Here is a 115,343-nt window from a genome sequence, read left to right as displayed (position 1 = left end):
GACCACGTTGCCACGCAGGTTGATGATGCCCAGCACGTAGCTCGGCGCACCCGGAACCGGGGCGATCTCGGTATAGCGCAGCACTTCCTGAACGCGCATCACGTTGATGCCGTAGGTTTCGTTATCGAGCTTGAAGGTCACCCATTGCAGAATCGGATCTTCAGAACCCTTTTGAGACGACGCCTTATCATTCATACCCTGACCCCTCGAAAAACCGCCTGTGGCGGCGTGTATTCTGTCCGGCGACGCTGTGCGCCACCGGTTGTCTTATTTCGGTTTCTGGACCGGCTTGCTGCCGCCCAGGTGTTTTGCCCCGCCGCTGGCGATCAGCTCCGCCAGCTCGGAAACGTCCAGCAAGGCGCACATGTGCTCGATCACCGTACCGGCCAGCCATGGCCGTTGCCCTCGATGGCTGCGCCACTTGATCTCGTTCGGGTCCAGGCGCAGCGAACGGCTGACCTGATGCACCGCCAAACCCCACTCGTAACCCTGCACCGAAATCACGTATTGCAAGCCTTGGCGAAAGTCATCGCGATAACGGTCCGGCATGACCCAGCGCGCCGTATCCAATACCTTCAGGTTGCCGGCCTGGCTCGGCAGGATCCCGAGGAACCATTCCGGCTGGCCAAACAACGGCGTCAATTCCTGCCCGGCCAGGGAATAAATCGATCCCAGGCATACCAGCGGCACCGCCAGGGTCAACCCGGCCACATCGAACAACAAACACTCGAACGGCTCGGCAGCCCAGGCCGGACGGTCGTCGCCCGGCACCGGTGGCGGCGGATTGCTCGGCGGCAGGTGGATTTCCACCACCGGCGTCACCAGGCCTTGTAGCAGCGGGGCAACGGTCGAGACCGACGCCAGGATCGGCGCAGGCGCGTCCATGACCGCCACCTGAGGCTTGATAAACGGCGCCTCGACCGCTGCAGCCACTACTGCTTTCTGTGCGTCACGGGCCTGCTCTTCGAGCACGGCCGCTTGAAATTCATCCAGCACACCCTTGGCTTCGACGTGCTCGGGCAACGCCTCGATCACGCTTGGCGGCGGTGGCAATTCTTCGGTCGCTTCCTGCAACAGCCCGTCCAGATAGGACTGCAGGGCCATTTGCGGACGCGAGGTTGTCTTTATCGGGCGGCTCATAGGAACAGTGCGCCACTTGAAGAGGTTATCGGCATGAATGCGGTAGGACTTGAGCGCTCGCAAGCGAACACGATGCCAGTGGAAAACCTCGTCACTTAAGCCACCTGCTGCGGAACAAGCTGCTGGGCCAGCAGGTGCTTGAGCAGCGCCCGGTAAGCCAGCACGCCACGGCTCTTGCCATCGAATTGCGATGGGGTCACACCGGCGCGGCTGGCGTCCCGCAGGCGGGTATCAACGGGGATATAGCCTTGCCAAATGTCCTCCGGGTACTTGTCCCGCAACACCCGCAGAGTGCCCAGGGACGCCTGGGTGCGACGATCGAACAAGGTCGGCACGATGTTGAAGGCCAGCGTCTGCTTGCGCGAGCGGTTGACCATCGCCAGCGTATTGACCATGCGTTCCAGGCCTTTGACCGCCAGGTGCTCGGTCTGTACCGGGATCACCAACTGCTGGCTGGCCGCCAAGGCATTGACCATCAGCAGGCCCAGCAACGGCGGGCTGTCGATGATTGCGTAATCGAAATCCTGCCACAGCTGCGCCAGACTCTTGGCGATCACCAGACCCAGGCCGCTCTGCCCGGGCGACTGTCGCTCCAGGGTGGCGAGGGCGGTGCTCGACGGCAACAGGGAAATCCGCTCGTCGCTGGTGGATAACAGCAACTGCCCCGGCAGGCCCTCGGGCACTACGCCCTTGTGCAGGAACAGGTCGTAGTTGCTGTGCTCCAGGCTGTCAGGATCGTAGCCGAAATAGCTGGTCATCGAGCCGTGGGGGTCCAGATCGACGATGACCACGCGCTTGCCCGCCTCGGCCAGCAACCCGGCTAAAGCGATGGAAGATGTGGTCTTGCCCACACCACCTTTTTGATTGGCGACTGCCCAGACTCTCATTCGGATCGTTCCTCCCGGCCGAAACAGGCTCGACCGAGAAATAGCTCGGTTATAAAGCGGGTGACGGAGAATTGACGGCACTCTGTCTTCCCGGCGACTTGACCGGAGCCGGTGCAGTTTGTGTGCCAGCCCGCTTCAATGCCGCATCCGGAGTTGCATTGGTCGTACCGGTACCGGTCAGGCTGCGACGCACATCCAGGTTACGCGACACCACCAGCACCACCCGCCGGTTGCGCGCGCGCCCCTCGGCAGTGGCGTTATTGGCGACCGGCTGGAACTCGCCGTAGCCCACCGAGGCCAGGCGACCAGGCTTCACGCCCTGCATCGCCAGCATGCGCACGATGCTCGCCGAACGGGCCGAGGACAGTTCCCAGTTGGTCGGGTACTGCGCGGTACGGATCGGCTGGTCGTCCGTGAAGCCTTCGACATGGATCGGGTTGTCGAAGGGCTTGAGGATCGCCGCGACCTTATCGATGATGTTGAACGCCATGTCGCTGGGCATGGCGTCGCCGCTGCCGAACAACAGACTGGAATTGAGTTCGATCTCGACCCACAACTCGTTGCCGCGCACGGTCATCTGGTTGGAGCTGATCAGGTCACCGAACGCCGCGCTGATATCGTCGGCGATGCTTTTCAACGGATCGCTACTGCCGGCGATACCGGCCTCGACCTGCTCGCTGTCCTTGACCAAGGGCTTGGCCGGGGTCGTGGTCTTCGGCCGCTCCTCACCGATGGGGATAGGCTTGAGGGCGCGGTCGGAGTCGGTAAAGACACCGATCAATGCCTCGGAAATGACTTTGTACTTACCTTCGTTGACCGACGAAATCGAATACATGACCACGAAAAAAGCGAACAACAGCGTGATGAAGTCGGCGTAGGAAACCAGCCAGCGTTCATGGTTGACGTGTTCTTCACGATGCCTGCGACGTGCCATGCTCCATATCCCCCATTAGTCCATGAAGCCTTGCAGCTTCAACTCAATGGAGCGTGGGTTTTCACCTTCGGCGATCGACAGGATCCCTTCCAGCAGCATTTCGCGATAGCGCGACTGGCGCAACGCGATGGACTTGAGTTTGGCCGCGATGGGCAGCAGCACCAGGTTGGCACTCGCCACGCCGTAGATCGTGGCGACAAACGCCACGGCGATGCCACTGCCCAGTTGCGACGGATCGGCCAGGTTGCCCATCACATGGATCAGGCCCATCACCGCACCGATGATGCCGATGGTCGGCGCGTAGCCGCCCATGCTTTCGAATACCTTGGCCGCCTCGATGTCGCGACTTTCCTGGGTGTAGAAATCCACCTCCAGGATGCTGCGGATGGCTTCCGGCTCGGCGCCGTCCACCAGCAATTGCAGGCCTTTGCGTGAGTAGTTGTCCGGTTCGGCATCGGCCACCCCTTCCAGACCCAGCAGGCCTTCCTTGCGCGCGGTCAGGCTCCAATTCACGACACGATCGATACCACCAGCCAGGTCGACACGGGGCGGGAACAGAATCCAGATCAGCACCTGCATGGCGCGCTTGAAAGCGCTCATGGGCGACTGCAACAGCGCTGCGCCAACGGTGCCACCGATCACGATCAACGCCGCCGGGCCGTTGGCCAGGGCGCCCAGATGACCGCCTTCCAGATAATTGCCGCCAATGATGGCGACGAACGCCATAATGATGCCAATCAGGCTGAGCACATCCATTAAATGCAGGCCTCGACCAGGTGTCTACCGATGTCGTCCAATCCGTACACCGCATCGGCAAGATCGGCTTTTACGATGGCCATTGGCATGCCGTAGATCACACAACTGGCTTCGTCCTGGGCCCAGATTGCACTGCCGCCCTGCTTGAGCAGGCGCGCGCCTTCGCGACCGTCGGCGCCCATGCCGGTGAGCACCACCGCCAGAACTTTGTCACCGTAGGACTTGGCCGCAGAACCGAAGGTAATGTCCACGCAAGGCTTGTAGTTCAGACGCTCGTCGCCCGGCAGGATTTTCACCGCGCCCCGGCCATCGATCATCATCTGCTTGCCACCCGGGGCCAACAACGCCAGGCCTGGACGCAGGATGTCGCCATCCTCGGCTTCCTTGACGCTGATGTTGCACAGCTTGTCCAGGCGCTCGGCAAACGCCTTGGTGAACGCTGCGGGCATGTGCTGGATCAGCACGATGGGGGCCGGGAAGTTGGCCGGCAACTGGGTCAGGACCCGCTGCAGTGCCACCGGGCCACCCGTGGACGTGCCGATAGCGACCAGCTTGTAGGCTTTGCGCTTGGGTGCTGGTGACGAGGCACTGGCAGGCGCCGTCGAGCGAGCCGGCGCAGGTGCCGGGGCGCTGCGTACCGGTGCCGGATTGAAACTGCTCGATGCAGTCGGCGTCGGCGACGGTGCCGGGCTTGGCGCCGCAACAGGGGTTGGCGCCGGTGCGCTGTAGGCACCGACACGGCGGTTGCTGCGGGAAATGCTATGGACTTTTTCGCAGAGCAACTGCCGGACCTTGTCGGGGTTGCGCGAAATGTCTTCGAAGTTCTTCGGCAGGAAATCCACCGCCCCGGCGTCCAGCGCATCGAGGGTCACTCGGGCGCCTTCGTGGGTCAGGGACGAGAACATCAATACCGGCGTCGGGCAGCGCTGCATGATATGCCGCACGGCCGTGATGCCGTCCATCATCGGCATCTCGTAGTCCATGGTGATCACGTCCGGCTTGAGAGCCAGGGCCTGATCAATCGCCTCTTTGCCATTGGTCGCGGTACCGACGACCTGAATACTCGTGTCCGCCGAAAGAATTTCCGAGACGCGGCGGCGGAAAAACCCCGAATCGTCCACCACCAGGACTTTAACTACCATAAACACTCCGTTAGACGAGGCGCGGCCCTGGGCCACGCCCCTCCAGAATCAAATACGCCGGGCGGCGTAACGCTTGAGCATGCTTGGCACATCGAGAATCAATGCGATGCGGCCGTCGCCGGTGATGGTGGCGCCGGACATGCCCGGGGTGCCCTGGAGCATCTTGCCCAACGGCTTGATGACCACTTCTTCCTGGCCCACCAATTGGTCGACGACAAAGCCGATCCGCTGGGTGCCCACCGAAAGGATCACCACATGGCCCTCGCCCTGCTCTACATGAGCAGCGGAGCTGACCAACCAGCGCTTGAGGTAGAACAGTGGCAGTGCCTTGTCCCGTACGATCACCACTTCCTGGCCGTCCACCACGTTGGTGCGCGACAGGTCGAGGTGGAAGATCTCGTTGACGTTGACCAGCGGGAAGGCGAATGCCTGGTTGCCCAGCATCACCATCAGGGTCGGCATGATCGCCAGGGTCAACGGGACCTTGATGACGATCTTCGAGCCCAGGCCCTTGGTCGAGTAGATATTGATCGAACCGTTGAGCTGGGAAATCTTGGTTTTTACCACGTCCATGCCCACGCCACGGCCCGACACGTCGGAGATCTCGGTCTTGGTCGAGAAACCTGGGGCGAAGATCAGGTTGTAGCACTCGGATTCGCTCAGGCGGTCGGCGGCATCCTTGTCCATCACACCGCGTTTCACCGCGATGGCACGCAACACGTTCGGGTCCATGCCTTTGCCGTCGTCGGAGATCGACAACAGGATGTGGTCGCCCTCCTGCTCGGCGGCCAGGATCACCTTGCCGCCACGAACCTTGCCTGAAGCTTCGCGTTCCTCCGGCGACTCGATGCCGTGGTCGACTGCGTTGCGCACCAAGTGGACCAGCGGGTCGGCCAAGGCCTCGACAAGGTTCTTGTCGAGGTCGGTCTCTTCACCCACCAGTTCCAGGTTGATTTCTTTCTTGAGCTGGCGAGCCAGGTCGCGAACCAGGCGCGGGAAGCGCCCGAAGACTTTCTTGATCGGCTGCATCCGGGTCTTCATGACCGCGGTCTGCAGGTCTGCCGTGACCACGTCGAGGTTCGACACGGCCTTGGACATGGCTTCGTCCTGGCTATTGAGGCCCAGGCGCACCAGACGGTTACGCACCAGCACCAGTTCGCCGACCATGTTCATGATCTCGTCCAGGCGTGCGGTATCGACCCGAACGGTGGTCTCGGCTTCGCTGGCCGGTTTGTCCGCTGGCGCAGCCGCCGGAGCACGGGCTGGCGCCGGGGCAGCAGCAGCGGCAGCGGCAGGCTTGGCGGGCTCGGCCTTCGGTTCCGGAGCCTTGGCAGCGGGTTTTGGCGCAGCCTTGGCCGCCGGCGCAGCCGCAGTGGCGGCAGCAGGCGCAGCAGAAGCCGTACCGACTTCGCTGAACTTGCCTTTGCCATGCAGCTCATCGAGCAGGGATTCGAATTCGTGGTCGCTGATCAGGTCGCTGCCCGCGGCAGCGGCGGCGGGCTTGGCCGGCGTCGGCGCCGAAGCGATGGCCGAATCCAGTGCGTCAACGGCAAAGGTGCCCTTGCCATGCAACTGATCGAGCAACGCTTCGAATTCGTCGTCGGTGATGTCCGAGCTGTCGCCTGCGGCTTTCGGCGCGACGGGGGCCGCCGCCGGGACCACGGCATCAGGCGCGAACTGGCCCTTGCCATGGAGCTGGTCGAGCAGTGACTCGAACTCGGCATCGGTGATTTCATCGCTGCCCGCCCCATCGGCGGCCGGCGCTGCAGGTGCAGAAGGTGCAGCCGGTGCCTCGGCCTGGGCCTTGACGGCATTCAGCGAGTCCAGCAGTTGTTCGAATTCGTTATCGGTGATGTCGCCCGATTCCTCGGCGACCGGTTCTTCAACCACGGCCTCGGCAACCGGAGCGGCTTCGTCAGCCGATTGCGGCTCGGCCAGACGTGCCAGCGCGGCGAGCAACTCAGGGGTGGCAGCGGTGACCGGCGAGCGCTCACGCACTTCGCTGAACATGCTGTTGACCGCATCCAGCGCTTCGAGCACCACGTCCATCAATTCCGAATCAACGCGGCGTTCACCCTTGCGCAGGATGTCGAACACGTTCTCGGCAATGTGGCAGCACTCCACCAGCTCATTGAGCTGGAGGAAGCCGGCGCCTCCTTTTACAGTGTGGAAACCGCGAAAAATTGCATTGAGCAAGTCCGCATCATCTGGCCGGCTTTCCAGCTCGACCAGTTGCTCAGACAGTTGCTCTAGAATCTCGCCGGCCTCAACCAGGAAATCCTGAAGGATCTCTTCATCGGCGCCGAAGCTCATTAATGGCTGCTCCTAAAACAGGGCTAAAACTCAGAATCCAAGGCTGGACAGCAAATCGTCCACATCGTCCTGACCGGACATAACGTCTTCTCTTTTATCGGCATGAATCTGCGGACCTTCACCCTGAGAGAGATGTTTTTGTGGATCTTTTTCAGCAAGCATCGCTTCACGGTCGTGTTCGATGCCTGCGAAGCGGTCTACCTGGCTGGCCATCAACACCAGTTTGAGCAGGTTGCTTTCCACTTCGGTGACCAATTGGGTCACACGCTTGATCACCTGGCCGGTCAGGTCCTGATAGTCCTGAGCCAGCAGAATATCGTTGAGATTGCTTGCCACGGCGCGGTTCTCGGTGCTGCTGCGCGTCAGGAAACCGTCGACGCGACGGGCCAGCTCCCGAAACTCTTCAGCGCCGACTTCGCGACGCATGAACCGGCCCCAGTCGGTGCTCAAGGCCTGGGCTTCTTCGCTCAGGCCATTGACCAGCGGCGTTGCACTTTCCACCAGGTCCATGGTGCGGTTGGCCGCGGCCTCGGTCAGCTTGACCACATAACCCAGACGCTCGGTGGCGTCGGTGATCTGCGAGACTTCCTCGGCCTGCGGCATATTCGGGTCGATCTGGAAATTGACAATCGCGCTGTGCAATTCACGCGTGAGCTTGCCCACCTCCTGATACAGGCCGCGGTCACGGGTCTGGTTGAGCTCATGGATCATTTGAACCGCATCGCTAAAGCGACCTTTTTCAAGGCTGTCGACCAGTTCGCGGGCATGTTTTTTCAGGGTCGATTCGAAATCACCCATTGAAGATTCGTTGTCCATAGCTCCCCCGTGGCGCCGTTAACCGATGCGTTCGAAGATTTTTTCGATCTTCTCTTTCAACGCCTGGGCCGTGAAGGGTTTGACCACATAGCCGTTTACACCGGCCTGGGCCGCTTCGATAATCTGCTCGCGCTTGGCTTCGGCAGTGACCATCAGCACCGGAAGATGCTTGAGCTTTTCGTCGGCGCGCACATGGCGCAGCAAGTCGATACCGGTCATGCCGGGCATGTTCCAGTCAGTCACCAGAAAGTCGATGCTCCCGCTGTTGAGGACTGGAATGGCTGTGATGCCATCATCCGCCTCGACCGTGTTGGTGAACCCAAGGTCACGCAACAGGTTTTTTATGATCCGCCGCATCGTTGAGAAGTCATCAACGATGAGGATTTTCATGTTCTTGTCCAATTCGACCTCCAAGCAGTCTTAAACGCGCCCAGCACCTGGACGCGCCATTTCAATCAATCCGGCACAACACTCGACAACGGTCCGGAGCACAACGGATGGAGACTGGCGCAGTACCTGCCAGGCCAGCCTCGTTCGCAGCGTCCCCACACTGCCTGTCAACGCGCTCGCCACTCCCCCAAACGCCCCCGCAAACGGGCCGCGCACTGGCTGTGTAACTGGCTGACCCGCGATTCGCTGACCCCCAGGACCTCACCGATTTCCTTGAGGTTCAGCTCTTCGTCGTAGTACAGCGCCAAGACCAGCCGCTCACGCTCCGGCAAATTGGCAATCGCATCCGCCAGCGCACTCTGGAAACGTTCATCTTCCAGGTCACGCGACGGCTCCATGTGAGCACTCGCGTTATCCTCGTGCAGTCCTTCGTGCTCGCCGTCCTGCAACAGGTCGTCGAAACTGAACAGGCGGCTGCCCAAGGTATCGTTCAAAATCCCGTAATAATCGTCGAGACTCAATTGGAGTTCGGCCGCAACCTCGTGATCTTTAGCGTCACGCCCGGTTTTAGCTTCAATTGCCCGAATTGCATCGCTGACCATGCGGGTATTGCGATGCACAGAACGCGGCGCCCAATCGCCCTTGCGGACTTCATCGAGCATGGCCCCGCGAATGCGAATACCGGCATACGTCTCGAAACTGGCGCCCTTGCTCGCGTCGTATTTGTTCGACACTTCGAGCAGGCCGATCATGCCCGCCTGGATCAAGTCTTCGACCTGGACACTGGCCGGCAAACGCGCCAGCAAGTGATAGGCGATACGCTTGACCAGCGGTGCGTAACGCTCGATCAATTCGTACTGGGCGTCCCGTGCCGATTTTTTGTAGAGATGGTTGTAACCGCTGGCTGTCATAGCACGGGCCCTGCTGTTTGTTGCACAAGACGCTCGACGAAAAACTCCAGATGCCCGCGGGGGTTGGCCGGCAGTGGCCAGGTGTCGACCTTCTGGGCGATCGCCTTGAACGCCAGCGCGCATTTGGAACGTGGAAAGGCTTCATAGACGGCACGTTGCTTCTGGACGGCCTTGCGAACGCTTTCGTCGTAAGGCACTGCGCCGACGTATTGCAGGGCGACGTCCAGGAAGCGATCCGTGACCTTTGTCAACTTGGCGAACAGGTTGCGTCCTTCCTGCGGGCTCTGGGCCATGTTGGCCAGGACGCGGAAGCGGTTCATGCCATAGTCGCGGTTAAGCAGTTTGATCAGGGCGTAGGCGTCGGTGATGGACGTCGGTTCGTCGCAGACCACCAGCAGCACTTCCTGGGCGGCGCGCACGAAACTGACAACCGAGTCACCGATACCGGCCGCGGTGTCGATCACCAGCACATCGAGGTTGTCGCCGATGTCGCTGAACGCCTGGATCAGGCCCGCGTGTTGGGCCGGGGTCAGGTGAACCATGCTCTGGGTGCCGGAGGCAGCCGGCACGATGCGAATCCCGCCCGGCCCCTGCAACAACACGTCACGCAGCTCACAGCGCCCTTCAATCACGTCCGCCAGGGTGCGTTTGGGTGTAAGCCCCAACAACACGTCGACGTTCGCCAGGCCCAGGTCGGCGTCCAGCAGCATGACCCGTCGGCCAAGCTCTGCCAGAGCCAGGGACAAGTTCACTGACACGTTAGTCTTCCCGACGCCACCTTTGCCGCCGGTCACCGCGATCACCTGTACGGGATGCATGCTGCCCATGTTCGTTCTTTACCTTGTCTTACTTAGACGGAGGCCACATTACTGGCTGCGCGTTCACATACGGAACAATGCATGGCAGACCATCGATGTAGGTACAAAAAATATTCATGATAACCTCAGCCGACCTGCTTGGTCGGGCTGTGGTAGATATCAGCGAACATATCAGCCATGGCTTCTTCGCTGGGTTCTTCCTGCATTTGCACACTCACGGCACGACTGACCAGTTGATGACGGCGCGGCAGATGCAAATCATCCGGGATCCGCGGCCCGTCGGTCAGGTAGGCCACCGGTAATTCATGACCGATCGCCAGGCTCAACACCTCGCCCAGGCTTGCCGTTTCGTCCAGCTTAGTCAGGATGCAGCCGGCCAGCCCGCAGCGTTTGTAGCTGTGGTATGCGGCGGTTAGAACCTGTTTCTGGCTGGTGGTTGCCAACACGAGATAATTTTTTGACTTGATACCGCGTCCGGCCAGGCTCTCGAGCTGCATGCGCAGGGCTGGATCGCTGGCTTGCAGGCCCGCGGTATCGATCAGCACGACCCGTTTGCGCAGCAGCGGCTCCAGCGCCTGGGCCAGGGATTGGCCCGGATCCACATGGGTCACCGACACATTGAGAATCCGGCCGAGGGTCTTGAGTTGCTCCTGGGCACCGATGCGGAAACTGTCCATGCTCACCAGGGCAATGCTCTGGGCGCCGTACTTGAGTACATAACGGGCGGCGAGCTTGGCCAGGGTGGTGGTCTTGCCCATGCCGGCAGGACCGACCATGGCAATCACCCCGCCTTCTTCCAGCGGCTCGACTTCCGGCGTGGCGATCATCCGCGCCAGGTGCGCCAGCAACATGCGCCAGGCCTGACGAGGCTCTTCGATACCATTGATCAGCGCCAGCAGGTCCCGGGACAACGGGCCAGACAGGCCGATGCGTTGCAGGCGACGCCACAGGTTGGCCTGGGCTGGACGGCTGCCTTGCAGCTGGTTCCAGGCCAGGGAGCCGAGCTGGACTTCCATCAGCTCGCGCAGGCTGTTGAGTTCAAAGCGCATCGAATCCAGGGCGCGCGGGTCGACACCCCGGGCAGGTGCCGCTGGCGCCGGCTCAGGACGACGCGGTTCGGCATGGGCCTGCTCGATCAGCGGTTCGGCAGCGGTCAATGGCAGGCCGGCCGTCAGCGGCTGACCGGCGAACAATTGACGATTGGTGCCCGCCGCGCCTTCGCCTTCGCTGCTGCGCAGGCTCAGTTCGGCCTGGGCGCTGGCGATGCGCGATTGGGTCTTGCGCAGCTCGTCTTCGAGTTCCATGTTCGGAACCCGCGGGGCCAACGCAGACAGCTTGTAATCCAGGGCAGCCGTCAGCTCGACACCGCCGGCGATACGACGGTTGCCAATGATGGCTGCTTCAGCGCCCAGCTCGTCACGAACCAGTTTCATGGCCTGACGCATGTCGGCGGCGAAAAAACGCTTCACTTGCATAAACCACTACCTCAGCCGTTGGGCCCTACTGTCGCAACGATGGTCACTTGCTTGTTGTCCGGTATTTCCTGGTACGCCAGCACATGCAGCCCCGGGACCGCGAGGCGCCCGAATCGCGAGAGCATCGCGCGAATCGGACCGGCCACCAGCAGGATCACCGGCTGACCTTGCATCTCTTGCCGCTGGGCTGCTTCGATCAGCGAACGCTGCAGCTTCTCGGCCATGCTTGGCTCCAGCAGAACACCCTCTTCCGAGCCTTGTCCTGCCTTCTGCAGACTATTGAGCAATATCTGTTCCAACCTTGGCTCCAAGGTGATGACAGGCAGCTCAGACTCAGTGCCTACAATGCTTTGGACGATTGCGCGGGATACGCCGACCCGAACCGCGGCCACCAGGGCGGCGGTATCTTGACTCTTGGAAGCGTTGTTGGCGATAGCCTCGGCAATACTGCGTATGTCGCGCACAGGCACTTGCTCGGCCAACAGCGCCTGCAACACCTTGAGCAATTGCGACAACGAAACCACACCCGGCACCAGCTCTTCGGCCAGCTTGGGCGAGCCTTTGGCCAGTACTTGCAGGAGTTGCTGGACTTCTTCGTGACCGATCAGCTCGCTGGAGTGCTTGTACAGAATCTGGTTCAAGTGGGTCGCCACCACCGTACTGGCGTCCACCACGGTATAGCCGAGGGACTGGGCCTGGGCCCGCTGGCTGATTTCGATCCACACCGCTTCCAGGCCGAAAGCCGGATCCTTGGCGGTGATGCCGTTGAGGCTGCCGTAGACCTGCCCCGGGTTGATCGCCAGCTCGCGGTCGGGGTAGATCTCGGCTTCGGCCAGGATCACCCCCATCAGCGTCAGGCGGTAGGCACTCGGCGCCAGGTCGAGGTTGTCGCGGATATGCACGGTCGGCATCAGGAAGCCCAGGTCCTGGGACAGCTTCTTGCGCACCCCCTTGATCCGCGCCAGCAACTGACCACCCTGGTTGCGGTCGACCAATGGAATCAGGCGATATCCGACTTCCAGGCCGATCATGTCGATCGGCGTCACGTCATCCCACCCCAGCTCCTTGGTTTCCATGGCGCGAGCCGGCGACGGCAGCAGTTCCTGCTGACGCTTGACCTCTTGCAAGGCCTGGACTTTCTGCACGTTCTGTTTTTTCCAGAACAGGTAGGCGCCGCCGGCAGCCAGAGCAGCCATGCTCAGGAAGGAAAAGTGCGGCATTCCTGGCACCAGGCCCATTACAGCCATCAGGCCGGCAGCAACCGCCAGGGCCTTGGGCGAGGCGAACATTTGGCGGCCGATCTGCTTGCCCATGTCTTCGGAGCCCGAAGCACGGGTCACCATGATCGCAGCAGCTGTAGATAACAACAGTGATGGCAATTGCGCCACCAAACCGTCACCAATGGTCAACAAGGCGTAGACCTTGCCAGCGTCGCCGAACGTCATGTTGTGCTGGAAGATACCGACAGCCATGCCGCCGATCAGGTTGATGAACAGAATCAGCAGGCCGGCGATGGCGTCACCGCGCACGAATTTGCTGGCACCGTCCATGGAGCCGTAGAACTCGGCTTCCTGGGCGACTTCAAGGCGTCGTGCCTTGGCCTGGCCCTGGTCGATCAGGCCAGCGTTGAGGTCGGCGTCGATCGCCATCTGCTTACCGGGCATCGCATCGAGGGTGAAACGCGCGCTCACCTCGGAAATCCGCCCGGCACCTTTGGTCACCACGACGAAGTTGATGATCATCAAGATGGCGAAGACCACGATACCGACCACGTAGTTGCCGCCGATCACCACCTCACCGAAGGCTTGGATCACCTTACCGGCGGCGGCATGGCCTTCCTGGCCGTGGAGCATGACCACCCGGGTCGAGGCCACGTTCAGCGCCAGGCGCATCAACGTCGCCACCAACAGGATGGTCGGGAATACGGCGAAATCCAGCGGCCGCAGGGCGTAGACGCACACCAGCAGCACCACGATCGACAGGGCGATGTTGAACGTGAAGAACACGTCCAGCAGGAACGGCGGCACCGGCAGCATCATCATGGCGAGCATGACCAGCAGCAAGATCGGCACACCCAGATTGCCCCGGCTGAGGTCGGCTACATTGCTGCGCGCGGTGCTGAGTAACTGAGAGCGATCCACCAATATTCCCCGTGCCTGTGAAGCAAACTTTTGACGCCCGGAGGGGGCGCAGGCGGGGTATTGCAAGAAGCCTTCCAACTTTTCTCGAAGGCTGAAATAGAGGGGCTAACGCACATTTGTGGGAGCGGGCTTGCTCGCGAAAGCGGTCTTCCAGTCAACTTTGCATCGACTGACAGTACGCATTCGCGAGCAAGCCCGCTCCCACAGAAGATTGTGGTCAACTCGGCTCAGGAATCGCGACGCAGATCCGGCGGGATCGGCAGGTCTTTTAGCGGTTCAGGGCGCTTGCCCTTGCCGGCGCGGTGTTGGCGGATCTGGTAGACGTAGGCCAGCACCTGGGCCACGGCCAGGTACAGGCCGCCAGGGATTTCCTGGTCGAGTTCGGTGGAGTAGTAAATCGACCGCGCCAGCGCCGGGGACTCGAGCAGCATCACCTCATTGGCCACGGCGATCTCACGGATCTTGAGCGCCAGGAAGTCACTGCCCTTGGCTAGCAACACGGGAGCGTTGCCTTTTTCGGGGTCGTACTTGAGGGCGACGGCGTAGTGCGTCGGGTTGGTGATGACCACATCGGCGTCGGGGATCGCCGCCATCATCCGCCGCTGGGAGACCTCGCGCTGCAATTGACGGATTCGCTGCTTGACCTCCGGCTTGCCCTCCTGGTCCTTGTGCTCGTCGCGTATTTCCTGCTTGGTCATCATCAACTTCTGCTTGCTCTGATAGAGCTGGATCGGCACATCGATGGCAGCGATCAGGATCAGGCCGCAGGCCATCCACAACGTACTCCAGCCCACCAACTGCACACTATGGATGATCGCCTGTTCAAGCGGCTCGTGAGCGATGCGCAGCAGGTCGTCGATGTCGGCTTGTAAAACCGTCAACGCGACGAAAAGAATCAGGAAGAATTTTCCAAGAGCCTTGAGCAGCTCCATCAAGGCAGTCGTGGAAAACATCCGCTTGAGGCCGCTGGCCGGGTTCATCCGGCTGAATTTCGGCGCCAGGCTCTTCCCGGCGAACAACCAGCCTCCCAAAGAAATAGGACCAATGATGGCTGCCAGCAGGAGGAATATCAGCACCGGCTGTACCGCCAGAATCGCGATTTTGCCTGAGTGCAGCAAATACTGACCCATCGCGCCCGGACTGAGCAGCACCTCACGAGGCAGGGAGAAGTTCAAGCGCATGATATCCAGCAGGTCCAGGGCCAAACCGCCACCATAGATCAGCAACCCGCCCGCCCCGGCCAGCATCACCGCCAGCGTGTTGAGCTCCTTGGATCGGGCAATCTCACCCTTTTCCCGGGACTCGCGCAGGCGCTTTTCCGTGGGGTCTTCTGTCTTGTCCTGACCACTCTCGCTCTCGGCCATGGTTCAGCGTGCCTGTGCCATGTCGCGTAAAAGCTGCAAGGCCTGGGTGGCCAGCGGCTGATACTGGTTGAGGATATCCCCCAGGCTGACCCAGAAAATCACCATGCCCAGCACGAGGGTCAGCGGGAAGCCAATGGAGAAAATATTCAGTTGCGGCGCCGCGCGGGTCATCACGCCAAACGCGATGTTGACCACCAGCAACGCGGTGATCGCCGGCAATACCAACACCATCGCCGCGCCCAGGACCCAGCCGAGCTTGCCGGCGATGTCCCAGAAATGATTGACCAGCAACGCACTGCCCACCGGCATGGTGGTAAAGCTCTCGGTCAAGACCTCGAACACCACCAGATGCCCGTTCATGGCGAGAAACAACAGAGTCACCAGCATCGTCAGGAACTGACCGATCACTGCTGTGTTGACGCCGTTGGTAGGGTCGATCATGGACGCGAAGGCCATACCCATCTGGATCGAGATGATTTGCCCGGCCACCACGAAAGCCTGGAAGAACAGCTGCAGCGAAAACCCCATCAAGGCACCAATGAGGATCTGCTCGGCAATCAACATCAGGCCGCTGAGATCCAAGGCATTGACCGGCGGCATCGGTGGCAACCCAGGCGCAATGACCACCGTGATGGCCAAGGCGAAATACAGCCGCACGCGGGTCGGCACCAGGCTCGTACCGAACACTGGCATGCTCATGAGCACCGCGGCGACGCGAAACAGCGGCAGGATGAACGATGCCACCCAGGTACTGATCTGGGTGTCCGTCAGCTCGAGCATCGACATGGGCTCAGCCGATCAACTGCGGAATACTGCCATACAGCTGCAGGATGTATTCCATGAAGGTTTGTACCAGCCAGGGACCCGCGACGATCAGCGTCACCAGCATCACCAGCAGGCGCGGCAGGAAGCTCAAGGTCTGTTCGTTGATCTGGGTCGCGGCCTGGAACATTGCCACCAGCAACCCCACCAGCAGGCTGGGGATCACCAGGATGGCAACCATTACGGTCGTCAGCCAGAGTGCTTCACGGAACAGGTCTACCGCTACTTCAGGCGTCATATCGTCCTACCCGTACAAAAGGCCTAAACACCGCCGAAACTGCCCGCCAGGGTACCGATGATCAACGCCCAGCCGTCCACCAGCACAAACAGCATGATCTTGAACGGCAGGGAAATGATCAGCGGCGAGAGCATCATCATGCCCATGGCCATCAGGATACTGGCGACCACCAGGTCAATGATCAGGAACGGGATGAAAATCATGAAACCGATCTGGAAAGCGGTCTTGAGCTCGGACGTCACGAACGCCGGCACCAGGATGGTCAGCGGTGCCTGATCGGCACTGGGGATATCGGTGCGCTTGGACAGGCGCATGAACAGCTCCAGGTCGCTGCTGCGAGTCTGCGCCAGCATGAAATCCTTGATCGGCACTTCAGCTTTGGCCACGGCATCCTGGGCGGTGATTTTTTCTGCCAGGTAGGGTTGCAGCGCGTCCTGGTTCACCCGGTCGAACACCGGCGCCATGATGAACATGGTCAAGAACAGCGCCATGCCGGTGAGGATCTGGTTCGAGGGGGTCTGTTGCAGGCCCAGGGCCTGGCGCAGAATCGAAAAGACGATGATGATCCGGGTAAAGCTGGTCATCAGCATGACGAACGCCGGGATAAAACTCAGCGCAGTCATGATCAGCAGGATCTGCAGGCTGACCGAGTACTCCTGGGCCCCTTCGGCATTAGTCCCCAAGGTGATCGCCGAGATCGACAGCGGGTCGGCGGCGAACGCCAACGGTGCGGCCAGCATCAGGGCCAATGCCAACAGAATGCGCAACGGCATTACTTTTTATCCTTCTGGTCTTTCCCCAGCAGCTCCATGAGGCGCTGGGCAAATTCGGGGCTGGCCGGTTCGGTGGAGGGTACCTGCACCGGCTCCTTGAGGACGTGCAAGGCGGTGATGGTGCCAGGGGTCAGGCCCAGCAGGATCTGCTCGTTGCCGACCTGCACCAGTACCAGCCGGTCGCGCGGCCCGAGCGCGCGGGAACCGACGATGTCGATGACCTGCCCCTTGCCGCTCGGCCCCGCCTGTTGCACGCGCCGCAACAACCAGGCGAGAAAGAAGATCAAGCCCAGCACCAGCAGCAAGCCGAGCACCAGTTGCGCCAACTGCCCGGCGACACCACTGCCCACCGCCGGCGCAGCGGCGGCCGTGGCAACCGGTTCGGCCGCCAGCACGCTCAATGGCAGCATCGCGACTGCAGCGAAGAAACCTTTCACTCAGCGCAGCTTCTTGATGCGTTCGCTCGGGCTGATCACGTCCGTCAGGCGAATACCGAACTTCTCGTTGACCACCACCACTTCGCCATGGGCGATCAAGGTGCCGTTGACCAGCACGTCGAGCGGCTCGCCGGCCAGGCGGTCCAGCTCGATCACCGAGCCCTGGTTGAGCTGCAGCAGGTTGCGGATGTTGATGTCGGTGCTGCCCACTTCCATGGAGATCGACACCGGGATATCGAGGATCACATCCAGGTTCGGGCCATCGAGCGTCACCGGCTCATGACTCTTCGGCACGCTGCCAAACTCTTCCATTTGCAAGCGGCTGGACGCATGGGCGCCAGTGTCGGCCGCCAGCAAGGCATCGATGTCCGCTTGCCCGGCATCGCCGGTTTCTTCCAGGGCCGCAGCCCATTCATCGGCCAGCGCCTGGTCATCCTGGGTATTCATATCGTCAGCCATCATTTGTCCTCGGCGGGCAAAAATCAGTTAAAAACGCAAACTTAAAAATTCGACACCGCTCAGCGGCGTTCGATCGGCTCGATCACCTGCAACGCCAGGTTGCCTTTGTGAGAGCCCATCTTGACCTTGAAGGCCGGCACGCCATTGGCGCGCATGATCATCTCTTCGGGCATCTCGACGGGGATGATGTCCCCCGGCTGCATGTGCAGGATGTCCCGCAGACGCAGTTGGCGCCGAGCGACTGTAGCGCCGACCGGCACGTCGACATCCAGCACGTCCTGGCGCAAAGCGTTGATCCAGCGCTCGTCCTGATCGTCGAGGTCCGACTGGAAACCGGCGTCGAGCATTTCACGCACCGGCTCGATCATCGAGTACGGCATGGTCACGTGCAGATCGCCGCCACCGCCATCGAGTTCGATGTGGAAGGTCGAGACCACAATGGCCTCGCTCGGGCCGACGATGTTGGCCATGGCCGGGTTCACTTCCGAGTTGATGTACTCGAAGTTCACTTCCATGATTGCCTGCCAGGCCTCCTTCAAGTCGACGAAGGCCTGCTCCAGCACCATCCGCACGACCCGCAGCTCGGTCGGGGTGAATTCACGACCTTCGATCTTGGCGTGACGACCGTCGCCACCGAAGAAGTTATCCACCAGCTTGAACACCAATTTGGCGTCAAGGATGAACAACGCGGTGCCACGCAACGGCTTGATCTTCACCAGGTTGAGGCTGGTGGGCACGTACAGCGAGTGCACGTACTCACCGAACTTCATCACCTGCACGCCACCGACGGCCACGTCGGCCGAACGGCGCAGCATGTTGAACATGCTGATACGGGTGTAGCGGGCGAAACGCTCGTTGATCATTTCCAGGGTCGGCATGCGTCCGCGAACGATGCGATCCTGGCTGGTCAGGTCGTAGCTTTTGACGCTGCCCGGTTCAGCAGCATTTTCGGTCTGCACCAGGCCATCGTCGACACCATGCAACAGCGCATCGATTTCGTCCTGGGACAGCAGGTCCTGCACGGCCATGTCGTGTTCCTACTGCAATACGAAGTTAGTGAAGAGCAACTGTTCGATCACCACTTTGCCAAGCTCTTTCTGAGCGACTTCCTGCACGCTGGCCGTGGCTTTCTGACGCAACATTTCCTGGCCGACCGGAGTGGCCAGGGTGTCGAAACTCTGTCCGGAAAACAGCATCACCAGATTGTTGCGGATCAGCGGCATATGCACCCGCAGTGCCTCCAGGTCAGCCTGGTTGCGACCCAGCAGGGTAATGCTCACCTGCATGTAGCGTTGACGACCGTTCTGGGTGTAGTTGGCCACGAAGGCTGGCGCCATCGGTTCGAAAATCGCCGGCTGCTTGCCCACTGGCGCGGCGTCGGCTACCACCGCCGGCTTGCTTTGGGCGCTGTGCATGAAATACCAGGTCGCCCCCACGGACACACCGACCGCCAGGAGCAAACCCACCACGATCATGATGATCAGCTTGAGTTTGCCTTTGGTTGCAGGGTCTTTTACAGCTGCTGCTTCACTCTTCGCCATGCCAATAATCCGTCACTAATCGGGGTTTTCACTGATGCACGGCAAGGCTGGAGCAAGTGTTATGCCAGAAGTGTCGGTACTTGAGATGACGGGCAGATGCGATCTTCAGCCCCCCCCCTAAAACCAATGTGGGAGCGGGCTTGCTCGCGAAGGCGGTGTATCAGTCGACATAGTTGTTAACTGACACACCGCCTTCGCGAGCAAGCCCGCTCCCACAGGGGAAAACAGCGCTTGATCAGGCGTAGTAGTCGACCGCGCTGGTGCCAATGACGCTGGTCGTGCTGGCGGCCACTTCAGCGATGCTCGCCGGAACAGCTTCATCCGCGGCATCCATCGACCCACCGGAGGATGTCGTACGCCCGGCCCGGGCCTGCTGTTGGGCCTGCTGCTCCTGGTTCTGCGAACCACGGGATTGATCAGATACGCTGACGTCGACCTGACCCATGCCCTGCTGGGCAAAACTGTCCCGCAGGCGATGCATCTGGCCTTCGAGGGCTTCGCGAACGCCGGAGTGGGCGCTCATGAACGTGACCTGGGTCTGCTGATCCGGAACCATGTTCACCCGGATATCCAGGCGCCCGAGTTCGGCAGGCTGCAACTGGATGTCGGCCGCCTTGAGATTGACGCTGGACAGGTACATCACCCGGTTGACCACTTCTTCGGTCCAACCGCTCTGATTCATCGCGATAGGCTGGTTGACCGGCACCGCGTTGGCGGTTTTTGGCGTTGCGGCTTGGGTCAGGGCGGCCAAGCGGTTGGCGAAATCGTCCACCCGCGTGTCACTGGAAGCGCCGCCCAAGTCCTTGAGGCCTTCGCTGATCAAGCCACCAAAGGCCTTGTCGCCGCCCTGACTGCCGGACTCGGTACTGTTCTGATCGGCTTGCACGCTGAGCATGCTTGCCATACCGGCGGCAAAGGTCTGCGCCGAAGTCGGCTCACCGTCGAGCGACGCCGGGGCAGCGCTCTTGGGCTGGGCCTGGCTGGCGGCGGAAACATGACCACCCTGCTCCATCGCCAAACGCAAGGCGGGCAATGCGTCGAGCGGGTCGGCTTCAGGGTCAAAGGCAGGATCGTCCACCGGGACCGCAGCCGGGAGCGGTGTGGCCGCAGGGACAACCGGCGCTGCAACTGCCGTGCTCATCTGGGCCTCAGCCGTAACCACCACAGGTGCAGGCTCCACTGCGGCTGACGCGAGCGGCACCGTCGTGTCTGGAAGCAGCCCTGGATCAAGGCTCGGATCGACAGGTGCAGCATCCGCTACTGGTGTTTGCGCCGAGTCGGCATCGTCAGCGCTGGCAGCCTGGTCGTCGGCGCTGGCCGGTTTGTCCGCGGGCAAGGGTTTGCCGCTATCGGCAACCGTCGGCTCCGGGGCGGCAGGAGTTTCGTTGCCGGTGTCTTTTTTGACGGTGTTGTCGGCAGCCTTGTCGCGCGCCGCTTTCACCGTTGGCTCAGGGGCTGCCGACGTTTTGGCCGGCGCCTGCTTGGCGAAGACTTGAGCGAAGCTGGAGGCTCTATCCCCGAGATCCGGGGCCGCTGCCGGTGAATTGACGGCGGCCTGAGGCTTGGCCTGGACAGAGGCCTGAAGCAGTGTATTAGGGGTAACGGGCATAAAAAGGTCTCCGCTGCACTGGAATCATAGGTACAGTCGAGACTAGGCAATGCAAGGCACGGGCCAACGTCTGCCCGACCGTCAAATCTCAGCAGTGAAAGCCCTCGCGCTCTTCCCTGCAAAGCTTGCGAACATGAGCAAATTCGCTGTCGATTTCGTTGACCAGCTTCTCGATACCGCCCAATGACGGCTGCTTGGCACGCTGTTCCAGTTCGCCGCACAGCTCGGCCAGGCGGATAGCGCCCATGTTGCTGCTGCTACCCTTGAAGCTGTGGGCCGTGGCGCTCAGTTTTTCCGCGTCCCGTGCCTCATGCAGCACGCGCAGGCGAGCCTCGGAGTCGTTGAGAAACGTATCCAGCAACTCCAGATACCCCTCCTCCATGACTTCTTTCAACGTGCTGAGCACGTCGCGGTCCAGATGAATCTCGTTCACTTGTTCGCTCCCTGATCAAGAGTAGCCCCGATTATGCCGGAGCCTCCCAGAAAAACTCCACGCGCGCACTACGACCATCGTCTGACCAACTGGCCCGCTGGCTCAACTGGCGTACCAGGCTCACGCCGCGCCCCGACAACCGATCACAGTCCACGGGCCGCGCCAGCACCCTGGTGACATCAAACCCCTCGCCACTGTCTTCGACCTCTATGGCGAGGCGACCACCCTCGCCATCTGGCGAGACATGCAAGTGCACCCGCACGTAACCGTCGCTCAGTTCATCCAGGCGCGTATTGCGCTCCCGGTAGTAGCGGGCGAAACCCGCCGCGTCACGTTTGAGACTCGAGTCGAGCCCGAGCACCCCATGATCCAGGGCATTGGAATACAGCTCCGACATGACGCTGTAAAGGGCGCCACTCTGCGCCCTGAGCCCATGGACCTCAAGCAGCAATTGCAGCAGGTAGGGCATCGGATTGAAGCGCTTGAGCGTCTGCGCCCGGAACTCGAAGCTCACCGACCAATCCAGCGGGCTGGACTGGCCGCTATCGGAATAGACCGGTGGTGGCGGATTGAGTTGCGTCGGTGCGACCAGTCGCACCTCGACCATGCTGAAATCGTCACGGGCCTCACCGCGAAAGTCCTGCAGGGCCTGCTGGATATCCTCAAAAAGACGGTCAGGTTCACGGTTGGCTGAAAATACCTGCTGCAACCGTTCCACGCCAAACGGCTGGTCGTCGCGGTCACTGGTCTCGATTACGCCATCGGACAACAGGAACACTCGGTCCCCCAACGACATCGGATGCACTTCGGTGCGGTCATCGAATAATTGAGGTGTAAGCACGCCCAACGGCAGGTGCCGCGCCGGCAACGGCGTGCGCACGCCGCTGAGGCTGTCATGCAGGTACCCATCGGGCATGCCGCCGTTCCAGATCTCCACCGTGCAACGCTGGAAGCTCAGGCATAACAACGTCGCGCAACAGAACATATCCACGGGCAGGATGCGTTTGAGCTTGGCATTCATTTCTCGCAGGATCTGCGCCAGGCCGTAGCCCTTGGCTGTCATCCCGTAGAACACTTCCGCCAGCGGCATCGCACCGACCGCCGCCGGCAAACCGTGGCCGGTGAAATCCCCCAGCAGGATGTGCATGTCGCCGGCCGGGTTGAACGCCGCCAGCAGCAGGTCGCCATTGAACAAGGCATAAGGCGATTGCAAGTACCGGATGTTCGGCGCGCTCAGGCAGCCGGAGTGGGCGATCTTGTCGAATACGGCCTTGGCGACCCGCTGCTCGTTGAGCAGGTAGTCGTGGTGCCGGGCGATCTGGTCGCGCTGCTCCACCACGGTGGCCTGCAATCGACGCAAGCGGTCCATGGCCTTGATCTTGGCCGCCAGGATCACTTGGTTGTAGGGCTTGGCCAGGAAATCGTCGCCGCCCGCCTCCAGGCAACGGGCCAGGGCTTCACTCTCAGTCAATGAGGTGAGGAAAATGATCGGGACCAACTGGTCCCCAGCCAACTGCTTGATTTTCTGCGCAGCTTCGAAGCCGTCCATCACTGGCATCATCGCATCCATCAGCACCAGGTGCGGACGCTGTTCCAGATAGACCTCGACCGCTTCGGCGCCATCGGCCGCAGTGAGCACGTGATGCCCCTGACGGCGGACAATGGTCGACAACAGCAGTCGATCAGCGGCACTGTCTTCGGCAATCAGGACCGTCAGCGACTCCGACGACGATTGCATGGCGATCAACTGATATCGAACAGCTTGTCGAAATTGGAGATCGCGAGGATTTTCTTGACGTCATTGCTGCTGTTGACGACCCGGATATCCGACTGATCGCCACCGGCATGATCGCGCAACAGCAGGAGCATGCCCAAGGCGGAACTGTCGAGATAAGTGGCTTCTTTCAAATCCACCACGATGGAGTCAGGTTTCTGATTGAGCCGTTCATAGGACTCACGAAACTCCTGATGCCGCCCGAAATCGAATCGACCTTTGATCGAAATCGTCAGTTTGTGCCCATCGGGGGATACTTCGGTAACGACTGACATGATCGGCTTCCTTGTCATGGACATACGTGTACAAGGTGTAGCATCTGGTAAAGGTCTGAGCAAGGGTTTGCCTCATTCAACCGACAAAATCCTGGTTTCGCATCAATAGGGGTTCTGCCGCGGCAGGCGCTGGGACAATTCATCGAGCAGTTTCTGTTCGCGCTTGTCTTCCAGTTGCCGTGCCTCATCAATATAGCGCTGCACCAGCTTGCGCAGCCCCTCGACCCGGGCAAACGCCTCTTGCCAGCTCTGGCGGGCCTTCTCCAGGTTGTTCTGGTGCCAGACCAGGCTCTGGCGCTGCTGGTCGATAGCGGTTCCCAACTGCGCAAGAAACCCTTGGTAACCCAACAACCACTGCCCGGAAACCCCGTGGGCGCCACGGGCGATCCACTGTTCCTGATACTCGAGTCGAAAGTTCTCGAGGTCAGCCAGTTTGCTTTCGGCGACTTTGACCTGGCCCTGGAAATACGCCAGACGCTGGACAGCGGTCTTCTCGGCCTTTTCCGCCATGTCCACCACTGGCGCCAGGCGTGCCGCACGACTCGTGGCCATGGCCGGTTACCCGCCGGCAACCGGGGTGAAAATACTCTGCAAGTGCGCTTCGCTGGCGCCCATGCCGATGTTGTCGTTCAGGCTCTGGCGCAGGTAAACGGCCATGGCCGGGTAAAGACTGATAGCGGTGTCGGTCTCGCGGTCACCGCCGGGGACGTAGGCGCCGACGCTGATCAGGTCGCGGCTTTGCTGGTAGCGCGACCAGTACTGCTTGAACTGCTGGGCCCGCTTCATGTGCTCGGCACTGATCACCGACGGCATGACCCGACTGATGGAAGCCTCGATGTCGATGGCCGGGTAATGCCCTTCCTCGGCCAGGCGCCTGGACAGCACGATGTGCCCGTCGAGTACGCCCCGGGCCGAGTCGGCGATGGGGTCTTGCTGGTCATCGCCTTCAGACAGCACGGTATAGAAAGCAGTGATCGAACCGCCGCCCTTTTCCGCATTGCCGGCGCGCTCCACCAGTTTCGGCAGCTTGGCGAAGACCGAAGGCGGATAACCCTTGGTGGCCGGCGGCTCGCCAATGGCCAGGGCGATTTCCCGCTGGGCCTGGGCGAAACGGGTCAGCGAATCCATCAGCAACAGGACGTTCTTGCCCTTGTCGCGGAAGTACTCGGCAATACGCGTGCAATACATGGCCGCGCGCAAACGCATCAATGGCGCATCGTCCGCTGGCGAAGCCACCACCACCGAACGCTTGAGCCCCTCCTCGCCAAGGATGTGCTCAATGAACTCCTTCACCTCACGACCCCGCTCGCCGATCAGCCCCACCACGATGATGTCGGCTTCGGTGAAGCGGGTCATCATGCCCAGCAGCACGCTCTTGCCCACCCCGGTACCGGCAAACAGGCCCAGGCGCTGGCCGCGACCGACCGTCAATAAACCGTTGATGCAGCGGATGCCCACGTCCAGCGGTACGCTGATGGGGTCGCGCTTGAGCGGGTTGATCGTCGGGCCGTCCATCGGCACCCAGTCTTCAGCCTTCATGCCGCCCTTGCCGTCCAGGGCTCGTCCGGCCCCGTCCAGCACGCGCCCGAGCATGCTCATGCCCATGGGCAGGCGGCCGTTGTCGGCCAGGGGCACCACGCGCGCACCCGGGGCTATGCCAGCGACACTGCCCACCGGCATCAAGAACACCTTGCTGCCGGAGAAGCCCATGACTTCGGCTTCGACCTGCACCGGGTGGTAGCTGTCGTCGTTGATCACCATGCAGCGGCTGCCCATGGCGGCACGCAAACCTTCGGCTTCGAGGGTCAGGCCGACCATGCGCAGCAGGCGTCCTTCCAGGATCGGTTGGCCGGCCAGTTCGCTGGCCTCGGCGTAGCTGCCCAGGCGCTTGGCGAAGCTGGTTCGCTCAAGGCGCATCGCGGCTGTCCAGTGCAGAAGCGTCCAGTTCAGGCATCTCCAACCCAGCATCGGCCGACGCTGTATCAGCCCCCACCAGAGGTTCGTCCGGCAACTCCAGGCTCAGGTCGGCGGCAGCCGGGTGCAGGGCCTGTTCGTGCAATTGGTCGAACAATTTGGCCATGATCTGGCTGATGCGGGTTTCAACGGTAGCGTCGATGCGGCTGTGTTCGGTTTCCACACGGCAACCGCCGGGCAGCAGCGCAGCGTCCTCGACGATGCGCCAGGTTTCTTCATGGCGCTCGCGCAAGGCCTTGACCAACTCGAAGTCCTGAGGATTGATGTACAGCCGCACGTTCCCCACGCCCAATGGCAACAACTTGAGCGCTTCGCGCATGACATGTTCGATCTGAGTCGAATCGATGGCCAGTTCGCGCTGGATCACTTGCCGGGCGATGTGTTGCACCAGCCCCACCAGGGACTTCTCGATCTGGGTGTCCTGCTCGGCGATGGGGTCGAACAGGTTGAGCATCAGCGATTCCAACGCACGAAGCTTGGCCGTCAGCGCCACATCGGCTTCCTGGCGGACCTTGAGCGTGGTGCTGTGGAAGCCTTCCTTTTCACCCACGGCAAAGCCTTCGTTGTAGGCTTCCTGGCGAATGCCCTCGACTTCCTCGAGGGTCAGTGGCTGGACTTCCTCCAGCGGCACTTCCTCCGGCTCCGGCAGCTCTTCCACCGGTTCCGGCTCAGGCTCGGGAACATGGGGGTCGAAGCTGGGCAGCGACCAGACGTCGAAACCACCGACGTCACGGGCGCGGATCAGGTCGCTGGGTGCTTCATCACTCTTGGCAGACATAACGACCTTAGATCATCTCTTCGCCGCCCTTGCCACCGAGAACGATCTCCCCGGCTTCGGCCATGCGGCGGGCGATGGTGAGGATTTCCTTCTGTGCGGTTTCCACGTCGCTGACGCGTACCGGGCCCTTGGCCTCGAGATCGTCGCGCAACAGTTCGGCCGCCCGTTTGGACATGTTCTTGAAGATCTTTTCCTTGACGCCTTCGTCCGAGCCCTTGAGGGCCAGTACCAGCACGTCGGACGACACTTCGCGCAACAGCGCCTGGATGCCACGATCGTCGACATCGGACAGGTTGTTGAACACGAACATGAGGTCTTCGATCTGACCGGACAGGTCTTCGTCGAACTCGCGGATCGAGTCCATCAACTGACCTTCGATCGAACTGTCGAGGAAGTTCATGATGTCCGCCGCGCGCTTGATGCCGCCCAGGGTGGTGCGCGCAGCATTGGAGTTGCCCGAGAACTGCTTCTCGAGAATCTGGTTCAATTCTTTCAGGGCCGCCGGCTGCACGGTGTTGAGCGAAGACACCCGCAGGATGATGTCCAGGCGCACCTTGTGGTCGAAGTTGCCCAGCACTTCACCGGCCTGGTCCGGGTCGAGGTAAGCCACCACGATCGCCTGGATCTGCGGGTGCTCGTAACGAATCACGTCGGCAACCGCACGCGGCTCCATCCACTTGAGGCTGTCCAGGCCGCTGGTGTTGCCGCCCAACAGGATCCGGTCGATCAGGCCATTGGCCTTGTCCTCGCCCAGTGCCTGGGTGAGCATCTTGCGCACGTAGTCATCGGAACCGACGCCCAGGCTGGTCTGATCGCCGACGATGTCGACGAACTCACTCATCACCTGCTCGACCTGCTCACGGTGCACGTTGCCCATTTGTGCCATGGCCACGCCCACGCGCTGGACCTCCTTGGGCCCCATGTGGCGCAGCACCTGGGCAGCGTCGGTCGAACCCAGGGACAGCAGCAGGATCGCGGCTTTGTCGACCCGAGACAATTTGGCAACAGCGGCTCGATTATCACTCATCTGCGTTAATCCACTCTTTCACGACCTGGGCCACACGACCCGGGTCTTCTGCCACCAGACTCTTGATGGCGTTCAACTGAGCGTCATAGCCTTCGCTCGGGCTTGGCAGCAGAATGCTCTGCGGCCCGCCGAGGCTGACGCGATCGTTGGCCAATTCGCCATCCAGGCCGCCCATGCCGCCCAGCTCGACATCACCGAAAGCTGCCAACTGCTTGTTCTTGCCGCCACCGGTGATGTTGTTGAGCACCGGGCGCAGCACGCCAAACACCAGTATCAGGATAAACAGCACACCCAATACTTGCTTGACCACATCCCAGAACCAGGGTTGCGAATAAAACGGAATATCGGCGACCACTTCACCGCGTTCCAGGGAGAACGGTACGTTGATCACGCTGACGCTGTCGCCACGGCTGGCGTCGAAACCGACGGCGTCCTGCACCAGGCGAGTGAAGCGCGCCAATTCGTCGGCGCTCCATGGCGCACGGCTGGTTTCGCCGTTGGCCGCGTTGACCTTGACCTGATCGTCCACCACTACGGCGACCGACAGGCGATTCAAACGACCTTGTTGCTGCTTGGTGTGGCTGATGGAACGGTCAAGCTCGAAGTTCTTGGTCGACTGCTGACGCTTGTCGGCCGGGTACGGCGCCAGCATCGGCTGGCCGGTGGCCGGGTCCATGATCTGCTGGCCGTTGGCATCGATCAGCGGCTGGCCTGGCTGCACCATGCCGGCGGCTGCGGTGGCGCCACCGGTGGTTTGCGGTGCGCTGGCCGGCGACGGCGGCTGGTTGCTCAGGGCTCCCGGTACACCTTGGGGACCATTGCTGGCGGTACGCTGCTCGGTCACCGACTGCTCGCTGCGCAGCGCAGGCTGATCGGGATTGAACTGTTCGGACGTCGACTCGACGGCGCTGAAATCCACATCGGCCGACACCTCGGCCTTGTAGCGGTCGTTACCCAGGATCGGTTGCAGGATGTTGTGCACTCGCTGGGTCAGCATGCCTTCCATGCGACGGCTGTAATCGAATTGCTTGCCGGCCATGGTCAGTTCGGAGTTTTCCGCCTGATCGGACAGCAGGTTGCCTTTCTGGTCGACCACGGTGATCTGCGATTTGCTCAGCTCAGGCACGCTGGTCGCCACCAGGTTGATGATGGCAAGCACTTGACCTGGCTCCAGGGAGCGGCCCGAATACAGCTCGACCAATACCGAAGCACTGGGCTTGCGCTCATCGCGCACGAACACCGAGCTTTTCGGGATCGCCAGGTGCACACGGGCGCCCTTGACGTTGTTCAGGCTGGAAATGGTCCGCGCCAGCTCACCTTCCAGGCCGCGACGATAACGGGTCGCTTCCATGAATTGGCTGGTGCCCAGGCCCTGGTCCTTGTCGAGGATCTCGAAACCGATGTTGCCATCGGTCGGCGTCACGCCAGCGGCTGCGAGCTTGAGGCGCGCACGGGCAACGTCGTCGGCCTTGACCAGCAACGCGCCGGAATTGGGTTCGACGGTGTAAGGAATATCGGCGGAAGCCAGGGTTTCCATGACTTGCTTGGCGTCCATGCCCTCCAGGCTGCCATACAGCGGCCGGTAGTCCGGTTGCTGGGACCACAGCACTACGGCAAAACCAATCGCCACGCTGGCAGCCAGGCCGACCAACAGGCCTACCTGACGCAGCATGGTCATCTCGGAGAGATTTTCCAGGAAGGACAGACCGAACAGCGGCGGTTTGCCGTCTACCGGAGTGGCCTTGGCCGGAACGTTATCTACGGCTGCTTCTGCCATGACTCAATAATTTCCTTAAACCGGCATCTGCATGATGTCTTGGTAGGCTTGAACCAGTTTGTTGCGAACCTGGGTCAACGCCTGAAACGAGACACTGGCTTTCTGCGAGGAGATCATTACGTCCGTCAGGTCGACGCCACTTTTGCCAATCTCGAAAGCACTGGCCAACTGGTTCGATGCCTGCTGGGTATCGTTCACTTTATTGACGGCCTGACCGAGCATGTCGGAAAAGCTGCTGCCACCCACCTGGGGGACCGCGACCGATTTAGGCTGGGCCATGGCGTCCATTTGCATGGCCCGCATGTCCAACATCAACCGATTAAATTCAATACCTTGGCTCATGGTCTACTCTCTCTGGCGGCCCGCATTTTTTTGACACTTACTCAGCGGGTATTCAGGTATTAGCAACAAGGGTGCCAGCTCCATGGCCGCAAAAAACAAATGCATGTGGGAGCGGGCTTGCTCGCGAAGGCGGTGGTTCAGTCAATGCATCGGTGACTGGTGAATCGCTTTCGCGAGCAAGCCCGCTCCCACAAGGGATATTCGGTGCACATTATTCAACTGGCGAACAGATAGGCCTCGACATCCATGCCGGCGTCACGCATCTGCGCCAACTTGTAGCGCAGGGTGCGCGGGCTGATCCCCAGGCGTTCGGCCGCCTCCTTGCGCCGCCCGCGCTCGGCGCGCAGGGTGTCGATGATCATCTGGAACTCGCGACGACGCAGGTCGTCGCCCAACGCGCCGGCCGACTCGCCCTCCACTTCCACCGCGGGCGCGAAGGCCGCTGCCGGCACCGGCGACAACGCAGGCAATGGCGCGCAGGCCACCGGGCCGGCCAGGCAGAAATCCTCCGGCTGGATCAAGCCGCCCTGCTGCAGGATCAAGGCCCGCTGGATGGCGTTATCGAGCTCTCGGACATTGCCCGGCCACGGGTAGGCAATCAGACAGGCCTGAGCCTGCGCTGAAAACCGCGCAGTCGCATGCTTCATTTTATTGACGTGCTTGTTCAGCAGACGCTCGGCCAGCGGCAGGATATCGGCGGTGCGCTCGCGCAACGGACGCCAGGCCAGCGGGAATACCGACAAGCGGTAATAAAGGTCTTCACGAAAACGCCCCGCCGCCACTTCGCCGGCCAGGTCGCGGTTGGTGGTTGCCACCACGCGGATATCCAGGCTGATGGGCTTGCGCGCACCGACCCGCTCCACTTCCCGCTCCTGCAAGACCCGCAACAGCTTGGCCTGCAGGCCCATCGGCATTTCGGAAATTTCATCGAGCAGGATCGTGCCGCCGTCGGCTTGTTCGAACTTGCCAGCCTGGGCCGCGATGGCCCCGGTGAACGAACCCTTTTCGTGACCGAACAGTGTCGCCTCGAGCATGTTGTCAGGAATTGCCGCGCAATTGATCGCGATGAACGGTTCGCTGGCGCGCCGGGACTGTTGATGGATGTAGCGCGCCAGCACTTCCTTGCCCGTACCGGACTCGCCCGAAATCAACACGGTTGAATCGCTGCGCGCCACCCGCGCGGCCAATTCCAGCAGTTGCGCACTGGCCGGCTCGATGGCCACCGGGCCTTCGCCCTCGACCGCGAGGCTGCCCAAAGCATGACGCGCCACCAGGTCCAGCAGGGCTTTTGGCTCGAACGGCTTGACCAGGTAATCCGCAGCGCCCTGGCGCATGGCATCCACCGCGCGCTCGACGGCGCCGTGAGCGGTCATCAGCAAAACCGGTAGTTGCGGCTGACGGGCACGTAACAGGCCGAGCAATTGATGGCCGTCCATGCCCGGCATATTGACGTCACTGACCACCAGGCTGAACGCTTCGCGCCCCACCGCCAGCAGCGCTTCTTCCGCCGAACCGACGGCGGCGTAGTCGTGCCCGGCCAGCACCAGCGTATCGGCCAGCGCCTCACGCAGGGCCCGGTCATCCTCAACCAGCAACACCTTGATCGCCATTACTTTCACTCCACCCCTGGCGCGTTGGAAAACAGCGGCAAGCACACCGTCGCACAGGTGCCACGGCCCAGCCGCGAGCGCAGTTGCAATTCTCCCTGATGGGCACGGGCCACAGCCTTGACCACGGTCAGGCCCAGGCCGGTGCCAGTGGTCTTGGTGGTGAAAAATGGCTCGCCCAGACGTGCCAGCACGGCCGGTTCGATACCGCTGCCGCTGTCACTGACACACAGGCGCAAGGTGTTGTCGCGTGTATATAAGTGCACTTTCAGCCGGACGTCGCCGCCGCTGGCCTGGATCGCGTTTTCGATGAGGTTCAACACCGCGCCCACCAAGGTGTCGCGATTACACAACACTTCGCCGACATGGCTGTCGCACTGCCAGCGGATCGGCAAATCCTGTACATGGGTCAGCGCCGCTGCCTGCAACGATTGCAATAAAACCTTGGGGGTCACACGGTCGGTCAACGGCAGCTCGCCGCGAGCGAATACCAGCATGTCGCGCACCTGGTGCTCCAGCTCATGCAGGCGCTCTTTCAAGCGTCCGGCGAAGCGTTGCTGGGTTTCCATCGGCAATTGCTGTTCAGTCAAATGACTGGCATAGAGCAGCGCGGCAGAAAGCGGCGTGCGAATCTGATGAGCCAGCGACGCTACCATCCGCCCCAGGGAAGACAGGCGCTCATGGCGAGCCAGCTGGTCTTGCAGGTGCCGGGTTTCAGTCAAATCATTGAGCAGCACCAACTGCCCCGGCTCGGCATCCAGCGAGCGCGTCGAGATGGACAGGCGCCGACCGTCCTTGAGGGACACTTCATGACCGTCGTCTTCACGGGGCGCAAAGCAGCGGGCAATGACATGCCGCCATAGCTCGCCTTCCAACGGCAGGCCGAGCAACTCGCAAGCCGCGGGGTTGGCTTCGCGCACACGGCCGTGGGCGTCGATGACGATAACGCCACCGGGCAACAGGTCGAGGAGATTTTGCAGACGATTAGCCAGGCGTTCCTTTTCCGCCAGCTCCTGCATGCGCTGGGCGCTGACCACGGCCAGCTCCCCCTTGAGCTCGGTGACCCGGGCTTCGAGCAGGCTGTAGGAATCAGTCAGTTGGCTGGACATCTGGTTGAACAGCGAAAATGCCTGCTCAAGTCCAAGCCGGCTTGCCTGCTCGACGGACGGCATGTGTCCCGGCTCGGGGACAGGAGACATCTGGGCGGCTTGGGTCATCGTGCTCTCTCGCTTGGCTGACCGTCAGTTAAACGGAACGTTGCGAGGGCTATAGCAATACCCGTGCCGAAAAAAAACCGCCTGAAAATCAGGCGGTTGGAAAACAGGCGTCAATCATCCGCCTGTTCATCTCCTTCGCGACGGCTCATGCCGTACTTGCGCATCTTCTCCACCAGGGTGGTGCGACGGATGCGCAGGCGTTCTGCGGCGCGGGCCACGATGCCGTTGGCATCGTCCAGTGCCTGCTGGATCAGCCCTTGTTCCAGGCCTCCCAGGTAATCCTTGAGATCCAGGCCTTCGGGTGGCAACAAGGCATTGGCGGTGAAATCTGGCGTGTGGCCGTTGATTGCCACCCGCTCTTCCAGATCACTGCGCAGGCTGTCGACCATTTGCTCGTCTTCGTCGTCGACGTAGCGGAATTTCTTCGGCAACTCATTCACGCCGATCACCCCGTACGGGTGCATGATCGCCATGCGCTCCACCAGGTTGGCCAGCTCACGGACGTTGCCCGGCCAGCCATGGCGGCACAGGGACATGATCGCCGCCGAGTTGAAGCGGATCGAACCGCGCTTTTCGTGCTCCATGCGCGAGATCAGCTCGTTCATCAGCAACGGGATGTCTTCGACGCGCTCACGCAGTGGCGCCATTTCGATTGGGAAAACGTTGAGGCGGTAGTAGAGGTCTTCGCGGAAACTGCCAACCTCGATCATGCTCTCGAGGTTCTTGTGCGTGGCGGCGATGATTCGCACATCGACGCTCTGGGTCTTGTTGCTGCCCACACGCTCAAAGGTGCGCTCCTGCAGGACCCGCAACAGCTTGACCTGCATCGGCAACGGCATGTCGCCGATTTCGTCGAGAAACAGCGTACCGCCATTGGCCAATTCGAAACGCCCGGCGCGGCTGGTGATCGCACCAGTAAAGGCGCCCTTCTCATGGCCAAACAGCTCGCTCTCCAGCAACTCGGCCGGAATCGCGCCACAGTTGACTGGCACGAACGGCGCTTCGCGGCGCTTGGAGTGGTAATGCAGATTGCGCGCAACCACTTCCTTGCCCGTGCCCGACTCGCCCAGGATCAGCACGCTGGCGTCGGTATCGGCCACCTGCTGCATCATCTGGCGCACGTGCTGGATCGCCCGGCTGGTGCCGACAAGGCTGCGGAAAAGGTTGGGTTCGCGATGCCTGCCGCGCTCACGGGCCTGGTCGTACATCTCGCGATAAACCTGCGCGCGATGCAGCGAATCAAGCAGCTTGCTGTAGCTGGGCGGCATTTCGAGCGTGGAAAGTACTCGGCGACGCTGGTCTTCAGGCAGGTCAAGGGAAGAATTTTCGCCCATTAACAAAACCGGAAGGAACTCATCCCAGGTTGAGAGTGTCTTTAGCAAGCCCAAAAGCGTTGCGGGGGCATTCACGGTCCCGATAAGGACACAGATGACCTCGCGACTGGACGACAAAGAGCCGACGGCCTGCTGCCAGTCATGGCTTCCGCAGGGTAAATTTTCTTCACCAAGAAAATTTAAGATCACCGCCAGGTCGCGGCGGCGGACGCTATCGTCATCGATCAGGAGAATTTTGGTTTCACGCCACATGCAATAGCAACTTCCCTAGTCAACCCAATGCCCGAAATTAGGGGGCAAGCTAGACGCTTGCAGACTTGTCATGCCTGTAGACGCCTTCAATCTGTAAACAGCTACTAGTAAAGTCAAAAAACCGTGCACAGTCAAATTTATGGCGCAACAGGCTCGGATTAACTGAGCATTAACCGAACAGATGGTAAACCTTTGCCGCGTTCTGTGCTTGATGGATCTGTTGCATCTCGTCGACGATCGCCTGACGCTCTCCCGTCGCAGCCTCCAGCAATTGCCGATAGACCCCTAGCAATTCCTCAAGATTGATCCGCAACGCCGCCTCATCCACCTGGGACTCGCTCAGGACGTCTTCCATGCAGGAACGGCAAGCCAGGTCCAACTGACCGATGGCTTCCCAGTTACGCTCGGCCAAGGCATCAACCAAGGCATCACGGGTGTGTTCGATTCGCTGCAGGACAAGACTCATGAGAGCACTCCTTAGAATTGCGGACCCGGTACAGCGATGGCATCCCAACCTTCCTTGACCGTGCCAAGCAGATCGGCGACTTCATCGAGGATCTTCGGATCGGTCTTGGCGTTGGCCTCGGCCAGGCGTTTCATCATGTAGGTGTAGAGGTTATCCAGCTCGGTTACCGACTCGGCCTGGTTTTCCAGGTCCAAGCCTTCACGCAAACCGCCGATAATGCCGATTGCCTTACTGATCAGTACGCCTTTGTTGGCGATATCCTTGCGCTCCATCGCCCCCTTGGCCTGGGCAATGCGATCCAGCCCACCCTCCATCAGCATCTGCACCAGGCGATGGGGACTTGCTTCGGAGGTTTGCGCCTGGGCGCCAATCTTCTGGTATTGGCGAAGGGCTAACATCGGATTCATGTTCTACCTCATCAAAAAACTTCGGTTCGTATAAACAGCGTATCGACGCTGCGTCAAAAAACTTTAGGTCGAAAAGCCGAAAGCCCGGAACGTTGTCAAAACGTTGCCGGGCTTTTTGCATCGGTCGAAAATCAGCTGTTTTTCTGCTGTGCCGTCATCGCTTCGAACATGGAGGTGATGTTGCTGGCGGTGGCTTTCAGCCTGCCGACCAGGGTGTCCATGTCGTTGTACTTTTTGGTCAGTACAGCGGTGAGGGTTTCGATGCGGCGATCAAGAGCCTGCTGATCTTCGAACAGCTTCGTCTTGATGATGTCGAGGTTCTTGGAGCGAGTAGTCAGGATGGCCTCTGAGCCCCCGATACCACCCGCACCCGTTTTGCCTTCAGTGTACGGCTTGATGGCCTTATCCATGCGCTCAAGCAGGCCATTCTCACCTACGAACAGTGTTTGGATCTCCCCACCCAACTGCTTGTCATTCAACGCAGTGGTGAATTTCCCACTGTCGAAATCCAGAGCTCCGGTCGTCTGATTGGTAGTGATTCCCAACTGGGAAAGAACCGTCAGCTTGTCACCTGCGCCGGCCTCAGACAAAGGTGCGCGAATGGCCGCCAAAAGCGAGCGAGGCAACGAGTCACCGGTCAAGGCCGCTGGAACCGAGTTACCCTCAGCATCTGTGGTCGGTTTGGTCAGGGACGTCACGGCCTTCGCAACAGCGTTATAAGCATCGACGAACTTCTGGATCGAAGCTTTCAGGCCGTCGGCGTTGGTAGCGACGGTAACGATTGTCGGGCCAGTGTCCTCGACGAGTAACGTCATGCTCAAGCCCGAGACCACGTTATCCAGCTTGTTGGTCGGGCTGCTCATCTCCAGACCGTCAACTGTGAACTTGGCGTCCTGGGCAAGCCCCAGAGACCCTGAAGAATTCGCGGTAGGTGGCGAGACCATTGGAACGGAGCCGTCAGCCGCAAGGCTGGCAATACCGCTGAGGGAGATATCATTACCCGCACCGGTTTTAGTCGAGCCGACCACCAGGCGTGAACCAAAGCTGTCGGTCACGATGTTGGCAGTCAGACCGCTGGACGAGTACTTGCTGTTGATGGCGTCCCGAACCGACTGCAGCGTCGAATCAGCTGGAATATCAAGGGCGTAATTCGTACCCCCCTGACTGATAGTCAGCGTACCGGTCGCCACCGCACTGCTAGCCCCACCGGCAAAAGCAGCCGTCGCTACTTTTGAAGAGGTGGCCAGTTGCGTGACGTTTACCGTGTAGGTACCGCTTACCGCCGAGTTGCCCGCCGTCACCGTCAATGCACTGGTATTGGCCGAAGTGGCGGCAACGCCGGTAAATTGAGGGGTGGTCGTGCTGCCCAAGGCCTTCAACGTAGACTGGAAGGTAGCCAACAGGGACTTCAGGGTGCCAATCCCGGAAATATTGGAGGTATTGATCTTGGTGGCACGGTCAATCTGACCTTGCTTGGCTGCTTTGTCAGAATCCACCAATGCCTTGACGATAGCACCGGTATCAAGGCCAGAGCCTAGACCCAAGCCAGGTAGAATTGGACTTGCCATATGGGACTCCCTTCAGTGTGCCGCCGGCCTTTTGACCTTTACAACCGTTCAAAAGAACCAAAGAACAAAATTCGTGCCAGCTGTCAGGCTTGCGCGCTGAACAACAGGCTGCTTGCATCATTCAAACTGTTCGCCAGTTTAAGCACTTCTTCATTAGGGATCTGGCGAATCACTTCACCGGAACCACTGGCAATCACTTTGACAACTACTTTGCCTGAAGGCTCATCGATTGAGAACTCCAGGTTACGCTTGACCGACTGAACGAAGGTTTCAATTTCCTGAACCGCCCTCTTCAGTTTCTCTTGCTCGGCGACAGCGTCTTTCGGCTCATCCTTGACCGGTACCACGGTGGCAGCATCGGTTCGAGGCTTTTCCACTGGTTTGTCGGCAAATGTCGTCGCCGGCTTCGCAGCTGGATAAGACAAGTTCAGCTTCACGCTCATATCCATGTCCATCACCTCTTGAACGGAAAAAGCGAGAGAGTACGCAAGCGCACTCCCCCGCTAAAACTCATCCGGCTATTACTGAAGCAGCTTCAGTACAGCGGATGGCAGTTGGTTGGCCTGGGCCAGAACCGAAGTGGAAGCCTGTTGCAGAGTCTGCTGCTTGGTCAGCTGGGCAGTTTCAGCAGCGAAGTCGGTGTCTTGTACGCGACCCAGTGCAGCAGCGGCGTTTTCGTTGATGTTCTGCAGGTTGGAGATGGTGCTGGTCAGACGGTTCTGGGCAGCACCGAGGTCCGCACGGCTGGCGTTGATGGTCGCCAGAGCAGCGTCGATCGCGTCGATTGCAGCTGCAGTGTTGGTTTCAGCCTCAGCACTGTCTGCAGCACTGATCGCGATGGCAGCAGAGTCAACGCTCAGGGTCGCAGCGTCGAAGCTGTCGCTCAGGGTCAGAGTGATCTGGTTGGTAGCACCGGTGTTGGAGCCGACCTGGAAGGTCATGGTGCCAGCGGAACCGTCGATCAGGTTCTTGCCGTTCAGGTTGGTCGAATCAGCGATACGGGTCAGTTCGTCCGACATCTGAGCAAATTCTTTGTTCAGAGCATCACGGTCAGCAGTGCCGTTGTTGTCGTTTCGAGCCTGGACAGCCAGTTCACGCATACGCTGCAGGATGTTAGTGGATTCCTGCAGAGCGCCTTCAGCGGTCTGAGCGATGGAGATACCATCGTTGGCGTTCTTGATCGCAACAGTCTGACCGCGGATTTGCGAGGTCATACGGGTAGAGATCTGCAGGCCGGCGGCGTCGTCTTTGGCGCTGTTGATTTTCAGGCCGGAAGACAGACGGGTCATCGAAGTGGACAGAGCATCGGAAGCCTTGTTCAGGTTCTTCTGAACGTTCAACGATGTGACGTTAGTGTTTACTGTTAAAGCCATGACGAATTCCTCGTTGGTTGGGTACTGCGGCTTCCGGCCCTGGCAACCGCCGGGTGTGGCCTAGAGAACCTTCGTAATAGTTATCGTCGTAATCGGAACTTGCTTTAGCGGTTTTTTCAAAAATTTTGCCATCAGGGTGCCACCCCTCATAAATCAAGGGCTTGGCAGCGATCGACAGGTGAAAAAATGACGCCAGGGAAATGCCGGGGGCGCGATTCGCTTGGGCAGCGGCGCCAGCTCATCAAGAAAAGGAATTACACCGCCTGACCAGCGGTCAACAGTTCAGCCCATTCGTATTCAAGATAGTCCGCCAGCGAAAGCCAGTTCTGAGCCTGCTGATCGTTGAACATCAGCCCCAGCAGCCCGTTCCACGATGACTGGACGTCGCTCGGCATAAGCGCGACCAACGGCTGAGCCGCCTCGACCAATGCAACCATCGCCAGCCCCGCCTCGACATCCCGCCCCAGGCGAAACAGCCGTGCGCACTCACGCGCATCATCGATTACCCCTTGAAACCCGGTCATTGCACGTACTCCGGATGGAAATCAGCGCCGACGATCCGCGCCCCGTCCCGACTGCTGTTATAGAAACGCACTTGGGGATGCCCGGCGATAAATCGCTCCAGCTCACACAGATAACTACGGAAGTTGAGCTGAGTCTTGACCCGCTGCCCATGACCATCGAGCACCCAGTGTTTTGCCACGCCCAGTTGTGGCCCCAGATCACCGTCGCCCCAGCCGGCATGGGTTTTGTCATGGGGAAAAGCAAAGTCGGCGCCGAAGAGGGTGATTTGCGCCGCGCCCATTTTCACCGCCAGGTCCACCGCCGGATGAATCACGCTCCCGCCCACGTACAGTTCGCCTCGGCGCAGTAGCTGTCGCATCTGGTGATAGATGGGGCTGGCGGAATAACCGACATAACGTGGCCCCTGCCAGGCTTCAATCACTGAGGGGTCAGCCATTGGCAAGTAAACCAGTGCAATATCGCCGGTGTCTTCAGGGGGGAGATGGCGCGCCGAGATGCGTTGATCAATGCTGACCACGACATCCGGTCGAATACCGTGGTTGATCAACGGTCGGTAGGCCGTATCGACGCAAATCAACAGCGGCCGCTCGGCCTGGTCATTCAGCTCGCGCAATTTTTCGAAGTGCTGCTCAAGGCTGGGTCCGGTGGCAATGACAAACGCCTCCCGTCCATTGAAGGAGCCAAACAGCTCGGTGACGTCGTGATCCGTTTGCACGAGATTGAAAGTGGCTTGCAGGCGCTCGATGATCTCCGGCGCCTTGGGGTCGAATTCCCGGTTACTGAAGGCCAGATGGATTTCACTGATCAATCGGTCGCGAATCTTTGCATTGAAATCATCGGCCAGCACCAACTCGGCGGGCAATGCGAAAAACGGCAGCTGGATTTCCGCCAGATCGCCTGCATAGAGCAATTCGACCCGCGAGTCGGCAAGCCATGGCGATTGATCCAGCAACTGCAGCACCAGGGCAAACACTGAGCCATTGAGGATATGCACGTACAGGCGTTCAACCCCTGCCCGCTCCAGCATATGGTTTTGCAGGTCCCCCAATCCGGTGCCATAAACATGCACAACGGCGGCGTCCGGCGGTAGGCTGGCGGCTTGCAGGTCAGCCTCGGCGAGACGGTCATGGCGGCTGGTCAACTGAATGCCATTGATGCTCAAGGTCGATCCAAGTCCCTCGACCAGATCTGCCTGCAACGCACCAGCATCCTCCAGCAGCAGGCGTTCAGCCAGGGCAGGCCAGCGTTGCTCGATCACCTGGAGATTGCGCTGAAAAAACTCGCTCATGGCGCCTCGCTTTTCGATCAGGCAAAAAAATAGCGTTCAAGGTTACACCTTGGACGCTATTTTTGTGCCCGGGTTTTAGTGGCTCACGGGCGATAGATGATCGCCGAGCCCCAGGACAGGCCTACGCCGAAACCACTCAAGGCCACGCGTTTCCAATCGGAATCGAGCACATGCTTTTCCAGCAATAACGGAATGCTCGACGACACGGTGTTCCCGGTCTCGACCATATCCTTGATGAACTTCTCCGGCTCGCCCTCGAAACGCCGCGCCACGGCATCGACAATCGCCGCACTGCCCTGGTGAATGCAAAACGCATCAATGTCGCTGGCTTGCAGATCGGAATCGGCGAGCAACTCATGCAGATGGGCTGGCACCTTGAGCAGGGCGAAGTTGAACACTTGGCGGCCGTTCATGAAGAACACGCCGTCGCTGACCTTCAGGTGCGGCGCGCCGGAACCGTCGGTGCCGAACTTGGCCTTGCCCAGTTGCCACGGCGCATCTTCACCCATCCAGGTGGCGGTGGCGGCGTCGCCAAACAGCATCGTGGTGTTGCGGTCTTCCGGGTCGACGATTTTCGAATACGGATCAGCCGTCACCAACAGGCCATTCTTCAGGCCAGCGGCCTCCATGAAGCCCTTGATGGCGTAGATGCCATAGACATAACCCGAACACCCCAGGGAGATGTCGAACGCCGCCACGGTGGTCGGCAAGCCGAGTTTGTCCTGGACGATAGCCGCCGTGTGCGGCAAGCCTTCTTCATCGCCGTTCTGGGTGACAACGATCAGCACGTCGATGGATTCGCGTTTCAGGCCGGGGTTGTTGGCAAACAGCGCATTGACCGCTTCGACACACAGGTCCGAGGTTTCCTGCCCGTCATCCTTGCGTGGCAAGAAGGCCGAACCGATCTTGCCCAGGATGAACTCTTCATCCTTTTCAAACTTCGCACCTTGTGCGTAATTGTCCACGCCGGCTACAGGAACGTAGCTCGCAATGCTTTTTATGCCAATCATTACGGCTTCCCAATCAAAAACAGCCCAATACCACCGCTCGCAAGGAATCGAGGGGCGCCGACAAACGGGAAGTGTAAAGGGCTATCACTGGGCCTGATAAGGGCCAGGCGCCATCTTCCCGGTCAATACAATACAGTGAAGATGCGCGTTATGACTCGCAGGTCACGCTATTTTGCCGATAAAGCCTTTTTTGAAAAGGCCATATCGGCAACAGCAGGAGCAAGCAAGTCTATGGAAGCAACCGCGCCCAGACCACCGCCGAGGCCTCGCCCAGCGCAAAGCCAGTGCCGTTCAGGGCCAGGTTGGGGTTACGAGCAGCGTCGTGTTCGAAGCGCGCCTGCCATTTATCGCGCAAGGCGCCTGCCGTCTGGGGCGCGTCGGCGAATGTGCCGGGATGCAGCATTTGGGCCTGAGGCGTCCAGACCGTGAGATAACCCGCGTCGGCGATTTTCAGGCATAGGTCGACATCGGCAAAGGTCTCGCCGAAATGATCCTCGTCCAGGCCGCCAACGGCTTCGAACAAATCCTTGCGGATCATCAGGCAAACGCCGGACACCGCCGAGTAGTTCTGCTCCACTTGGTGGCCGTTGAGGTAGCCCTTGGCGTCCTTGCGTTCGCCCACAAATACCGAGTTCACCTGGCCGTCGGGAGCGAGCACCAGGCCAGCCTGGGTCGTGATACCGCGTATCTCCATTTGTTTGCTGCCGACGATCCCCACTTCAGGCCGCTGGGCCTGATTGAGCAGACTGTCGAGCCAGTTGGAATTGACCACCTGCACCTGGGACGACAGTAGGACCAGGTACTCCCCTTTGGCCTGGGCACTCGCCCAGTTGTTCAGGGCCGAGGCACTGAGGCGTCGGTCGCTGCGCAGGATGCGGATCCGATCGCCCTTCCCTTCCAGACTGTCTAGCCACTGGGCCAACGCTTCGGACTGGCTATGATTGTCCGCGATCAGAATTTCATGGCGATGATAGCGCGTGCGCTGCAACACGCTGACCAGAGCCTGCTGGACTTGTTCAAAGTTGTCCCGACTTTCGAGAATGATCGATACCAAGGGCCGCTCGGCGTGCTGGTAATCGATCTGGTACGTCAGCGGCTGTGCCGAGGTGACTTGGGCACGATATCCTCGGACAGCCAGGTGACGTGTCAGGACCTGACGCTCCTGAGGATTCTCTTCCTCTGCCGGAGCATTGCAGATCAACAACGGCTCGGCCAGGTGTGCCAGGCCGCCCAACCCTGCGTCTTCAATCAGGCGCAACAACAGATCCAGCTCCAGGGCCTGAGTGTATTCAGCGGTAAAGCCGCGAGCCTGGGCCAGTACATCACGGCGAATCAGCCAGTGACGCGCCATCAACGAGGGCACCGATTGCAGCAGATCGAGGTTGACGCCCGGACGGAACACGTCGGTGAGGCTGCCGTCAGCCTTGCGCTGGATTTCATCCATGGCCACGGCGCGCACACCTTCGGCACCGATCAACTCTAGGCTGGCGCGCAGCAGGCCGTTTTGGGTGAACTGATCACCGGCCTCGACCAGCACCATCCAGTCGGCGGTGGACTGTTCAATGACCTGGTTGATGCGCTCGACATAATTAGTCGTGCTGACTTTGACGAAGTGCACGGTGTCATGTACCGAGGTGGTCGCTGGTAAGGCGCCGGTGGTGAATACCACCACATTGAACGCCTTGCAGTGACCGTGGACCAGGCTGTCGAAGGTGGCCTGCAGCTTGAACATGTCAGCGTCCAGATCCAGCAAGAGGATGCCGAATCGCGGTCCACCTTGATGTTCAGCCAGGTGAGCCGCGATGGACTTGAGCTGCTGTGCATCTGGATTACGTGCCTCAAGCCAGTTCAACAGACGACCGGAGTGCATGTTTTCCAGCAACCGGCGATCCTGCTGACCCGGTAGCGCGTCCAGTCGCTCGGCCCAGGCTTGCAACTTCACCGCCTCCTCAGGCTCATCGCTGCTCTTCAACGATTCGGCCAAGCGCTTGACCACGGTACGGTTGAACGCATACAGGCCTTGGGCCTCCCATAAACGACTGCGCACCGTGCGCTCGTTGTCATTAGGGTGCACGCGCATCAGTTCATGCTGGCGCAGCAAAATACCTTCCAACTGCTGAAGCTGCAGGCGACCGGCCGGCATGGCGTGCAACAGGAATTCAAACTCGGTCAGGAGATCGAATACACGCTGGTTGTAAAAAGGCATCTCGACAAATTGTTGCGGGCCAAACGAACGAACCGGCTCGCCACCCGCCTCCAACCAGGCCGAACGAATGATCTGAGTGCCTTTGAGTGAGCGCCCCTGCAGCAGGCAGTCAGCCATGGCCGCGAAGCTATCCAGGGCAATCTGTTTGACCCGCCCCGGAGCCTGCTCGCACAGCGGTGTTGGAAGGGACGCCAGGAACTCGGCGAATTGCTCACGCTCGGCAACGCTTTTTGCGTCCTTGTAGCTGAGCACAGTCAACACGTTGGTGTTGTGTTCCGAACCGCCGTAGTTGAGTTCACGAACGGCGAATGGAATCGGCAGGATCCGCGCCTTGGCGCAGGCCAGCAGATAAAAGGTGTGGCCGATCTCCTGCCATTCGAAACTGGTGCCCGGCGGCAACAGGCCATACCACTGTTGCAGCAGATCAGTGCGGGTCACGGCATAAAATGGCGGCAGGAACTGATCCATGAAGCGGATGACCCGGTCTTCGGCCAGCTCGCTGTTGTAATCCTCATGCACCTTGCGATCGCGACGGAAGTAATTCACTTCAGTCGCGCAGGACAGATACATGATCCCGTAGCCATGGCACAGGCCATAGTCGGGGTTGGCCTCGAGAAACTCCACCGATTCGGTCAACGCATCGTGCAGCAGGAAATCGTCATCGGCGGCAAACACCATGTACGGCGTCGTGACCTGATTGACGCCGTACACCAGTTTGTCCTGCAGCCCCTTGTAGGTGAACTGAGGCAAGTGTCGATAATCGACCGAGGGAAAATCCCGGGCGATTTGCTCATCGCGCTCAACCGACGAATCAAGCACCAGTACCGAACACGGATAGCTGCTGTAGTAATGCAATGTACGCCGCAGGAATGCGCTGCGGTTGTGGGAGATCACCACCACGGTGAACCGCTCGTTCAGCGGTGCCACGTTGTTTTGAATATTGTTTCGAACCTGCATATTTCCTGTCCCCACAACCTGCCAGACGCCAATGACTTGAAACGGATGGATTAACGAACCCGACGCAGATAACCGTCTGGAGCAACGGTGATCAGCAGCTTGTTCTGCAATTGCTGGTCAATTTCAAAATCAGCGTTTTCCTCAAGGTATTTCCATACGGCGGTTTTCGGGTTATCGCCAGGGCCCCATGGGCGATCCGGGAAAAAGTCCGCTGGCATGTCTTCGACCACGGTGTCCATCACCACGCAATAGCTGCCCACCGAGACCAGCGGCGCGTACAGGCGCAGCTCTTCGAGCACATGATCATGGGTATGGTTGGAATCGAGCACCAGGATGACTTGCTTGCCTTTGGCCGCTGCATGGACCTGCTCGGCGATGGCCGGATCGATGCTCGAACCCTCGATCATCGAGATGCGTTTGCTCATCGGGTGGCTCTCGATGGCTTCACGGTTATGAGGGCGGATATCCAGGTCGATGCCCAGCACTTCGCCATGGCCCTGCAGCTCCAGCAACGAGGCGTAATAAATGATCGAACCGCCGTGAGCGATGCCGCACTCGATGATCAGGTCAGGCTTGATCTGCCAGATCAACTCCTGCATCGCCATCATGTCCTGTGGCAGTTGGATGATTGGCCGGCCCATCCATGAAAAATGGTAGCTGTACTTGTGGCGGGCCGATTCGTTGAAAAACTCCTTGGCCAAGCCGACGAGTTTCTGGTCTTGGCCTTGACCGGCGATTTCGGTCTGGCATTGGGCTTCGAAAGCTTTATGGATAGTGTTGTCGGTCATTTTCGAATCTCGCGGTTATTGGAACGAAGCGCTGTCAACGGCGTGGTAGACGTAGCGCCCACCGGTCATCCGCTTGATCTCTTCGAGGTAATTGGAATTCATTACAAATACGTGCGCCCCTTCAGGCAGAGCCTGCGTCGCCTCCTCCGGCGAGGAAACCCGCGCACCACTCAACGGCAGATACCGCCCCTGCTTGGCCGGGTTGATATCCACCACGCAGTCCACAGCAACCCCGGCTCGTTGCAGGAACAGCGAATAGATCACGCCCTTGGAGGATGCCCCCCAGATCGCCGAACCCTGCTGCGGCGCAGCCTGGATAATCTGCACCGCACGCCCGAGACTGGCGGTGAATTCAGCGGGCAATTGCAAGGCTGGAACGGGCTGTTCCGGCTTCAGACGCAACGTGGTCAGATCGGCAACGATGTATAGGTACTGACCGCCGAACAGGTGTCCGGCCTCATGTACCGTGTCGAACATCCGACGCAGGTCATCGAGGCGGAAATAGTTGACGTGCTCGTAGAACAGGTCGAACCAGGCACGATGGTCCAGGATCCAGTCCAGACACGGCACTTCGATGTAAATCTGCCCGCCCTGGTTGGCCGCTGCGATTTCAGCAAGAAAAGCCACCGGGTCCTGGATATGCTCAAGCACGTGACGTAGCACCACCGCGTCAGCTGATAGGCCCAAATCGCGAGTGAACGGCGCCTTGATCACGTCAGCGTTGTCGCCTTCATAGGCCGGGTCGATTCCAGTGATGGCATAGCCCCGTTCTTTGAGCAGCTCCAGGAAATAGCCTTTGCCACAACCGACCTCGATCAGTTCCTGGCCGCTGAAATGTCGAGCAATGATGCCCTCCACATCAGCCAGGTGCCGCTGGAACTGCCCAGAGTGGGCCTGTTCGTTCTGATAATCACTGTCATAGCAGAGCTTGTCCGCATCGAATGCCTGATTGAAGACCAAACCGCTCACTTCGTCCTGGACCAGGACCATATCAGCACACGCGGAGGTTCTGGCCGACTGTTCATCGGCGAAGGTACGGTTCTGCAGAACCGGAAGGCCGGTGGCCCGGTACAACTCACGCGTCATGTTCGGCTCCCAGCAAGGTGTGCAAGCGTTCGGCCACGCCCCAGAACGCCATGGGCTCGTGAGTCGGGTATGGGTAATGGCCCAGGTTCAGGCGAATGGCCGCGCCACGCTCGCGCAGCCGTGTTTCCACCAGCGAGCGAACCGACACTGGTACGCCACTTGAGCAATTGACGACACCATTGAACTCGCGCCGCAACACCAGCCCCGCCAGATAAGCAGTCGCTGTTTCGATTGCCAGGTAATCGCGCAGTTGCTCGCCCCCGGACATGTCGAAGACCGGGGCTTGGGCATCGATGGCCCGGTCCAGCGCCGCAAGCAGGCTGTTGGGGTTCTGACCGACACCGTGCAGGTAGAACAAACGTGCCCACTGCAAGGTAAACGGGTGCTCGCATTGCAGCTGCTCAAGAAACAGGCGCAAGGTATTTTTTGCCAAGCCGTAAGGGTTGGCCGGCTGCGGCGCAGTCTGCTCATCGAGCGGTCCACTCTGCAGGCCGTATTCGAAACAAGTACCGGTGACCAGCACCTGCCCAACCCCCGCCACGACAGCCTGTTTGATGAACTGATAATCGGCCAGCAAGTTATGTTCGAAATGAAACAGTGCCTGGTAATTCGGCAGCCCCGGCCACGCGAGATGCACCAAGGCATCGACTCCCTCGACCAAGGCAGCGACGTCCAGTTTTTCTGCGTGGACATCGGTCGCGACGAATTCAACCCGGTCGAACCAGGGCAATGCGCTGGCCGGCTCCACCCGGCGTGCAACGGCCCGGACCTGACAACCGCGCGCGAGCAAGGCCGTGACCAGATGACGGCCGACAAACCCGGTGGCGCCGGTCACTAAAACCTTCATAGCAGCGTCAACTCAGGCACTGCGATGACGAATTGCCCGCCCCATTGGCGAACCTCTGCCAACTGCTGGCTGACTTCGCTCAGCAAGTTCCAGGGCAGGACGAGAACGTAGTCGGGTTGCTCTGTCGCGATATGCTCGGGCGACACGATAGGAATCCGGCTGCCCGGCAAATATTTACCCTGTTTGTGCGGATTGGCATCGGCCACCCACGCCAACAAGTCAGGCTTGACCCCGGCGTAGTTGAGCAACGTGTTGCCCTTGGCGGCCGCGCCATAACCGACCACACGCTTGCCATCGGCCTTGGCCTGCAACAAAAAGCGCAACAGACCATGTTTGATCGCCTCGGCGGCCGGCGCCAGGGTGGTGTAGTACGCGGCGGTTTTCACGCCGGCATCCAGTTCGGCCTGCAACTGCTGTTGCACCGAAGCCTGGATCGGGCGACGAACGCCGTCGGCACGCTGGGCGAAAACTCGCAACGAACCGCCATGAGTCGACAGTTGGCTGACATCGAATACTTCCAGCCCATTGCGCTCACACAGGGTTTGCACGGACGTCAGCGACAAGTAGGAAAAATGTTCGTGGTACAGCGTGTCGAACTGCTGGCCGGCCATCAATGTGAGCAGTTGCGGAAACTCGAAAGTAGCGACGCCGGTTGGCTTGAGCAGCATCGCAAAACCGGCGAGGAAATCATTGATGTCCGGCACGTGGGCCAATACGTTGTTGGCCGCCATCAAATCCGCTGCCCAGCCTTCGCTATTCAGCTGCGTGGCCGTTTCGCGACCAAAGAACAACTCACGGATCTCCAGGCCTTTGGCACGGGCGGCCTCGGCGGTGCTGCGCGTCGGCTCGACGCCCAGGCAGGGAATACCGCGCTTGGCCACGTACTGCAAGAGGTAGCCATCGTTGGCGGCAATTTCCACCACGCGACTGTCAGCACTCAGTTCGAAGCGCTCGGCCATCTCGGCAACATAGCGCTCGGCGTGGGCCAGCCAAGTGCTGGAAAAAGAGCTGAAATAGGCGTACTCGGCGTCGAACAGTGTGTCCGCGCGGGTGTAATCCTCGGTCTGCACCAACCAGCATTGCTGGCACACCGCGACTTTGAGCGGCACCCACTGCTCGGCCTGATCCAATTGGTCGGCCCGCACATAGGCGTTGGACGGCGGTGAAGTACCGAGATCGATCAGTGGCAAAGCCAGGGCAGTCCCGCAACCTCGGCAGTTCATAGACGCACTCCAGCGAAACGCTCGTCGAGCAAGGGATGGTTGCTGTCCCGACTCGACAGATTATTGACAGGCAGCGGCCAGGAAATCGCCAGCCGCGGATCAGTCACCGACAGCCCGCCCTCATGCTCCGGGGCGTAGTCGGCGCTATGCAAGTAAAGCAGTTCGGCATCGTCGGTGAGTGTCTGGAAGCCATGGGCGAACCCGGCCGGGATCAACAGGCTGCGACCATCGCCAGCCTTCAGGTGCTCGGCATGCCAATGCAGGAAAGTCTCGGAATCGGGACGTAAATCCACGGCCACATCCCAGACTTCGCCCCGTAGACAGGTAATCAGTTTGGCTTCCGGTTGCGCCGCGTTCTGATAATGCAACCCACGCACGCTACCGCGCTCATGGGTGCAGGAATGATTGATCTGACGGATATGGAACGGCTGGCCGAATGCGCTCAAGCTACCTTCGCAGAACAGCCGGGCGAAATGCCCGCGCTGGTCTTCGAAGCGTTTGTGCTGGACGCTGAACAGATCGGCCAGCGGCAATGCCTTCAAGGAAAACTCGCTCACAACGCGCCTCGGTACAGGTTCAGTTGGCCGAGGGTGACTTGCCGCATGTCGTCGCCGTTCTGCCATGCCAAGTGCCAATCCAGGGTCTGGGCCAGGCACTGTTGCAACGACCAGCGCGGCTGCCAACCGAGCAGCTGCCGGGCACGGCTACTGTCCAGGCGCAACAGGCCGGCCTCGTGCAAATCGCTTGGCTCGATGCGCAGGCCCGGCGCTTGCGGCCAGCGCTCGGCCAACAGCTGGACGACTTCGCCGACGCTGCACATGTCGGCTTCACTTGGACCGAAGTTCCAGGCACCGGCGAATTCAGGGCCTTGTCGATACAGACACTCAGCCAATTGCAGGTAACCGGCCAATGGTTCCAGGGCGTGCTGCCATGGACGAACGGCTTGTGGATAACGCAGTGTCACCGGCTCGTCTGCAGACCAGGCTTTAAGCACGTCGGGAATCAGGCGCTCGGGAGCGAAATCACCGCCCCCCAGCACGTTGCCGGCCCGCGCCGTGGCCAGGGCCAGGCCGTGCTCGGCATAGCGCTCAGCCGAAAAGAATGAGGCGGCATAAGACTGCGCCAGCAATTCGCAGCAGGCCTTGCTGCTGCTATAGGGGTCGTGACCGCCCAAGGCCTCGTTTTCGCGGTAGGGCCACAACCATTCCTGGTTGGCGTAGACCTTGTCGGTGGTGACCAGTACACACGCCTTGACACCACCTACCTGGCGAACCGCTTCCAGCAGGTTAAGAGTCCCCATGACGTTGCTGGAATACGTGCCCAATGGGTCGCGATAACCTTCGCGCACCAACGGCTGCGCCGCGAGGTGCAGGACAATCTCCGGCTGCACGTCGGCCAGCAGCTCCAACAAGGCGCCGAGGTCGCGCAAGTCACCGCGCCGGTCATCGATGCCCTCGCCCACGCGGGCCAGCTCGAACAGGTTTGGCTGGGTGGCCGGGTCAAGGGAAAAGCCACTGACCTTGGCCCCCAGGCTTTGCAACCACAGCGTCAGCCAACTGCCCTTGAAGCCGGTATGGCCGGTGACCAGTACGCGCTTGCCACGCCAGAATTCCGGATTCAAGACCATTGTTTCCATGGGGCCTCGCCGCTTTGCCACAGGGCTTCGAGGTGGTTTTTATCCCGCAAGGTGTCCATTGGATGCCAGAAACCATCGTGCTGGAACGCCTGGAGCTGCTGCTCGGCCGCCAACGCCGCCAGCGGCTCGGCCTCCCAGGACGTTTGGTCATCGGTGATAAAAGGCAAGACTTTTGGCGAGAGCACAAAGAAGCCCCCATTTATCCAGCCACCGTCACCTCGAGGTTTTTCGGTGAAACCCAGAACGCTATCGCCGTCGCGCTCCAACGCACCGTAACGCCCGGGGGGCTGGACTGCCGTCACGGTGGCAAGCTTGCCGTGAGACAAATGAAAATCTACGAGCGCGCCAATATTGAGGTCCGACACGCCATCACCATAGGTGAAGCAGAACGCCTCTTCATTTTCCAGATAACGCGCCGCCCGACGCAGACGCCCACCGGTCATGGTGTCTTCGCCGGTGTCGATCAGAGTCACGCGCCACGGCTCGCTGTAGTTCTGGTGAACGTCCATGCGGTTGTTGCACATATCGAAGGTGACGTCAGAGGTGTGCAGGAAGTAGTTGGCGAAAAAATCCTTGATGGCATAGCCCTTGTAGCCCAGGCAGATCACGAAGTCGTGGATTCCATGGGCGGAATACTGCTTCATGATGTGCCAAAGAATTGGCTTGCCGCCGATCTCGATCATCGGTTTGGGCTTGAGGTGCGACTCCTCGCTGATCCGCGTGCCGAGACCACCTGCCAAGATAACTGCCTTCATCGTCTCCCCTCTTGTTCATCACCGGGCTCGGCCAAGCGTTGTTTCGCTTTGCTGGCGCGGGGATTACACCTTCAATGCCGATCCGGGCGCTGCGATGGGCCGCGAGCGCTCGTTTTATGGCGATATGAGGGGGACTTGCAGGAAACGCGCCAGCTCAGAAGGCAGCGTTTCGGGGGTATAGAAGTCAGAAAGGAAACTGAGCACTGTTTTTGTGGCGAGGGGATTTACCCTCCCACATATCAATCCGGCAACCACCCCCATAACCAATGTTGCAGGTTCTTGCCGCTGAGCATGTAGTCGCGCAACACCGCTTCGCGCAGTTCATCGCCCATGCGGTAACTGGCGTCGGGGTCGGCCAGGTGCATGCGGATCGCTGCGATCCATTCCTCTGTGCTGTTGCTGCGTACTTTGGTACATGGCAGGAAGCCGTCGTAGGCCTTGGTGTCGGTGCAGATCACCGGGTAGCCACAGGCGCCGTATTCCAGCAAACGCAGGTTGCTCTTGCAGTCGTTGAAGATGTGGAACTCCAGGGGAGCCAGCGCCAAGTCGAGGTTCAGGCTGGCCAGTTTGAACGGATAGTGGGTCAAAGCGACTGAGCCATGGAACTCATGGATATAGGGCCGCAATACATCCGGGCACATACCGAAGAACACCCACTCCACTTCATTGGCCAGCTCGCGAACCACGTCCGCAATAATCTCCAGATCGCCGCTGTGACTGGTCCCTCCTCCCCAACCCACCCGAGGCTTGGAGGACGTGCCGCGCCGGCTGGTCAGCTTCGCCCACGGCTCGGGCGGCAACATGTTGGGTACGATGCGGATTTCATTGTGCATACTGGACAACGCATCAGCGAGCGAAGGTGTCGTCACCACCACGCGATCACACAACCCGATTCCTTCGCGCAGCATCTGTTCGATATTGGCCGGCTTGTTGCGCGCATGAGTGTTTTTTTTGGGCGCCTTAACAACGTAATCGTCAAGTTCGAAGATCCGCAAGGCACCGGAGTATTTCTTCATTCTAAGAATATCGCCGGCGGCCCCTTCGCTGTAGCGCCCCTGCAATACAATCGTATCCGGCGACAAGCGCTCGATCTCAACGGTCGAAGGCGACTCGTAGGCGACCCGGGCGATTACCCGTCCGGCGGCTTCCAACTCGGCCAACGGGGCCGTGACACGATAATGGCCAACCGCGGTGGCGTTGACGGGCAAGCCAAGTACCAAGGGCAGCGCCCGGGTGCAAAACGGGTTCCAATTATTGCGCAGCGACGGTTCCAGACTGAAACTGGACGCCCCCAGGCTCAACGCAGGACTGTAGGCCGGATCCCGGGCGATCTGCGGCAGCCATTTGCGATAAAAGACTTCGCGCTCGCGCTCCACCAACGGGGGTTCATCAGATTGGGCAGCGGTCGATTGTAGGTCGACTTTCATGACCGTGGCGTAAGGCGTCCAGACCACCAGATAGCCGTTTTTGCCTGCGCGCAGGCACAAGTCGACATCGCTGAGGCCGAAGGTGAAGGAGGCATCGTCCAGGCAGCCGAGTTCATCGAACACCTGCCTGCGGATCATCAGGCAGTCACTGCTGACCGAACTCCAGTTCTGCGTTGTATGCAAACGCTGCATGTAACCACGAGAGGCCGCCGCCTCACCATAGAACGGCGTGCCCACCGGCCCCGCCAGGCCTAGTATCTGCCCGCCGCCAACAATCGTACCCTGGGGGTTGAGTATCCTGGAACCCACCACGGCGACCTCAGGACGCAGAGCATGATTGATCATCTCGTCCAGCCAGTCATTTTCGCAAGCAACCAGGTGCGGACTGAGCAATAGCAGGTACTCGCCCCGAGCCTGGGCAGCGGCGAAATTACGCACCGCGGCATCATTGTCCTCGCCGACATGACGCAGCACCCGCAACATGCTCGCGCCCAGCTGCGACATGTTCTCCAGCCAGTCGAGCATCGCCGGATCCCGGACGCCGCTGTCCACGATCAGGATTTCATAATGGGTGTAGGCCGTGCGTTCGATCAGGCTCTCGATGCAACGCTGCAAAGCTGCAAGCGAATCACCGGTACGCACGATGATCGATACCAGCGGGCGTTCGCCGTGTCGATAATTGACGCGGTTGATCAACGGCAACGTGTCCGGAACGATATTATGATCGATGCCGATACGGTCCAGGTGCGCGCCAACCAAGCGGGCATTCCCATCGATGACCTCGGACAGCGACAACCATTGGGCGAAGCTCAGGACAGACTCGACCTGAATTTCCGCGATGTGCTCGATGGTCTGAGGGCCGGCCTCTTCCACCAGCCGCCAGAGCAGATCGTGGGGCGCCAGTTCACCGTGATCCGACTCGAAGCCGCCGAGAGTCATGAATCGTTCACGCTCGAAAGCCAGGGTCCGACCGACATAAGGGTAGGCGCGCATCAAGTCCAGGTTGAAGTCCGGCTTGAACACCGGTTCGAAGGACTCGCCGCCCACCAACGCCCCTTCATCACTGTAGACGCAAAGAATGCCCTGCCTCCCGGCAACGCGCTCGGCCAGGATCAGCAACGCCGAATCGCGCAAGACGTCGCCCGCTCGCAACAGGTAGAACCAGTGCGCGCCTTCCAACTGCGCAACGATGGCATTGAGCTGACTCGGCCAGTCGGACTGATAAGGCAGTTGCAGTACTCGCTCGTCCACTTCGCAATGAGCATCGCAAAGCACCACTGCGGCCTGGGCTGGATACAACTGATCCTTGATGCTACGTAACGTCGCCGCAACAGCCGGCGCATCGCCGAGAGCGTCGATGATCACAGTTACGATGTTTGGCCGAAACGGCCAGCTATCGATGCGCGCAGGCATGACGCGCTGTTCAACCTCGGTGAACCGGCGGACGGCCAGCCACTCACGGTAAAAGTCGGCATAGCTCTCACTTTGTGCCCCTACCCGGCCGTTCACGACGGTATTGCGGTTGCCCAGCACGCGGGTCACGCAGAGTTCCTGCCAGGCATGAGGCTGGTCAGTGACTTTGTCCAGATCAACGCAGCGCACCCAACCCGAGGCTGGAGCCGCTTCACCGCTGCGCGCAACAAGCATCTGCGCCAGCCATTCCCACTCTGATTTGGCAGCCTTGAGCATTTCCGGGGTCTTGCTCAAACGCTCCGGGTAGAGACGCTCGATACTCAACACGGTATTCAAGGCAATCAGGTTGCCGCGCCGCATCAAGCAGACAAACAAAGCAAAATCGAGCACCGCAACAAAACCGGCACCGTCCTGAATCAGGGTCGGCAACAATTCCAGCACATCGGCTCGACGCATCAGGGTCGAACTGAAATTGCCAATGAAGTTGGTTGGCGTGCTCTCGAAAATCGCCAGCATGTCGTCGCCCTTGAGCAAGGCGTCATTCGGCGAGAAGCGGCAGTTATCCACCCGAGGTGGCAAGATGAAGTTGCCTGCGTCGCACAACAGCCGAAGCGCAAACACCACACTCACGTCAGCATGATCCATCAACGCCTGGGCCTGCATCGCAATGCTCGGTGCGAATAGACGGTCGTCATCGCACAGCACCTTGATGAACTCACCGCTGGCCTCTTCGACACACCGCAACAGGTTGCCCTGAAGCCCCAGTCGCTGCGGGTTTCGCAAATAGCGAATCGGATGGGACGGTTCAGTGAAAGAGTCGACGATCTGGCGAATATCATCACCAGGCGAATCATCGCAAACGATGATCTCGATGTGTTCGTAAGTCTGGGCCAGGGCACTGAGCAGCGCCTGGTCGAAGAACCGAGGGTTGTAGGCGGGGATAACGATACTGACGAGCGGAAGTGACTTCACGGTTAAAACTCTCGAGCGGCGGGCTCCGGCCTTTTCAGGTCGGAGCCCCGGAACCGCTTAAAAAAAAGACGGTTGGCGGCTCGGTCGATACCGGCTCAGATCTTGTTGAACAGGCCCAACTGGGCAATCTTGCTGAAAGCCAGTTGCGAGGCTTGCAGCATGGTCTGCTGCAAGGTCAGGCGAGTCATCACTTCGGCCGCATCGGAATCACGAATCGACGATTGAGTCTGGTTATTGGCCAACAGCAGGCTCTGGTTCGTGTCGCTTTGGTTTTCCAGAGCCTGGCCACGCCCACCTACCGAGCTCAAGGCACTGGACAACTGATCGGTGCCGCTGGCCAGGTTGCCGATGCCGGAAGCCAGCGACGCCTGCAACTTCTGCAACGCGATCGGATCGTTGTTGGTCGGCGTGTTCAGCGCGGTTTTCAGCTGATTCACGGTGTCCAGAATGTTCTGGGTTTCGTGGGTGTTGACCGCGATGCTGAACTGATCGTCAGCGGCAGGCGTACCGTCCAGGGTAAAGCTCACACCCGAGGCGGTGGCCACGTTGCCGGCCAGGGTACCGCTGGACACCGGTTGGCTGTTGGCGGTCAGCGGCGCGGAGTAGAGGTCAAAATCAGTGGCACTGGTGAACTTCAATACGGCCGCACCGGTAGGGAAACTGGCGTGATAGGCCACCGGGTCGGTGATTTCGCTGCCAGTGACCTGGACCGTGGTCGGGTTGCCCGGGCTGCGGGTCGTGACAAAAGTATCCGGCTTGGCGGCCAGGGTGAAGGTGTGGCCAGGCAACACAGTGCCCGCGGTATCACCGGTTTGCAGGTTGATGTTCAGGGTCAGTTCCAGGCCACGGAACTGTACCGCCTGACCACTTTTGCTGTTGGGATCAAAAGCACCACCCTGGCTGGCTTCGGCGGTGACGTCGTTGCCGCCGGAGTCGGTGATTCTCAGTTGCGTGCCGCTGGTGAATTCAACGGTGTACGGTTCGCCACTGCGGAATTTGCTGTTGTAGCTGACACTGGACGACACCTGGCCGTTGGACAGCACTACGCGGCCATCATCCACCGCAGGCGCGGTCAGGGTGACCAGGCTGCGGCTGGTGTTGACGGCCTGCTGGAACACTTCCCAGCCGGTGCTGTTGGTGGCCATCGACATGGTGTCGCCGACGGGCAGGTCGAGGGTTACCTGGTCACCGTTATAGCTGTAGCTGCCATCGTTGTTGCGGGTGAACGGAATGGTGTCGCCCTTGGAGCCGGCGAAAATGTACTTGCCATTTTCGTCCTTGCTGTTCATCAGGCTCAGCAGTTGTTCTTCGATCTGTGCCAGCTCCGAGGCGTTAGCCTGGCGGTCGGCGTCGGTGTAGCCGGCGTTACCGGCACCGACGGCCAATTCCTTGGCGCGTTGCAGCACGTTGCCGATGCTGGTCATCACCGCTTCAGTGGTGCCCAGGGTTGCCTTGATGGTGTTGGCGTTAGTTTCGTACTGAGCCAGCATCGACGCTTGCGTGCCCAGTTGCAGCAGACGCGAAGCCCCTACCGGATCATCGGCAGCGGTGTTCACGCGCACCAGGCTGCTGGCCTCTTCGCTGGTCTTGACCACGTTGGCGAAGTTTTTCTGGTAGTTCGCAGCCGTGCTTTCGTAGAACTGGGAGGTGGAAATGCGCATGGGCTACGGCTCCTTAAAGACTGTTGATCAGCGTGCTGAAAATTTCCTGCGCAGCCTTGATGATCTGCGAAGACGCGGTGTAGTACTGCTGGAACTTGACCAGGTTGCCGGTCTCTTCATCCAGGTCCACGCCCGACAGTGAGTCGCGGGCGTTCTTGGCGTTGTCCAGGATCGCACCGGTGGCGGCGCTGTCGAGCTTGCCCTGGGCGGCCTTGGCGCCGACGCCTTCCACCAGCTTGCCGTAGGCATCGTTCAGGGAAATACCCTTGCTGGAGGAACCGGTGTCCACAGTCTTGGCGGTCTGCAAACCGGCCAGGACAGTGCCGTTACGGTTGTCCAGGCTGCCGGGCTGGCTGAGGCTGACATTGATGGACGCTCCGTTGGACGGAGCACCGGCAATGGACATGTCGAACGCGACGGTACGCTGCACCGGCGGTACGGACGAATCCATGATCGGGTTGCCGCTGGCATCCTTGAGCGGAACGCTCAGGCTCAGGGTGTTGCTCTGGCCAGGCTTGATCGTACCGCTGCTGAGCGTACCGCCTTGGGCGTCGAGCAATTGATAAGCCTGGCTGGTGCCATCAGCGGATGTCGCACCGAACACCACCTTGACCGGCATGGAGTTCTTGATGCCGTTCTGGATGATGGTCGTGGTGGCGGCGTCGTAGATGTCCAGCTTGGTGGTCATGTTCGGCTGACCGCTGGCCGGGATGGTCAGCGTACCGCTGCCCCCGGGCACGATGGCGGCGCCCAACGGCGCGGCAATCGCCAGCCGCTTGGAGTCGGTCATCTCGGTCTTGATGTTGGCCGCCTCGTTGCGGGTCGGCGTAAGCTTGAACGTGTCGCCGGCGGCAGCGGTGCCGTTGGCGAACGTCATCGAGAAACCGTCGATCACCGGCGGCGGCGTGGTCGCAGTGTTGAACGCGCCCATCGAGGTGCCGTCGGGCAGGCGCTGGACGGTGTAGTCCGTGCCGGTGGTGAACGTCACCTTGTAGTCGTTGGTGGTCAGCTTGCCGGAGTCTTTGATGGCGATGTTGAAGTTGCCGGAGCCGGCGCTGTTGTTCAACGACGCAACGCTACGCTGGCTGATCTGCGCGGCGCTGTTGATGTTAGTGAACAGGTTGGAGCCGAAGGCCCCGTTCATGTCGATGCCCGAGGCCTGGACGCTGTTCATCTGGTCGGCGACCACCAGGGCCACGCGACCCAGCTCGTTCATGGCCGGGTCGAGCACGGTGCTGCGGTAGCGCATCAGGCCACCGATCTCGCCGCCGGTGAGCACCGACGTCAGGTCCATGGAGCTGGAACCACTGTTGAGCTGAATGCCAATGCGCCCCGGATCGTTCTTGTCCGGCACCGCTTGCAAGGTATTGACGATATTGCCCATCACCAACGGCTGGCCGGAGCCCAGGTAGATGTCCAGGCTGCTGCCGTTCTCGACGACCTGCGTGCCGGTGAACGTCGAGAGCTGGCGAATGGTTTCGCTGCGGGCGTCGAGCAGGTCGTTGGGCGCGCCGCCGGCGTTGGAGACTTCGGCGATTTTCTTGTTCAACTGCGCAACGGTGGCGGCCAGGTTATTGACCTGGTCGACCATGTTCGACAGGTTGCCATTGATGTTCTGGCTCTGCTCCGTCAACTGGTTGGCAACCGAATTGAAACGGTTGCTCAAGGCCTGGGCATCGCTGAGCAGCAACTGGCGGGATGCATCGTCACCCGGCTTGGCGTTGACGTTCTGCACCGAGGCGAAAAACTTGGTCAGCGCGCCGTTGAGACCGGTGCCGCTGTCCGACAACAGGGAGTCGAGCGGAGTGATCTGGCCCTGATAGGCCGCCGCGTCACTGTTGAGCGACGTGGTGGTTTTCAGTTGTGCTTCAAGGAAGGCGTTATACACCCGACGTACATCGGCCAGGGTCGTGCCGGAACCGATGAACACGTTGCCGTACTGGTTCGACGCCTTGGTGGTCTGCACAGTCTGCTGGCGCGAATAACCGGCGGTATCGACGTTGGCAATGTTGTTACCCGTGGTCACCAACGCAGTCTGGCTTGCTGACAGACCCGACATCCCTATATTGAGCAAACTCATGGTTCAGACCTTATAAAGTCGTGGTGGCACCAGCCGACGCGTAGTTTTGGTAACTCGTCATCTGCCGGGCTATGTTCGAAATCTTGCTGGCGTAGTTCGGGTCGGTGGCGTAACCGGCTTTCTGCAACTCGCGTACAAACTGTTCCGGGTTATCGGCCGACTTCAGTACATCTTGATAGCGACTGTTGCTTTGCAGCAGATTGACCAGATCATGGAAACTGTCGCGGTACGAGGCGTAGGAACGGAACTCGGCCGTCTCCTTGACCATCGCGCCATTGCGGAATTCGCTGGTGATCGCCCGCGCCGAATCGCCCTTCCAATTCGCGCTGGCCTTGATGCCGAACAGGTTGTGGCTACTGTTGCCATCGGGCTGGCGCATGACCGATTTACCCCAACCGGTTTCCAGGGCGGCCTGGGCCACCAGGTAACGCGGGTCGACACCGATGCGGTCCGCCGCTTCCTTGGCCATTGGCAGCATGGCGTTGACGAATTCATCGGCATCGCGGAAGGCCTTGCGCGCCGGTGCCAGCGGTGGCTGTGCCACGGCGCGACCATAGACCTGCATGTCACCTTTGGGCTCGGACGCCTTGAGCGCGGCCAGCCAGTCGCCATTGGCCAGTTCGCCGGTGGCCGGCTTGACGGCGGCGATGGCGCGATCAGGCAGCAGGTTCTGCGCAGGCACATCGGCATTGGCCGACGCCGAAGGCACCAGGCCGGCGAGCAGGCGGTCGGCCAGTTTCGGCGGCAGGGCCAGGCGGCGCTGGTTGAGCAATTCCATGTCGTTGCGGTGGACGCCCTCGGCCCCTTGCGGCGCACTCACGGCCCGCGAAGCCCACAACGGACGCTGGCCGCTGATACGCGACAACGGGCCATCGGTGGGCAGGGTCCCGGCCGCCACTGGCGTCGGCACCGGCGCCTTGGCGACCTTGTCCTGCGCCTCTTGCTGCTTGGCAGCCGACAATGTCGCCGCCTCGCCAGACGCCAGCGGCTTGTTCTTGGACATCTGGCGCAGCAGCACGTCGGCCAGGCCGATACCACCGCCTTCGCGGGACATGGAAACGGCCAACTGCTGGTCGTACATTTCCTGGTACTGCTTGGCTTCCGGCGTGTTCATCGGATTGTCCTTGCCCAAGGCCTCGGTGGCCGAACGCATGGACTTGAGCATTTCGCCGAGGAACAGCGACTCGAATTCCTGTGCCACTTTGCGCAGGTTGCCTTCGCTGTTCTTGTCGCCGACCTTGAGCTGGTTGAGGCGATTCAGGTCCGAGTAAGAACCCGAATCCCCACTGATCAAGGCGCCTTTGCGCATATCAACCATGGCCGCTTTCCTTAAATCACGATCAGGTCGGCTTGCAACGCGCCGGCCTGCTTCAAGGCTTCGAGAATGGCCATCAAGTCGCCCGGCGCCGCGCCGACCTGGTTCACCGCCCGGACGATTTCATCCAGGGTAGTGCCCGGGCCGAACTTGAACATCGGCTTGGCTTCCTGCTCGGCATTGACCCGCGAACGCGGTACCACGGCGGTCTGGCCGTTGGACAACGGCCCCGGCTGGCTGACGATCGGGTCTTCGGTGATGGTCACCGTCAGGCTGCCGTGGGTCACGGCGGCCGGAGACACCTTGACGTTCTGGCCGATCACGATGGTGCCGGTACGCGAGTTGATGATGACTTTCGCCACCGCCTGGCCCGGGTCGACCTCAAGGTTTTCCAGGATCGACAGATAGTCGACCCGCTGGCTCGGATCCAGTGGCGCAGTGACGCGGATCGAGCCGCCGTCGATGGCCTGGGCGACGCCTGGGCCGAGCATGTCGTTGATCTTGTCGACAATGCGCTTGGCGGTGGTGAAGTCGGAACGGTTGAGGTTCAGCGTCAGGCTGTTGCCCTGATTGAAACCGCTCGGCACCGCCCGCTCCACCGACGCACCCCCTGGGATGCGGCCGGCCGACGGAACGTTGACGGTGATCTTCGAACCATCGCGGCCCTCGGCATCGAAACCGCCCACCACCAGGTTGCCCTGGGCGATGGCGTAGACGTTGCCGTCGATACCCTTGAGCGGCGTCAGCAACAAAGTACCGCCGCGCAGGCTCTTGGAGTTACCGATGGACGCAACGGTGATATCCACCTGCTGGCCAGGCTTGGCGAACGCCGGCAGATCGGCACTGATCGACACCGCCGCGACGTTCTTCAACTGCACGTTGCCGGAGCCCGCCGGCACCTTGATGCCGAACTGCGACAACATGTTGTTGAAGGTCTGCAGGGTGAACGGGGTCTGGGTGGTCTGGTCGCCGGTGCCGTTCAGGCCCACGACCAAACCGTAGCCGATCAGTTGGTTGGAACGCACGCCGGAAATGCTGGCGATGTCCTTCAAACGCTCGGCTTGAGCGGTAAAGGCCGCCGACATCACCAGGGCACCGATCAACAGCTGCTTAAGATTCAACTGGGCCACCTAGAAAGGGAACTTCGGGCTGAGGAAGAAACGGTCGAACCAGCCCGGCTGACTCGCATCGGCAAAGGCACCGGTACCCGAATAAGTGATGCGTGCATCGGCTACACGGGTCGACGGAACAGTGTTGTCAGTGGAAATGTCATCGGCGCGAACCATGCCGGCGATGCGCACCAGTTCGTCACCGGTGTTGAGCGTCAGCCACTTCTCGCCACGCACGGCGATGATGCCGTTGGGCAACACATCGGCGACGGTCACGGTGATCGAACCGGTCAGGCTGTTGCTCTGGCCGGACTGACTGTCGCCCTTGGTGGCCCGATCAGCGCTGTAGCCAGCGTTGAGGCTCAGGTCATTGCTCCCGATCGGGTTGTTGGTGGTCAGGCTGGAGCCGAACAGCGAGGTCAGGCCGACGCTGGTCTCGCTGGTCTTGTCGATTTGCGAGTTGGCGTTCTTGCTGGCCTGGGTCCGCTCGTTCAGGGTGATGGTGATGATGTCACCGACCCGGAAAGCCTTGCGGTCGCTGTACAGGTTCTGCTCGAAACCGGCCTGGTAGATCGAGCCGTTATTGGCGGCAGCCGGCAACGGCGTGCGCGGCAACACCGGGGCGTAATACGGGTCATTGGGCCTGGGTGTCGGCGCGACACAGCCCGCGAGTGCGGTGATCCCACTCAGTGCCAGAACAGATACGAAGCGTTTCATGACCCTACCTCTTGGTGTTGCAGGCGACCCTGGGGCCGCCCTGTCTACGTAATGACGGACGTTGCGACGTGATTACAGATTCTGCGTAACGAACGAGAGCATCTGGTCGGCGGTGGAGATCACCTTGGAGTTCATCTCGTAGGCGCGCTGGGTGGTGATCATGTTGACCATCTCCTCAACGGTGCTCACGTTGGACGTTTCCAGGGTGTTCTGCAGCGTGGTACCGAAACCGTTCAGGCCGGGAGTGCCGACTTGCGGCGCGCCACTGGCGGCGGTTTCCAGGAACAGGTTATTGCCCACCGCTTGCAGGCCGGCCGGGTTGATGAAGTCGGCGGTCTGCAGGTTGCCGATCACTTGGGAGGCCGGGTTGCCCGCCACGGTGACGGACACGGTGCCGTCACGGCCCACGGTAAAGGTCTGGGCATCGTTCGGGATAACGATCGCTGGCTCCAGGGCGAAACCGCTGGCGTTGACGATCTGGCCATTGGAGTCGAGGTGGAACGTGCCGTCACGGGTGTAGGACGTGGTCCCGTCCGGTTGCAGGATCTGGAAGAAACCGCGACCGTCGATGGCCATGTCCAGCGGCTGCTCGGTGGTTTGCAGGCTGCCGGCGTTGAAGTTTTTCTGGGTGCCGACGATGCGCACACCGGTACCCACTTGCAGGCCCGACGGCAATTCGCTGTCCTGGGTCGACTGGGCGCCAGGCTGGCGTTTTACCTGATACAGCAGGTCCTGGAACTCGGCACGATCACGCTTGAAACCCGTGGTCGAAACGTTCGCCAGGTTGTTGGAAATAGTGGAAAGGTTGGTGTCCTGGGCGGACAGACCTGTTTTGGCAACCCAAAGAGCCGGAAGCATTCGATTCTCCTCGTACGCCTGTTTTTCGGCGCGACGCTGTAATTAATAGTTAGATCTGCAAGACCCGAGCCATGGCTTCATCGCCTTCTTTGGCGGTGTTCATCATCTTGACGTGGAGCTCGAACTGCTTGGCCAGGGCCAGCACCGAGGTCATCTCATCCACGGCGTTGACGTTGCTCGCCTCCTGGAAACCCGACACCAACTGCACGTTGCCGTCGATGGGCGCCGGCTGGCCGTCCTTGGTACGGATCGAACCGTCCAGGCCCTTGGTCATGGTCTTGAGGTCCGGGTTGACCAGCTTGATGCGGTCCACTTCAGCCATCACCCGCGGGCCTTCGCCCATGGCGCGGATGCTGATGGTGCCGTCCTGGCCGATCTCGATTTTCTGCTCCGGCGGCACGGCGATCGGACCGCCATTGCCCATCACCGGCATGCCGTTGCCGGCGCGCAGCACACCCAGGGCGTCAACATTGAGGCTGCCGGTGCGCACGTAGCTTTCGCCGCCGTCAGGGTTCTGCACGGCCATCCAGCCAGGCCCGCTGACCGCCACGTCGAGGTCACGACCGGTTTCAATCAGAGCACCCGGGGTGAAATCCGTGGCAGGCCGTTCGGACAGGGCAAACGCCCGCGCCGGAAAGCTGTCACCGAACACTGGCATCGAACGTGCCTGCTCCAGGTCTTTCTGAAAACCATTGGTGGAGATGTTCGCCAGGTTGTTGGCATGGGCCCGCTGCGCCAGTGCGTTCTGGCTGGCGCCGGTCATTGCCACATAAAGGTACTTGTCCACTGTCGTTCCTCTGCATGCCGGACGTTTGCCGCCCACTGCTGTGTTGCACAGCCTTAAGCAATTTGCAGACCAACTTTTTTCTGGCGCTGATGCCCCCGGTAAACAAAGGGCCTGGAGGTTTGGGAAGGGATTCTGCAAATGTACCGAAGACGAAAAACCGGCGGTGTCGTGCCGGTTGGTGGCAATGCTTGTCCTTGGGGGAATGGCCACTGCCGCCGATGGGGCCAGCAATAGCTATGAGTCGGTTTTACCGACCTCATACTCACGCAATTTGTTGGCAATGGTCGTATGGGAAACCCCCAGCCGCTTGCCCAGTTGCCGGCTGCTCGGGTGCTCGGAGTACAAGCGCTCCAGCACCGCTTTCTCGAAGCGCCCGACGATCTCGTCCAGCCCCCCCTCCAGGGAAAAATCGCCAAGGGGTTGGCGCACGCCGTAATCCGGCAGGCGGATATGCTCAGCCTTGACCGTGCCGCCATCGCACAGGGAAACGGCCTGGAACAGCACGTTTTCCAACTGCCGGACATTGCCCGGCCAGTGGTAGTGACTGAGACGATCCATCGCCGCCGGGGCCAGCTTGGGCAGGGCACAGCCGATCTGGCGGCTGGCCTGGTCGAGGAAATGCTCCACCAGCGGCGCCAGGCCATCGAGGCATTCGCGCAGCGGTGGAATGTGCAAGGAAAGGACGTTCAAGCGGTGGTACAGATCCTGACGGAATTCTCCCCGGGCGCAGAGTTCGGACAAATCGACCTGGGTGGCGCAAATCACCCTGACGTCCAGGTACACCTCTTCATCGCTGCCGACACGCCGGAAGCAACCGTCCTGCAGGAAGCGCAGCAGTTTCACTTGCAGGCGCGGACTCATTTCCCCGACGCCGTCGAGGAACAGCGTTCCCCCGGCGGTCAGTTCCAGCAGGCCGAGCTTGCCTTCGGCCCTCGCCCCTTCGAATGCGCCGGGGCCGTAGCCGAACAGCTCGGTCTCGGCCATGGACTCCGGCAGCCCGGCACAATTGAGCGCCATCAAGGGCGATTGCCCGCGCGGGCTCGCCAGGTGACAAGCTCGGGCCAGCAGTTCCTTGCCCGTGCCGGTTTCGCCTTCTATCAATAGCGGCGCGTCCAGCGGTGCCATGCGCCGGGCCTCACGGACCACCGCCGCCATGACCTTCGAACTCTGGAAAATACTGTCGAAGCCGCGCAGTTCCTGCTTGCGCACGTTATAGATACGTTCACCCACCCGGTCGGCCCGGTGCAGGGTCAGCACCGCACCGGCCATGGCTTCGCTGTCGTCGTGCTCCGATTGCAGTGGCGCGATGTCGGCCAGGAACACATCGCCCTTGACCTTGACCCGCAGGCCGTTGATGCGCGACTGGTTGGCCCGCACCAGTTCCGGCAAGTCGAAATCCTCGGCATAGCGGGACAGGGGGATCCCCGGCACCTCGTCCACCCGCACCCCGAGCAACTGCGCCGCCGCCCGGTTGGCCGCGACGATGGAGCCGCCCATGTCGATGGACAGCACCGGAAACTCCAAGGCGCCGAGCAAGGCGTTGAGTTCCATGTGCCGACGCTCGCTGGGCATCAGCCCTACACGCTTGACGCCAAATACCCCGGCGATGCCTTCGAATTTCGGACGCAGCGCCTGGAACTGAATGTTGATCAGGTTCGGGCAGTGCAGGTAGATCGCGTTGCCATGCTCGCCGCCGACCTCCCCCCGGGCGACGTTGATGCCGTACTCCACCAACAGGTTGAGGATGTCCCGCAGGATGCCGATGCGGTTCTGGCAATGGACTTTGATGCGCATGAAGAGACCCGATGCTGTTCACTTAAGGTTTGTTTGATTCATTGTGGCGAGGGGATTTATCCCCGCTGGGTTGCGCAGCAACCCCCTTATTCCTCGCAGCGCCACAATCCATAGGCGAGCGCTTCGCACTCGAACGGGGATAAATCCCCTCGCCACAAGGCCTGTTCCCTGCGCGACAGCGCAGCGTCGAAGACGCGGCGGCCACTCCCTCGCCACACAGGTTTCTGCGTGGCAGCACAAATAGTCGTCAAGATTATGTGACAGTTGTAGGCCAATTCCCACCGGAAAAACCCGACAACAGCGTAAGCCGGGCCAACTCGTAACGAAAACTTTACGATTTTACTTTTCTTTCACCTGCCCGACCTTTTCCCGCGTGCTGCACATGTCGCTGCTTCGCGCTATCTCTATTGCATCGCTGGACATAAAAACAACACATCTTCCCCCTGAGGGAAATCAGCAGGAGAGCAGCATGAAGCAGACGCAGTACGTGGCCCGCGAGCCCGATGCGCAAGGTTTTATCCACTACACCGCCGAAGAACACGCGGTGTGGAACACGCTGATCACCCGCCAGCTGAAAGTCATCGAAGGCCGTGCGTGCCAGGAATACCTGGACGGCATCGACAAGCTGGGCCTGCCCCACGACCGTATCCCGCAACTGGATGAAATCAACAAGGTGCTGGGCGCGACCACGGGCTGGCAAGTCGCCCGGGTACCGGCGTTGATCCCCTTCCAGACCTTTTTCGAATTGCTCGCCAGCAAGCAGTTTCCGGTGGCGACCTTTATTCGTACCCGTGAAGAGCTGGATTACCTGCAAGAGCCGGACATTTTCCACGAGATCTTTGGCCACTGCCCGTTGCTGACCAACCCCTGGTTTGCCGAATTCACCCACACCTACGGCAAACTCGGCCTACAGGCGTCCAAGGAAGAACGGGTATACCTGGCGCGCCTGTACTGGATGACCATCGAGTTCGGCCTGGTGCAGACCCCACAGGGCCGGCGCATCTACGGTGGCGGCATCCTGTCCTCGCCCAAGGAAACCGTTTACTGCCTGTCCGACGAGCCTGAGCACCAGGCCTTCGATCCACTGGAAGCCATGCGCACGCCGTATCGCATCGACATCCTGCAACCGGTGTATTTCGTGCTGCCCGAGCTCAAGCGCCTGTTCGACCTGGCCCACGAAGACATCATGGGCATGGTCAAGCGCGGTCGGGAACTGGGCCTGCACACGCCGAAATTCCCACCCAAGGCTGCGTGAACCGCGTCTTTTAATCTCAATTGAGTCTGTTGCACAACGCGGCTTTGCTTTAGCGTGGGTGCATCGACGTTTTCAAAAATTCGATCCAGGAACACACCATGAACACTCTGAACCAAGCCCATTGCGAAGCCTGCCGCGCCGACGCCCCACAAGTCAGCGACGAAGAACTGCCGGTGCTGATCAAGCAGATCCCCGACTGGAACATCGAAGTGCGCGACGGCGTGATGCAGCTGGAAAAAGTTTTCCTGTTCAAGAATTTCAAGCACGCCCTGGCGTTCACCAACGCTGTCGGTGAAATTTCCGAGGCCGAAGGCCACCACCCAGGCCTGCTCACCGAATGGGGCAAAGTCACCGTGACCTGGTGGAGCCACTCCATCAAGGGCCTGCACCGCAACGACTTCATCATGGCCGCCCGCACCGATGACGTGGCCAAGACCGCCGAGGGCCGCAAGTAATGCATTTCGACGCCATCGGCCGGGTACCCGGCGACCCGATCCTTGGCCTGATGGAGGCCTACGGGGCGGACAGCAACCCGAGCAAGTTCGACCTGGGCGTGGGCGTCTATAAGGACGCCCAGGGTTTGACGCCGATTCTTCAATCCGTGAAGCAGGCCGAGCAGCGACTGGTGGATCGCCAGACCACCAAGACCTACATCGGCGGTCACGGCGACGCTGCGTTCGGCCAGTTGATCAACGCGCTGGTGCTGGGCGCCGACTCGCCGCTGATCAGCGCAAAGCGTGCCGGTGCCACCCAGACACCGGGCGGCACCGGTGCGCTGCGCCTGAGTGCCGACTTCATCGCTCAATGCCTGCCGGGCCGTGGGGTATGGCTGAGCAACCCGACCTGGCCGATCCACGAAACCATCTTCGCCGCGGCCGGGGTCAAGGTCAGTCACTACCCTTACGTGGGCGCTGATAACCGCCTGGATTTCGAAGCAATGCTGGCGGCCCTGAACCAGGCGCCCAAAGGTGATGTGGTGCTGCTGCACGCCTGCTGCCACAACCCCACCGGATTCGACCTGTCCCATGAGCAATGGCGTCAGGTGCTGGAGGTGGTGCGCAGCCGCGACCTGCTGCCGCTGATCGACTTCGCCTACCAAGGCTTCGGCGATGGCTTGGAGCAGGACGCCTGGGCGGTCCGGCTATTTGCCCAGGCCCTGCCGGAAGTGCTGGTCACCAGTTCCTGTTCGAAGAACTTCGGCTTGTACCGCGACCGTACGGGTGCGTTGATCGTCTGCGCCCGCGATGGCGAGAAGCTGGTGGATATCCGCAGCCAACTGGCAAACATCGCCCGCAACCTGTGGTCGACACCGCCGGACCATGGCGCGGCCGTGGTGGCGACCATTCTCGGCAACCCGGAACTCAAGAGCCTGTGGGCCGATGAAGTCCAGGCCATGCGCCTGCGCATCGCGCAATTGCGCAGCGGCTTGCTGGAGGCCCTCGAACCCCATGGCTTGCGCGAACGCTTCGCCCATATCGGCGTGCAACGCGGGATGTTCTCCTACACCGGCCTGACGCCGGAACAGGTCAAACACCTGCGCGAGCGCCACAGCGTCTACATGGTCGGCACCGGCCGGGCCAACGTGGCCGGCATCGATGCGACGCGCCTGGACCTGCTGGCCGAGGCGATTGCTGACGTTTGCAGATAACCAGCCTTTAAATAGCTGAACAGACCCCCTTGTGGCGAGGGGATTTATCCCCGCTGGGCTGCGCAGCAGCCCTAGATCAGACACCTTGGAATGTCAGGCCACCCCAGGCTGGGGGCTGCTGCGCAGCCCAACGGGGATAAATCCCCTCGCCACAGATAAGTCCTCTCACCACAGGCGCTGCGCCAGACGCTCTACCTACAGGCCTGTCCACTCGCTGACAAATTCGGCAGTTTCCACCTGCGGTGCCGTGCGCGCTTCTTTCTGCGGCGTGCCCAGGTAGAGGAAACCGATCACCTCTTCCCCGTCTTCAAGGCCAAGCCCCCTGGCCACATGCGGCGAGTACGCCAGCTCACCGGTCCGCCACACGCCACCGACCCCTTGGGCATACGCCGCCAACAAGATGCCATGGGCCGCGCAGCCGGCCGCCAACAACTGTTCGGATTTGGGGATCTTGAAATGGTCCTGCAGGCGAGCAATCACCACCACGACCAGAGGCGCACGCAATGGGCCGTTGAGGGCCTTTTCCACGACCGCTTCCGGTACCAGCGGGTCATTGAACCGCGCCGCTTCGGCCAGCAGTTCGCCCATGCGATTGCGCGCCTGCCCTTCGACCGTCAGAAAACGCCATGGCCGCAACTGGCCGTGATCCGGCGCCCGCATGGCCGCGGCGAACATGAGTTCACGCTGCTCCGGCGTGGGGGCCGGGTCCACCAGGCGCGGGACGGAAACACGGTTGAGCAAAGCGTCGAGAGCCTGCATCGGCCACCTCCTGAAAAAATGTCCGGCTATTCTAGTGGCTGTGCGGCGAGTTCGTTAGCGCAAAATCCGCGACCCGGCGCCCACTCGGTTCCGGGTGCCGGTTTACAGGACGCTTGCCGCAGGTAGAATGGCGCCCTTCCCTTTCAGCCTGAGCGGACTTCATGGCGTTGCCGACCCTGCGGATCATTGGTTTCATCATCGGCATCTTCCTGATCACCCTGGCGATCTTCATGGTCGTGCCCATGGCCACGCTGCTGATCTACGAGCGCACCAGCGACCTGCCGTCTTTCCTCTGGTCGAGCATGATCACCTTTGTTGCCGGCCTGGCCCTGATTATTCCCGGACGCCCGGAGCACATCCACCTGCGCCCTCGGGACATGTACCTGCTGACCGTCAGCAGTTGGCTGGTGGTGTGTGTGTTTGCCGCGCTGCCGTTCCTGCTGACCCAGAAGATCAGCTACACCGACTCGTTTTTCGAAAGCATGTCCGGCATCACCGCAACCGGCGCCACCGTCCTGAGTGGCCTGGACAACATGTCCCCGGGTATCCTGATGTGGCGCTCGCTGCTGCACTGGCTCGGCGGCATCGGCTTCATCGGCATGGCGGTGGCGATCCTGCCCCTGCTGCGCATCGGTGGCATGCGGTTGTTCCAGACCGAGTCGTCGGACCGCTCGGAAAAAGTCATGCCCCGTTCCCACATGGTGGCGCGGTTGATCGTGGCGTCCTACGTGGGCATCACCATTCTCGGCACCCTGGCGCTCTGGTGGGCCGGGATGAGCCTGTTCGATGCCATCAACCATGCGATGTCGGCAATCTCCACCGGCGGTTTTTCCACCTCGGACCTGTCCCTGGCCAAATGGACCCAGCCGGCCGTGCACTGGGTCGCCATCGTCATCATGATCCTCGGCAGCCTGCCGTTTGCCCTGTATGTGTCGACGCTGCGAGGCAATCGCCGGGCGCTGATCAAGGACCAGCAGGTCCAGGGGCTTATCGGCGTACTGCTGGTGACCTGGCTGGTGCTCGGCACCTGGTATTGGGCAACCACCGACCTGCACTGGCTGGACGCGTTGCGGCACGTGGCACTGAACGTGACGTCCATCGTCACCACCACCGGCTTTGCCCTGGGCGACTACAGCTTGTGGGGCAATTTCTCGCTGATGCTGTTCTTCTACCTGGGGTTCGTCGGCGGTTGCTCGGGCTCGACGGCCGGCGGGATCAAGATCTTCCGCTTCCAGGTCGCCTACATCCTGCTGCGGGCCAACCTTAATCAACTGATCCACCCGCGTGCGGTGATCAAGCAGAAATACAACGGTCATCGCCTCGACGAAGAAATCGTCCGCTCGATCCTTACGTTCTCGTTCTTCTTCGCCATCACCATCTGCGTGATCGCGCTGCTGCTGTCGCTGCTGGGCGTGGAATGGATGACGGCGCTGACCGGTGCAGCCAGTACCGTGTCCGGCGTCGGCCCAGGGTTGGGGGAAACCATCGGGCCGGCTGGCAACTTCGCACCGCTGCCGGACGCGGCCAAGTGGATTCTGTCAGGCGGCATGCTGCTGGGCCGACTGGAAATCATTACGGTGTTCGTGCTGTGTATCCCGGCGTTCTGGCGTCACTGACCGGTCAAGACTGGCTCGCCAACCGTGCCCGGTATTCGCCCGGTGTGGTGTCGAACCAGCGGCGAAAGGCCCGGAAAAAATTGCTCGGGTCGGCAAACCCCAGCAGATAGGCGATTTCCAGCAGCGTCATGCCTGGCTGCGCCAGGTACTGCTCGGCCAGTTCGCGGCGGGTGTCTTCGAGCAGGCTCTGGAAACTCGTGCCTTCCTCCTGCAAGCGCCGCTGCAAGGTGCGCTGTGACAGGTGCAGCGTCTGCGCCACCACGTCTCGCTTGGGCTCGCCCTGGGGCAACAGTCGGCACAACGCTTGTCGCGCCTTGTGGGTCACGCGGCTTTCCGAAAAGCGCGCGAGATACTCCCCGGCAAACCGGTCGTGAAGCTGCGCCATGGCTTCGTTGGCCGTCGGCAGCGGCGCCTCCATGTCGGCCCGTTCAAAAATCAGTGCGTCATAAGGTGCGCCGAACACCAACGGCGCGCAGAAAGCTCGCTGATAAGGCGCCAGGTCCAAGGGCTCGGCGCCTTGGCACAGCACTTTCACCGGGTGCAGGGCGCGCCCGGTCAGCCAACTGCATAGCGCCAACGCACAGGCCAGGGACGCTTCGGCACTTTGGCGAGTGGGGGGCAGATGGTCCCCATGCACCGTCAGGATCAGCCCGTAGCCTTCTTCCAACCGACGAAAACTCAATTCGGCGCTTTCGGCAATGATCCGCTGGTATCGCACCAGCCGTTGAAAGCCCTCTGCCAGGGTGCGACTGGACATCAAGGCGTAGCCAACCACATGGAACGAGGCCGGGCGCACCACTTTGCCCATGTTCAAGCCAATGGCCGGGTTACCCGACAACTCCACCGCCCGTTGCCAGAGCCGCGTCATCGAATCCTGGGGGAAACGTGCATCCGGATCGTCCAGCGCATCAAAGTCCAGCCCCAGTTGCTGGAACAGCACCCGACAATCCAGGCCGTCCATTTCCAACGCTTTGACAATCCCCATCGCCCAGCTTGAAGAAGTCGTTCGTTCGCTCATGACGTTTTACTTGCATGACGAGCCGCAGGGTACGGCTGGATTTGCGAAGGATACTAAAGTGGCGCCCATTGTCACTGGCTGTTGCAGGTGATAGCTCTAGACTTCAAGCATCAGAACAATAACCACAGAGCTAGCCGTCGTGGAAAACGCCAAACGATTCAATACGTTCGCTGAGTTCTACCCCTATTACCTCGGCGAACACAGCAACAGCACCTGCCGCCGATTGCATTTCATCGGCACCTCCCTGGTCATCCTGATTTTCGTCATGGCCCTCGTCGTGGGTAGCGGGTGGCTGTGGCTCGCCCTGCCCGTGGCCGGCTACGGCTTTGCCTGGGTCGGGCACTTCTTCTTCGAAAAGAACCGTCCCGCCACCTTCCAGCACCCGTTCTACAGCCTGCTCGGCGATTTCGTCATGTACCGCGACATGCTGCTGGGCAAGGTTGCGTTCTAGTCAAAGGACTGCCCATGAACACCCATGCACGCTTTACCCACATGCAGGACGGCACCCAGGAAGACTGGGCGCTCATCGCGGCCGATTTCAGCGCCTACGCACGGCAATTGCCGAGCCGGATCCTGACCCACTTGAAACTGCTGGACGGCGATTTCGGCGGGTTCCCGGTGGATCGCCTCACCCACTCCCTGCAAACCGCCACCCGTGCCTACCGTGACGGGCAGGACGAGGAATACGTAGTCTGCGCCCTGCTCCACGATATCGGTGACACCCTAGGCTCGTATAACCACCCGGACATCGCAGCGGCGATCCTCAAGCCCTTCGTCAGCGCCGAAAACCTGTGGATGGTGGAAAAACACGGGATTTTCCAGGGCTATTACTTCTTCCATCACCTGGGCATGGACCGGCACCTGCGCGAGCAGTTTTTCGATCATCCGCAGTACCAGGCGACAATCGACTTTTGTGCGAAATATGACGCGGCGGCGTTCGACCCCGAGTACGACACCCTGCCGTTGAGTTTCTTCGAGCCGATGCTGGAAAGGCTGTTTGCCGCGCCGAAGCAATCGATCTACAAGGCGGCGATGGCTGACAAACCGGCCTGACAGACACAGCAAAACCCTGTGGCGAGGGGATTTATCCCCGCTGGGCTGCGCAGCAGCCCCAAGAAAATTTGCTTCAGCGCGATCAACCTGGCACACCAATAGGGGGCTGCTTCGCAGCCCAGCGGGGATAAATCCCCTCGCCACAAGGTGTAAGGCTCAAGCAGGTTCGGCGACTTTCAGTGCCTTCAACTGCGCCTCCCGCGCCTGGGCCTCCGCCAACCGATACAACTCGATCGACCCGTCCCAGTGCTCGATCAGCGCCGTGCAGGATTCGACCCAGTCGCCACAATTGAGGTACTCCACCTCACCCACTTTGCGCATCTCGGCATGGTGGATATGCCCACAGACCACACCATGCAGTTCGCGCTTCACACACTCGTGGGCGATGGCTTCCTCAAAGTCACTGATGAAGCTGACGGCGGTCTTGACCTTGTGCTTGAGGTACGCCGACAGCGACCAGTAACCGTAGCCGTAACGGGCGCGCCAATGGTTGAGCCAGCGGTTCAGCGTGAGGGTGAACTCGTAGGCCGAATCCCCGAGGAACGCCAGCCAACGGTGGTAACGGGTGATGACATCGAACTGATCGCCATGGATCACCAACAGGTGCCGACCATCGGCCGTGACGTGCACCGCTTCGTCCACCAACTGGATATTGCCCAGGATCAGCTTCGAATAGCGCCGCAGGAATTCGTCATGGTTGCCGGTGACGTAGATCACCTCGGTGCCGCGCTTGCTCATGGTCAGCAAGCGGCGAATGACGTTGGTGTGGGCCTGGGGCCAATACATGCCACCGCGCAGTTTCCAGCCATCGATGATGTCACCCACCAGGTAGATCTTGTCGGCGTGGTAGCCCTTGAGAAACTGCGACAGGTGCTCGGCCTGGCAATCCCGGGTACCCAGGTGCACATCGGAAATCCACAGGGTGCGAACACGCTGTTTGCGGCTGGGTTTGGCGAGCTCGGCGCTGGTCATTGGGCAACCCTCTGATCGTTTTTGCCACTGTGCACGCCAGCGGTTAATGGCCCATGACAAACACAAGTCCATTGCATGACAGCGCCGGGCGTGGCGCCCTCGGTGTATGCTGGCGGCCTGACACGGGAGACCGCGATGAGACCGATCCTCACACTACGCCACTACAGCCACGACTTGATCGCCCACAGCCATGACCATGCCCAACTGGTGTTCGGGTTGTCTGGCGCGCTGGATTTCGAGGTCGAAGGGCATGGCAGCCAGGTGGTGCAACAAAGCTTCGTGGTGGTACCGGCCGGCGCGCATCACGGCTGCGGCAGCCCCCACGGCAGCCGCTGCCTGGTGTTGGATGTGCCCAGTGATGATTGGGTCGGGCAATGCCTGGGGGATCACGCCGACGCCAGCCGCCGCTTGCTCGACGATACCGCTCGCCTGCCCCTGGATGCGGGGCAAAGCCAGTTGGTCAGTTGGTTGGCGGGCAGCCCGGTGGACGATCCGGTGATCGCCCAGCAAGGCGCGGTGCTGCTGCTGGCGAGCCTCAATAACGCTCGCCAGGCAACCCTCGGCGGCCGGCGCCTGCCCTACGCCGCACTCAATGCCCACATCGACCAGAACGCCGCTTATCCGCTGCAAGTGGCGGACCTGGCGCGAATCGCCGGCCTCTCCAGTGCCCGCCTGCACGCACGCTTCGTCGCCGAGTGCGGGCAAACCCCGATGGATTACATCCGCAGCCGCCGCTTGCACAAGGCCGTGGCGTTGTTGCGTGATTCGCAGTTGCCCATCGGCGAGATTGCCCACCGGGTCGGCTACAGCTCCCAAAGTGCCTTCGCCGCGGCGGTACTGCGCGAATTCGGCGTCTCGCCGGGCACGTTGCGGCGTCAGCGCTAGCTTCGCGCTAAAAGTCGCTAGGATCGCGACAGACGCCAGCACCTCCCCAACGCTTAAATTCCCTGCAGGAGCCCCGTAGGAGCTGTGTAGGAGCTGACGAGTGAAACGAGGCTGCGATCTTTTGATCTTTTGATCTTTCGCTTGCGATTCAAGTGTCTGGGGAAAGATCGCAGCCTCGTTGCACTCGTCAGCTCCTACAGTCAGCTCCTACAGGGGATTGATGTTTGTCCGTCGGTTTTGGCTTATCTGTTGAAAGGATTGAAATGACACCTCGTACCGCCCTCGGCGCCCTGCACATCGGCGCACTCATGTTTGGCCTCACCGGTGTCTTCGGCAAACTCGCCGCAGCCTCGCCAGCGGTCATTGTGTTCGGGCGCGCCGTCTTCGCCGTGCTCGCCCTGGCGATGTTTGCCCGGTTCGCCAGTAGCAGTCGCTGGCAGAAGCTGCGGGCACAGGATGGCCGGCGATTGTTGCTTGGGGGGCTGTTGCTGGCCGGGCATTGGGTGAGTTTCTTCATCGCCGTGAAGGTTGCCGGCGTGGCGATCGCCACGCTGGGGTTCACCAGTTTTCCGGCCTTCACGGTGTTGCTTGAAGGGCTGATCTTCCGCGAGCGGATTCGCGCCAATGAAATCTGGCTGGTGGTGTTGGTGAGCGTCGGCCTGGTACTGGTCACACCGAACTTCGACCTGGCCAGCGGTGCCACCACCGGTTTGCTGTGGGCCATGGGCTCGGGGCTGCTGTTCTCCCTGTTGTCATTGACCAACCGTGCCGGCTCGGCGCACGTGCCGCCGGTGCAGGCCGCACTGTGCCAGAACGTGGTGGTCGGGTTGTGCCTGCTGCCGATGGCCGCGCCACAATTGAGCGACGTTCGCCCCATCGACTGGTTATGGATCGGCTTGCTCGGCGTGTTCTGCACCGGCCTGGCCCACAGCCTGTTCGTCGCCAGCCTGGCGGTGATCAAGGCGCGTACGGCGGCAGTGGTGTTCGCCATGGAGCCGGTCTACGGCATCGCCATGGCCTGGTGGCTATTCGATGAGAGCCCGACACTGCGCATGCTGCTGGGCGGCGTAGTGATCATCGCGGCCATCGTGATCTCAAGCCAACAGGGCGGTTCGAAGAAACCGGAGGTTGGCGCCCAAGCCGCGTCTCACTGAACCCGATCGTTGTGGCCCAGGTCCCGCTCCGGGTCGATCCGGTCGCGGACCCGCTGCTTGAGCACCTTGGCCTCGGGAAACCCGCCGTCGGCCTTGCGCTCCCAGATCTGCGTGCCGTCGCAACTGATGTGGAACACACCACCGGTGCCCGGCACCAGGGACACTTTGCCCAGGTCGTCGCCGAAGGTGCTGAGCAGTTCCTGGGCCAGCCAGGCAGCGCGCAACAGCCATTGGCACTGGGTGCAATACGTGATGACGACTTCCGGTTTATGTTCGGTCATTGCGGGTGGACTCCTGGGTTCGAAGGCGTCGTTATAATACCCGCCTTTGACACCCGCCCCGAGATTGACGATGCGCCGCCTGCTGCCGCTCCTGCTTCTGTTGCTGTTGCCCCTGCTCGGCCATGCCAACGAGCCCGCCGTCGAAACGCCACGCCCAAAAATCGGCCTGGTGCTGTCCGGCGGCGCCGCACGAGGGCTGGCCCACATCGGCGTGCTCAAGGCCCTGGAAGAGCAAGGCATCAAGATCGACGCCATCGCCGGCACCAGCATGGGCGCGGTGATCGGCGGGCTGTATGCCTCGGGCTACAAGATCGACGAACTGGAAAAACTCGCCCTGGGCATCGACTGGCAACAGGCCTTGTCCGATGCGCCACCCCGCAAGGACGTGCCATTCCGGCGCAAGCAGGATGACCGCGACTTCCTGGTCAAACAGAAACTGAGCTTTCGCGACGACGGCAGCCTCGGCCTGCCCTTGGGGGTCATCCAGGGCCAGAACCTGGCCCTGCTGCTCGAAAGCCTGCTGGCCCACGCCAGCGACACGCGGGACTTCGACAAACTGCCGATCCCGTTTCGCGCAGTCGCCACCGACATCGCCACGGGTGAAAAAGTCGTATTCCGCAAAGGCCACCTGCCCAAGGTCATTCGCGCCAGCATGTCGATCCCGGCGGTATTCGCCCCGGTGGAGCTGGACGGCCGGCTGCTGGTGGACGGCGGCATGGCCGACAACATCCCGCTGGATGTGGCCCGGGAAATGGGCGTGGACGTGGCTATCGTGGTCGACATCGGTACACCGCTGCGCAACCGCAAGCAACTGGTCACAGTGGTCGACGTGCTGAACCAGTCGACCACCCTGATGACCCGGCGCAACTCTGAAGAGCAACTGGCCACCCTGAAAAAAGACGACGTGTTGATCCAGCCAGCGCTGGCGAGCTTCGGCTCCACCGATTTCGGCCGGGCCCAGGAGATGATCGACGCCGGCTACCGTGCCACGCGGATACTCCAGGCACGCCTGGCGCCTCTGCGTCCGCCCGAGGCGCCCGACGCCGAGCTCATGGCCGCGCGCACTCCCAGCGAACGCACGCCAGTCATCACCGCCATTCGCGTGGAGAACGACTCGAAAGTCGGTGACGACGTGATTCGCTATTACGTTCGCCAGCAGATCGGTGAGCCGCTGGACCTGGGCCGCCTGCAGACCGACATGGGCACGCTGTACGGCCTGGACTACTTCGAACAGGTGCAATACCGCGTGGTCCACAAGGGCCCGGACCACACACTGGTGATCAGCGCCCGAGGCCGGCGCACCGGCACCGACTACCTGCGGCTGGGGCTGAGCCTGTCGGACGACATGCGCGGCGACAGCGCTTTCAACCTGGGGGCCAGCTACCGGGTCAACGGCATCAATCGCCTCGGTGCCGAATGGCTGACCCGGGCGCAGATCGGCGACAAGCAGGAGTTGTACAGCGAGTTCTACCAGCCATTGGATGTCGGCTCGCGCTACTTCATCGCCCCCTACGGGCAATTCGAATCGCGCAACGTGGAGTCCATCCTGGACAACGATCCGGTAGCCCAGTATCGCGTCGAGCGTTATGGCTTCGGGCTGAACGTGGGCCGCCAGATCGGCAACAACGGCGAAATCCGCTTCGGTGTCGGCCAGGCCTGGGGCAAGGCGGATGTGCGTATTGGCGATCACGACCAGCCCAGCGAAAACTTCAATGAAGGTTTCTATGAGCTGAAGTATTCCTTCGACTCCTTCGACAACGTGTATTTCCCCCATGAAGGGGAAGACATCGGCCTGACCTGGCGCCAATACGAACCGGGGCTGGGTTCCGACCAGCGTTACCGCCAGTGGGAGTTCAAACTGGACAAAGCCCTGAGCAGCGGCCCGGACACCTTCATCCTGGGCGGGCGCTACGGCCGAACACTGGACACCGCAGAGGTCGTGACGTCCAGCTTTGTGCTCGGTGGCGCGCGGCAACTGTCGGGCTTTCGCGAAGACGGGGTCTCCGGGCAGAACATCAGCCTGATGCGTGCCGTGTATTACCGCCGCCTCACACCGCGGGCCTATCTGCCATTGGACTTGCCGCTGTACATCGGCGGCTCGCTGGAACGCGGCCGGGCCTGGAACAATGACAACGAATTCGACAGCGGCTACATCAACGCCGCCAGCATTTTCCTCGGTTTCGATACACCGCTGGGGCCACTGAATTTCAGCTATGGCTTTAACGACGATGATGAACAGGCGGTGTATCTGAACCTGGGGCAGACGTTTTGAGGGGTAGGCGTTTGCCTGGGAAAGATCGAGAGGCTGAACCGACGCCTTCGCGAGCAAGCCCGCTCCCACAGGAATTTGCGTGAACATCGAGCTTGCGACTGCCAGGGAACCCTTGTGGGAGCGGGCTTGCTCGCGAAGAGGCCAGTGGACTCAACATCCCATTTATAGCTTCATCGAATCCCTGCCAGCAGCACCCGGGCGGTCTGCTTGAGGGGTTCGTCACCCTCTTCGAGCAGTTCTTCAAGCAGAGAGACGGCTGTTTTCAGGTCTCCATCGTCGATGCAATTCTGTGCCTGTTCCAGCTTGAGCGAGTGTTCCGGGGCCTGAGGCTCGAGGGACAGGGTGTCCAGGGAAACAGGTTCAAGGGCCAGCGGCTCAAACTCCAGCGACTGTTCTTCGTCGGCAAAACTATCGAGGAAAGCATCGTCCAGCGACTCGGTTTCCAGAGGCGATTCCCATTGCAGGTCCGGTTCGTCGAAACCTGAAAGCGACAAGCCCTCGGCGGCATGGGGTGAACCAGCCTCGTCATCAGCAGTGTTGTCCTGGGCATCGGCGAGGTCCCAACTGGTTTCCATGGACAGTGCATCCAGGTCCAACTCGAACTCGTCACCAGGCACCGGCTCACGTTCAGGAACAGGTGTCGGTGCCAGAGCAGGTGCAAGAACCGGTACCTGAGGTTGTACCGATGCCACTGTCGGCGCGGCGATCATGGCAACCTTGGGGTAGCGCCCGCGGATCTCCTCCAATGTCCCGGCATCGATACCCTGTGCCAGTAGATGATGCTCCTGGGCCTGGAAACCGATGACATCGCCCTGCTTGCCCAGTACTTCCAGCAACTTGAGGCCCAGGTCGGTGCGTTCCGGCTCCGCCAGCAACGCGGCGCGCAACAGCCCTGCGGCCTCGGTGAAACGACCGTAGGTCAAGTAGATCCCGACACCCTCCAGCACATCACCCAGGGGCGTATCCCCGTTATTGAACGATGCCGCCGTCTCGGACGGCTCCGTATCGGGGATTGCTGCAAAGGTTTCGTCGCCCTGCTCCAGCATCGGCTCGGGACGCCCGGTCATCGGTTCCAGCTCGGCCTGCTGCTGCCGACGCCGAACGAACAGTAACAGCGCCAGCAACCCCAACAGGCCCACCAGCCCCGCCCCCCATGTCCAATTGATGCCCTCTGGCTCTGCTACCGGTTCTGTAGCGGGTTGCGCGTCCGACGCCGGTTCCGCTGCAGGAAGCGCCGGTTGCGGTTGTGTCGATTCAGCCGGGGCTGGCGCTACCTCAGCCAGCCGGGTCTGCAATTCACTGATCTGCTTGCGCTGGCCAGCGATTTGCTCGTCCTGGGCCTGGAGCCGCGCCTGCAGCTCCTCGATGGTCTTCTGTTGCTGCTGATTTTGCAGCACGCTGGCGGCCAATTGTTCATCGGACGCGGCGGGGGCCTGGCCGGCAGTGGTTGCAGCAGGCGTCGGCAGCACGGCCGAGTCGGGCAGCAACAAGCGCTGGCCGATGGAAAGCCGGTCACTGCCGGGGTTCAAGGCCTGGATTCCTTGCATCAGCTCATTGACCGACGCGTTGCTGCCGGCGTCATGCAGACGTTTGGCGATAATCCAGGGGTTGTCTCCCTGCACCACGGTGTAGCGCTTGCCCTGTACCGCCGGGGGCGGCTTGATGGACTGTGGGGCCGCGGAGGGTTCGTCACGGACTGGCACGATACCCGGCGTGCCCGGCGGGTCGATCAGCACGGTGTATTCGCGCAGCAGGCGCCCGTTGGGCTGATTGAGCTGCACCAGGAAATTGAGAAACGGCTCCTCCACCGGCTTGTTGGAGGTCACCCGAATGAAGCTACGATCACCGCGCAATACCGGCGTGAAGCGCAGGTTATTGAGAAAGAACACCCGCTCCACACCCGCACGACTGAAATCGTCCGGGCTCGCCAGGCTGGCCGACAGATCGCCCTCGCCGATCCCGGCCACATCGACCAGGGCGATATCGGCACGCAACGGCTGGTTCAAGGCGGAATGCAGCGTGATTTCGCCAAGCCCCAGCGCTGACGCCAAAGCCGGAAACCCCAGGGCACCCACGACGACCGACACGTTGACCCAACTGCGCAACGTGGACTGCAAACTTTCAAGCATGGGTATCCCTTTCGATTACCAAAACCAACCGCGGCGTAAACGCTTCAATAGGAACGCTTACTACTGGTTATAGTTCGCTAACCGGCGAATCTCAAAAGTCTGACGCCAGGGATATGCCTCAGGACTTTTCCAGGTTGGCCAGGATCGTGCCGTGAACCCGCATGCACACGCGCATGTCCGCCTCGTCGACACCTTCGAACAGCTCCCGACGCAATTGTGTGGCAATGGTTTCGATTTGTTCGATCAACGGTAGGGCCGGTGCGCAGAGCACGATTTTCTTGGCCCGGCGGTCCTCGGCCACGGCCTGGCGCTGCACCAGCCCCTGGGTTTCCAGGCTATCGAGCAACCGGGCCAGGGTCGGGCCTTCGACGGCGACACTCTGGGCCAGTTCACGCTGGGTCGGCGCCTGTTCGAAACGGGCCAGGTGCAACAGCACCAGCCAACGCGCCTGGGACAGGCCCAGCCCGGCCAGGCGACGATCCAGTTCGGCACGCCAGCCTCGAGACATCTGCGCCAACTGCATGCCAAAACGGTGTTGATCGGTTAACGGCATAAAAAAACTCATCAGATCTGAAATAGAGAAAAACTAATTATTAGTCAGCTAAGCATGAGCTTTGGATTCAAGCAAGTCTCGCCTTGTACTGAATCGTTAAAGGAACGCAACTCACTGATCAGACTTCAAATTCCGACTGCAACGCAGCCCTGACGCAGTACAGCACGCCTTCGGGAACTCGTCCGACAAACAGTGCGGCGACTTCAGACACTGGGGGTAACTCACCTTCGCCATCCAGGAACGCGTCCTGTACCTCGCCCATCAGTTCCTCAGGCAGATCCAGCGCCTGCTCCAGGGACAACTGCTGTTTGCCAATCGCCTCGGCCAGCATCGTGTAGACGTTCTTTTCCGAGCACTGCAATTGCCCGGCGATCTGCAACGGTGTCATGCCGGCCCGGGCCAGCGTGATGAGTTCGTGACGCACATCGGCCACCGCTTTCGGTGCCTCGGCCTCGCCACCCAGTACCTGGAGGAAGGCCTCGCCATACCGCTCCAGCTTGCGCGCGCCCACGCCACTGACCCGGGCCATTTCCTCCAGGGAGGTGGGCTGGCTGCGGAGCATTTCCAGCAGCGTCGAGTCGGGAAAGATGACGTACGGCGGGACACCGTGTTCCTCGGCCAGCTTGCGCCGCAAGGCCCGCAAGGCTTCCCATTGATCGCGCTCTTCGCCACGCACCAGTTGGCTGGCCTGGCTCTTGCTGCTCTTGACCGCCGTTGCCGGCTTGAGGTCGCGGCGCAGCTCGAGGGTAACCTCGCCTTTGAGCAACGGCCGGCACGTCGCACTCAGGCGCAGGCCGCCGTAGCCTTCCAGGTCGATGTCGGCCAGACCGCGGGCCACCAGTTGTCGGAACAATGAACGCCACTCGCTCTCGGTGCGCGCCTTGCCCACGCCGAACACCGACAGGTGCTGGTGACCAAAGTTGCGGACCTTCTCGTTGTCCTTGCCCAGCAACACGTCCACCAGATGCCCGACGCCATAGCGCTGGCCGGTACGGAAAATCGCCGACAAGGCCTGGCGGGCCGGTTCGGTGGCGTCCCAGGTTTCCACGCCATCGACACAGTTGTCGCAATGCCCGCAAGGCTGGGGCATGTCTTCGTCAAAATAGGCCAGCAAGGTCTGGCGACGGCAGCGGGTTTCTTCGCACAGCGAGAGCATCGCGTCGAGCTTGTGCTGCTCCAGGCGCTTGTGGCGCTCATCGCCTTCGGAGTTCTGCAGCATCTGCTTGAGCATCACCACGTCTTGCAGGCCGTAGGCCATCCAGGCGTCGGCCGGCAAGCCATCACGGCCGGCACGCCCGGTTTCCTGGTAGTACGCCTCGAGGGACTTGGGCAGGTCCAGGTGCGCGACAAAACGCACGTTGGGTTTGTCGATGCCCATACCGAACGCAATGGTGGCCACCATGATCAGACCTTCCTCGTTGAGGAAGCGCTTCTGGTGATAGGCCCGCAGGTCGTTGGGCAGCCCGGCGTGATACGGCAACGCCGGGAACCCCTGCTCACACAGAAACGCGGCCACTTCATCGACCTTCTTGCGTGACAGGCAATAGACAATGCCGGCATCGCTGCGGCGCTCGGCGAGAAACGCCAGCAACTGCTTGCGCGGCTGCTCCTTGGGCACGATGCGGTAGAAAATATTGGGGCGGTCGAAGCTGGACAGGAACCGCTCGGCATCCTGCAAGTGCAGGCGCTCGACGATTTCCTCGCGGGTGCGCTTGTCGGCGGTGGCGGTCAGGGCGATGCGCGGCACGTCGGGGAACAGTTCCGCCAACTGCCCCAGTTGCAGGTATTCGCGACGGAAATCATGACCCCATTGGGACACACAGTGGGCTTCGTCAATGGCGAACAGGGCGATGTCCAGGCTCTGCAGGAACGCTAGCATGCGCGGCTGCACCAGGCGTTCCGGGGCCAGGTACAACATTTTCACTTCGCCGCGCTTGATTCGCGTCGCCAGGTCCCGCTGCTGCTCGGCGCTGAGGGTGGAGTTCAGCGCAGCGGCGGCGACCCCCAGCTCTTCAAGGGTCGCGACCTGGTCGTCCATCAATGCGATCAGCGGCGATACCACCACCGCCAGGCCGTCGCGTAACAGCGCTGGAACCTGGAAGCACAAGGATTTGCCGCCGCCGGTGGGCATGAGCACCAGGGCATCGCCACCGCTGGCCACGCGCTCAATAATGGCACCCTGGCGGCCACGGAAACTGTCGTAGCCGAAGATGTCCTTGAGGACGCGTTGAGCCTGTTCGAGCATAAAAACTCCAAAAATCACCAAAACATCCCTGCAAGGCTGGTTCAGAATCACAAACGCTGCACCGGCAAATCGTAAGTGTGCGTTTCGAACCGGCGGGACGCCGCAGGGCATCACAAAACGCGGCAGTATACCCGAGGCCTTCGTTGCAAAGGGGGCTGCTGACAGGAGGTGCTTGGGACTGTGGGAGCAAGGCTTGCCCGCGATGGAAGCGACGCGGTCTCGCCTTCAGAAATCGAGGCGCTTGCTTCGCGAGCAAGCTTTGCTCCCACAACGGGGATAAATCCCCTCGCCACAGGGACCGCGTCCATCCCTGTTTTTTTCTCCATGCCCCTATTTCACCTCCTAGGGAGGGGCAAATACGCCACGCGGCTGGCCTGGGCGCTCAAGAAGGCCTAGAATTCCCGCATTGTTTATTCCCCAAGGTAGCCCGTAATGTCCTTCGCTGAGCAACTGACCCGCCTGCAAGTCTTCCTCGACGCCGATGAGCTGCACGAAGAGGCGCTGGACTACGTGGCCGCTCACGGCTATCTGACCGCCCTGTCCATCTGCGCAGAAACGGTGCCGGACCGTGAGTGGATCGACGCCCTGTTCGCCGAAGAGCCGCATTACAGCGACGAAGCCCAGCGTGCCGAGATCGAAGCCACGCTGATCGGCCTCAAGGCCCACATCGCCCGTCAACTGGCCTCCGACGAAGAATTCGAATTGCCGTGCGACCTGGACCTGGGTGATGACCCGGACGATTCGGAATTGCGTGGCTGGTGCATCGGCTTCATGGAAGGTGTGTTCCTGCGCGAAGCCGCCTGGTTCGAAACCGCCGAAGAGGAAGTCAGCGAAATGCTGCTGCCGATCATGGTCGGTTCCGGCCTGTTCGACGAGCAACCGGAGTTTTCCGACATCGCCGCCGACGCCAACCTGATGGACGACATGATCGTCCAGATCCCGGAAGCCCTCACCGCCCTGTACCTGCTGTGCAACGCACCGGACGAGAAACCGGCGATCCTCAAGCCTCGCCACCACTGAGTGACCGGGTGCCCTCGCCCGTTGGCAATCGCCCGCTGATCCTGCGTTACGTTCTGTTGGCCATTGGCTGGCTGAGCGTAGCGCTGGGCGTTATCGGCATCTTCGTACCCGTTCTGCCCACCACCCCTTTCCTGCTCCTGGCGGCAGCCTGTTTCGCCCGCAGCTCGCCGCGCTTCTACCAATGGCTGGTAGAACATCCCCGCCTCGGCCCGTGGATCCGCGACTACCTCAGCGGCAACGGCATCCCGCTCAAGGGCAAGGTCTATGCCATCGGGCTGATGTGGGCGAGCATCCTCTTTTCCTGCTACCTGGTGCCCCTACCGTGGGCCCGGGGGTTCATGCTCACCAGCGCGGTGCTGGTGACGGTTTATATCCTCAAGCAGAAAACATTGCGCAAACCCTGAGCATGAGTACGGCGCCTTCTCCTGTGGCGAGGGGATTTATCCCCGCTGGGTTGCGAAGCAACCCAAAACCAGGCGCCGCGCTGCAACAGACAGCCCCTACCGACCGGTTTGCGACTGCTTCGCAGCCGAGCGGGGATAAATCCCCTCGCCACAACAGCCTTCACACCGTATCCACTCTCAACGAATGATCACTCAACATCCCATTGATGATGGTCGCCGTGTCCGCTCCGCCGATGATGCCCCCCGCCCCCGGCGTGACGCCGTAATGACTGGCGAGGTTGACGCCGGTCAGGTCGATGGTCTGGTTCGGCGTGGCGCCGGCAATGGCACTGACATCGATGCTGGTGACGACCGAAGTACCGCTGCCGCTCACGCTGAAATGCAGGTAATCATCCAGTGACGCCGCGCTGCCGTTCTCCCCTTGCAACAGCTGGGACAGGTCGAGTTTGTCGACGCCGGGCGCGAAGTCAGTGATCACGTCGTGACCGCTGTTGCCTGCCTGCCATTGGAAGGTATCGGCACCGCTGCCGCCGGTCAGGGTGTTGTTGCCCAGGCCGCCGATCAACAAGTCATCGCCACCACCGCCATTAAGCACGTCATGGCCCAATCCGCCGTTGATGCGGTTGCTGGCCCCGTCGCCGGTGAGGGTGTCGTTGAAGCTCGAACCCATCAGGTTTTCGATGCCTGCCAGTGTGTCGGTGCCGGCGCCAAGGGTGTTCTGCGCCGCCAACAGGCCCAGGTTGACGGTGACCCCGGCGGTCGCGTGAGCATAGCTCGCGGTGTCGTTGCCCGTACCGCCGTCAAGCAGATCATTCCCCGCGCCACTGTAGAGCAAATCATCGCCTGCCCCGCCATGCAGGGTGTTGTTGCCCGAACCGGCGCTGAGGATGTCGTTGCCATCGCCCGCATTGAGGGTGTTGTCACCGTTGCCGGCAATCAGCACATCGTCCCCGGTGGTGCCGGTCAGGGTATGGCCCGCCTGATAGCTGATGTCTACCGATGCGCTGTCACTGCCACCGTGGTTGTCACTGGCGGTGTAGCTGCCGTGGTAATCCGGGGTTTTGTCCTGCGCCCCCGCATAGTCAACGGTCAGGGTCAGTTGATAGTTTTCCGCCGCGTTGGAATTACCGCCGCCGGGATTGGGGATGTTGGTGACGTGGATCTGGTAGTTGCCATCCGCTGCCGCGGTGAACGAAGCGCCATCGTTGATCGCAATGAATGGCCCGCCGTTGAGTGAATACTCCATCGCAATGCGACCGGCCGAAAGGTTGTGGTCCAGGGTGAGGGTTTCGCCCTGTTTGAGGCTGATGTTGAGCCGGTCCTCATCGTTGGCGTTGTTATTGGACACCATCCCCAGTGCACCGCTGACCACCAGCATCGCCGTCATGCTCGCGGTATTGGCGACGAAGGCACTGCGGCTGAGGTTGATCGACTGCACGTTGTTGCCGGTGAAACTGACCGTGCCGGTGCTGCCAGTGAAATCCCCGCCTTTGGCGGTCCAACCGGTATTGAAACTGGTGGGTGAAGCGGTGAGCGGATCGCCGTTGGCGTCGCTGTCGTTACCCAGCAGCAACTCACCCGGGATCACGATGTTGCCCGACAGCACGTTGGTGATGATGTTGTCGTCGACAGCGATCGGTGGGCTGTTGGGCACGACGTTGATCACCAGGTTGGAGCTTGCCAGGTCCCCGTCATGGTCACTGACGGTGTAGCCGATGTGTTCGGTGATCAAGGTGCCGGTGGCGGTCTGGGAGGTGTAGCTGAACGCACCGGTGTCGAGGTTGACCACCAGGGTGCCGTCGTGGTCAGTGGCGATGCTCAGTGTGTTGGTGGCGGTATTGAAGGAGCCATGGTTGAGCCCGCCGCTGGCGGTCAGTGCACCATGGCCACCGTTGGCCGCCGGGTCGTAGCTGTACGTGGTGCCATCGACCACCAGGCTTTTGATAAACCCGCCATCGGCGCCGAACGAACCGCCCTCGCCCAGCAGGTTGCCGGTGACCGGCGCGCCTTGCACGGTGTCGGAAAGCACCGAGTTGAGCTGGTTCAGGTCGGTGACCACCACCGCGTTGGTGTTGGTGTGGGCGCTGCCGTCGTAGGCCAGCGGGTCGAGGTGAGCATTGCTGACGCCGCTGCCCAGGCCAATGGCGTAGTTCTTGATGCCGTTGGCGTCGAGGAAGGCTTTCCAGGCGGTTTCATCCGCCGAGCCGATTTCACCCAGGGTCGGCTTGCCGTCGGAGAAGAAATAACCAACGTTCTGTGCGCCGGTCAGTTGGCCGGGATTTGCGAACGCCGTCTTGGCCATCGCCACGGCAGCATCATAATTGGTGTCACCGTGGGCGCTCAGCGCGGAGATCAGCGTCTTGGCCGTTGCCACATCCACCCACACGGTGCTCTGGTCGGTGGCGCTGCCGCTGAAGGTCACGAGCTGGACTTTCACATCGCCCAGGTCGTCGTATTTGTCGAGCAAGGCGCTGATCGCCTGCTTGGCCAGATCCATCCGCGAGAGCCCCGACACGCCGGAGGCGTCTTTCATGCTGCCGGATACGTCGAGCACAATCAGCAGGTTCGTATCGATCTCCACCGCCGTGACCGAACGCTCGGACGCAATGGCCGTTGGCACGTCATCGACGATGCTGACCACCAGGTTGCCGGTGGTGCTGTTGCCCAGGGTGTCCGTGGCCTGATAGGTGAAATCTTCGCTCAGCACATTCGGGCCATCGTTGGCGTGGGGCGTGGTGGTGGCGGGCGACGTCAGGGTGTAGGTGTAGGAACCGTCCGGGTGGAGCAGCAACTGGCCGTAGGCGCCGCTGGCGCTGCCCACCAGGGTGAAGGTGACAGCGCCAGTGGCACCGCTGATCGAACCGACCAAGGTGCCGCTGGCGGTTTCACTGGTAGCGCTCGGGTCGCTGCCGGTGACGGTACCAGGGGCCAGGTCCTGGCCGTCCTGTGTCAGGTCGAGGGCTTTTTCATAGACCGTAATGTCGTGGTCGGTTTCTGCGATGAGGCAGCTGTTGTGCACGTCAATGGTGAGGGTGGTGGTGCTTTCATCACCATCGGCGTCGCGCACGGTGTAGGTGAATACATCGGTCGCGCCTGCTGCACCGACCGCGTCGGGGTTGCTGTGGTAGACGGCGTTGCCATTGGCGTCCAGGGTCAGGTAACCGTAGGTGCCGTTGATCTGGTTGTTGAGACCACCGACAGCGGAGGTTGAAGTGTCATTGCCGGCGCGCACGCCGATCACCATGCCGCCGTCCGCGCCAAGCACGTCGTTGTCCAGCACGTTGCCGTTGACCGTGCCGCCCTCCACCACCGAGGCGAAATCGGCATGGGCGTTGGGCACGTCGTCGACGATGTCGATGACGATGGTGCTGGTGACCGTGTTGCCCAACGAGTCCGTGGCCTGGTAGGTGAAGCTTTCGCTCAACACGTTCGGGCCATCGTTGGCGTTAGGCGTGGTGGTGGCTGGCGAGGTCAGGGTGTAAGTGTAGGAGCCGTCGGGCTGAAGCGACAGTTGACCGTAGGCACCCGTGGCGTTGCCCACCAGCGCAAAAGTCACTGCACCCACGGCACCGCTGATCGAGCCGACAAGGCTGCCACTGGCGGTCTCGCTGGTAGCCGTTGGGTCGCTGCCGGTGACGATGCCGGGGGCCAGGTCCTGGCCGTCCTGGTTCAGGTCGAGGGCTTTTTCGTGGACGCTGATTTCCTGGTCTGGCGTGGCGACGAGGCAGACGTCATGAACATCGATGGTGATGGTGGTGGTGCTTTCATCGCCATCGGCGTCGCGCACGGTGTAGGTGAAAACATCGGTCGCGCCCGGGGCGCTGACGGTGTTCGGGTTGCTGTGGTAGACGGCGTTGCCATTGGCGTCCAGGGTCAGGTAGCCGTAGGTGCCGTTGATTTGGGTGTTCAGGCCGCCGACGGCAGGATTCGAGGTGTCATTGCCGGCGCGCACGCCGATCACCATGCCGCCATCCGCGCCAAGTACGTCGTTGTCCAGCACGTTGCCGTTGACCGTGCCGCCCTCCACCACCGAGGCGAAATCGGCATGGGCGTTGGGCACGTCGTCGACGATGTCGATGACGATGGTGCTGGTGACGGTGTTGCCCAACGAGTCCGTGGCCTGGTAGGTGAAGCTTTCGCTCAACACGTTCGGGCCATCGTTGGCGTTAGGCGTGGTGGTGGCTGGCGAGGTCAGGGTGTAAGTGTAGGAGCCGTCGGGCTGAAGCGACAGTTGACCGTAGGCGCCGTTGGCATTGCCCACCAGCGCGAAGGTCACTGCACCCACGGCACCGCTGATCGAGCCGACAAGGCTGCCACTGGCGGTCTCGCTGGTGGCGCTCGGGTCACTGCCGGTGACGGTGCCGGGGGCCAGGTCCTGGCCATCCTGGGTCAGGTCGAGGGCTTTTTCGTGGACGCTGATTTCCTGGTCTGGCGTGGCGACGAGGCAGACGTCATGAACATCGATGGTGATGGTGGTGGTGCTTTCATCACCATCGGCGTCGCGCACGGTGTAGGTGAAAACATCGGTCGCGCCCGGGGCGCTGACGGTGTTCGGGTTGCTGTGGTAGACGGCGTTGCCATTGGCGTCCAGGGTCAGGTAGCCGTAGGTGCCGTTGATCTGGGTGTTCAGGCCGCCAATCGCCGGAGTCAAGGTGTCGTTGCCTGCACGCACACCGATCACGGCACCACTCGCGGCCGGCCCATCGGCGCCGCCTTCGTCGTTGTTCAGGACGTTGCCACTGACCGTCCCGCCCTCATCCACCGAGGCGGAATCCGCGTGAGCGGTCGGCAAGTCGTCGACGATGTTCACATCCAGGTTGCCGTTGGCCGTGGTGCCATTGTCATCGGTGACGACGACCGCAAATTGCTCGCTGAGGCTGTTGGCGCCGTTGGCGTTTGGATGGGCTTCATTGTCCAGCAAGGTGTAGCTGTAGCTGACCACCCCAGTCGCAGCGTTGAAACCGGTGATGGTCAGGGTGTTGCCCAGTGCGGTAGTAATCGACTGAGGGAAACCAGCCGCTACACCGCCGGTGACGACGTTGATGCCGCCAACGCTCAAGGTCTGCACACCGTCCAACGCGGTGACGGTAAAGGTGCCGCTTTGAGTCAACGCCGATGCATCCGGGCTGCTGCCGTCGCTGAGGTTTTTCTCCTGCAACGACAGCTCACCGCCTTCGCTGTCGAGGCCGGTAATGATCACTGGGTCGTCGTTGTTGTGCACTTGCAGCACCAGGTTGGCGGTGCTGGTGTCGCCGTCGGCATCGGTCAGGGTGTAGGTGAAGGTTTCGCTGCCATTGCCACCGCCGTGCAAGCCTTTGAAATCGGCGTCAGCGGTGTTGAGGGTGTAGGTATAGGAACCGTCGGCGTTGAGCACCAGGGTGCCGTAAGTGCCGGTGAAGGTGCCAGGGGTGATTGGGCCGGACGCCACATGGTCTGCACCTTGGGTGTCGTTGGTCAACACGCTGCCGGTCAGGGTCAGGTTGGTTTCCGAAGCCGTGCTGGCGTTGCTGTCGTCCACGGCTTTAGGCAGGTCGTCGACGATGTTCACGTCCAAGTTACCGTTGGCCGTGGTGCCGTTGTCGTCGGTGACGACGACCGCAAATTGTTCGCTGAGGCTGTTGGCGCCGTTGGCGTTTGGATGGGCTTCATTGTCCAGCAAGGTGTAGCTGTAGCTGACCACCCCAGTCGCAGCGTTGAAACCGGTGATGGTCAGGGTGTTGCCCAGTGCGGTAGTAATCGACTGAGGGAAACCAGCCGCTACACCGCCGGTGACGACGTTGATGCCGCCAACGCTCAAGGTCTGCACACCGTCCAACGCGGTGACGGTAAAGGTGCCGCTTTGAGTCAACGCCGATGCATCCGGGCTGCTGCCGTCGCTGAGATTTTTCTCCTGCAATGACAACTCACCGCCTTCGGTGTCGAGGCCGGTGATGATCACCGGGTCGTCGTTGTTGTGCACTTGCAGCACCAGATTGGCGGTGCTGGTGTCGCCGTCGGCATCGGTCAGGGTGTAGGTGAAGGTTTCGCTGCCATTGCCACCGCCGTGCAAGCCTTTGAAATCGGCGTCAGCGGTGTTGAGGGTGTAGGTGTAGGAACCGTCGGCGTTGAGCACCAGGGTGCCGTAAGTGCCGGTGAAGGTGCCAGGGGTGATTGGGCCGGACGCCACATGGTCTGCACCTTGGGTGTCGTTGGTCAACACGCTGCCGGTCAGGGTCAGGTTGGTTTCCGAAGCCGTGCTGGCGTTGCTGTCGTCCACGGCTTTAGGCAGGTCGTCGACGATGTTCACGTCCAAGTTGCCGTTGGACGTGGTGCCGTTGTCGTCGGTGACGACGACCGCAAATTGTTCGCTGAGGCTGTTGGCGCCGTTGGCGTTTGGATGGGCTTCATTGTCCAGCAGCGTGTAGCTGTAGCTGACCACGCCAGTCGCAGCGTTGAAACCGGTGATGGTCAGGGTGTTGCCCAGCGCGGTGGTAATCGACTGAGGGAAACCCGCTGCCACGCCGCCCGTGACGACGTTGATGCCGCCAACGATCAAGGTCTGCACACCGTCCAACGCAGTCACGGTAAAGGTGCCGCTTTGAGTCAGCGCCGATGCATCCGGGCTGCTGCCGTCGCTGAGGTTTTTCTCTTGCAGCGACAGCTCACCACCCTCGGCATCAAGGCCCACCAACACCACAGGGTCGTCGTTGTTGTGCACTTGCAGCACCAGGTTGGCGGTGCTGGTGTCGCCGTCGGCATCGGTCAGCGTGTAGGTGAACGTCTCAGTGCCGCTGCCCCCGCCATGCAACGCGACGAATTGCGGGTCGCTGGTGTTCAGGATGTAGGTGTACGTGCCGTTGGGGTTGAGCACCAGGGTGCCGTAGGTGCCGGTGAACGTCCCGCCGATGATCGGCCCGCTGTCGGGACCAGTGGGGATCCGGTCGGCGCCCTGATGGTCGTTGGGCAATACGTTGCCGGTGAGGGTCACCAGGGTTTCCGACGCCGTGTTGGCGTGGCTGTCGTCGATCGCCTGGGGCACGTCATCGGTAATGTTGACGTCCAGGGTGCCGGTGGCCGTATCGCCGTCGGTGTCAACCGCCACCACCGGGAACTGCTCGGTAATGTTGTTGGCACCGCCACCGGCAGGATGGATTTCATTGTCCGTCAGGGTGTAGCTGTAGCTGACCACCCCCGTGGCCGGGTCATAACCGGTGATGGTCAACGTGTTGCCCAGAGGCGATGTAATTGTCTGGGGGAAGCCTGCGGGCACGCCGCCGCTGATCACGTTGATACCGCCGATGCTCAGGCTGCTCAGCCCGTCAGGCGCGGAAACCGTGAAGGTGCCATTTTGCACCAGCGCCCCCGGATTACTGGCCGAACCATCGGCCAGATTGGCCTCGTTGGTGGTCAGCTCGCCGCCCTCGACATTGACCCCGTCGAGGGTCACCGGGTTATCCGGTGTCACCGGCGGCACGGTTGCATCGTCGCCCGTGTTGTCCGGATCACCGGCCAGGCGCAGCGGTGGAAACTCGGGGATCCCGTTGAACCCGGCCGTAGGGAAACCGATCAGCGGATCGACTTCCCCGCCGACTTCTTCCAGCAGCACAAAACTGTGCCCGCCGCCCACGCCCCCCGGATTGCCGCCCTCGGGGCCCGCGGCCGTGGCCTCACCGGTCTGGGTGGGGTCGGCACCGGCAGCGATGGCTTGCTGCAGCTTTTGCACATCGGTCAGTTGCGCGTCACTCGGTGCCGCCGCGTCGGGCGTGTCGACATGAGGCGCATGGTTGGCGAGCAACTGCGGGGTCAGGGTCAGGTTGCTTTCGCGGCCCAGGGTCAAGGTCTGGCCGTTCTGCATATGAACAGCCACGGCCCCTTCGGCACCGGTGACCAGGTGTTCGCCGGCGTAAAGCCGATCGCCTTCGACCAGAGGCCGCCGCAGGCCACCGGCCGCTTCTGCGAAAACTTGCCCGACCACTTTGCTGACGATACCGATGAGCGCTGCCATGTGCATTTCCTCCGTTGCCGACCGCAATCGGCACCTGTCTGGGTGAAGAATCCGTCCTCGGGTTGGCGACCAAAAAAGCTGGAAAATCTGCCAGCTTTCGTGAAAGCAGAAAGTGCTGGCAATTCGCCAAAACGACAAAAAACCGTCACCTAGAACCGCCTCACAGATCGCTCTTTCGACACTTCTTCACGTTGCTTAAAAATCTGCATGGAACTTTTATTGACGCCTAAAAGCCGTCGGAACCCGCAGATTCAAAGGCTTTCGCTTTGAACAATGTGCCGGTTTTTTTCAAGCACATAAGTTTTTTTCGGCATAAGTCTTATGAGAAATTCTTCTTAGGTTTTGCTCAGGATGTTCTTAGCTGTGTTGTTACAAGGTTGAAACGGTTTTGATCTTAAATACGTCAATATATTGGCGACAAGCGAAGCACTACAGACCTCAGGAGATGCACCCCATGCGCGTTCTAACCCCCCTCTGCAGCGCGGTTTTGCTGGCCATGGCCTGCTCTTCTCAGGCGCAGGCCCTGTCCTTGACCGAAGCGATCCAGAGCACCATCGCCACTCACCCGGAGCTGGCACAACGGGTGGACAGCCGTCTGTCGGCCAATGAAGACGTCAAAGTCGCCCGAGGGGGCTTTTTCCCATCGGTGGATCTCAATGCCGGTTACGGTCGTGGCTATAGCGACAACACCAACACCCGGGCCTTGGGCAATCACCACACCAATATCCTGACCTACACCCAATCGGAGCTGCGCCTGCGGCAGATGATCTTCGACGGGTTCAACACCGCCAATGAAGTGCAGCGCACCCAGGGCGTGGTCAACTCCCGGGCCTATTACGCCCAGGGCACCGCCCAGGATCTGGCACTGCGCACCATCGAGGTCTACCTGGAAGTGCTCAAACGTCGCGAGCTGGTGACCCTGGCCAAGAACAACCTGCAAGCGCACATGCGGGTCAACGACCAGATCGGCCTGCGCACCGAGCGTGGGGTAGGCAGCAACGCCGACTCCGACCAGTCCAACGCCCGTCGGGCCCTGGCGGAAAACAACTACGACACCGCCCAGGTCGACCTGGCCGACGCCGAGGCGAACTTCTACAGCGTGGTCGGGCGCATGCCCGATGAACTGGAAGCGCCGCCCTCGACCAAAGGCGAACTCCCTGCCGACCTGCGCGAAGCCCAGCAAAGCATGGTGGATAACAACCCGTACCTGAAATCGGCCCAGGCCGACATACAGTCCGCCGAGAGCCAGTACGAAGTGGCGAAGTCGCCGTTCTACCCGCGCTTCGACGCCGAGGCGGCGGTGGGCGCCAATAACAACATCGGTGGCGAAGAAGGCCACGACAACAACTGGCGGGTCGGCGTGGTGATGAACTACAACCTGTTCCGCGGTGGCAGCGACAAGGCGCGGCTGGCGTCCAACGCCCACCAGATCAACCAGGCCATGGACATCCGCAACAATGCCCTGCGCCAGCTCAACGAAGACACACGCCTGGCCTGGAACGCGATGCTCAACGCCCGCAAACAGACCCCCACCGCCCGCGAATATGCCGACACCACCGCCCGCGTGCGCGCCGCGTACCAGGATCAGTTCGGTCTCGGCCAGCGCACCCTGCTCGACCTGCTCGACAGCGAAAACGAGCTGTACAACGCCAACCGTCGCTACACCGAGGTGCGTTACACCGAGGAGTACTCGATGTACCGGGTGCTGGCGAACATGGGCCTGCTGTTGCACAAACAACGGATCGTGCTGCCGGCCGATGCGGTCGCGCAGACCGAAGTCAAGAACCAGGCTCGGCTGCCGGAACTGAAGTAGCCCCCTCGAAAAAATATGGGAGCAACCGACGTGACCAGCATGGAACCCGCAACCCCGAGCGCTGACCCGCGCCTGAACTTCGATGATCCCTTGCTGGACGGTCTGTTGATCCTCTGCAAACTCCATGGTGCGACGGTCAGTCGCGCCAGCCTCAGCGCCGGGCTTCCTATGGCGCACCAACGCTTGAGCCTGGACCTGCTGCCGCGCGCAGCGGCCCGGGCAAGCTTGCAGGCGCGCCTGTTGCGTCGTGAGCTGGCGGATATTTCCCCCCTGAACCTGCCGGTGATGCTGATCCTGGCGGGCGGGCGCTGTGCGGTGCTCAGGCGCTGGGGCGAGGATGGCAAGGCGCTGATCCTGCCCAGCGAAGCCGACGGCGGCGAACAGTGGGTCAGCCGCGAGGAACTGACCCTCGACTACAGTGGCCAGGCCTTGTTCGCCCGGCCGCGCCATGAACTCGAAGACCTGCGCTCGCCCCTGGTGCCGCGGGTCGAGGCGTGGTTTCGCGACACCTTGAAACTGTCGCGCTGGCTGTACAGCGACGCAATCCTGGCGAGTTTCCTGATCAACCTGCTAGGCCTGATGGTGCCGCTGTTCGTCATGCAGACCTACGACCGCGTGGTGCCGAACCAGGCCACGTCGACCTTGTGGGTGCTGGCCGTGGGGCTGTTGATCGGCACCGGTTTCGAACTGGTATTGCGGGTGGTGCGCGCCCATCTGCTGGACACCGCCGGCAAGAAAACCGACGTGATTCTCTCCGCGACCCTGTTCGAACGCATCACCGGCATGGCGATGAAGGCCAAGCCAGTGACCATCGGCGGCTTCGCCCAGAGCATCCACGACTTCCAGGGCCTGCGCGAATTCCTCACCGCGGTGACCCTCACCAGCCTGATCGACCTGCCCTTCGCCCTGCTGATGCTGGTGGTGATCGGCCTGCTGGGCGGTTGGCTGGTGGTGATTCCGGTGGTGGCGTTTCCGATCACCATTGTCTTCGCGATGATCATCCAGGCGCGCCTGCGCGACACCGTGGAAAAAAGCCTGGCGCTGGGCGCCCAGCGCCAAGCCCTGCTGATCGAAACCCTCGGCGGCCTGGAAACCCTCAAGGCCTGCAGCGCCGAGAGCGAGCGCCAGCATCAATGGGAAAGCACCCACGGCGCCCTCACCCGCCTGGACAGCCACGCGCGCAACCTCTCGGCACTGGCGACCAACGGCACCTTGTTCCTGCAACAACTGGCGGGCATGGCGACTATCGTCGCCGGGGTCTACAGCATCATCGCCGGCAACCTCAGCGTCGGCGCGCTGGTGGCGACCTACATGCTCGGCAGCCGGGTGCTCGCCCCGCTCGGACAGATCGCCGGGCTGATCACCCGTTACCAGCAAGCCCAGCTCACCATGCGCAGCACCGATGCCCTGATGGCGTTGCCCCAGGAGCGTGACGCCAAGCAGCGGCCCCTGGATCGCACCCAATTGCAGGGCGCGCTGGACGTCAACGGCGTGACCTTCCACTACAACGGCCAGAATGCCCCGGCGCTGGCCAATATCAGTTTCAGCCTCAAACCCGGCGAACGGGTCGGGATCATCGGCCGCAGTGGCTCGGGCAAGAGCACCCTGGCGCGCCTGGTGATGGGTTTCTATGCGCCGGAGGAAGGCCAACTGCTGCTGGACGGCCTGGACCTGCGACAACTGGACGTCGCCGACCTGCGCCAACAGATCGGCTACGTCGCCCATGACCTGCCGCTGCTGGCTGGCAGCCTGCGGGACAATCTCACCTTGGGCGCCCGCTACGTCAGCGACGCGCGCATGTTGGAAGTGGCGGAACTGACCGGTGTCACCGAACTGGCGCGCCAGCATCCCCAAGGCTTCGACCGCCCGGTGGGCGAGCGCGGGCAACTGCTCTCCGGCGGCCAACGCCAGGCTGTGCTACTGGCCCGGGCCTTGCTGCTCGACCCGCCGATCCTGTTGCTGGACGAACCCACCAGCGCCATGGACAACAGCAGCGAAGACGTTTTGCGGCAAAAGCTTCATACCCATGTACAGGGCAAGACCGTGCTGCTGGTCACCCACCGCACCTCGATGCTGAGCCTGGTGGACCGCTTGGTGGTGCTGGATAACGGCCGGATCGTGGCCGATGGCCCGAAAGAGGCGGTGATCGATGCGCTGCGCAAGGGCCGGGTGGGCTCTGCGGCGGTATAGAAACAACACCGCCACCTGTGGGAGCAAGGTTTGTGTGGGAACAGGTTTGTGTGGGAGCAGGTTTGTGTGGGAGCAGGTTTGTGTGGGAGCAGGTTTGTGTGGGAGCAGGTTTGTGTGGGAGCAGGTTTGTGTGGGAGCAGGTTTGTGTGGGAGCAGGTTTGTGTGGGAGCAAGGCTTGCCCGCGATGAAGCTGATGCGGTCTCACTGGAACCGAGGCGCCTGTATCGCGGGCAAGCCTTGCTCCCACAAAAGCCTTGCTCCCACAGATAACCCTCTCAAGCCACAGGGATGTGTTTGGCTTTATTTTCTCTAACCAACGGGTACCGCCCCATGTCTGCTCAAACACCGGATTCAGCCGCCCGAAGCTACTTCGGCAGTTTCAGCAAAAGCGCCGAAAGCGAGTTCATGCCGGAAACCGCCGGCGCCACGCTGCAGGATTCGCCCCGCCGCTCGCGGGTGACCGTGTGGCTGGCCGCCGGGTTGATCATCACGGGGCTGGTCTGGGCGAAGTTCGCGGTGTTGCAGGAAGTCACCACCGGCGAAGGCAAGGCGATTCCGTCGAGCAAGATCCAGGTGATCCAGAACCTGGAGGGCGGCATCGTCACTGAGATTTTCGTCCGTGAAGGCCAGATGGTGAACAAGGGCGACACCCTGCTGCGCCTGGACGACACGCGCTTCCTGTCGAACAAGGGCGAAAGCGAGGCTGACCGCTATGCCCTGACCGCCCAGGTCGAGCGCCTGTCGGCCGAGGCTGAAGGGCGGCCCTTCGCGCTCTCGGCAGAGGTCATCGCCAAGGCCCCGCAAGTGGCCGAGGATGAGCGCTCACTATACGAACAACGGCAACGGCGCCTGGCCAGCGAACAACGCACCCTGACCGAACAACTGCGGCAGAAGACCCAGGAGCTGGCGGAATTTCGCTCCAAGCAAGGCCAGTTCAGCTCGGCCCTGGCCTTGCTGCAAGAAGAAATGAACATGTCCGCCCCGCTGGTGCGCACCGGGGCGGTGTCGCCGGTGGAGATCCTGCGGCTCAAACGCAGCGCGGTGGAAATCCGCGGCTCGCTCAACGCCACCACCCTGGCTATTCCCCGAGCCGAATCGGCGATCAACGAGATCAAGAGCAAGATCGACGAATCGGAACAGACCTTCCGTTCCGAGGCGGCCAAGGACCTCAATGAGAAACGCACCGAACTGTCGAAAATCACCGCCTCGAGCATCGCCATCGACGACCGCGTGACCCGCACCACCGTCGTCTCGCCGGTGCATGGGGTGATCAAGCAACTGAAGGTCAACACCATCGGCGGCGTGGTGCAGCCGGGCAACGACATGGTGGAAATCGTGCCCCTGGAAGACAACCTGCTGATCGAAGCCAAGGTCCGCCCTCAGGACGTGGCGTTCCTGCACCCAGGCCAGAAAGCCATGGTCAAATTCAGCGCCTACGACTACACGATCTACGGCGGGATGAGCGCCAAGCTCGAACTGATCGGCGCCGACACCATCACCGACGACAAGGGCAACAGCTTCTACCTGATCCAGGTGCGTACCGATAAAAATCACTTGGGTGGGGATGCCAAACCGTTGCTGATCATTCCGGGGATGGTGGCGACGGTGGACATCATCACCGGGGAGAAAAGTGTCCTGGATTACTTGCTCAAGCCGGTATTGAAGGCGCGGACCGAGGCGATGCGCGAGCGGTAGGCCTTAAGCTGAGACTTTCTTTGATTGCTCTACCGCTATCGCGAGCAGGCTCGCTCCCACATTGGTTCTGTGGTGTTAGCAGATTTTTGCATGCACTGGAGATCAACTGTGGGAGCGAGCCTGCTCGCGATGAAGCCAGCACAGTCACGACTTATTTCCCAGCATGGTTACGCCGAAACGTCTCCTCCCCCATCGCCGCAATCTGCCCCTCGATCAACGCCTCGAACGGCCTCAGCAACAGCTCAAAGCTCGCCGGCGCCTCAAGCACCTGCAACGCCTGGACAATCGCCTCCAGCGTCGACAAAGCTCCCGGCCCCGGTGCCTTGCGCAAGCGGTAACGGGACACCCCGCCCTCGGCCAATGTCACCCTCGGCAGCGCCGCCAGCAGCGGGTTGAGGTGCAGCAGCTTGCGCGCCTTGCGCCAGGTGCCGTCGGGCACGACCAGCAGCAACGGCTCATCGGAAGGCGCATACGCCTGCAACGGCTGTGCATCGTCAGCCGGAAACAACAACCGTGCCTGATAACCCGGTTGATTGAGCAAACTGGGCAAATCCTCGAACACCTCGCCCACGATCAGTTCAGCGTTGTTAAGCCCCAACGCCGCCAAGCGGGCGGTGTTCAAGGCATGGTTCACTTCGCTGGGATGCTGCAACAGCAAGACACGGGTGCGGCTGTCGAGGCTGGGGATCAACGGGCACAGACAGTGGCTTTGCGGTCGTTGGCAGCGTGGGCATTGAGTTCTGGACATGGTCAGGCCTGATTCAGGTGAGCTTTGAGCAAATCGCGGAAGGTCTGGATCAGCGGCTCGCGGCTGCGGCCACGGCGCACGATCATCGAAAACGGCGCCTGATAGCCGAAGGTCGCCGGCAGCAGCACGCGCAAGTCGCCCTTGTCGACCCAGGCCTGGGCGTAGTGTTCAGGCAGGTAACCGACGTAGGCGCCGGACAACACCAGGATCAACTGCGCCTCCATGCTCTCCACCGTCGCCGCGCTGTGCTTGAAGCCGTGGCGAGCCAGTTCGGCCTGGCTCCAGTAACCGCGCCCGACCATGCGCTGCTGGGTGATGACTTGTTCGGGGATGCGCCGCTCGTTGAACAGCGGGTGGCGGTTGCTGCAATACAACCAGTGCTGCTCACGGTACAGCGGCATGTAGACCAGCCCGCTCATGCGCGTGGAGAACGCACCGATGGCCAGGTCCAGGCGGTTGTCCTGCACGCCGAGTTGCAGCTCGTAAGGGCTCATGACCGACAGGTGCAAATGCACCGCCGGATGCTCCTGGCTGTAGGCACCGATGGCTTCGGCGAACGGCAAGGCCTTGTCGCTGACAGTGGAGTCAATCACTCCCAGGTTCAGCGTGCCGCGCAGTTCACCCTTGAGCGCTGCCGCGTACTGCTCGAACCCTTCGAGCTCGCCCAACAGGCGCAAGGTTTCCTGATGGAACAACTCGCCCTTGCTGGTCAGGCTGAACCCGCCCCGACCGCGATGACACAACACCAGGCCCAGGGCCGACTCAAGCTGGCTCATGTAGGTGCTGATGGCCGACGTGGACAGGTTGAGCTCGTGCTGGGCATTGGCGAACCCCTGGTGCCGGACCACGCTGACAAAAATGCGCAGCAGTTTCAGGTCGGGTAGAGCGTTGGCCATGAGGGTGTCTCCATACAAGCAGGTCAATGCACATTTGTGGCGAGGGGATTTATCTGTGGGAGCAAAGCTTGCTCGCGATACAGGCGCCTCGGTTCCAGAGGAAACCGCATGAACCTCATCGCGGGCAAGCCTTGCTCCCACAGGCTTGCACCCACCATTAACCTCATCAATCGCGAGAGTCTATCGCCCCACCCGCCATTAGTTTAGAAAAATCTGAACTAAGTATTTGCCGCCAGCGATTCTTCACGGCAATGGCTTTTCGCAGAATCGGCCCCTGATAAATAAAACAACGATGAGGCCCTACCCGTGGACAAGATTCTTCACCAACCACTGGGCGGCAACGAAATGCCGCGCTTCGGCGGCATCGCCACCATGATGCGACTCCCCCATTTGCAAACCGCTGCCGGCCTCGACGCTGCCTTCGTCGGCGTGCCGCTGGACATCGGCACCTCCCTGCGCGCCGGCACCCGTTTCGGGCCGCGTGAGATCCGCGCCGAATCCGTGATGATCCGCCCCTACAACATGGCCACTGGCGCCGCGCCGTTCGACTCGCTGTCGGTGGCCGACATCGGCGACGTGCCGATCAACACCTTCAACCTGCTGGACGCGGTGCGGATCATCGAGGAGTCGTACCACAAGATCCTCGAACACAACGTCATCCCCCTGACCCTGGGCGGCGACCACACCATCACCCTGCCGATCCTGCGGGCCATCCACAAGAAACACGGCAAGGTCGGCCTGGTGCACATCGACGCCCACGCCGATGTGAACGACCACATGTTCGGCGAGAAAATCGCCCACGGCACCACCTTCCGCCGCGCCGTGGAAGAAGGCCTGCTCGATTGCGACCGCGTAGTGCAGATCGGCCTGCGGGCCCAGGGCTACACCGCCGATGATTTCAACTGGAGCCGCAACCAGGGTTTCCGCGTGGTCCAGGCCGAAGAGTGCTGGCACAAATCCCTGGCCCCGCTGATGGCCGAAGTACGTGAGAAAGTCGGCGGCGGCCCGGTGTACCTGAGCTTCGACATCGACGGTATCGACCCGGCCTGGGCGCCAGGCACCGGCACTCCGGAAATCGGCGGCCTGACCACCATCCAGGCGATCGAAATCGTCCGTGGCTGCCAGGGCCTCGACCTGGTCGGTTGCGATCTGGTAGAAGTCTCGCCGCCGTACGACACCACCGGCAACACCTCGCTGCTGGGCGCCAACCTGCTGTACGAGATGCTCTGCGTATTGCCCGGCGTGGTTCATCGCTGAGGTGCGGTCATGAACGATCGAGATCAGGTTCTCAAGGCCGCCGCCGAATTGGTGTCGGCCTTCGCCCGCAATGACCGCGACGCCTACTTCGGCGCGTTCACGGCCGATGCGAGTTTCGTGTTCTACACCCTCGAACAGCCCCTGCTGTCACGCGATGCCTACCAGGCGTTGTGGGATCGCTGGCGGTCCGAGGATGGCTTCGAGGTGCTCAATTGCACTTCGAGCAACGCCTTCGTCAGCCTGCAAGGGGACGTGGCGATTTTCATCCATGACGTGGCCACCGAGCTGCGCATGCAAGGGGAGCAGCACTTTAGCCAGGAGCGCGAAACCATTGTGTTTCGCCAAGAACAACAAGGCCTATGGCTGGCCTGTCACGAACATTTGTCCGCAATGCCGGAAGGGCTGCCATCCCCTTAGCAACAGGCGACATTCACACACGATGAATGCGCCTCGATGATCGGAGCAGATCATGAATAACAATAACGATAAAAGCCTTACGCACATTGAAACCAACGGGGTCGAGCAGATCCCCGACCACGAACGCAGCGCCGGTCCGGGCGACCTGTTTCGCCTGATTTTCGGCGGTGCCAACACCTTCGCCACCGCCGTGCTTGGCAGTTTCCCAGTGCTGTTCGGCCTGTCATTCCAGGCCGGGGTCTGGGCGATTGTGCTGGGCGTATTGGTCGGTTCGATCATTCTCGCGCCGATGGGCCTGTTCGGCCCGCTCAACGGCACCAACAACGCCGTTTCTTCCGGGGCACACTTCGGTGTGCACGGGCGAATCGTCGGCTCGTTCCTCTCGTTGCTGACCGCCATCGCGTTCTTCTCGCTGTCGGTATGGAGCTCGGGCGATGCGTTGATCGGCGGGGCCAAGCGGCTGATCGGCGTGCCGGAAACCGACCTGAGCCTGGGCCTGGCCTACGGCCTGTTCGCCCTGCTGGTGTTGACGGTATGCATCTACGGCTTCCGCTTCATGTTGTGGGTCAACCGCATCGCCGTATGGGCGGCCAGCCTACTGTTTTTGCTGGGCATCCTGGCCTTCGCACCGACTTTCGACAGCCAATTCGCCGGCACGGTCAGCCTCGGCCAGCCGGGCTTCTGGGCAGCGTTCATCGGCGCGGCGCTGGTGGCCATGAGCAATCCGATTTCCTTCGGGGCGTTCCTGGGCGACTGGTCGCGCTACATCCCGCGCAACACGCCCAAGCGCCGCATCATGCTGGCCGTGATCGCTGCGCAACTGGCGACGTTGATCCCGTTCCTGTTCGGCCTCGCCACCGCCACCATCGTGGCGATCAAGGCGCCGGACTACATCGCGGCCAACAACTACGTGGGCGGATTGCTGGCGGTTTCGCCGGGGTGGTTCTTCCTGCCGGTGTGCCTGATCGCGGTGATCGGAGGCATGTCCACCGGCACCACGTCGCTGTATGGCACCGGCCTGGACATGTCCAGCGTGTTTCCACGGGTGCTGTCGCGGGTCAAGGCGACGCTGCTGATCGGCGTGCTGTCGATTGCCTTCATCTTCATCGGGCGCTTCGCGGCGAACCTGGTGCAGAGCGTCTCGACCTTCGCCGTGCTGATCATCACCTGCACCACGCCGTGGATGGTGATCATGATCATCGGCCTGCTGGTGCGCCGTGGCTTCTACTGCCCGGATGACCTGCAAGTGTTCACCCGCGGCGAAACCGGCGGGCGCTACTGGTTCAGCCACGGCTGGAACTGGCGCGGCCTGGGGGCATGGATCCCCAGCGCGCTGGTGGGGTTGTGCTTCGTCAACCTGCCGGGGCAGTTCGTCGGGCCGCTGGGGGAACTGGCCGGCGGGATCGACATCAGCCTGCCGGTGACCCTGGGCCTGGCGTCGGTGGTGTACCTGGTGTTGCTGGGGCTGTTTCCAGAGCCGGCGGCGGTGTATGGGCCGGGGGATCCGCGGAGCAAGGGTTCGGTCTCGCCGAGCGCTGAACCTGTGGCGAGGGGATTTATCCCCGCTGGAGCGCGCAGCGCTCCCAAATCCTGACATCTCGGTGTGCCTGACAGATTGAGTTGGCTGTTTTGGGGCTGCTTCGCAGCCCAGCGGGGCGGTGCGACGTTTCGCTAAATCCCCTCGCCACAACTCCATCTGTCCACGGCGCCATCTCGACTTCCTACAAAAAAGACAATCGGAGACACGCCACCATGGCTTTGGACTTAATCGTCGTTCTCATCTACGCCGCCGGCATGATCGCCCTCGGCTGGTACGGCATGCGCCGCGCCAAGACCCGTGACGACTACCTGGTCGCCGGGCGCAACCTCGGCCCGGGCTTCTACCTGGGCACCATGGCCGCCACCGTACTGGGTGGTGCATCCACCATCGGCACCGTGCGCCTGGGCTACGTCTACGGCATTTCCGGATTCTGGTTGTGCGGCGCCATTGGCCTGGGCATCGTCGGCCTCAGCCTGTTCCTCGCCAAGCCGTTGCTCAAGCTGAAGATCTACACCGTGACCCAAGTGCTGGAGCGCCGCTACAACCCGGCCGCGCGCCAGGCCAGTGCGTTGATCATGCTGGTTTACGCACTGATGATCGGCGCCACCTCGACCATCGCCATCGGCACCGTGATGCAGGTGCTGTTCGGCTTGCCGTTCTGGGTGTCGATCCTGGTGGGCGGCGGCGTGGTGGTGCTGTATTCCACCATCGGCGGCATGTGGTCGCTGACCCTCACCGACATCGTGCAATTTCTGATCATGACCGTTGGCCTGGTGTTCCTGCTGATGCCAATGTCCATCGTCGATGCCGGCGGCTGGGACGCAATGGTCGCGGCCTTGCCGGCCAGCTACTTCGATTTCACCGCGATTGGCTGGGACACCATCCTCACCTACTTCCTGATCTACTTCTTCGGCATCTTCATCGGCCAGGACATCTGGCAGCGGGTGTTCACCGCCCGCAGCGAAGGCGTGGCCAAAGTCGCCGGCACCGCCGCCGGCCTGTACTGCGTGCTGTACGGCCTGGCCGGGGCGTTGATCGGCATGGCGGCCAAGGTATTGCTGCCGGACCTTGCGAACGTCAACAACGCCTTCGCCAGCATCGTCCAGACCAGCCTGCCCACCGGCATTCGTGGATTGGTGATCGCCGCCGCCCTGGCAGCCTTGATGTCCACCGCCGCAGCGGGCCTGCTCGCGGCGTCCACTACGGTGGTCCAGGACTTGCTGCCCCGTCTGCGCCAGGGCCGTGAGAGTGGCAGTGGCGACGTCCACGAGAACCGCATCGCGACCCTGCTGATGGGCGTGGTGGTCTTGGTGATCGCCCTGGTGGTCAGCGACGTCATCAGTGCCCTGACCCTGGCCTACAACCTGTTGGTGGGCGGCATGCTGATCCCACTGATCGGCGCCATCTACTGGAAACGCGCCACCACCGCCGGCGCGATCACCAGCATGTCGCTGGGCTTCCTGACCGCGCTGCTCTTCATGCTCAAGGACGGCCTGGACGCCAACACGCCGATCTACTACAGCCTGAGCGTGGCGCTGGTGAGTTTTGTGCTGGTGAGCTTGTTGTCGCCACGGCCGAGTGCGGTGGCCAAGGTGGTTTGAGCGAAACCGAATCAAGCCGAACACACTTGTGGCGAGGGGATTTATCCCCGCTGGGCTGCGAAGCAGCCCCAATCCAGGCAATCCGGTGTGCCAGGAAGATTGAGCCCACTGCTTTAGGGCTGCTGCGCAGCCCAGCGGGGATAAATCCCCTCGCCACAGGGGCTCGCATCACCAATAAAAAAGATCGCAGTTCCGGGCCATCTCAATTGAAATGGTCCGGAACTGCGATCTCTCCAAATTCCTGGTGGGTTTACCGGCGGCGCGGTTGGCGGCGGCGTTGCTCGTCATCGGTGCGGATCGGTACCGGTTGCATCGGTGGCTCGATCAGGCCAAGCGCGACACCCAGGTCGTGAAGCCAATTCTGGATTTTCTCTTTCATCGTGGTGCCCCCTCAGGGTGGTACGAGCGGCAAATTACTGTGGCCCCTTCGCACTGATAATAGTCCGATGTTCTACGCAATGCTCGTCTCAGTTTGCAATGATCTGTTACTGAATTGATCCAAATCCACCTCCCGGAGTTCAAGCCGATTGCGCCGTCGTCATGGGCGCTCGCGGCCAGGCCTGTTGTTGCAATTCGATCCAAGCGTTGAGGTTGGCCCCGACCATGCCTTTGCGCCACATCAGCCAGGTGGTGGCGCTGGCAAACGGCTCGGCCAGCGGATGCACCGTCACCCGCTCGCGGCCCGGCAGGCTGGCCAGCATCGACTCGGACATCAACGCCACCCCGGACCCGGCGATCACACACGCCAGCATCCCTTGGTAAGACTCGATTTCCATCGCCCGGCCCATGGTCGCGTGGTCATGGGCAAACCAGGCCTCCAAACGCATCCGGTAGGAGCAACCACGCCGGAACGTGAACACCGCGCGGCCCTGCACATCCAGCGCGCTGCGTACCGGCGCATGATCGGCCTCGGTAATCAGCACCAACCGCTCGTCGCACAACGGCACGCCATCGAGCCCCGCCAGCTCCAGCGGGCCGTCCACCAACGCCGCGTCGAGCCGATTGGTGAGCAGGCCCTCAAACAATTCGCCGCTCGGCCCGGACTGCACTTGCAGGTTCACCGCCGGATACGCTCGGTGATAAGCCGCCAGCAGGTCCGGCAGATGCGTCGCTGCCGTGCTGTACATCGTGCCCAGCAGGAAGTCCCCGGCCGGCTGCCCGCCCTGCACGGCGGCATGGGCTTCGTCGTGCAAGGCGAAGAGCTTGGCCGTGTAGTCCAACAGGACTTTTCCTGCCGGTGATAACTGCAAACGCTGACGCTCACGCAAGAAAAGGTCCACGCCCAGTTGCTCTTCCAGCTGCTTAAGCCGGGTCGACAGGTTCGACGGCACCCGGTGCAGGCGCTCGGCGGCCCGGGTGATGGAACCTTCCTCGGCCACGGCCTGGAAAATCCGCAATTGGCTGAACTCCATGACCTTCTCCAAAAAAGAACAAGTTACTCACTATTATTCATTTTTAATGAAAGTCAATCAGTCCTAGCCTGACGGTCATTCGCCCCGACACCCGGAGAACGACCATGTCACCTCTAATTCGCCTGCTCGGCAGTTTCATCGCGCTGATGATGGCCATGGGCATTGGCCGCTTCGCCCTTACACCGCAGTTACCTCATTTAATCGGCGAAGGTCAGCTCGACTTGACCGCCGCCGGTCTGATTGCCGCGGCCAACTACCTGGGCTATTTCCTCGGCGCGCTGGACGCCATGTTCGCCCGCCGTCCGGAACAGGTGCGGCGACGGTTGCTCGGCGGCCTGTGGCTGTGCGTGCTGCTGACCCTGGCGTCGTTCTGGGCCTGGGGTTTCTGGCCACACCTGGCATTGCGTTTTGGCACCGGCGTGGCGAGCGCCTGGGTGATGGTGATGATCACCGCCCTGAGCCAACCCTTGGCAGCGGCGGCGGGACGACCACGGCTCGGCGCATTGGTGTTTGCCGGCCCTGGATTGGGGATATTTCTGACAGGTTTGTTGGCGTTGGGCTCGAACCTGCTGGGCCAGACCTCTGCGACCCTGTGGCTGGTATATGCCGGTGTGGGGTTGGCGATGTTGCTGGTGATCTTGCCGATCCTGCCGCAACCCGCCGCAACCGCGACCGTTGCAGCAACGGCCACTCCCTCACCGAACCGTGGCATCGCTCGACTCGGCGTGGTGTACGCCCTGTACGGCCTGGGCTACATCATCCCGGCCACGTTCCTGTCGCAAATGGCCTCGGCGCAGTTCCACGGGCAATGGCTGGCCGACCTGTTCTGGCCCTGCTTCGGCCTGGCCGCCGCCAGCGGCGTGTTGTTGGTCAGCCTGCGTCGACCCAACCCGAACACCACCGGTCGCTGGCTGATCGGTACGCTCTGGCTGCAAGCCGCCGGCGTATTTGCCTGCCTGCTGGGCAGCGGACCGGGCCTGGCATTGGGCGTAATTCTGTGTGGCACGCCGTTCCTGGCCTGCATGCAGCTGGTGATGCTGCGCTCCCGGGAACTGGCGCCCCACGCCACCCAGCGCAACGCTGGCCTGTTGACCGCCTGCTTTGCCGTGGGCCAGCTCAGCGGGCCACTGCTAGCGGCGCTGAGCAGCTATTTCAGCGGCGGCCTGCAACCGGCGCTGATCATCGCCGGCAGCGGTCTGCTGCTGGCCGGCGGCCTGTTGCTGCGGCCCGCCAGCCGGGGCGCGGCAAGGTCTTGCGCCCAGACCGCCCTGCGTTGATCAGGCCTGGCCGGCCGGGCTGAACGCTTTGTTCGACTGCGCGGTCGGCTCACGTCGCGCCAAGGCGAAATACAACACCCCGCCGAGGAAGCAACCGGTGAACCAGGCAAAGTTGGCCATCGGTTGCAGCAGCGGCGTGAAGGTGATCGCCACGCCCATCAGCGTTGCCGGGATCAGCGCCTTGACTGCGGTCCAGTTGATGCCACCGCTGTAGTAATAACGCCCGCTCGGCCCATCATTGAACAGCGCATCGACGTCGATCTGCTGTTTTTTGATCAGGTAGTAATCCACCAGCAGGATCCCGAACAGCGGGCCGATGAACGCCGCCAGCACATCCAGGGTGTAGTGGATCACTTCGGGGTTGTTGAACAGGTTCCACGGCGTAATGAAAATCGACGCCACTGCCGCGATCATGCCGCCGGCGCGCCAGCTGATCTTGCTGGGGGCGACGTTGGCGAAGTCGAAGGCTGGGGAAACGAAGTTGGCGACAATGTTGATGCCGATGGTGGCGGTCACAAAGGCAAAGGCGCCCAGCAAGACGGCCACACTGTTGTCGATGCGCGCCACAGTGGCGATCGGGTCATGGAGCATTTCGCCGAACACCGGCAAGGTCCCGGAAACAATCACCACGGTGACCAGGGAGAACGCCAGGAAATTCACCGGCAGCCCCCAGAAATTGCCTCGACGCACGTCAGACATGCTCCGGCAGTAACGGCTGAAATCGCCGAAGTTCAGGGTCGGACCGGAAAAGTACGACACCACCAACGCCGTCGCCACGATCACCTGGCCGAACGCCTGCCAACCGGACAGGGACTTTTCCGCCAGGGTGAAGCTGATGTTGCTCCAACCGGCCTTCCACACAATCCAACCGGCCAACAGGAACATCACCGCATAGACCACCGGCCCGGCCCAGTCGATGAAACGACGGATCGATTCCATACCGGTCCAGAACACCAGCGCCTGGACGAACCACAAGCTGAGGAAACCGAACCACCCCAGGTAGGACAAACCGGCAAAATGCGGCGTCGCGTAGGCTTCCATCGAAGGAAAAAACCGCAACACCACGATGATCAGCGCACTGGAGGCCAGGTACGTCTGAATGCCGTACCAGGCCACGGCGATCAAGCCACGGATGACTGCAGGAATATTCGCCCCGAACACGCCGAACGCCAGCCGACAGATCACCGGATACGGCACCGCCGCCTGCTGGCTCGGCCTGGCGACCAGATTGGCGATCAACTGCACGATGCAGATCCCGCCGAGCAAGGCAATCAACACCTGCCAACTCGCCAACCCCAGCGCGAACAGGCTGGCGGCAAACACATAGCCGCCCACACTGTGCACATCGCTCATCCAGAACGCGAAGATGTTGTACCAATTCCATTTCTGCGGCAACGGGCCCAAATCCTCGTTATAGAGGCGGGGGCTGTAGCCGTTGGGCAATTGCTCGGACATTGCGGGGCTCCTTTGAGGACCGCCGTGCCCCCGTATCGACCTGCTCACCATACTGCGCACGGGAGCCGGCATGGTTTGTATACGCGTTGCTACGCAGAATGCGTGCCATAGCGGCGAAATGTGAGACAAACCGGGGTGTGCAGCGGCGGTTAAAGCCGGGCAAGCGCAGGCATGCGCCCACGAACAGGGCGTGGGTGCATGCTAAAGGTGCAGGGTTTTGTATACAGAGGAAAGTCGCAGCGCGCCGCTATGTGGGAGCAAAGCTTGCTCGCGAAACAGGCGCCTCGGTTTCAGAAAGACCGCATCGCCTTCATCGCGGGCAAGCCTTGCTCCCACAGCGGGCCTCCCTGGCCACATAAAACCCTTACTTGCCACAGATGCAGTGGCTCGACTGAAGATCAGCTCAATTCAATGCGATCGGCATGAATGACAATCTGCCCATTCTTGTACAGCGCACCAATGGCTTTCTTGAAGTTGCCCTTGCTCACGCCAAACAGGCTGCTGATCAGCGCCGGGTCGCTCTTGTCGCTGACCGGCAAGGTGCCGTTGTTCTCACGCAACTTGGCGAGGATCTTCGCGTTAAGGCTGGTGGCGGCTTCCTGGCCCACCGGCTGCAGGCTCAGGCTGATCTTGCCGTCCGCGCGGATTTCCTTGATGAAGCCTTTTTCCTGTTTGCCGGCGCGCATGAACTTGAAGATTTCGTTCTTGTGGATCAGGCCCCAGTGCTTGTTATTGATGATCGCCTTGAAGCCCATGTCGGTGGCTTCGGCGACCAGCAAATCCACTTCCTGGCCCGGCGTATAGTTGGCCGGGGTCTTGTCCAGATAACGGTCCAGGCGCGCTGTGGCGGTGATGCGGCGGGTGTGCTTGTCGAGGTAGACATGCACCACGCAGTACTCGCCAGCGGTCATCTGGCGCTTTTCTTCGGAATACGGCAGCAACAGGTCCTTGGGCAGGCCCCAGTCCAGGAACACGCCGATGCTGTTGACTTCAACCACTTTCAAGCTGGCGAATTCACCCACCTGAACTTTCGGTTTTTCTGTGGTGGCGATCAGTTTGTCGTCGCTGTCCAGATAAATGAAAACATTGAGCCAGTCTTCATCTTCACTGGGAATATCCTTGGGAATATATCGATTGGGCAGCAGGATTTCGCCGTCCGCACCGCCATCCAGATATAAACCGAAGTTAGTGTGTTTAACCACTTGCAAACTGTTGTAGCGCCCGACTAAAGCCATTTCCAATACCCTCATTGCGTGGGCGGCATTCTACCCGGTTTTGCCGCGCGATTCGTGGTCGCAGGCAAGGTTTGCCAGCAAGGCCCTGCACAACCGTTGATTTTCCTGGGCTTACGCCACAGGCACGGCCATTCGTCAGGCGGGTGGCGCTGCGTATCGCTCGCCATCGGCGCCCTATTTCTCCCTCGGTTGTTATTTAAAACAGAGGCTTAGGGCAATAATTGCAGGAAAGTCGTCTATTATTCCCGTCACGACAGCGATAATTCAGAAGGATATTTGCCAAGCAATTGTCAAGTATTTCCTGTACGATGCCTGGCCCAATTAATTATCTACAGGTTAATGGCCGTCATGCGCGTAAAAGCATCCAACAGCAAAGCAAAGCCAGCTCCAGCCGTTGAAACCAGCGAGTCGATCAACGACCAGATCGCTGCGTTCCTCAAGTCCGGCGGCGAGATCCAGCAAATTGCCAAAGGCGTCAGCGGCCAGACATTCGGCCCGTCCAAGCAGATCAGCCTGGGCAAGAAGTAACCTGCGCGTCACCTGGTCCCAAAGCGCTTTGAGCTTCGAAGCGCTTGGACTGGAACCCTCCCCGCCTCACCCATTTCCCATGAATCGACGAACGGCCCTCGCTGCCGAGCATTCGCCGGTATGCTTGCACCTCTCTAGTCCAAGCGTTTCAGCTTAGTTACCGATCCTGCTTCTCGCTTTTCATGGAGTGAAGCATGCGCGCCCCTATTGTTCTGTTGATGATCAGCCTACTGACCTGTTCCCTCGCCCATGGGCAGGTATTCCAACGCGAACTCGGCGACTTCGACCTCAAGCTTGGCACCACCCCCAGCCGCAGCATGGCCGAGGGCCTGGTCACGCCGTCGAGCACCGGTTCGTTTCATGGTGGCCTGGACCTGAGCCACGACAGCGGCTGGTACGTCGGCCAGTGGTCCCCCAGCGCCGGCCTGACATCATCCGCCGACCTTGAGGTCGATTCCTACATAGGCTTTAAACAGCCCTTCGACCAGACCCTGGGTTACGAAGTCGGCCTGATCCACTACAGCTACCCCACCGTAGATACCCTCGACAGCCAGGAGTTCTACGGCGGCCTGACCGTACTCGGCAGCCGTCTTGGCGCCGCCCTGAGCAACGACCCGGACAAACAGAACAGCACGCTGTTTGCCGACCTGGGTGGCAATGTGCCGTTCGGCATTGGCATCAGCGCCAAATACACCACCCACCGGCTTAATACACCGGTCTCGGTCGAGAACGGTTATGTCGGCAGTTTCAGCGACTGGTCATTGAAAATTTCCCGCCCCTGGATGGGCATCGACCTGGACCTGATCTACAGCGACTCAAGCCTCAGCGGCAGCAGTTGCTCGGCCTACTCCGGCCACAACAGCGAATGCGACAGCCTGCTGACCCTCAAGATGGCCCATCCTTTTTACTAAGCGTTACTTATTCGATCGGCTGAACTGCCGCGCACCTGCCATGCTCAAACAAAGCACCTACGCCTTTGCAAGGACTCGCTCATGCCGCGCTGGTTGACCCGCACCGCCATGTTCATCGCCCTGCTGCTGACGCTCACCGCCTGCAGCCGTATAGGCCTGGCCTACCGCAACCTCGACCTGATCATCCCCTGGACCCTCAACGATTACCTGGAGATCAACGGCGAGAAAAAGGACTGGTTCAACGAACGCCTCGAGGAACACCTGAGCTGGCATTGCACCACCCAATTGCCCGGCTACCTCGACTGGCTGGATCGCCTCAAGACCATGGTGCAAACCGAGCAGGTAACCGACGAAGCCCTGCAGCAGCGTACCCGGGAAGCCAAGGCCGCCATCGCCGAAACCGCCCGGGCAATCACCCCTTCGGCCATCGAACTGCTGCAAGGCCTGAACGACGACCAAGTCGATGACATGGACGCCGCCTTCGTCAAGGACCAGCGCAAACGCCAGCAGCAATACCTCAAGCCGACGTCGCAGGAGCAGATCCAGCAACGCAGCGAACGCATGGTCAAACGCCTGAACGACTGGCTCGGCCCGCTCAACGACGCCCAGCGCCAACGGGTGATGGCCTGGTCCACCGCCCTCGGCGACCAGAACCAGCAATGGATCGCCAACCGCGCCCACTGGCAAAACCAGTTCAGCGAAGCCGTAGCCCAACGCCACAGCCCCGACTTTCCCAAACGCATCGAGCAACTGCTGGTCAATCGCGAAAGCCTCTGGACCCCTGCCTACCGCGAGGCCTTCAGCAAAACCGAAGCCCAGGCCCGCAGCCTGCTGGTGGACCTGATGGCCGAAAGCACCCCGCTCCAGCGCGAACGGCTGCTGAAGAAAATCGACGGGGTGAAGAAGGATTTCACAGATTTGAAGTGCCTGAAGGCAACACGCTCCTAAAACCACTGAGATTCCATGTGAGAGCGAGCTTGTGTGGGATTCAGTGCAGGCCTGTCAGGCAATCTGCGGCTTCGAAGCCAACTCATCAAACGTAGACTCATCCAGTGCATCTTCCTGATCATCCAGCACCTGGCGCGGGTGATCGTTACCCGGAATGCTGCTGTCGATCAGGCTCAACAACCGCGAGCCCCGCGGCGTCAGCACAAAATTCCCGCCGTTACCGCCCTCTTCCTCCGGCCGAGGCTCAATATAGCCACGCATGAGCAGCAACTTTTCGTACTCCCCAGCAACCGTTTTCAGATGATCGAGGTTCTCGATCGCCTCGCCTTCAGCCGCCTTCGCCGCCGCATACTGCTCCGCATAAGGCCGAGGGGTAAAGCTGTGACCGGCGCCGTTCTGCACTTCGTGCAACAACCGTTCGATCAAGTCCCAGTTATAAGTCGTCATCCTGGTCCATCCTCCAAAGAGTGAGATGCCTACTTAGGTTGTGACCGAGGCGCTGCGCCGCCGTTCCGCCGGGTTTCCGGGCGGTCTCAACCTTGAACCGACCAACGGCCTGTCGAAACGCTCCGGGGCCAAACGACCAACTGTTGAAGGCCGATTTCGCGGCTCTGACCACAGGAGAAATCACCATGAACGTAGAGAACCATCCAGTCGTCTCGCGGGAAGAATGGCTCGCCGCCCGCCGCCAGCACCTGGCCCACGAAAAAGCCTTCACCCGCGAACGGGACAAACTCAGCGCCGAACGCCGCGCGCTGCCCTGGGTAAAAATCGAAAAACCCTACCGCTTCCAAGGCCCCCAGGGCGAACTGAGCCTGGCCGACCTGTTCGGCGGCCGCAGCCAACTGATCATCTACCACTTCATGTTCGCCGAAGGCTGGAAAGAAGGCTGCCCAGGGTGCTCATTCCTGTCCGACCACATCGACGGTGCCAACCAGCACCTGGCCCACCACGACGTCGCCATCGTGGCCGTCTCCCACGCGCCCTTCGCCGAATTCCAACCCTTCAAACGCCGCATGGGCTGGGCCTTCGATTGGGTCTCATCCGAAGGCTGCGACTTCAACTACGACTTCGGCGTCAGCTTCAAAACCGAAGACACCGCCGCCGGAAAAGCCACCTACAACTACGAAACAACCGACACCACCGAAGGCGAACTCCCCGGCCTGAGCGTCTTCTATCGCAACGAAGCCGGCGACATCTTCCACACCTACTCCACCTACGCCCGCGGCCTCGACATCCTGGTCGGCACCTACAACTACCTCGACCTGACGCCCAAGGGCCGCAACGAAGAGGAAATCATGGACTGGGTGCGGCACCACGATAAATACGATGAGGCCAAGCCCCACGGCTGCTGCCACAGCTGATGCGCCAACCCGCCCAGTCGAGCGCGATCCCGTGGCGAGGGAGCTTGCTCCCGCTCGACTGCGTAGCGGTCGTCTGTTTTGCCTTAACCACAGCGCTACGCGATAGCGTTTGATGTAATCGGAGAGCTGCGGGCACACGTAACAGAATTAATGACAACGGGCGGCTTCTCAGCCGCCCGCTTCATAGTATTAATTTGCTCATCGCCGATGGCCCTGCTGGGCCTGCATGTATTGGCGAAGAAGCTGATTGATGCGTGTCTGATAGCCCGCGCCCTGCCCCTTGAACCACTCAACCACATCGGCATCAAGGCGAATAGTCACCGCCTGCTTTACCGGCACACGCAGCTCGGCGCGACGGAAGAAGTCCTCATCCAATTCGGGGATATCGCTGGTATCGATGTCCGCATCATCCAACTTGGCCAAGCGCTCCCAGTCAGTTTTCGATGTTTTCGACATAACGTATGGCCTCCTGCTTAGTGGCTTTTCGGGCGGAGATGATGCGGATCACATCGTCCCGCCGTTCGGTATACACGACCACGCCAATCAACGTTTTGATCAATCCGATAGTGATCCAACGCTCTTCGCCGTAGGCCATTCGGTCATCGTGGAAGACCAGCATCGGATGCTGGAAAATGCCCGGCACGTCGTTGAAGTCGATGCCGTGCTTAAGAATGTTGGCCCGGTTCTTGGCTTCGTCCCATTCAAATAGCATGGGACCTTCTGTACTTACTTGCGTACATACACAGTACTCTCCTCTGCAGAAATACACAGCCCCGGTAGCTCGATGAGATGACCATCGGATCACTAGCGACATTGGAAACAGCTCAGAAGGCGCAACCGTATTCGACGCATGACGCCTCTTTCCCGAAGATTACTGTCGTAACCGTCCATCTGAAATCAGACGCATCCTGTAAAAAAGTGCGAAAGGTCCTGCGCAGAGGTGGAAACCTCCTGCGAAATGGACAGATATGATGGCAAACAGGTCGTAGTAGGAAACGAGGGACTGACTTCGCATCACGTTGAATACGAAGGAGGAAAGCCCCACGGTTGCTGATACGACTAAGCACAATCCTCAAATCGATCATCGCTCCCGTGGCGAGGGAGCTTGCTCCCGCTCGACTGCGCAGCAGTCGCTTGCTTTAAGCCGACAAATACCAGGCCAAACGTCCTACATGAAGCTCGGAAAGCGGTGTCTTGTGGCTCAAGAGCGGATCGCCCTATAGTCCCTCGTCGCCCAAAAAGGCGACCGGGTTTGGCGACCCGATCTACAGAGAGACTCATCAACTTTCGAGGCTCTGCTTATGACTAGATACATGCCCATCACCGGAATCGACTGCACCCCGGCCACCCTACTCATCGACACCGAAGCCCCGCTCGATGTCCTCTTCGAAACCGCCGACTACCGCATCCGTACCGTGACCCAGTTACTGGAAAATATCGCGTTCCGTTCGGATATCAGCTCCGATACGGTGGTGCTATCCGATTTTTGCAAAATGCTGACGATAGCGTTGCGCGATGGTTGTGATGTGATGGACGTGATTGGGAGACGGTTGCGGGCGCAAGCTGCTGGGTAACGAAAACGGGCGACCTTTGGGCCGTCCGTTTTTCACATGCACGGAGAGCAAAATGATCGAGACCTTTACAGATTTTGACCCCGCAGAGTATCTCAGTACTCCAGAGGCCATTGTGGAGTTCATGAGAGATACCCAGGAAACCGGCGATACAAGCTATATCGACAAAGCGATAGAAGTAGTCGCACGCGCCAAGGAGAGGACCGAATTGTCTAGGGAATGCCCCATGCGAAAGCGAGCTTTCCTACCAGCAACAAATCAACATGCTGGCGAGCAAACTCGCAGATCGGGACTCTTGGGTACAAACCAAATTTTACATCTAAAACCTACACAGATATGCGGTCCGTCCCTGAAGAGCCGTACTCCAAGACCAGTCTTTTTCATTTTTTTCAGGTATATCAGCTAGTTGGCCGTTAAATAAGCACCATTAAAATCCGTCCCACTTTTCCCATTACTTCCGTACCTCCGCACTTCCGAAGGTTAAGTTAGCGCCATTCAAATCTGCCAACTTGCCCGCCCTAGTTACTTATGTAGATACTGTCACCTGACCATCCTTCAGGCTGTACAACCCTTGCAAAACTCCTGTCACAACAGGTAAATCAAAGACACTCTCCGAAGAAAATGAAATGGGAAAATCCGAACGAATCACTTGCAGCTCTGGAGAATAGTTTTCCCACATCGGTTCGCTCATCCCACTCCAAAAATTAATGCACTGATCCACACCGACAAACATGACAGGCTGCAGGTGACCAATGGCCGAACTAACACCCCAATAGATGTACCCTATATATCTAGCACCGCAACAGGTTTGAAACCAAGCCCTGACAATGACTTGAAACCCTATATCAATCCGCTCCTTAGAGCATATAGGACGTACGGTCAGCTCGTTCTGGACAGTCTCATCCATAGGGAAATACCAAACACCATGCTCTTCGATATCTCGCGCCGTCAAATCGTATACCTGCTTATCAAGCATAAACCACCTACTTAATTAAATATTTAATACACTCAAAGAGTTCTGGACGCCCAATATCCTTATAAGCCTGCTGCAACCCCGCTTTTATTTGACCAGAAGTATAGATTGCTTTTTTACCTTCCTTCATTGGCGGCAAATATTGATTGATCGCTTTATGCATGGCATCTGGATTAATCGCTCCAGTGTGAGCATATTGAGTAATCAAAGTAGCCGGATGATCAAGCATATCGTTACGGC

General features: G+C 60.9%; 103 protein-coding genes (1 of these 103 running past the window's edge). 25 read left to right on the top strand and 78 right to left on the bottom strand.

The features are described 5' to 3' along the window. The 59 genes from AD662_RS08415 to AD662_RS08125 form a co-directional block, all read right to left on the bottom strand. On the bottom strand, nucleotides 1–195 hold the 5' end (the start) of the coding sequence (locus AD662_RS08415) for a chemotaxis protein CheW (protein WP_003199144.1). The gene continues 291 nt to the left of window position 1, outside the view; only the first 195 of its 486 coding nucleotides appear in the window; it begins with the start codon at nucleotides 193–195; the stop codon falls past the left edge of the window. A 72-nt stretch (nucleotides 196–267) separates the two neighbouring features. Then, nucleotides 268–1,140, bottom strand: a complete 873-nt coding sequence (locus AD662_RS08410) for a CheW domain-containing protein (protein WP_053186570.1) — start codon at nucleotides 1,138–1,140, stop codon at nucleotides 268–270. Nucleotides 1,141–1,235: 95 nt separating this feature from the next. Beyond that, nucleotides 1,236–2,027, bottom strand: coding sequence for a ParA family protein (locus AD662_RS08405; protein WP_014337183.1), 792 nt, complete (start codon nucleotides 2,025–2,027; stop codon nucleotides 1,236–1,238). Nucleotides 2,028–2,076: 49 nt separating this feature from the next. Next, entirely contained in the window at nucleotides 2,077–2,961 is an 885-nt protein-coding gene (gene motD / locus AD662_RS08400; protein WP_018606552.1) for a flagellar motor protein MotD, read from the bottom strand. Nucleotides 2,962–2,976: 15 nt separating this feature from the next. Next, the gene (locus AD662_RS08395; protein ID WP_018606553.1) at nucleotides 2,977–3,717 is read right to left on the bottom strand and encodes a flagellar motor protein; all 741 of its coding nucleotides are present in this window, start codon (nucleotides 3,715–3,717) and stop codon (nucleotides 2,977–2,979) included. Further along, nucleotides 3,717–4,859 (bottom strand): protein-glutamate methylesterase/protein-glutamine glutaminase, encoded by a 1,143-nt coding sequence (locus AD662_RS08390; protein WP_053186568.1) that lies wholly within the window; start codon nucleotides 4,857–4,859, stop codon nucleotides 3,717–3,719. The genes AD662_RS08395 and AD662_RS08390 overlap by 1 nt, the downstream gene beginning before the upstream one ends. Nucleotides 4,860–4,907: 48 nt before the next feature. After that, entirely contained in the window at nucleotides 4,908–7,172 is a 2,265-nt protein-coding gene (locus tag AD662_RS08385) for a chemotaxis protein CheA (RefSeq protein WP_053186565.1), read from the bottom strand. A gap of 30 nt (nucleotides 7,173–7,202) precedes the next feature. Continuing rightward, nucleotides 7,203–7,988, bottom strand: a complete 786-nt coding sequence (locus AD662_RS08380; RefSeq protein ID WP_024618180.1) for a protein phosphatase CheZ — start codon at nucleotides 7,986–7,988, stop codon at nucleotides 7,203–7,205. An 18-nt stretch (nucleotides 7,989–8,006) separates the two neighbouring features. After that, nucleotides 8,007–8,378, bottom strand: coding sequence for a chemotaxis response regulator CheY (locus tag AD662_RS08375; protein WP_008006721.1), 372 nt, complete (start codon nucleotides 8,376–8,378; stop codon nucleotides 8,007–8,009). Nucleotides 8,379–8,545: 167 nt separating this feature from the next. Beyond that, a complete protein-coding gene (gene fliA, locus AD662_RS08370; protein ID WP_014337177.1) occupies nucleotides 8,546–9,289 on the bottom strand; it encodes an RNA polymerase sigma factor FliA in 744 nt (247 codons plus the stop codon). Beyond that, nucleotides 9,286–10,116, bottom strand: a complete 831-nt coding sequence (fleN, locus tag AD662_RS08365; protein WP_003184001.1) for a flagellar synthesis regulator FleN — start codon at nucleotides 10,114–10,116, stop codon at nucleotides 9,286–9,288. The genes fliA and fleN overlap by 4 nt, the downstream gene beginning before the upstream one ends. A 116-nt stretch (nucleotides 10,117–10,232) precedes the next feature. Beyond that, nucleotides 10,233–11,582: a flagellar biosynthesis GTPase FlhF gene (gene flhF / locus AD662_RS08360; RefSeq protein WP_024618179.1), complete on the bottom strand. Its 1,350-nt coding sequence runs from the start codon at nucleotides 11,580–11,582 to the stop codon at nucleotides 10,233–10,235. Nucleotides 11,583–11,593: 11 nt separating this feature from the next. Further along, complete coding sequence (gene flhA / locus AD662_RS08355; RefSeq protein ID WP_053178560.1) at nucleotides 11,594–13,723, bottom strand: flagellar biosynthesis protein FlhA; 2,130 nt, start codon at nucleotides 13,721–13,723, stop codon at nucleotides 11,594–11,596. A gap of 227 nt (nucleotides 13,724–13,950) precedes the next feature. After that, nucleotides 13,951–15,087, bottom strand: a complete 1,137-nt coding sequence (flhB, locus tag AD662_RS08350; protein ID WP_018611758.1) for a flagellar biosynthesis protein FlhB — start codon at nucleotides 15,085–15,087, stop codon at nucleotides 13,951–13,953. 3 nt (nucleotides 15,088–15,090) lie between these two features. After that, entirely contained in the window at nucleotides 15,091–15,867 is a 777-nt protein-coding gene (gene fliR, locus AD662_RS08345; protein WP_408003945.1) for a flagellar biosynthetic protein FliR, read from the bottom strand. 10 nt (nucleotides 15,868–15,877) lie between these two features. Continuing rightward, complete coding sequence (gene fliQ, locus AD662_RS08340; RefSeq protein WP_024618176.1) at nucleotides 15,878–16,147, bottom strand: flagellar biosynthesis protein FliQ; 270 nt, start codon at nucleotides 16,145–16,147, stop codon at nucleotides 15,878–15,880. Between the two features lie 23 nt (nucleotides 16,148–16,170). Continuing rightward, entirely contained in the window at nucleotides 16,171–16,920 is a 750-nt protein-coding gene (gene fliP, locus AD662_RS08335; protein WP_024618175.1) for a flagellar type III secretion system pore protein FliP, read from the bottom strand. Next, complete coding sequence (gene fliO / locus AD662_RS08330; RefSeq protein WP_053186559.1) at nucleotides 16,920–17,357, bottom strand: flagellar biosynthetic protein FliO; 438 nt, start codon at nucleotides 17,355–17,357, stop codon at nucleotides 16,920–16,922. The genes fliP and fliO overlap by 1 nt, the downstream gene beginning before the upstream one ends. Continuing rightward, entirely contained in the window at nucleotides 17,358–17,816 is a 459-nt protein-coding gene (gene fliN, locus AD662_RS08325) for a flagellar motor switch protein FliN (protein ID WP_003199107.1), read from the bottom strand. A 59-nt stretch (nucleotides 17,817–17,875) separates the two neighbouring features. Further along, nucleotides 17,876–18,844: a flagellar motor switch protein FliM gene (fliM, locus tag AD662_RS08320; RefSeq protein WP_018611773.1), complete on the bottom strand. Its 969-nt coding sequence runs from the start codon at nucleotides 18,842–18,844 to the stop codon at nucleotides 17,876–17,878. A gap of 9 nt (nucleotides 18,845–18,853) precedes the next feature. After that, nucleotides 18,854–19,357, bottom strand: a complete 504-nt coding sequence (gene fliL / locus AD662_RS08315) for a flagellar basal body-associated protein FliL (protein ID WP_018611775.1) — start codon at nucleotides 19,355–19,357, stop codon at nucleotides 18,854–18,856. A 235-nt stretch (nucleotides 19,358–19,592) separates the two neighbouring features. After that, nucleotides 19,593–20,966, bottom strand: a complete 1,374-nt coding sequence (locus AD662_RS08310; RefSeq protein ID WP_053186556.1) for a flagellar hook-length control protein FliK — start codon at nucleotides 20,964–20,966, stop codon at nucleotides 19,593–19,595. An 88-nt stretch (nucleotides 20,967–21,054) separates the two neighbouring features. Further along, the gene (locus AD662_RS08305) at nucleotides 21,055–21,399 is read right to left on the bottom strand and encodes an Hpt domain-containing protein (protein ID WP_003199096.1); all 345 of its coding nucleotides are present in this window, start codon (nucleotides 21,397–21,399) and stop codon (nucleotides 21,055–21,057) included. Between the two features lie 31 nt (nucleotides 21,400–21,430). Further along, nucleotides 21,431–23,137: an ATP-binding SpoIIE family protein phosphatase gene (locus tag AD662_RS08300; RefSeq protein ID WP_053187280.1), complete on the bottom strand. Its 1,707-nt coding sequence runs from the start codon at nucleotides 23,135–23,137 to the stop codon at nucleotides 21,431–21,433. A gap of 5 nt (nucleotides 23,138–23,142) precedes the next feature. Continuing rightward, a complete protein-coding gene (locus AD662_RS08295; protein ID WP_014337164.1) occupies nucleotides 23,143–23,448 on the bottom strand; it encodes an STAS domain-containing protein in 306 nt (101 codons plus the stop codon). A gap of 102 nt (nucleotides 23,449–23,550) precedes the next feature. Further along, on the bottom strand, nucleotides 23,551–24,000 hold the full coding sequence (fliJ, locus tag AD662_RS08290; protein ID WP_003199091.1) for a flagellar export protein FliJ: 450 nt from the start codon (nucleotides 23,998–24,000) through the stop codon (nucleotides 23,551–23,553). A gap of 6 nt (nucleotides 24,001–24,006) precedes the next feature. Continuing rightward, on the bottom strand, nucleotides 24,007–25,365 hold the full coding sequence (fliI, locus tag AD662_RS08285) for a flagellar protein export ATPase FliI (protein ID WP_018611783.1): 1,359 nt from the start codon (nucleotides 25,363–25,365) through the stop codon (nucleotides 24,007–24,009). Next, complete coding sequence (fliH, locus tag AD662_RS08280) at nucleotides 25,355–26,200, bottom strand: flagellar assembly protein FliH (RefSeq protein ID WP_018611785.1); 846 nt, start codon at nucleotides 26,198–26,200, stop codon at nucleotides 25,355–25,357. Before fliH ends, fliI begins: the two co-directional genes overlap by 11 nt. 7 nt (nucleotides 26,201–26,207) lie before the next feature. Next, nucleotides 26,208–27,227 carry a flagellar motor switch protein FliG gene (gene fliG / locus AD662_RS08275; protein ID WP_018611787.1) on the bottom strand — a complete coding sequence of 340 codons (1,020 nt, stop codon included), beginning with the start codon at nucleotides 27,225–27,227 and terminating at the stop codon, nucleotides 26,208–26,210. After that, on the bottom strand, nucleotides 27,220–29,004 hold the full coding sequence (fliF, locus tag AD662_RS08270; protein WP_053186552.1) for a flagellar basal-body MS-ring/collar protein FliF: 1,785 nt from the start codon (nucleotides 29,002–29,004) through the stop codon (nucleotides 27,220–27,222). The genes fliG and fliF overlap by 8 nt, the downstream gene beginning before the upstream one ends. A gap of 15 nt (nucleotides 29,005–29,019) precedes the next feature. Beyond that, entirely contained in the window at nucleotides 29,020–29,346 is a 327-nt protein-coding gene (gene fliE / locus AD662_RS08265; protein WP_003199082.1) for a flagellar hook-basal body complex protein FliE, read from the bottom strand. 215 nt (nucleotides 29,347–29,561) lie between these two features. Beyond that, the gene (locus AD662_RS08260) at nucleotides 29,562–30,956 is read right to left on the bottom strand and encodes a sigma-54-dependent transcriptional regulator (RefSeq protein ID WP_024617497.1); all 1,395 of its coding nucleotides are present in this window, start codon (nucleotides 30,954–30,956) and stop codon (nucleotides 29,562–29,564) included. 5 nt (nucleotides 30,957–30,961) lie between these two features. Next, nucleotides 30,962–32,170 (bottom strand): sensor histidine kinase, encoded by a 1,209-nt coding sequence (locus tag AD662_RS08255; protein WP_024617496.1) that lies wholly within the window; start codon nucleotides 32,168–32,170, stop codon nucleotides 30,962–30,964. Nucleotides 32,171–32,280: 110 nt separating this feature from the next. Further along, the gene (locus tag AD662_RS08250) at nucleotides 32,281–33,756 is read right to left on the bottom strand and encodes a sigma-54 dependent transcriptional regulator (protein ID WP_003199076.1); all 1,476 of its coding nucleotides are present in this window, start codon (nucleotides 33,754–33,756) and stop codon (nucleotides 32,281–32,283) included. Nucleotides 33,757–33,925: 169 nt separating this feature from the next. Continuing rightward, complete coding sequence (gene fliT / locus AD662_RS08245; protein WP_053186549.1) at nucleotides 33,926–34,222, bottom strand: flagellar protein FliT; 297 nt, start codon at nucleotides 34,220–34,222, stop codon at nucleotides 33,926–33,928. 11 nt (nucleotides 34,223–34,233) lie between these two features. Then, the gene (gene fliS, locus AD662_RS08240) at nucleotides 34,234–34,629 is read right to left on the bottom strand and encodes a flagellar export chaperone FliS (RefSeq protein WP_014337156.1); all 396 of its coding nucleotides are present in this window, start codon (nucleotides 34,627–34,629) and stop codon (nucleotides 34,234–34,236) included. A gap of 131 nt (nucleotides 34,630–34,760) precedes the next feature. Further along, nucleotides 34,761–36,197, bottom strand: coding sequence for a flagellar filament capping protein FliD (gene fliD / locus AD662_RS08235; protein WP_018611798.1), 1,437 nt, complete (start codon nucleotides 36,195–36,197; stop codon nucleotides 34,761–34,763). 83 nt (nucleotides 36,198–36,280) lie between these two features. Beyond that, nucleotides 36,281–36,646, bottom strand: coding sequence for a flagellar protein FlaG (locus AD662_RS08230; protein WP_053186546.1), 366 nt, complete (start codon nucleotides 36,644–36,646; stop codon nucleotides 36,281–36,283). 72 nt (nucleotides 36,647–36,718) lie between these two features. Continuing rightward, nucleotides 36,719–37,570, bottom strand: a complete 852-nt coding sequence (locus AD662_RS08225; RefSeq protein WP_024617493.1) for a flagellin domain-containing protein — start codon at nucleotides 37,568–37,570, stop codon at nucleotides 36,719–36,721. Nucleotides 37,571–37,824: 254 nt separating this feature from the next. Then, complete coding sequence (locus AD662_RS08220; RefSeq protein ID WP_018611804.1) at nucleotides 37,825–38,094, bottom strand: hypothetical protein; 270 nt, start codon at nucleotides 38,092–38,094, stop codon at nucleotides 37,825–37,827. Further along, a complete protein-coding gene (locus AD662_RS08215; RefSeq protein ID WP_053186543.1) occupies nucleotides 38,091–39,383 on the bottom strand; it encodes a motility associated factor glycosyltransferase family protein in 1,293 nt (430 codons plus the stop codon). The genes AD662_RS08220 and AD662_RS08215 overlap by 4 nt, the downstream gene beginning before the upstream one ends. Nucleotides 39,384–39,466: 83 nt before the next feature. Then, nucleotides 39,467–40,393: a ketoacyl-ACP synthase III gene (locus tag AD662_RS08210; protein ID WP_018611808.1), complete on the bottom strand. Its 927-nt coding sequence runs from the start codon at nucleotides 40,391–40,393 to the stop codon at nucleotides 39,467–39,469. Nucleotides 40,394–40,622: 229 nt separating this feature from the next. After that, a complete protein-coding gene (locus AD662_RS08205; RefSeq protein ID WP_053186540.1) occupies nucleotides 40,623–43,556 on the bottom strand; it encodes a TIGR00180 family glycosyltransferase in 2,934 nt (977 codons plus the stop codon). Between the two features lie 50 nt (nucleotides 43,557–43,606). Next, on the bottom strand, nucleotides 43,607–44,344 hold the full coding sequence (locus tag AD662_RS08200; RefSeq protein WP_053186537.1) for a cephalosporin hydroxylase family protein: 738 nt from the start codon (nucleotides 44,342–44,344) through the stop codon (nucleotides 43,607–43,609). 15 nt (nucleotides 44,345–44,359) lie between these two features. Continuing rightward, nucleotides 44,360–45,430: a class I SAM-dependent methyltransferase gene (locus AD662_RS08195; RefSeq protein WP_053186535.1), complete on the bottom strand. Its 1,071-nt coding sequence runs from the start codon at nucleotides 45,428–45,430 to the stop codon at nucleotides 44,360–44,362. Next, complete coding sequence (locus tag AD662_RS08190; RefSeq protein ID WP_053186532.1) at nucleotides 45,420–46,277, bottom strand: NAD-dependent epimerase/dehydratase family protein; 858 nt, start codon at nucleotides 46,275–46,277, stop codon at nucleotides 45,420–45,422. The genes AD662_RS08195 and AD662_RS08190 overlap by 11 nt, the downstream gene beginning before the upstream one ends. Further along, the gene (locus AD662_RS08185; protein ID WP_053186529.1) at nucleotides 46,274–47,500 is read right to left on the bottom strand and encodes a class I SAM-dependent methyltransferase; all 1,227 of its coding nucleotides are present in this window, start codon (nucleotides 47,498–47,500) and stop codon (nucleotides 46,274–46,276) included. The genes AD662_RS08190 and AD662_RS08185 overlap by 4 nt, the downstream gene beginning before the upstream one ends. After that, nucleotides 47,497–48,057: a dTDP-4-dehydrorhamnose 3,5-epimerase family protein gene (locus tag AD662_RS08180; RefSeq protein WP_053186525.1), complete on the bottom strand. Its 561-nt coding sequence runs from the start codon at nucleotides 48,055–48,057 to the stop codon at nucleotides 47,497–47,499. Before AD662_RS08180 ends, AD662_RS08185 begins: the two co-directional genes overlap by 4 nt. Further along, a complete protein-coding gene (gene rfbG, locus AD662_RS08175; RefSeq protein ID WP_018611831.1) occupies nucleotides 48,054–49,127 on the bottom strand; it encodes a CDP-glucose 4,6-dehydratase in 1,074 nt (357 codons plus the stop codon). The genes AD662_RS08180 and rfbG overlap by 4 nt, the downstream gene beginning before the upstream one ends. Beyond that, nucleotides 49,118–49,891 carry a glucose-1-phosphate cytidylyltransferase gene (gene rfbF / locus AD662_RS08170; RefSeq protein WP_024617483.1) on the bottom strand — a complete coding sequence of 258 codons (774 nt, stop codon included), beginning with the start codon at nucleotides 49,889–49,891 and terminating at the stop codon, nucleotides 49,118–49,120. The genes rfbG and rfbF overlap by 10 nt, the downstream gene beginning before the upstream one ends. A gap of 239 nt (nucleotides 49,892–50,130) precedes the next feature. After that, the gene (locus AD662_RS08165; RefSeq protein WP_053186522.1) at nucleotides 50,131–53,703 is read right to left on the bottom strand and encodes a glycosyltransferase; all 3,573 of its coding nucleotides are present in this window, start codon (nucleotides 53,701–53,703) and stop codon (nucleotides 50,131–50,133) included. A 95-nt stretch (nucleotides 53,704–53,798) separates the two neighbouring features. After that, a complete protein-coding gene (locus AD662_RS08160) occupies nucleotides 53,799–55,364 on the bottom strand; it encodes a flagellar hook-associated protein 3 (protein WP_053186518.1) in 1,566 nt (521 codons plus the stop codon). Nucleotides 55,365–55,377: 13 nt separating this feature from the next. Further along, nucleotides 55,378–57,444 (bottom strand): flagellar hook-associated protein FlgK, encoded by a 2,067-nt coding sequence (gene flgK, locus AD662_RS08155; protein WP_053186516.1) that lies wholly within the window; start codon nucleotides 57,442–57,444, stop codon nucleotides 55,378–55,380. Between the two features lie 10 nt (nucleotides 57,445–57,454). After that, a complete protein-coding gene (flgJ, locus tag AD662_RS08150) occupies nucleotides 57,455–58,762 on the bottom strand; it encodes a flagellar assembly peptidoglycan hydrolase FlgJ (RefSeq protein ID WP_053178491.1) in 1,308 nt (435 codons plus the stop codon). A gap of 11 nt (nucleotides 58,763–58,773) precedes the next feature. Continuing rightward, nucleotides 58,774–59,844 carry a flagellar basal body P-ring protein FlgI gene (locus tag AD662_RS08145; RefSeq protein ID WP_162493992.1) on the bottom strand — a complete coding sequence of 357 codons (1,071 nt, stop codon included), beginning with the start codon at nucleotides 59,842–59,844 and terminating at the stop codon, nucleotides 58,774–58,776. 45 nt (nucleotides 59,845–59,889) lie between these two features. After that, the gene (gene flgH / locus AD662_RS08140) at nucleotides 59,890–60,585 is read right to left on the bottom strand and encodes a flagellar basal body L-ring protein FlgH (RefSeq protein ID WP_018614454.1); all 696 of its coding nucleotides are present in this window, start codon (nucleotides 60,583–60,585) and stop codon (nucleotides 59,890–59,892) included. A gap of 72 nt (nucleotides 60,586–60,657) precedes the next feature. Next, the gene (gene flgG, locus AD662_RS08135; RefSeq protein WP_018614451.1) at nucleotides 60,658–61,443 is read right to left on the bottom strand and encodes a flagellar basal-body rod protein FlgG; all 786 of its coding nucleotides are present in this window, start codon (nucleotides 61,441–61,443) and stop codon (nucleotides 60,658–60,660) included. Between the two features lie 49 nt (nucleotides 61,444–61,492). After that, a complete protein-coding gene (locus AD662_RS08130; protein ID WP_014337130.1) occupies nucleotides 61,493–62,230 on the bottom strand; it encodes a flagellar basal body rod protein FlgF in 738 nt (245 codons plus the stop codon). A 234-nt stretch (nucleotides 62,231–62,464) separates the two neighbouring features. Continuing rightward, a complete protein-coding gene (locus AD662_RS08125; protein ID WP_053186513.1) occupies nucleotides 62,465–64,024 on the bottom strand; it encodes a sigma-54-dependent transcriptional regulator in 1,560 nt (519 codons plus the stop codon). A gap of 469 nt (nucleotides 64,025–64,493) precedes the next feature. Between AD662_RS08125 and phhA the strand changes: the two genes are divergently transcribed. From phhA to AD662_RS08110, 3 genes are all read left to right on the top strand, one after another. After that, nucleotides 64,494–65,279: a phenylalanine 4-monooxygenase gene (phhA, locus tag AD662_RS08120; protein ID WP_018614446.1), complete on the top strand. Its 786-nt coding sequence runs from the start codon at nucleotides 64,494–64,496 to the stop codon at nucleotides 65,277–65,279. A gap of 98 nt (nucleotides 65,280–65,377) precedes the next feature. Continuing rightward, complete coding sequence (locus tag AD662_RS08115) at nucleotides 65,378–65,734, top strand: 4a-hydroxytetrahydrobiopterin dehydratase (RefSeq protein WP_003184087.1); 357 nt, start codon at nucleotides 65,378–65,380, stop codon at nucleotides 65,732–65,734. Beyond that, the gene (locus AD662_RS08110; protein ID WP_018614442.1) at nucleotides 65,734–66,927 is read left to right on the top strand and encodes an amino acid aminotransferase; all 1,194 of its coding nucleotides are present in this window, start codon (nucleotides 65,734–65,736) and stop codon (nucleotides 66,925–66,927) included. The genes AD662_RS08115 and AD662_RS08110 overlap by 1 nt, the downstream gene beginning before the upstream one ends. Nucleotides 66,928–67,122: 195 nt before the next feature. Here the strand turns inward: AD662_RS08110 and AD662_RS08105 are convergent, their stop codons facing one another. Continuing rightward, nucleotides 67,123–67,686 carry an NAD(P)H nitroreductase gene (locus AD662_RS08105; RefSeq protein WP_024618206.1) on the bottom strand — a complete coding sequence of 188 codons (564 nt, stop codon included), beginning with the start codon at nucleotides 67,684–67,686 and terminating at the stop codon, nucleotides 67,123–67,125. Between the two features lie 161 nt (nucleotides 67,687–67,847). Here AD662_RS08105 and AD662_RS08100 point away from each other — a divergent pair, with 161 nt between their 5' ends. Then, nucleotides 67,848–69,302 carry a TrkH family potassium uptake protein gene (locus AD662_RS08100; protein ID WP_018614438.1) on the top strand — a complete coding sequence of 485 codons (1,455 nt, stop codon included), beginning with the start codon at nucleotides 67,848–67,850 and terminating at the stop codon, nucleotides 69,300–69,302. A 4-nt stretch (nucleotides 69,303–69,306) separates the two neighbouring features. Here AD662_RS08100 and AD662_RS08095 read toward each other — a convergent pair whose 3' ends face one another. Beyond that, nucleotides 69,307–70,320, bottom strand: a complete 1,014-nt coding sequence (locus AD662_RS08095) for an AraC family transcriptional regulator (protein WP_074849589.1) — start codon at nucleotides 70,318–70,320, stop codon at nucleotides 69,307–69,309. Between the two features lie 139 nt (nucleotides 70,321–70,459). Between AD662_RS08095 and AD662_RS08090 the strand changes: the two genes are divergently transcribed. Beyond that, nucleotides 70,460–70,771 carry an Mpo1-like protein gene (locus AD662_RS08090; protein WP_018614434.1) on the top strand — a complete coding sequence of 104 codons (312 nt, stop codon included), beginning with the start codon at nucleotides 70,460–70,462 and terminating at the stop codon, nucleotides 70,769–70,771. Nucleotides 70,772–70,785: 14 nt separating this feature from the next. Next, nucleotides 70,786–71,373 (top strand): HD domain-containing protein, encoded by a 588-nt coding sequence (locus AD662_RS08085; RefSeq protein WP_018614432.1) that lies wholly within the window; start codon nucleotides 70,786–70,788, stop codon nucleotides 71,371–71,373. Between the two features lie 156 nt (nucleotides 71,374–71,529). Here AD662_RS08085 and AD662_RS08080 read toward each other — a convergent pair whose 3' ends face one another. After that, nucleotides 71,530–72,345, bottom strand: coding sequence for a UDP-2,3-diacylglucosamine diphosphatase (locus tag AD662_RS08080; RefSeq protein ID WP_024619941.1), 816 nt, complete (start codon nucleotides 72,343–72,345; stop codon nucleotides 71,530–71,532). A gap of 135 nt (nucleotides 72,346–72,480) precedes the next feature. Between AD662_RS08080 and AD662_RS08075 the strand changes: the two genes are divergently transcribed. Together AD662_RS08075 and AD662_RS08070 are read left to right on the top strand one after the other, a co-directional pair. Next, nucleotides 72,481–73,230, top strand: a complete 750-nt coding sequence (locus AD662_RS08075; RefSeq protein ID WP_018614428.1) for a helix-turn-helix transcriptional regulator — start codon at nucleotides 72,481–72,483, stop codon at nucleotides 73,228–73,230. Between the two features lie 263 nt (nucleotides 73,231–73,493). Next, a complete protein-coding gene (locus AD662_RS08070) occupies nucleotides 73,494–74,384 on the top strand; it encodes a DMT family transporter (protein WP_018614426.1) in 891 nt (296 codons plus the stop codon). Here AD662_RS08070 and AD662_RS08065 read toward each other — a convergent pair. Then, nucleotides 74,378–74,665 (bottom strand): Rdx family protein, encoded by a 288-nt coding sequence (locus tag AD662_RS08065; protein WP_003199006.1) that lies wholly within the window; start codon nucleotides 74,663–74,665, stop codon nucleotides 74,378–74,380. The two genes, AD662_RS08070 and AD662_RS08065, sit on opposite strands and share 7 nt — an antisense overlap. Before the next feature lie 70 nt (nucleotides 74,666–74,735). Between AD662_RS08065 and AD662_RS08060 the strand changes: the two genes are divergently transcribed. Continuing rightward, entirely contained in the window at nucleotides 74,736–76,937 is a 2,202-nt protein-coding gene (locus AD662_RS08060; protein ID WP_018614424.1) for a patatin-like phospholipase family protein, read from the top strand. A 170-nt stretch (nucleotides 76,938–77,107) separates the two neighbouring features. Here the strand turns inward: AD662_RS08060 and AD662_RS08055 are convergent, their stop codons facing one another. From AD662_RS08055 to recQ, 3 genes are all read right to left on the bottom strand, one after another. Continuing rightward, complete coding sequence (locus AD662_RS08055; protein ID WP_053186510.1) at nucleotides 77,108–79,066, bottom strand: FimV/HubP family polar landmark protein; 1,959 nt, start codon at nucleotides 79,064–79,066, stop codon at nucleotides 77,108–77,110. A gap of 118 nt (nucleotides 79,067–79,184) precedes the next feature. Continuing rightward, nucleotides 79,185–79,619, bottom strand: coding sequence for a MarR family transcriptional regulator (locus tag AD662_RS08050; RefSeq protein ID WP_003199001.1), 435 nt, complete (start codon nucleotides 79,617–79,619; stop codon nucleotides 79,185–79,187). Nucleotides 79,620–79,737: 118 nt separating this feature from the next. Further along, nucleotides 79,738–81,864: a DNA helicase RecQ gene (gene recQ / locus AD662_RS08045; RefSeq protein WP_018614419.1), complete on the bottom strand. Its 2,127-nt coding sequence runs from the start codon at nucleotides 81,862–81,864 to the stop codon at nucleotides 79,738–79,740. A gap of 432 nt (nucleotides 81,865–82,296) precedes the next feature. Between recQ and AD662_RS08040 the strand changes: the two genes are divergently transcribed. Further along, nucleotides 82,297–82,884 carry a UPF0149 family protein gene (locus AD662_RS08040; protein WP_053186506.1) on the top strand — a complete coding sequence of 196 codons (588 nt, stop codon included), beginning with the start codon at nucleotides 82,297–82,299 and terminating at the stop codon, nucleotides 82,882–82,884. Between the two features lie 8 nt (nucleotides 82,885–82,892). Next, a complete protein-coding gene (locus AD662_RS08035) occupies nucleotides 82,893–83,288 on the top strand; it encodes a YbaN family protein (protein WP_003198995.1) in 396 nt (131 codons plus the stop codon). Between the two features lie 160 nt (nucleotides 83,289–83,448). Here the strand turns inward: AD662_RS08035 and AD662_RS08030 are convergent, their stop codons facing one another. Next, nucleotides 83,449–91,272, bottom strand: coding sequence for a retention module-containing protein (locus AD662_RS08030; protein ID WP_053186503.1), 7,824 nt, complete (start codon nucleotides 91,270–91,272; stop codon nucleotides 83,449–83,451). Nucleotides 91,273–91,726: 454 nt separating this feature from the next. Between AD662_RS08030 and AD662_RS08025 the strand changes: the two genes are divergently transcribed. From AD662_RS08025 to AD662_RS08015, 3 genes are all read left to right on the top strand, one after another. Further along, entirely contained in the window at nucleotides 91,727–93,085 is a 1,359-nt protein-coding gene (locus tag AD662_RS08025; RefSeq protein WP_018614414.1) for a TolC family outer membrane protein, read from the top strand. A gap of 30 nt (nucleotides 93,086–93,115) precedes the next feature. Continuing rightward, nucleotides 93,116–95,275, top strand: coding sequence for a type I secretion system permease/ATPase (locus AD662_RS08020; RefSeq protein WP_046063049.1), 2,160 nt, complete (start codon nucleotides 93,116–93,118; stop codon nucleotides 95,273–95,275). 330 nt (nucleotides 95,276–95,605) lie between these two features. Then, complete coding sequence (locus AD662_RS08015; protein WP_053186500.1) at nucleotides 95,606–96,970, top strand: HlyD family type I secretion periplasmic adaptor subunit; 1,365 nt, start codon at nucleotides 95,606–95,608, stop codon at nucleotides 96,968–96,970. A 151-nt stretch (nucleotides 96,971–97,121) separates the two neighbouring features. Here the strand turns inward: AD662_RS08015 and AD662_RS08010 are convergent, their stop codons facing one another. Continuing rightward, nucleotides 97,122–97,718, bottom strand: coding sequence for a tRNA-uridine aminocarboxypropyltransferase (locus AD662_RS08010; RefSeq protein WP_053186497.1), 597 nt, complete (start codon nucleotides 97,716–97,718; stop codon nucleotides 97,122–97,124). Nucleotides 97,719–97,720: 2 nt separating this feature from the next. Beyond that, nucleotides 97,721–98,614, bottom strand: coding sequence for a LysR family transcriptional regulator (locus AD662_RS08005; RefSeq protein ID WP_053186494.1), 894 nt, complete (start codon nucleotides 98,612–98,614; stop codon nucleotides 97,721–97,723). Between the two features lie 306 nt (nucleotides 98,615–98,920). Here AD662_RS08005 and speB point away from each other — a divergent pair, with 306 nt between their 5' ends. The 4 genes from speB (at nucleotide 98,921) to AD662_RS07985 (ending at nucleotide 103,429) form a co-directional block, all read left to right on the top strand. Then, nucleotides 98,921–99,871, top strand: coding sequence for an agmatinase (speB, locus tag AD662_RS08000; protein ID WP_003198979.1), 951 nt, complete (start codon nucleotides 98,921–98,923; stop codon nucleotides 99,869–99,871). A gap of 9 nt (nucleotides 99,872–99,880) precedes the next feature. Beyond that, entirely contained in the window at nucleotides 99,881–100,288 is a 408-nt protein-coding gene (locus AD662_RS07995; RefSeq protein ID WP_018614404.1) for a YybH family protein, read from the top strand. A 49-nt stretch (nucleotides 100,289–100,337) separates the two neighbouring features. Further along, entirely contained in the window at nucleotides 100,338–101,882 is a 1,545-nt protein-coding gene (locus AD662_RS07990; protein WP_235862426.1) for a purine-cytosine permease family protein, read from the top strand. A gap of 158 nt (nucleotides 101,883–102,040) precedes the next feature. Continuing rightward, on the top strand, nucleotides 102,041–103,429 hold the full coding sequence (locus AD662_RS07985; protein WP_053186491.1) for a sodium:solute symporter family protein: 1,389 nt from the start codon (nucleotides 102,041–102,043) through the stop codon (nucleotides 103,427–103,429). 250 nt (nucleotides 103,430–103,679) lie between these two features. Here the strand turns inward: AD662_RS07985 and AD662_RS29930 are convergent, their stop codons facing one another. Both AD662_RS29930 and ptrR read right to left on the bottom strand, forming a co-directional pair. Further along, nucleotides 103,680–103,808 (bottom strand): PA1414 family protein, encoded by a 129-nt coding sequence (locus tag AD662_RS29930; protein WP_003198971.1) that lies wholly within the window; start codon nucleotides 103,806–103,808, stop codon nucleotides 103,680–103,682. 139 nt (nucleotides 103,809–103,947) lie between these two features. Next, nucleotides 103,948–104,841, bottom strand: a complete 894-nt coding sequence (gene ptrR / locus AD662_RS07980) for a putrescine utilization regulator PtrR (RefSeq protein WP_024619787.1) — start codon at nucleotides 104,839–104,841, stop codon at nucleotides 103,948–103,950. Between the two features lie 104 nt (nucleotides 104,842–104,945). Here ptrR and AD662_RS07975 point away from each other — a divergent pair, with 104 nt between their 5' ends. Further along, complete coding sequence (locus tag AD662_RS07975) at nucleotides 104,946–106,118, top strand: MFS transporter (protein ID WP_053186488.1); 1,173 nt, start codon at nucleotides 104,946–104,948, stop codon at nucleotides 106,116–106,118. Here AD662_RS07975 and AD662_RS07970 read toward each other — a convergent pair whose 3' ends face one another. Both AD662_RS07970 and AD662_RS07965 read right to left on the bottom strand, forming a co-directional pair. Beyond that, on the bottom strand, nucleotides 106,119–107,573 hold the full coding sequence (locus AD662_RS07970) for an NCS1 family nucleobase:cation symporter-1 (protein ID WP_053178467.1): 1,455 nt from the start codon (nucleotides 107,571–107,573) through the stop codon (nucleotides 106,119–106,121). It abuts the gene before it with no gap. A gap of 398 nt (nucleotides 107,574–107,971) precedes the next feature. Further along, complete coding sequence (locus AD662_RS07965) at nucleotides 107,972–108,808, bottom strand: CvfB family protein (protein ID WP_018607617.1); 837 nt, start codon at nucleotides 108,806–108,808, stop codon at nucleotides 107,972–107,974. A gap of 339 nt (nucleotides 108,809–109,147) precedes the next feature. On the opposite strand from AD662_RS07965, the gene AD662_RS07960 reads away from it, so the two are divergent. The 3 genes from AD662_RS07960 (at nucleotide 109,148) to AD662_RS07950 (ending at nucleotide 111,195) form a co-directional block, all read left to right on the top strand. Further along, on the top strand, nucleotides 109,148–109,336 hold the full coding sequence (locus tag AD662_RS07960; RefSeq protein ID WP_018607615.1) for a hypothetical protein: 189 nt from the start codon (nucleotides 109,148–109,150) through the stop codon (nucleotides 109,334–109,336). 194 nt (nucleotides 109,337–109,530) lie between these two features. Beyond that, on the top strand, nucleotides 109,531–110,247 hold the full coding sequence (locus AD662_RS07955; RefSeq protein WP_018607613.1) for a TorF family putative porin: 717 nt from the start codon (nucleotides 109,531–109,533) through the stop codon (nucleotides 110,245–110,247). Between the two features lie 81 nt (nucleotides 110,248–110,328). Then, nucleotides 110,329–111,195 carry a DUF6279 family lipoprotein gene (locus AD662_RS07950; RefSeq protein ID WP_053186486.1) on the top strand — a complete coding sequence of 289 codons (867 nt, stop codon included), beginning with the start codon at nucleotides 110,329–110,331 and terminating at the stop codon, nucleotides 111,193–111,195. Nucleotides 111,196–111,249: 54 nt separating this feature from the next. Here AD662_RS07950 and AD662_RS07945 read toward each other — a convergent pair whose 3' ends face one another. Next, nucleotides 111,250–111,642: a hypothetical protein gene (locus AD662_RS07945; protein ID WP_018607609.1), complete on the bottom strand. Its 393-nt coding sequence runs from the start codon at nucleotides 111,640–111,642 to the stop codon at nucleotides 111,250–111,252. 185 nt (nucleotides 111,643–111,827) lie between these two features. On the opposite strand from AD662_RS07945, the gene AD662_RS07940 reads away from it, so the two are divergent. Further along, complete coding sequence (locus AD662_RS07940) at nucleotides 111,828–112,559, top strand: DUF899 domain-containing protein (RefSeq protein WP_053186483.1); 732 nt, start codon at nucleotides 111,828–111,830, stop codon at nucleotides 112,557–112,559. Between the two features lie 198 nt (nucleotides 112,560–112,757). Here AD662_RS07940 and AD662_RS07935 read toward each other — a convergent pair whose 3' ends face one another. Together AD662_RS07935 and AD662_RS07930 are read right to left on the bottom strand one after the other, a co-directional pair. Then, complete coding sequence (locus tag AD662_RS07935; RefSeq protein WP_053186480.1) at nucleotides 112,758–113,015, bottom strand: BrnA antitoxin family protein; 258 nt, start codon at nucleotides 113,013–113,015, stop codon at nucleotides 112,758–112,760. Then, the gene (locus tag AD662_RS07930) at nucleotides 112,993–113,271 is read right to left on the bottom strand and encodes a BrnT family toxin (RefSeq protein ID WP_053186477.1); all 279 of its coding nucleotides are present in this window, start codon (nucleotides 113,269–113,271) and stop codon (nucleotides 112,993–112,995) included. Before AD662_RS07930 ends, AD662_RS07935 begins: the two co-directional genes overlap by 23 nt. 589 nt (nucleotides 113,272–113,860) lie before the next feature. Between AD662_RS07930 and AD662_RS07925 the strand changes: the two genes are divergently transcribed. Both AD662_RS07925 and AD662_RS29990 read left to right on the top strand, forming a co-directional pair. Next, nucleotides 113,861–114,133, top strand: a complete 273-nt coding sequence (locus AD662_RS07925) for a hypothetical protein (RefSeq protein WP_053186474.1) — start codon at nucleotides 113,861–113,863, stop codon at nucleotides 114,131–114,133. 52 nt (nucleotides 114,134–114,185) lie between these two features. Continuing rightward, entirely contained in the window at nucleotides 114,186–114,536 is a 351-nt protein-coding gene (locus AD662_RS29990) for a helix-turn-helix domain-containing transcriptional regulator (protein WP_074849585.1), read from the top strand. 120 nt (nucleotides 114,537–114,656) lie between these two features. Here AD662_RS29990 and AD662_RS07915 read toward each other — a convergent pair whose 3' ends face one another. Together AD662_RS07915 and AD662_RS29210 are read right to left on the bottom strand one after the other, a co-directional pair. After that, nucleotides 114,657–115,106, bottom strand: coding sequence for a hypothetical protein (locus AD662_RS07915; protein WP_053186472.1), 450 nt, complete (start codon nucleotides 115,104–115,106; stop codon nucleotides 114,657–114,659). A 7-nt stretch (nucleotides 115,107–115,113) separates the two neighbouring features. Beyond that, nucleotides 115,114–115,332, bottom strand: coding sequence for a hypothetical protein (locus tag AD662_RS29210; protein ID WP_139213078.1), 219 nt, complete (start codon nucleotides 115,330–115,332; stop codon nucleotides 115,114–115,116). Nucleotides 115,333–115,343: the final 11 nt, after the last annotated feature.

The organism is Pseudomonas kilonensis (genome assembly GCF_001269885.1).
Lineage (GTDB): Bacteria > Pseudomonadota > Gammaproteobacteria > Pseudomonadales > Pseudomonadaceae > Aquipseudomonas > Aquipseudomonas kilonensis.
Note: the sequence above shows the minus strand (reverse complement) of the source record. Positions and strands in the feature narration are given on the sequence as shown.

Bases quoted from the DNA above. Each gene is read 5' to 3' on its own strand.
- AD662_RS08410 (WP_053186570.1), bottom strand. From the start codon at position 1,140: ATGAGCCGCCCGATAAAGACAACCTCGCGTCCGCAAATGGCCCTGCAG.
- AD662_RS08405 (WP_014337183.1), bottom strand. From the start codon at position 2,027: ATGAGAGTCTGGGCAGTCGCCAATCAAAAAGGTGGTGTGGGCAAGACC.
- motD (WP_018606552.1), bottom strand. From the start codon at position 2,961: ATGGCACGTCGCAGGCATCGTGAAGAACACGTCAACCATGAACGCTGG.
- AD662_RS08395 (WP_018606553.1), bottom strand. From the start codon at position 3,717: ATGGATGTGCTCAGCCTGATTGGCATCATTATGGCGTTCGTCGCCATC.
- AD662_RS08390 (WP_053186568.1), bottom strand. From the start codon at position 4,859: ATGGTAGTTAAAGTCCTGGTGGTGGACGATTCGGGGTTTTTCCGCCGC.
- AD662_RS08385 (WP_053186565.1), bottom strand. From the start codon at position 7,172: ATGAGCTTCGGCGCCGATGAAGAGATCCTTCAGGATTTCCTGGTTGAG.
- AD662_RS08380 (WP_024618180.1), bottom strand. From the start codon at position 7,988: ATGGACAACGAATCTTCAATGGGTGATTTCGAATCGACCCTGAAAAAA.
- AD662_RS08375 (WP_008006721.1), bottom strand. From the start codon at position 8,378: ATGAAAATCCTCATCGTTGATGACTTCTCAACGATGCGGCGGATCATA.
- fliA (WP_014337177.1), bottom strand. From the start codon at position 9,289: ATGACAGCCAGCGGTTACAACCATCTCTACAAAAAATCGGCACGGGAC.
- fleN (WP_003184001.1), bottom strand. From the start codon at position 10,116: ATGGGCAGCATGCATCCCGTACAGGTGATCGCGGTGACCGGCGGCAAA.
- flhF (WP_024618179.1), bottom strand. From the start codon at position 11,582: ATGCAAGTGAAGCGTTTTTTCGCCGCCGACATGCGTCAGGCCATGAAA.
- flhB (WP_018611758.1), bottom strand. From the start codon at position 15,087: ATGGCCGAGAGCGAGAGTGGTCAGGACAAGACAGAAGACCCCACGGAA.
- fliR (WP_408003945.1), bottom strand. From the start codon at position 15,867: ATGCTCGAGCTGACGGACACCCAGATCAGTACCTGGGTGGCATCGTTC.
- fliQ (WP_024618176.1), bottom strand. From the start codon at position 16,147: ATGACGCCTGAAGTAGCGGTAGACCTGTTCCGTGAAGCACTCTGGCTG.
- fliP (WP_024618175.1), bottom strand. From the start codon at position 16,920: ATGCCGTTGCGCATTCTGTTGGCATTGGCCCTGATGCTGGCCGCACCG.
- fliN (WP_003199107.1), bottom strand. From the start codon at position 17,816: ATGGCTGACGATATGAATACCCAGGATGACCAGGCGCTGGCCGATGAA.
- fliM (WP_018611773.1), bottom strand. From the start codon at position 18,844: ATGGCCGTGCAGGACCTGCTGTCCCAGGACGAAATCGATGCGCTGTTG.
- fliL (WP_018611775.1), bottom strand. From the start codon at position 19,357: ATGGCGAAGAGTGAAGCAGCAGCTGTAAAAGACCCTGCAACCAAAGGC.
- AD662_RS08310 (WP_053186556.1), bottom strand. From the start codon at position 20,966: ATGCCCGTTACCCCTAATACACTGCTTCAGGCCTCTGTCCAGGCCAAG.
- AD662_RS08300 (WP_053187280.1), bottom strand. From the start codon at position 23,137: ATGCAATCGTCGTCGGAGTCGCTGACGGTCCTGATTGCCGAAGACAGT.
- AD662_RS08295 (WP_014337164.1), bottom strand. From the start codon at position 23,448: ATGTCAGTCGTTACCGAAGTATCCCCCGATGGGCACAAACTGACGATT.
- fliJ (WP_003199091.1), bottom strand. From the start codon at position 24,000: ATGGCCACGAGTCGTGCGGCACGCCTGGCGCCAGTGGTGGACATGGCG.
- fliI (WP_018611783.1), bottom strand. From the start codon at position 25,365: ATGCGCCTTGAGCGAACCAGCTTCGCCAAGCGCCTGGGCAGCTACGCC.
- fliH (WP_018611785.1), bottom strand. From the start codon at position 26,200: ATGTCTGCCAAGAGTGATGAAGCACCCAGCGACCTGATCCGCGCCCGT.
- fliG (WP_018611787.1), bottom strand. From the start codon at position 27,227: ATGAGTGATAATCGAGCCGCTGTTGCCAAATTGTCTCGGGTCGACAAA.
- fliF (WP_053186552.1), bottom strand. From the start codon at position 29,004: ATGGCAGAAGCAGCCGTAGATAACGTTCCGGCCAAGGCCACTCCGGTA.
- fliE (WP_003199082.1), bottom strand. From the start codon at position 29,346: ATGAGCCAAGGTATTGAATTTAATCGGTTGATGTTGGACATGCGGGCC.
- AD662_RS08260 (WP_024617497.1), bottom strand. From the start codon at position 30,956: ATGGCGATCAAGGTGTTGCTGGTTGAGGATGACCGGGCCCTGCGTGAG.
- AD662_RS08255 (WP_024617496.1), bottom strand. From the start codon at position 32,170: ATGACCCAAGCCGCCCAGATGTCTCCTGTCCCCGAGCCGGGACACATG.
- AD662_RS08250 (WP_003199076.1), bottom strand. From the start codon at position 33,756: ATGTGGCGTGAAACCAAAATTCTCCTGATCGATGACGATAGCGTCCGC.
- fliT (WP_053186549.1), bottom strand. From the start codon at position 34,222: ATGAGTCTTGTCCTGCAGCGAATCGAACACACCCGTGATGCCTTGGTT.
- fliS (WP_014337156.1), bottom strand. From the start codon at position 34,629: ATGAATCCGATGTTAGCCCTTCGCCAATACCAGAAGATTGGCGCCCAG.
- fliD (WP_018611798.1), bottom strand. From the start codon at position 36,197: ATGGCAAGTCCAATTCTACCTGGCTTGGGTCTAGGCTCTGGCCTTGAT.
- AD662_RS08230 (WP_053186546.1), bottom strand. From the start codon at position 36,646: ATGGATATGAGCGTGAAGCTGAACTTGTCTTATCCAGCTGCGAAGCCG.
- AD662_RS08225 (WP_024617493.1), bottom strand. From the start codon at position 37,570: ATGGCTTTAACAGTAAACACTAACGTCACATCGTTGAACGTTCAGAAG.
- AD662_RS08220 (WP_018611804.1), bottom strand. From the start codon at position 38,094: ATGACCGGGTTTCAAGGGGTAATCGATGATGCGCGTGAGTGCGCACGG.
- AD662_RS08215 (WP_053186543.1), bottom strand. From the start codon at position 39,383: ATGAGCGAGTTTTTTCAGCGCAATCTCCAGGTGATCGAGCAACGCTGG.
- AD662_RS08210 (WP_018611808.1), bottom strand. From the start codon at position 40,393: ATGATTGGCATAAAAAGCATTGCGAGCTACGTTCCTGTAGCCGGCGTG.
- AD662_RS08205 (WP_053186540.1), bottom strand. From the start codon at position 43,556: ATGCAGGTTCGAAACAATATTCAAAACAACGTGGCACCGCTGAACGAG.
- AD662_RS08200 (WP_053186537.1), bottom strand. From the start codon at position 44,344: ATGACCGACAACACTATCCATAAAGCTTTCGAAGCCCAATGCCAGACC.
- AD662_RS08195 (WP_053186535.1), bottom strand. From the start codon at position 45,430: ATGACGCGTGAGTTGTACCGGGCCACCGGCCTTCCGGTTCTGCAGAAC.
- AD662_RS08190 (WP_053186532.1), bottom strand. From the start codon at position 46,277: ATGAAGGTTTTAGTGACCGGCGCCACCGGGTTTGTCGGCCGTCATCTG.
- AD662_RS08185 (WP_053186529.1), bottom strand. From the start codon at position 47,500: ATGAACTGCCGAGGTTGCGGGACTGCCCTGGCTTTGCCACTGATCGAT.
- rfbG (WP_018611831.1), bottom strand. From the start codon at position 49,127: ATGGTCTTGAATCCGGAATTCTGGCGTGGCAAGCGCGTACTGGTCACC.
- rfbF (WP_024617483.1), bottom strand. From the start codon at position 49,891: ATGAAGGCAGTTATCTTGGCAGGTGGTCTCGGCACGCGGATCAGCGAG.
- AD662_RS08160 (WP_053186518.1), bottom strand. From the start codon at position 55,364: ATGCGCATTTCCACCTCCCAGTTCTACGAAAGCACGGCTGCGAACTAC.
- flgK (WP_053186516.1), bottom strand. From the start codon at position 57,444: ATGAGTTTGCTCAATATAGGGATGTCGGGTCTGTCAGCAAGCCAGACT.
- flgJ (WP_053178491.1), bottom strand. From the start codon at position 58,762: ATGGTTGATATGCGCAAAGGCGCCTTGATCAGTGGGGATTCGGGTTCT.
- AD662_RS08145 (WP_162493992.1), bottom strand. From the start codon at position 59,844: ATGTCGGCGGCCTTTACCGCTCAAGCCGAGCGTTTGAAGGACATCGCC.
- flgH (WP_018614454.1), bottom strand. From the start codon at position 60,585: ATGAAACGCTTCGTATCTGTTCTGGCACTGAGTGGGATCACCGCACTC.
- flgG (WP_018614451.1), bottom strand. From the start codon at position 61,443: ATGCTTCCGGCTCTTTGGGTTGCCAAAACAGGTCTGTCCGCCCAGGAC.
- AD662_RS08125 (WP_053186513.1), bottom strand. From the start codon at position 64,024: ATGCGCATCAAAGTCCATTGCCAGAACCGCATCGGCATCCTGCGGGAC.
- phhA (WP_018614446.1), top strand. From the start codon at position 64,494: ATGAAGCAGACGCAGTACGTGGCCCGCGAGCCCGATGCGCAAGGTTTT.
- AD662_RS08115 (WP_003184087.1), top strand. From the start codon at position 65,378: ATGAACACTCTGAACCAAGCCCATTGCGAAGCCTGCCGCGCCGACGCC.
- AD662_RS08110 (WP_018614442.1), top strand. From the start codon at position 65,734: ATGCATTTCGACGCCATCGGCCGGGTACCCGGCGACCCGATCCTTGGC.
- AD662_RS08105 (WP_024618206.1), bottom strand. From the start codon at position 67,686: ATGCAGGCTCTCGACGCTTTGCTCAACCGTGTTTCCGTCCCGCGCCTG.
- AD662_RS08100 (WP_018614438.1), top strand. From the start codon at position 67,848: ATGGCGTTGCCGACCCTGCGGATCATTGGTTTCATCATCGGCATCTTC.
- AD662_RS08095 (WP_074849589.1), bottom strand. From the start codon at position 70,320: ATGAGCGAACGAACGACTTCTTCAAGCTGGGCGATGGGGATTGTCAAA.
- AD662_RS08085 (WP_018614432.1), top strand. From the start codon at position 70,786: ATGAACACCCATGCACGCTTTACCCACATGCAGGACGGCACCCAGGAA.
- AD662_RS08080 (WP_024619941.1), bottom strand. From the start codon at position 72,345: ATGACCAGCGCCGAGCTCGCCAAACCCAGCCGCAAACAGCGTGTTCGC.
- AD662_RS08075 (WP_018614428.1), top strand. From the start codon at position 72,481: ATGAGACCGATCCTCACACTACGCCACTACAGCCACGACTTGATCGCC.
- AD662_RS08070 (WP_018614426.1), top strand. From the start codon at position 73,494: ATGACACCTCGTACCGCCCTCGGCGCCCTGCACATCGGCGCACTCATG.
- AD662_RS08065 (WP_003199006.1), bottom strand. From the start codon at position 74,665: ATGACCGAACATAAACCGGAAGTCGTCATCACGTATTGCACCCAGTGC.
- AD662_RS08060 (WP_018614424.1), top strand. From the start codon at position 74,736: ATGCGCCGCCTGCTGCCGCTCCTGCTTCTGTTGCTGTTGCCCCTGCTC.
- AD662_RS08055 (WP_053186510.1), bottom strand. From the start codon at position 79,066: ATGCTTGAAAGTTTGCAGTCCACGTTGCGCAGTTGGGTCAACGTGTCG.
- AD662_RS08050 (WP_003199001.1), bottom strand. From the start codon at position 79,619: ATGCCGTTAACCGATCAACACCGTTTTGGCATGCAGTTGGCGCAGATG.
- recQ (WP_018614419.1), bottom strand. From the start codon at position 81,864: ATGCTCGAACAGGCTCAACGCGTCCTCAAGGACATCTTCGGCTACGAC.
- AD662_RS08040 (WP_053186506.1), top strand. From the start codon at position 82,297: ATGTCCTTCGCTGAGCAACTGACCCGCCTGCAAGTCTTCCTCGACGCC.
- AD662_RS08030 (WP_053186503.1), bottom strand. From the start codon at position 91,272: ATGGCAGCGCTCATCGGTATCGTCAGCAAAGTGGTCGGGCAAGTTTTC.
- AD662_RS08025 (WP_018614414.1), top strand. From the start codon at position 91,727: ATGCGCGTTCTAACCCCCCTCTGCAGCGCGGTTTTGCTGGCCATGGCC.
- AD662_RS08015 (WP_053186500.1), top strand. From the start codon at position 95,606: ATGTCTGCTCAAACACCGGATTCAGCCGCCCGAAGCTACTTCGGCAGT.
- AD662_RS08010 (WP_053186497.1), bottom strand. From the start codon at position 97,718: ATGTCCAGAACTCAATGCCCACGCTGCCAACGACCGCAAAGCCACTGT.
- AD662_RS08005 (WP_053186494.1), bottom strand. From the start codon at position 98,614: ATGGCCAACGCTCTACCCGACCTGAAACTGCTGCGCATTTTTGTCAGC.
- AD662_RS07995 (WP_018614404.1), top strand. From the start codon at position 99,881: ATGAACGATCGAGATCAGGTTCTCAAGGCCGCCGCCGAATTGGTGTCG.
- AD662_RS07985 (WP_053186491.1), top strand. From the start codon at position 102,041: ATGGCTTTGGACTTAATCGTCGTTCTCATCTACGCCGCCGGCATGATC.
- AD662_RS29930 (WP_003198971.1), bottom strand. From the start codon at position 103,808: ATGAAAGAGAAAATCCAGAATTGGCTTCACGACCTGGGTGTCGCGCTT.
- ptrR (WP_024619787.1), bottom strand. From the start codon at position 104,841: ATGGAGTTCAGCCAATTGCGGATTTTCCAGGCCGTGGCCGAGGAAGGT.
- AD662_RS07975 (WP_053186488.1), top strand. From the start codon at position 104,946: ATGTCACCTCTAATTCGCCTGCTCGGCAGTTTCATCGCGCTGATGATG.
- AD662_RS07970 (WP_053178467.1), bottom strand. From the start codon at position 107,573: ATGTCCGAGCAATTGCCCAACGGCTACAGCCCCCGCCTCTATAACGAG.
- AD662_RS07965 (WP_018607617.1), bottom strand. From the start codon at position 108,808: ATGGCTTTAGTCGGGCGCTACAACAGTTTGCAAGTGGTTAAACACACT.
- AD662_RS07960 (WP_018607615.1), top strand. From the start codon at position 109,148: ATGGCCGTCATGCGCGTAAAAGCATCCAACAGCAAAGCAAAGCCAGCT.
- AD662_RS07955 (WP_018607613.1), top strand. From the start codon at position 109,531: ATGCGCGCCCCTATTGTTCTGTTGATGATCAGCCTACTGACCTGTTCC.
- AD662_RS07950 (WP_053186486.1), top strand. From the start codon at position 110,329: ATGCCGCGCTGGTTGACCCGCACCGCCATGTTCATCGCCCTGCTGCTG.
- AD662_RS07945 (WP_018607609.1), bottom strand. From the start codon at position 111,642: ATGACGACTTATAACTGGGACTTGATCGAACGGTTGTTGCACGAAGTG.
- AD662_RS07940 (WP_053186483.1), top strand. From the start codon at position 111,828: ATGAACGTAGAGAACCATCCAGTCGTCTCGCGGGAAGAATGGCTCGCC.
- AD662_RS07935 (WP_053186480.1), bottom strand. From the start codon at position 113,015: ATGTCGAAAACATCGAAAACTGACTGGGAGCGCTTGGCCAAGTTGGAT.
- AD662_RS07930 (WP_053186477.1), bottom strand. From the start codon at position 113,271: ATGCTATTTGAATGGGACGAAGCCAAGAACCGGGCCAACATTCTTAAG.
- AD662_RS07925 (WP_053186474.1), top strand. From the start codon at position 113,861: ATGACTAGATACATGCCCATCACCGGAATCGACTGCACCCCGGCCACC.
- AD662_RS29990 (WP_074849585.1), top strand. From the start codon at position 114,186: ATGATCGAGACCTTTACAGATTTTGACCCCGCAGAGTATCTCAGTACT.
- AD662_RS07915 (WP_053186472.1), bottom strand. From the start codon at position 115,106: ATGCTTGATAAGCAGGTATACGATTTGACGGCGCGAGATATCGAAGAG.
- AD662_RS29210 (WP_139213078.1), bottom strand. From the start codon at position 115,332: ATGCTTGATCATCCGGCTACTTTGATTACTCAATATGCTCACACTGGA.